Source organism: Citrobacter sp. MGH104 (genome assembly GCF_001034485.1).
GTDB classification, from domain to species: Bacteria; Pseudomonadota; Gammaproteobacteria; order Enterobacterales; family Enterobacteriaceae; genus Citrobacter; species Citrobacter freundii.
In genome coordinates this window covers 461,148-572,838 of the sequence record NZ_KQ089818.1, presented here as the reverse complement: position 1 = coordinate 572,838, position 111,691 = coordinate 461,148, and the positions used below count along the sequence as shown (strand labels likewise).

126 protein-coding genes, 5 tRNA genes, 2 pseudogenes and 1 riboswitch (3 of these 134 cut by a window edge) are annotated in these 111,691 nt (G+C 51.5%); of the genes and pseudogenes, 71 read left to right on the top strand and 62 right to left on the bottom strand.

What is annotated here, in order from left to right; translation table 11 throughout:
• Positions 1–7: the start of an acetate/propionate family kinase gene (locus SK34_RS02820; RefSeq protein ID WP_003030191.1), read on the bottom strand. It extends 1,208 nt beyond the left edge of the window; only the first 7 of its 1,215 coding nucleotides appear in the window; its start codon is at positions 5–7; the stop codon falls past the left edge of the window.
• Positions 1–444, bottom strand: partial view of a propanediol utilization protein PduV gene (gene pduV / locus SK34_RS02815; RefSeq protein ID WP_003030195.1) — the 5' portion only. Its footprint begins 9 nt before the window's first position; only the first 444 of its 453 coding nucleotides appear in the window; its start codon is at positions 442–444; its stop codon lies beyond the left edge, outside the window. The genes SK34_RS02820 and pduV overlap by 16 nt, the downstream gene beginning before the upstream one ends.
• Before the next feature lie 4 nt (positions 445–448).
• The gene (pduU, locus tag SK34_RS02810; RefSeq protein WP_003030198.1) at positions 449–799 is read right to left on the bottom strand and encodes a propanediol utilization microcompartment protein PduU; all 351 of its coding nucleotides are present in this window, start codon (positions 797–799) and stop codon (positions 449–451) included.
• Complete coding sequence (gene pduT, locus SK34_RS02805; RefSeq protein ID WP_003030201.1) at positions 799–1,353, bottom strand: propanediol utilization microcompartment protein PduT; 555 nt, start codon at positions 1,351–1,353, stop codon at positions 799–801. Before pduT ends, pduU begins: the two co-directional genes overlap by 1 nt.
• 2 nt (positions 1,354–1,355) lie before the next feature.
• Entirely contained in the window at positions 1,356–2,711 is a 1,356-nt protein-coding gene (gene pduS, locus SK34_RS02800; RefSeq protein ID WP_048232290.1) for a cobalamin reductase PduS, read from the bottom strand.
• Complete coding sequence (locus SK34_RS02795) at positions 2,708–3,820, bottom strand: 1-propanol dehydrogenase PduQ (RefSeq protein ID WP_048232288.1); 1,113 nt, start codon at positions 3,818–3,820, stop codon at positions 2,708–2,710. The genes pduS and SK34_RS02795 overlap by 4 nt, the downstream gene beginning before the upstream one ends.
• A gap of 10 nt (positions 3,821–3,830) precedes the next feature.
• On the bottom strand, positions 3,831–5,216 hold the full coding sequence (gene pduP, locus SK34_RS02790) for a CoA-acylating propionaldehyde dehydrogenase PduP (protein WP_048232284.1): 1,386 nt from the start codon (positions 5,214–5,216) through the stop codon (positions 3,831–3,833).
• Entirely contained in the window at positions 5,213–6,220 is a 1,008-nt protein-coding gene (pduO, locus tag SK34_RS02785) for a two-domain cob(I)yrinic acid a,c-diamide adenosyltransferase PduO (protein ID WP_048232283.1), read from the bottom strand. Before pduO ends, pduP begins: the two co-directional genes overlap by 4 nt.
• A gap of 8 nt (positions 6,221–6,228) precedes the next feature.
• A complete protein-coding gene (locus tag SK34_RS02780) occupies positions 6,229–6,504 on the bottom strand; it encodes a EutN/CcmL family microcompartment protein (protein WP_003030211.1) in 276 nt (91 codons plus the stop codon).
• Positions 6,505–6,507: 3 nt separating this feature from the next.
• Positions 6,508–6,999, bottom strand: coding sequence for a microcompartment protein PduM (pduM, locus tag SK34_RS02775; protein WP_003844248.1), 492 nt, complete (start codon positions 6,997–6,999; stop codon positions 6,508–6,510).
• On the bottom strand, positions 6,996–7,628 hold the full coding sequence (locus SK34_RS02770) for a phosphate propanoyltransferase (protein ID WP_003839005.1): 633 nt from the start codon (positions 7,626–7,628) through the stop codon (positions 6,996–6,998). Before SK34_RS02770 ends, pduM begins: the two co-directional genes overlap by 4 nt.
• Positions 7,628–8,092 (bottom strand): BMC domain-containing protein, encoded by a 465-nt coding sequence (locus SK34_RS02765; protein WP_016150574.1) that lies wholly within the window; start codon positions 8,090–8,092, stop codon positions 7,628–7,630. Before SK34_RS02765 ends, SK34_RS02770 begins: the two co-directional genes overlap by 1 nt.
• A gap of 24 nt (positions 8,093–8,116) precedes the next feature.
• Positions 8,117–8,392 (bottom strand): propanediol utilization microcompartment protein PduJ, encoded by a 276-nt coding sequence (gene pduJ, locus SK34_RS02760; protein WP_001057752.1) that lies wholly within the window; start codon positions 8,390–8,392, stop codon positions 8,117–8,119.
• A 19-nt stretch (positions 8,393–8,411) separates the two neighbouring features.
• Positions 8,412–8,762: a glycerol dehydratase reactivase beta/small subunit family protein gene (locus tag SK34_RS02755; RefSeq protein WP_003844243.1), complete on the bottom strand. Its 351-nt coding sequence runs from the start codon at positions 8,760–8,762 to the stop codon at positions 8,412–8,414.
• Positions 8,752–10,584 carry a diol dehydratase reactivase subunit alpha gene (locus SK34_RS02750; protein ID WP_003839013.1) on the bottom strand — a complete coding sequence of 611 codons (1,833 nt, stop codon included), beginning with the start codon at positions 10,582–10,584 and terminating at the stop codon, positions 8,752–8,754. The genes SK34_RS02755 and SK34_RS02750 overlap by 11 nt, the downstream gene beginning before the upstream one ends.
• Positions 10,585–10,599: 15 nt before the next feature.
• Positions 10,600–11,118 carry a propanediol dehydratase small subunit PduE gene (gene pduE, locus SK34_RS02745; RefSeq protein ID WP_003030243.1) on the bottom strand — a complete coding sequence of 173 codons (519 nt, stop codon included), beginning with the start codon at positions 11,116–11,118 and terminating at the stop codon, positions 10,600–10,602.
• A 14-nt stretch (positions 11,119–11,132) separates the two neighbouring features.
• Positions 11,133–11,807, bottom strand: a complete 675-nt coding sequence (gene pduD / locus SK34_RS02740; RefSeq protein ID WP_048232281.1) for a propanediol dehydratase medium subunit PduD — start codon at positions 11,805–11,807, stop codon at positions 11,133–11,135.
• Between the two features lie 10 nt (positions 11,808–11,817).
• Positions 11,818–13,482, bottom strand: a complete 1,665-nt coding sequence (pduC, locus tag SK34_RS02735; RefSeq protein ID WP_003030249.1) for a propanediol dehydratase large subunit PduC — start codon at positions 13,480–13,482, stop codon at positions 11,818–11,820.
• Positions 13,483–13,500: 18 nt separating this feature from the next.
• Positions 13,501–14,313, bottom strand: coding sequence for a propanediol utilization microcompartment protein PduB (gene pduB, locus SK34_RS02730; protein ID WP_003030252.1), 813 nt, complete (start codon positions 14,311–14,313; stop codon positions 13,501–13,503).
• On the bottom strand, positions 14,313–14,594 hold the full coding sequence (gene pduA / locus SK34_RS02725; RefSeq protein WP_003030255.1) for a propanediol utilization microcompartment protein PduA: 282 nt from the start codon (positions 14,592–14,594) through the stop codon (positions 14,313–14,315). Before pduA ends, pduB begins: the two co-directional genes overlap by 1 nt.
• A 525-nt stretch (positions 14,595–15,119) precedes the next feature.
• Between pduA and pduF the strand changes: the two genes are divergently transcribed.
• From pduF to ldtA, 23 genes are all read left to right on the top strand, one after another.
• Entirely contained in the window at positions 15,120–15,929 is an 810-nt protein-coding gene (pduF, locus tag SK34_RS02720; protein WP_003030258.1) for a propanediol diffusion facilitator PduF, read from the top strand.
• Positions 15,930–16,132: 203 nt separating this feature from the next.
• Complete coding sequence (gene pocR, locus SK34_RS02715; RefSeq protein ID WP_003030260.1) at positions 16,133–17,044, top strand: transcriptional regulator PocR; 912 nt, start codon at positions 16,133–16,135, stop codon at positions 17,042–17,044.
• A 332-nt stretch (positions 17,045–17,376) separates the two neighbouring features.
• Positions 17,377–17,551: riboswitch (cobalamin riboswitch) on the top strand.
• An 88-nt stretch (positions 17,552–17,639) separates the two neighbouring features.
• A complete protein-coding gene (locus tag SK34_RS02710; protein ID WP_048232279.1) occupies positions 17,640–19,019 on the top strand; it encodes a cobyrinic acid a,c-diamide synthase CobB in 1,380 nt (459 codons plus the stop codon).
• The gene (gene cbiB / locus SK34_RS02705; RefSeq protein WP_048232278.1) at positions 19,016–19,975 is read left to right on the top strand and encodes an adenosylcobinamide-phosphate synthase CbiB; all 960 of its coding nucleotides are present in this window, start codon (positions 19,016–19,018) and stop codon (positions 19,973–19,975) included. Before SK34_RS02710 ends, cbiB begins: the two co-directional genes overlap by 4 nt.
• Positions 19,976–19,985: 10 nt before the next feature.
• Positions 19,986–20,618, top strand: coding sequence for a cobalt-precorrin-8 methylmutase (locus SK34_RS02700; RefSeq protein WP_003030267.1), 633 nt, complete (start codon positions 19,986–19,988; stop codon positions 20,616–20,618).
• On the top strand, positions 20,615–21,751 hold the full coding sequence (gene cbiD, locus SK34_RS02695; protein WP_003030269.1) for a cobalt-precorrin-5B (C(1))-methyltransferase CbiD: 1,137 nt from the start codon (positions 20,615–20,617) through the stop codon (positions 21,749–21,751). The genes SK34_RS02700 and cbiD overlap by 4 nt, the downstream gene beginning before the upstream one ends.
• Complete coding sequence (locus SK34_RS02690; protein WP_032949563.1) at positions 21,745–22,350, top strand: cobalt-precorrin-7 (C(5))-methyltransferase; 606 nt, start codon at positions 21,745–21,747, stop codon at positions 22,348–22,350. Before cbiD ends, SK34_RS02690 begins: the two co-directional genes overlap by 7 nt.
• Positions 22,340–22,909 (top strand): decarboxylating cobalt-precorrin-6B (C(15))-methyltransferase, encoded by a 570-nt coding sequence (locus SK34_RS02685; RefSeq protein WP_003030273.1) that lies wholly within the window; start codon positions 22,340–22,342, stop codon positions 22,907–22,909. The genes SK34_RS02690 and SK34_RS02685 overlap by 11 nt, the downstream gene beginning before the upstream one ends.
• Entirely contained in the window at positions 22,902–23,675 is a 774-nt protein-coding gene (locus tag SK34_RS02680; RefSeq protein WP_003030275.1) for a cobalt-precorrin-4 methyltransferase, read from the top strand. The genes SK34_RS02685 and SK34_RS02680 overlap by 8 nt, the downstream gene beginning before the upstream one ends.
• Positions 23,656–24,711: a cobalt-precorrin 5A hydrolase gene (cbiG, locus tag SK34_RS02675; RefSeq protein ID WP_003030276.1), complete on the top strand. Its 1,056-nt coding sequence runs from the start codon at positions 23,656–23,658 to the stop codon at positions 24,709–24,711. Before SK34_RS02680 ends, cbiG begins: the two co-directional genes overlap by 20 nt.
• Entirely contained in the window at positions 24,711–25,436 is a 726-nt protein-coding gene (locus tag SK34_RS02670; protein WP_003030278.1) for a precorrin-3B C(17)-methyltransferase, read from the top strand. The genes cbiG and SK34_RS02670 overlap by 1 nt, the downstream gene beginning before the upstream one ends.
• Positions 25,433–26,218, top strand: a complete 786-nt coding sequence (locus tag SK34_RS02665; RefSeq protein ID WP_003844233.1) for a cobalt-precorrin-6A reductase — start codon at positions 25,433–25,435, stop codon at positions 26,216–26,218. The genes SK34_RS02670 and SK34_RS02665 overlap by 4 nt, the downstream gene beginning before the upstream one ends.
• A 10-nt stretch (positions 26,219–26,228) precedes the next feature.
• Positions 26,229–27,023, top strand: coding sequence for a sirohydrochlorin cobaltochelatase (gene cbiK, locus SK34_RS02660; RefSeq protein ID WP_003839033.1), 795 nt, complete (start codon positions 26,229–26,231; stop codon positions 27,021–27,023).
• The gene (locus SK34_RS02655; protein WP_003030285.1) at positions 27,020–27,733 is read left to right on the top strand and encodes a cobalt-factor II C(20)-methyltransferase; all 714 of its coding nucleotides are present in this window, start codon (positions 27,020–27,022) and stop codon (positions 27,731–27,733) included. The genes cbiK and SK34_RS02655 overlap by 4 nt, the downstream gene beginning before the upstream one ends.
• Complete coding sequence (cbiM, locus tag SK34_RS02650; protein ID WP_003834098.1) at positions 27,730–28,467, top strand: cobalt ECF transporter S component CbiM; 738 nt, start codon at positions 27,730–27,732, stop codon at positions 28,465–28,467. The genes SK34_RS02655 and cbiM overlap by 4 nt, the downstream gene beginning before the upstream one ends.
• Positions 28,468–28,469: 2 nt before the next feature.
• The gene (locus SK34_RS02645) at positions 28,470–28,751 is read left to right on the top strand and encodes an energy-coupling factor ABC transporter substrate-binding protein (RefSeq protein WP_003030289.1); all 282 of its coding nucleotides are present in this window, start codon (positions 28,470–28,472) and stop codon (positions 28,749–28,751) included.
• Positions 28,738–29,415: an energy-coupling factor ABC transporter transmembrane protein gene (locus SK34_RS02640; RefSeq protein ID WP_003030290.1), complete on the top strand. Its 678-nt coding sequence runs from the start codon at positions 28,738–28,740 to the stop codon at positions 29,413–29,415. Before SK34_RS02645 ends, SK34_RS02640 begins: the two co-directional genes overlap by 14 nt.
• A gap of 8 nt (positions 29,416–29,423) precedes the next feature.
• Positions 29,424–30,239: an energy-coupling factor ABC transporter ATP-binding protein gene (locus SK34_RS02635; protein WP_003839037.1), complete on the top strand. Its 816-nt coding sequence runs from the start codon at positions 29,424–29,426 to the stop codon at positions 30,237–30,239.
• On the top strand, positions 30,236–31,756 hold the full coding sequence (locus tag SK34_RS02630; protein WP_003844229.1) for a cobyric acid synthase: 1,521 nt from the start codon (positions 30,236–30,238) through the stop codon (positions 31,754–31,756). Before SK34_RS02635 ends, SK34_RS02630 begins: the two co-directional genes overlap by 4 nt.
• Positions 31,753–32,298: a bifunctional adenosylcobinamide kinase/adenosylcobinamide-phosphate guanylyltransferase gene (gene cobU / locus SK34_RS02625; protein ID WP_003030294.1), complete on the top strand. Its 546-nt coding sequence runs from the start codon at positions 31,753–31,755 to the stop codon at positions 32,296–32,298. The genes SK34_RS02630 and cobU overlap by 4 nt, the downstream gene beginning before the upstream one ends.
• The gene (gene cobS, locus SK34_RS02620; RefSeq protein WP_003844226.1) at positions 32,295–33,038 is read left to right on the top strand and encodes an adenosylcobinamide-GDP ribazoletransferase; all 744 of its coding nucleotides are present in this window, start codon (positions 32,295–32,297) and stop codon (positions 33,036–33,038) included. Before cobU ends, cobS begins: the two co-directional genes overlap by 4 nt.
• 24 nt (positions 33,039–33,062) lie before the next feature.
• Complete coding sequence (cobT, locus tag SK34_RS02615; protein ID WP_003839045.1) at positions 33,063–34,127, top strand: nicotinate-nucleotide--dimethylbenzimidazole phosphoribosyltransferase; 1,065 nt, start codon at positions 33,063–33,065, stop codon at positions 34,125–34,127.
• Between the two features lie 127 nt (positions 34,128–34,254).
• A complete protein-coding gene (ldtA, locus tag SK34_RS02610; protein ID WP_048232276.1) occupies positions 34,255–35,184 on the top strand; it encodes a L,D-transpeptidase in 930 nt (309 codons plus the stop codon).
• Between the two features lie 24 nt (positions 35,185–35,208).
• On the opposite strand, the gene SK34_RS02605 is transcribed toward ldtA, so the two are convergent.
• The 5 genes from SK34_RS02605 to mtfA all read right to left on the bottom strand — a co-directional run bounded on the left by SK34_RS02605 (position 35,209) and on the right by mtfA (position 39,845).
• Complete coding sequence (locus tag SK34_RS02605) at positions 35,209–35,892, bottom strand: ABC transporter ATP-binding protein (RefSeq protein WP_003844224.1); 684 nt, start codon at positions 35,890–35,892, stop codon at positions 35,209–35,211.
• Between the two features lie 10 nt (positions 35,893–35,902).
• Positions 35,903–37,591, bottom strand: a complete 1,689-nt coding sequence (locus tag SK34_RS02600; protein ID WP_048232275.1) for an ABC transporter permease — start codon at positions 37,589–37,591, stop codon at positions 35,903–35,905.
• The gene (locus tag SK34_RS02595; protein ID WP_003030303.1) at positions 37,575–38,612 is read right to left on the bottom strand and encodes an extracellular solute-binding protein; all 1,038 of its coding nucleotides are present in this window, start codon (positions 38,610–38,612) and stop codon (positions 37,575–37,577) included. The genes SK34_RS02600 and SK34_RS02595 overlap by 17 nt, the downstream gene beginning before the upstream one ends.
• 260 nt (positions 38,613–38,872) lie before the next feature.
• A tRNA-Asn gene (locus SK34_RS02590) sits at positions 38,873–38,948 on the bottom strand.
• 132 nt (positions 38,949–39,080) lie between these two features.
• Positions 39,081–39,845, bottom strand: coding sequence for a DgsA anti-repressor MtfA (gene mtfA, locus SK34_RS02585; RefSeq protein ID WP_003839056.1), 765 nt, complete (start codon positions 39,843–39,845; stop codon positions 39,081–39,083).
• 93 nt (positions 39,846–39,938) lie between these two features.
• Between mtfA and SK34_RS02580 the strand changes: the two genes are divergently transcribed.
• Positions 39,939–40,028: transfer RNA gene (locus SK34_RS02580), tRNA-Ser, on the top strand.
• Positions 40,029–40,055: 27 nt separating this feature from the next.
• On the opposite strand, the pseudogene SK34_RS24905 reads toward SK34_RS02580, so the two are convergent.
• Positions 40,056–40,235, bottom strand: a pseudogene (locus SK34_RS24905) (hypothetical protein); the annotation flags it as partial.
• A 296-nt stretch (positions 40,236–40,531) separates the two neighbouring features.
• On the opposite strand from SK34_RS24905, the gene SK34_RS02575 reads away from it, so the two are divergent.
• On the top strand, positions 40,532–40,864 hold the full coding sequence (locus SK34_RS02575) for an EmrE family multidrug efflux SMR transporter (protein WP_003839058.1): 333 nt from the start codon (positions 40,532–40,534) through the stop codon (positions 40,862–40,864).
• 102 nt (positions 40,865–40,966) lie between these two features.
• Here the strand turns inward: SK34_RS02575 and SK34_RS02570 are convergent, their stop codons facing one another.
• Positions 40,967–42,133, bottom strand: coding sequence for a porin (locus tag SK34_RS02570; RefSeq protein WP_032936822.1), 1,167 nt, complete (start codon positions 42,131–42,133; stop codon positions 40,967–40,969).
• Positions 42,134–42,574: 441 nt separating this feature from the next.
• On the opposite strand from SK34_RS02570, the gene SK34_RS02565 reads away from it, so the two are divergent.
• The 3 genes from SK34_RS02565 to SK34_RS02555 all read left to right on the top strand — a co-directional run bounded on the left by SK34_RS02565 (position 42,575) and on the right by SK34_RS02555 (position 45,222).
• Positions 42,575–43,267: a phosphohydrolase gene (locus SK34_RS02565; RefSeq protein ID WP_003839062.1), complete on the top strand. Its 693-nt coding sequence runs from the start codon at positions 42,575–42,577 to the stop codon at positions 43,265–43,267.
• Between the two features lie 76 nt (positions 43,268–43,343).
• The gene (locus SK34_RS02560) at positions 43,344–44,774 is read left to right on the top strand and encodes a DNA cytosine methyltransferase (protein ID WP_048232274.1); all 1,431 of its coding nucleotides are present in this window, start codon (positions 43,344–43,346) and stop codon (positions 44,772–44,774) included.
• A complete protein-coding gene (locus SK34_RS02555) occupies positions 44,755–45,222 on the top strand; it encodes a very short patch repair endonuclease (RefSeq protein ID WP_048232273.1) in 468 nt (155 codons plus the stop codon). The genes SK34_RS02560 and SK34_RS02555 overlap by 20 nt, the downstream gene beginning before the upstream one ends.
• On the opposite strand, the gene yedA is transcribed toward SK34_RS02555, so the two are convergent.
• Positions 45,214–46,134, bottom strand: coding sequence for a drug/metabolite exporter YedA (yedA, locus tag SK34_RS02550; RefSeq protein ID WP_003839069.1), 921 nt, complete (start codon positions 46,132–46,134; stop codon positions 45,214–45,216). The two genes, SK34_RS02555 and yedA, sit on opposite strands and share 9 nt — an antisense overlap.
• Positions 46,135–46,312: 178 nt before the next feature.
• Between yedA and SK34_RS02545 the strand changes: the two genes are divergently transcribed.
• Positions 46,313–47,224, top strand: coding sequence for a DUF808 domain-containing protein (locus SK34_RS02545; RefSeq protein ID WP_003844215.1), 912 nt, complete (start codon positions 46,313–46,315; stop codon positions 47,222–47,224).
• A gap of 77 nt (positions 47,225–47,301) precedes the next feature.
• The gene (locus SK34_RS02540; RefSeq protein WP_003030415.1) at positions 47,302–47,487 is read left to right on the top strand and encodes a YodC family protein; all 186 of its coding nucleotides are present in this window, start codon (positions 47,302–47,304) and stop codon (positions 47,485–47,487) included.
• Positions 47,488–47,693: 206 nt separating this feature from the next.
• Here SK34_RS02540 and yodD read toward each other — a convergent pair whose 3' ends face one another.
• Positions 47,694–47,921, bottom strand: coding sequence for a YodD family peroxide/acid resistance protein (yodD, locus tag SK34_RS02535; protein WP_003030417.1), 228 nt, complete (start codon positions 47,919–47,921; stop codon positions 47,694–47,696).
• A gap of 163 nt (positions 47,922–48,084) precedes the next feature.
• On the opposite strand from yodD, the gene dsrB reads away from it, so the two are divergent.
• Entirely contained in the window at positions 48,085–48,273 is a 189-nt protein-coding gene (gene dsrB, locus SK34_RS02530; RefSeq protein WP_003030419.1) for a protein DsrB, read from the top strand.
• Between the two features lie 54 nt (positions 48,274–48,327).
• On the opposite strand, the gene rcsA is transcribed toward dsrB, so the two are convergent.
• The 14 genes and pseudogenes from rcsA to fliF all read right to left on the bottom strand — a co-directional run bounded on the left by rcsA (position 48,328) and on the right by fliF (position 59,828).
• Entirely contained in the window at positions 48,328–48,951 is a 624-nt protein-coding gene (gene rcsA, locus SK34_RS02525) for a transcriptional regulator RcsA (RefSeq protein WP_003030421.1), read from the bottom strand.
• A 278-nt stretch (positions 48,952–49,229) separates the two neighbouring features.
• A pseudogene (gene fliR, locus SK34_RS02520) lies at positions 49,230–50,025 on the bottom strand (flagellar biosynthetic protein FliR).
• 8 nt (positions 50,026–50,033) lie between these two features.
• Positions 50,034–50,303, bottom strand: a complete 270-nt coding sequence (gene fliQ, locus SK34_RS02515) for a flagellar biosynthesis protein FliQ (protein WP_003030425.1) — start codon at positions 50,301–50,303, stop codon at positions 50,034–50,036.
• 9 nt (positions 50,304–50,312) lie between these two features.
• Positions 50,313–51,050, bottom strand: a complete 738-nt coding sequence (gene fliP / locus SK34_RS02510; RefSeq protein ID WP_003030427.1) for a flagellar type III secretion system pore protein FliP — start codon at positions 51,048–51,050, stop codon at positions 50,313–50,315.
• Positions 51,050–51,427, bottom strand: a complete 378-nt coding sequence (gene fliO / locus SK34_RS02505; protein WP_085951576.1) for a flagellar biosynthetic protein FliO — start codon at positions 51,425–51,427, stop codon at positions 51,050–51,052. The genes fliP and fliO overlap by 1 nt, the downstream gene beginning before the upstream one ends.
• A complete protein-coding gene (fliN, locus tag SK34_RS02500) occupies positions 51,427–51,840 on the bottom strand; it encodes a flagellar motor switch protein FliN (protein WP_003030433.1) in 414 nt (137 codons plus the stop codon). The genes fliO and fliN overlap by 1 nt, the downstream gene beginning before the upstream one ends.
• Positions 51,837–52,841 (bottom strand): flagellar motor switch protein FliM, encoded by a 1,005-nt coding sequence (gene fliM, locus SK34_RS02495; RefSeq protein ID WP_003030434.1) that lies wholly within the window; start codon positions 52,839–52,841, stop codon positions 51,837–51,839. The genes fliN and fliM overlap by 4 nt, the downstream gene beginning before the upstream one ends.
• A gap of 4 nt (positions 52,842–52,845) precedes the next feature.
• Positions 52,846–53,313, bottom strand: coding sequence for a flagellar basal body-associated protein FliL (fliL, locus tag SK34_RS02490; protein WP_003030435.1), 468 nt, complete (start codon positions 53,311–53,313; stop codon positions 52,846–52,848).
• 104 nt (positions 53,314–53,417) lie between these two features.
• Positions 53,418–54,632 carry a flagellar hook length control protein FliK gene (fliK, locus tag SK34_RS02485; protein ID WP_048232272.1) on the bottom strand — a complete coding sequence of 405 codons (1,215 nt, stop codon included), beginning with the start codon at positions 54,630–54,632 and terminating at the stop codon, positions 53,418–53,420.
• Entirely contained in the window at positions 54,629–55,072 is a 444-nt protein-coding gene (gene fliJ / locus SK34_RS02480) for a flagellar export protein FliJ (protein WP_003839084.1), read from the bottom strand. The genes fliK and fliJ overlap by 4 nt, the downstream gene beginning before the upstream one ends.
• A 21-nt stretch (positions 55,073–55,093) precedes the next feature.
• Positions 55,094–56,464 (bottom strand): flagellar protein export ATPase FliI, encoded by a 1,371-nt coding sequence (gene fliI / locus SK34_RS02475; RefSeq protein ID WP_003030440.1) that lies wholly within the window; start codon positions 56,462–56,464, stop codon positions 55,094–55,096.
• A complete protein-coding gene (gene fliH / locus SK34_RS02470) occupies positions 56,464–57,171 on the bottom strand; it encodes a flagellar assembly protein FliH (protein WP_003030441.1) in 708 nt (235 codons plus the stop codon). The genes fliI and fliH overlap by 1 nt, the downstream gene beginning before the upstream one ends.
• Positions 57,164–58,162, bottom strand: coding sequence for a flagellar motor switch protein FliG (gene fliG / locus SK34_RS02465; protein ID WP_003030443.1), 999 nt, complete (start codon positions 58,160–58,162; stop codon positions 57,164–57,166). Before fliG ends, fliH begins: the two co-directional genes overlap by 8 nt.
• Positions 58,155–59,828, bottom strand: a complete 1,674-nt coding sequence (gene fliF / locus SK34_RS02460) for a flagellar basal-body MS-ring/collar protein FliF (protein ID WP_003839087.1) — start codon at positions 59,826–59,828, stop codon at positions 58,155–58,157. The genes fliG and fliF overlap by 8 nt, the downstream gene beginning before the upstream one ends.
• Before the next feature lie 216 nt (positions 59,829–60,044).
• On the opposite strand from fliF, the gene fliE reads away from it, so the two are divergent.
• On the top strand, positions 60,045–60,359 hold the full coding sequence (gene fliE, locus SK34_RS02450) for a flagellar hook-basal body complex protein FliE (protein WP_003030448.1): 315 nt from the start codon (positions 60,045–60,047) through the stop codon (positions 60,357–60,359).
• Between the two features lie 192 nt (positions 60,360–60,551).
• On the opposite strand, the gene SK34_RS02445 is transcribed toward fliE, so the two are convergent.
• The 5 genes from SK34_RS02445 to yedE form a co-directional block, all read right to left on the bottom strand.
• Entirely contained in the window at positions 60,552–61,994 is a 1,443-nt protein-coding gene (locus SK34_RS02445) for a glucosyltransferase domain-containing protein (protein WP_048232271.1), read from the bottom strand.
• Positions 61,984–62,919, bottom strand: coding sequence for a glycosyltransferase family 2 protein (locus SK34_RS02440; protein ID WP_048232270.1), 936 nt, complete (start codon positions 62,917–62,919; stop codon positions 61,984–61,986). Before SK34_RS02440 ends, SK34_RS02445 begins: the two co-directional genes overlap by 11 nt.
• Positions 62,916–63,278: a GtrA family protein gene (locus SK34_RS02435; protein WP_032949546.1), complete on the bottom strand. Its 363-nt coding sequence runs from the start codon at positions 63,276–63,278 to the stop codon at positions 62,916–62,918. The genes SK34_RS02440 and SK34_RS02435 overlap by 4 nt, the downstream gene beginning before the upstream one ends.
• Before the next feature lie 175 nt (positions 63,279–63,453).
• Positions 63,454–63,687 carry a sulfurtransferase-like selenium metabolism protein YedF gene (gene yedF, locus SK34_RS02430; RefSeq protein WP_000790504.1) on the bottom strand — a complete coding sequence of 78 codons (234 nt, stop codon included), beginning with the start codon at positions 63,685–63,687 and terminating at the stop codon, positions 63,454–63,456.
• Positions 63,684–64,889 carry a selenium metabolism membrane protein YedE/FdhT gene (gene yedE, locus SK34_RS02425; RefSeq protein WP_048232269.1) on the bottom strand — a complete coding sequence of 402 codons (1,206 nt, stop codon included), beginning with the start codon at positions 64,887–64,889 and terminating at the stop codon, positions 63,684–63,686. The genes yedF and yedE overlap by 4 nt, the downstream gene beginning before the upstream one ends.
• Before the next feature lie 185 nt (positions 64,890–65,074).
• Here yedE and yedD point away from each other — a divergent pair, with 185 nt between their 5' ends.
• Positions 65,075–65,488, top strand: a complete 414-nt coding sequence (yedD, locus tag SK34_RS02420; protein WP_003030454.1) for a lipoprotein YedD — start codon at positions 65,075–65,077, stop codon at positions 65,486–65,488.
• Between the two features lie 40 nt (positions 65,489–65,528).
• On the opposite strand, the gene amyA is transcribed toward yedD, so the two are convergent.
• The 4 genes from amyA to fliD form a co-directional block, all read right to left on the bottom strand.
• Positions 65,529–67,016 carry an alpha-amylase gene (gene amyA / locus SK34_RS02415; protein WP_048232267.1) on the bottom strand — a complete coding sequence of 496 codons (1,488 nt, stop codon included), beginning with the start codon at positions 67,014–67,016 and terminating at the stop codon, positions 65,529–65,531.
• Positions 67,017–67,084: 68 nt separating this feature from the next.
• A complete protein-coding gene (gene fliT, locus SK34_RS02410; RefSeq protein WP_003030458.1) occupies positions 67,085–67,456 on the bottom strand; it encodes a flagella biosynthesis regulatory protein FliT in 372 nt (123 codons plus the stop codon).
• Positions 67,456–67,863, bottom strand: coding sequence for a flagellar export chaperone FliS (gene fliS / locus SK34_RS02405; RefSeq protein WP_003834041.1), 408 nt, complete (start codon positions 67,861–67,863; stop codon positions 67,456–67,458). The genes fliT and fliS overlap by 1 nt, the downstream gene beginning before the upstream one ends.
• A gap of 15 nt (positions 67,864–67,878) precedes the next feature.
• The gene (fliD, locus tag SK34_RS02400; protein WP_003834040.1) at positions 67,879–69,282 is read right to left on the bottom strand and encodes a flagellar filament capping protein FliD; all 1,404 of its coding nucleotides are present in this window, start codon (positions 69,280–69,282) and stop codon (positions 67,879–67,881) included.
• Positions 69,283–69,537: 255 nt separating this feature from the next.
• Between fliD and SK34_RS02395 the strand changes: the two genes are divergently transcribed.
• The 8 genes from SK34_RS02395 to sdiA all read left to right on the top strand — a co-directional run bounded on the left by SK34_RS02395 (position 69,538) and on the right by sdiA (position 76,919).
• The gene (locus SK34_RS02395) at positions 69,538–71,040 is read left to right on the top strand and encodes a FliC/FljB family flagellin (protein ID WP_048232265.1); all 1,503 of its coding nucleotides are present in this window, start codon (positions 69,538–69,540) and stop codon (positions 71,038–71,040) included.
• Between the two features lie 162 nt (positions 71,041–71,202).
• The gene (locus SK34_RS02390; protein WP_003030465.1) at positions 71,203–71,922 is read left to right on the top strand and encodes an RNA polymerase sigma factor FliA; all 720 of its coding nucleotides are present in this window, start codon (positions 71,203–71,205) and stop codon (positions 71,920–71,922) included.
• Positions 71,923–71,979: 57 nt separating this feature from the next.
• Positions 71,980–72,531 carry a flagella biosynthesis regulatory protein FliZ gene (fliZ, locus tag SK34_RS02385; RefSeq protein ID WP_016150547.1) on the top strand — a complete coding sequence of 184 codons (552 nt, stop codon included), beginning with the start codon at positions 71,980–71,982 and terminating at the stop codon, positions 72,529–72,531.
• Positions 72,532–72,631: 100 nt separating this feature from the next.
• Positions 72,632–73,432, top strand: coding sequence for a cystine ABC transporter substrate-binding protein (gene tcyJ, locus SK34_RS02380; RefSeq protein WP_048232263.1), 801 nt, complete (start codon positions 72,632–72,634; stop codon positions 73,430–73,432).
• Positions 73,433–73,540: 108 nt separating this feature from the next.
• Entirely contained in the window at positions 73,541–74,527 is a 987-nt protein-coding gene (dcyD, locus tag SK34_RS02375) for a D-cysteine desulfhydrase (protein WP_003030471.1), read from the top strand.
• Between the two features lie 21 nt (positions 74,528–74,548).
• Entirely contained in the window at positions 74,549–75,217 is a 669-nt protein-coding gene (gene tcyL, locus SK34_RS02370) for a cystine ABC transporter permease (protein WP_003030474.1), read from the top strand.
• Complete coding sequence (tcyN, locus tag SK34_RS02365; protein WP_003030477.1) at positions 75,214–75,966, top strand: L-cystine ABC transporter ATP-binding protein TcyN; 753 nt, start codon at positions 75,214–75,216, stop codon at positions 75,964–75,966. The genes tcyL and tcyN overlap by 4 nt, the downstream gene beginning before the upstream one ends.
• Positions 75,967–76,196: 230 nt before the next feature.
• Positions 76,197–76,919, top strand: coding sequence for a quorum-sensing transcriptional regulator SdiA (gene sdiA / locus SK34_RS02360; RefSeq protein ID WP_003030480.1), 723 nt, complete (start codon positions 76,197–76,199; stop codon positions 76,917–76,919).
• Positions 76,920–76,985: 66 nt separating this feature from the next.
• Here sdiA and SK34_RS02355 read toward each other — a convergent pair whose 3' ends face one another.
• Both SK34_RS02355 and SK34_RS25150 read right to left on the bottom strand, forming a co-directional pair.
• Complete coding sequence (locus tag SK34_RS02355; protein ID WP_003030482.1) at positions 76,986–77,210, bottom strand: DUF2594 family protein; 225 nt, start codon at positions 77,208–77,210, stop codon at positions 76,986–76,988.
• A 19-nt stretch (positions 77,211–77,229) separates the two neighbouring features.
• Positions 77,230–77,373 carry a hypothetical protein gene (locus SK34_RS25150; RefSeq protein WP_418219448.1) on the bottom strand — a complete coding sequence of 48 codons (144 nt, stop codon included), beginning with the start codon at positions 77,371–77,373 and terminating at the stop codon, positions 77,230–77,232.
• A gap of 296 nt (positions 77,374–77,669) precedes the next feature.
• Between SK34_RS25150 and uvrY the strand changes: the two genes are divergently transcribed.
• From uvrY to SK34_RS02325, 6 genes are all read left to right on the top strand, one after another.
• Positions 77,670–78,326: a UvrY/SirA/GacA family response regulator transcription factor gene (gene uvrY / locus SK34_RS02350; RefSeq protein ID WP_003030486.1), complete on the top strand. Its 657-nt coding sequence runs from the start codon at positions 77,670–77,672 to the stop codon at positions 78,324–78,326.
• The gene (gene uvrC / locus SK34_RS02345; RefSeq protein ID WP_003030488.1) at positions 78,323–80,155 is read left to right on the top strand and encodes an excinuclease ABC subunit UvrC; all 1,833 of its coding nucleotides are present in this window, start codon (positions 78,323–78,325) and stop codon (positions 80,153–80,155) included. Before uvrY ends, uvrC begins: the two co-directional genes overlap by 4 nt.
• Positions 80,156–80,210: 55 nt before the next feature.
• Positions 80,211–80,759 carry a CDP-diacylglycerol--glycerol-3-phosphate 3-phosphatidyltransferase gene (gene pgsA / locus SK34_RS02340; protein WP_003030490.1) on the top strand — a complete coding sequence of 183 codons (549 nt, stop codon included), beginning with the start codon at positions 80,211–80,213 and terminating at the stop codon, positions 80,757–80,759.
• Positions 80,760–80,910: 151 nt separating this feature from the next.
• Positions 80,911–80,986, top strand: a tRNA-Gly gene (locus SK34_RS02335).
• A 51-nt stretch (positions 80,987–81,037) separates the two neighbouring features.
• Positions 81,038–81,111: transfer RNA gene (locus SK34_RS02330), tRNA-Cys, on the top strand.
• Between the two features lie 12 nt (positions 81,112–81,123).
• Positions 81,124–81,210 (top strand) — tRNA-Leu (locus SK34_RS02325).
• Positions 81,211–81,319: 109 nt separating this feature from the next.
• On the opposite strand, the gene SK34_RS23345 is transcribed toward SK34_RS02325, so the two are convergent.
• Entirely contained in the window at positions 81,320–81,664 is a 345-nt protein-coding gene (locus SK34_RS23345; RefSeq protein WP_044711107.1) for a hypothetical protein, read from the bottom strand.
• A 204-nt stretch (positions 81,665–81,868) separates the two neighbouring features.
• Here SK34_RS23345 and SK34_RS02315 point away from each other — a divergent pair, with 204 nt between their 5' ends.
• The 6 genes from SK34_RS02315 (at position 81,869) to SK34_RS02290 (ending at position 85,880) form a co-directional block, all read left to right on the top strand.
• The gene (locus tag SK34_RS02315) at positions 81,869–82,558 is read left to right on the top strand and encodes a LolA family protein (protein WP_048232259.1); all 690 of its coding nucleotides are present in this window, start codon (positions 81,869–81,871) and stop codon (positions 82,556–82,558) included.
• 13 nt (positions 82,559–82,571) lie between these two features.
• A complete protein-coding gene (locus SK34_RS02310; protein WP_048232257.1) occupies positions 82,572–83,042 on the top strand; it encodes an SRPBCC family protein in 471 nt (156 codons plus the stop codon).
• A gap of 208 nt (positions 83,043–83,250) precedes the next feature.
• Positions 83,251–84,393: a transglutaminase-like domain-containing protein gene (locus tag SK34_RS02305; RefSeq protein WP_048232255.1), complete on the top strand. Its 1,143-nt coding sequence runs from the start codon at positions 83,251–83,253 to the stop codon at positions 84,391–84,393.
• The gene (locus tag SK34_RS02300) at positions 84,371–84,727 is read left to right on the top strand and encodes a mercuric transporter MerT family protein (RefSeq protein WP_003034578.1); all 357 of its coding nucleotides are present in this window, start codon (positions 84,371–84,373) and stop codon (positions 84,725–84,727) included. The genes SK34_RS02305 and SK34_RS02300 overlap by 23 nt, the downstream gene beginning before the upstream one ends.
• Positions 84,724–85,005, top strand: coding sequence for a heavy-metal-associated domain-containing protein (locus tag SK34_RS02295; protein ID WP_003833910.1), 282 nt, complete (start codon positions 84,724–84,726; stop codon positions 85,003–85,005). The genes SK34_RS02300 and SK34_RS02295 overlap by 4 nt, the downstream gene beginning before the upstream one ends.
• A 209-nt stretch (positions 85,006–85,214) precedes the next feature.
• A complete protein-coding gene (locus SK34_RS02290) occupies positions 85,215–85,880 on the top strand; it encodes a YecA/YgfB family protein (RefSeq protein WP_003034581.1) in 666 nt (221 codons plus the stop codon).
• A gap of 26 nt (positions 85,881–85,906) precedes the next feature.
• On the opposite strand, the gene tyrP is transcribed toward SK34_RS02290, so the two are convergent.
• Positions 85,907–87,118, bottom strand: a complete 1,212-nt coding sequence (tyrP, locus tag SK34_RS02285) for a tyrosine transporter TyrP (RefSeq protein ID WP_032949537.1) — start codon at positions 87,116–87,118, stop codon at positions 85,907–85,909.
• Positions 87,119–87,344: 226 nt separating this feature from the next.
• Between tyrP and SK34_RS02280 the strand changes: the two genes are divergently transcribed.
• Positions 87,345–87,584: a YecH family metal-binding protein gene (locus tag SK34_RS02280; protein ID WP_003034586.1), complete on the top strand. Its 240-nt coding sequence runs from the start codon at positions 87,345–87,347 to the stop codon at positions 87,582–87,584.
• 45 nt (positions 87,585–87,629) lie between these two features.
• On the opposite strand, the gene ftnA is transcribed toward SK34_RS02280, so the two are convergent.
• On the bottom strand, positions 87,630–88,127 hold the full coding sequence (ftnA, locus tag SK34_RS02275; RefSeq protein ID WP_003034588.1) for a non-heme ferritin: 498 nt from the start codon (positions 88,125–88,127) through the stop codon (positions 87,630–87,632).
• A 194-nt stretch (positions 88,128–88,321) separates the two neighbouring features.
• Positions 88,322–88,657, bottom strand: coding sequence for a YecR-like family lipoprotein (locus SK34_RS02270; RefSeq protein ID WP_048232253.1), 336 nt, complete (start codon positions 88,655–88,657; stop codon positions 88,322–88,324).
• A 267-nt stretch (positions 88,658–88,924) separates the two neighbouring features.
• On the opposite strand from SK34_RS02270, the gene SK34_RS02265 reads away from it, so the two are divergent.
• Positions 88,925–89,563 carry an RpiB/LacA/LacB family sugar-phosphate isomerase gene (locus SK34_RS02265; protein WP_003034591.1) on the top strand — a complete coding sequence of 213 codons (639 nt, stop codon included), beginning with the start codon at positions 88,925–88,927 and terminating at the stop codon, positions 89,561–89,563.
• Between the two features lie 33 nt (positions 89,564–89,596).
• Here SK34_RS02265 and SK34_RS02260 read toward each other — a convergent pair whose 3' ends face one another.
• Positions 89,597–91,018 carry an MFS transporter gene (locus SK34_RS02260; protein WP_048233757.1) on the bottom strand — a complete coding sequence of 474 codons (1,422 nt, stop codon included), beginning with the start codon at positions 91,016–91,018 and terminating at the stop codon, positions 89,597–89,599.
• A 133-nt stretch (positions 91,019–91,151) separates the two neighbouring features.
• Here SK34_RS02260 and SK34_RS02255 point away from each other — a divergent pair, with 133 nt between their 5' ends.
• A complete protein-coding gene (locus tag SK34_RS02255; protein ID WP_003034595.1) occupies positions 91,152–91,403 on the top strand; it encodes a DUF2766 family protein in 252 nt (83 codons plus the stop codon).
• A gap of 139 nt (positions 91,404–91,542) precedes the next feature.
• Here SK34_RS02255 and SK34_RS02250 read toward each other — a convergent pair whose 3' ends face one another.
• Positions 91,543–92,046, bottom strand: coding sequence for a non-heme ferritin-like protein (locus tag SK34_RS02250; protein ID WP_003034597.1), 504 nt, complete (start codon positions 92,044–92,046; stop codon positions 91,543–91,545).
• Between the two features lie 553 nt (positions 92,047–92,599).
• Between SK34_RS02250 and SK34_RS02245 the strand changes: the two genes are divergently transcribed.
• The 6 genes from SK34_RS02245 to otsA all read left to right on the top strand — a co-directional run bounded on the left by SK34_RS02245 (position 92,600) and on the right by otsA (position 99,467).
• Positions 92,600–93,157: a DJ-1/PfpI family protein gene (locus SK34_RS02245; RefSeq protein ID WP_003034599.1), complete on the top strand. Its 558-nt coding sequence runs from the start codon at positions 92,600–92,602 to the stop codon at positions 93,155–93,157.
• A 315-nt stretch (positions 93,158–93,472) separates the two neighbouring features.
• Entirely contained in the window at positions 93,473–94,462 is a 990-nt protein-coding gene (locus SK34_RS02240) for an arabinose ABC transporter substrate-binding protein (RefSeq protein ID WP_003034602.1), read from the top strand.
• 114 nt (positions 94,463–94,576) lie between these two features.
• Positions 94,577–96,091 carry an arabinose ABC transporter ATP-binding protein AraG gene (araG, locus tag SK34_RS02235; RefSeq protein ID WP_016150536.1) on the top strand — a complete coding sequence of 505 codons (1,515 nt, stop codon included), beginning with the start codon at positions 94,577–94,579 and terminating at the stop codon, positions 96,089–96,091.
• A gap of 14 nt (positions 96,092–96,105) precedes the next feature.
• A complete protein-coding gene (gene araH / locus SK34_RS02230; RefSeq protein WP_003034609.1) occupies positions 96,106–97,092 on the top strand; it encodes an L-arabinose ABC transporter permease AraH in 987 nt (328 codons plus the stop codon).
• Positions 97,093–97,267: 175 nt separating this feature from the next.
• Positions 97,268–98,071 carry a trehalose-phosphatase gene (gene otsB, locus SK34_RS02225; protein WP_048232251.1) on the top strand — a complete coding sequence of 268 codons (804 nt, stop codon included), beginning with the start codon at positions 97,268–97,270 and terminating at the stop codon, positions 98,069–98,071.
• The gene (otsA, locus tag SK34_RS02220) at positions 98,046–99,467 is read left to right on the top strand and encodes an alpha,alpha-trehalose-phosphate synthase (RefSeq protein WP_003844177.1); all 1,422 of its coding nucleotides are present in this window, start codon (positions 98,046–98,048) and stop codon (positions 99,465–99,467) included. The genes otsB and otsA overlap by 26 nt, the downstream gene beginning before the upstream one ends.
• 17 nt (positions 99,468–99,484) lie before the next feature.
• On the opposite strand, the gene uspC is transcribed toward otsA, so the two are convergent.
• Complete coding sequence (gene uspC, locus SK34_RS02215) at positions 99,485–99,913, bottom strand: universal stress protein UspC (RefSeq protein ID WP_003034619.1); 429 nt, start codon at positions 99,911–99,913, stop codon at positions 99,485–99,487.
• Positions 99,914–100,706: 793 nt separating this feature from the next.
• Here uspC and flhD point away from each other — a divergent pair.
• The 6 genes from flhD (at position 100,707) to cheW (ending at position 106,132) form a co-directional block, all read left to right on the top strand.
• Positions 100,707–101,048 (top strand): flagellar transcriptional regulator FlhD, encoded by a 342-nt coding sequence (flhD, locus tag SK34_RS02210; RefSeq protein WP_003034622.1) that lies wholly within the window; start codon positions 100,707–100,709, stop codon positions 101,046–101,048.
• Positions 101,045–101,629, top strand: coding sequence for a flagellar transcriptional regulator FlhC (gene flhC, locus SK34_RS02205; protein ID WP_008785071.1), 585 nt, complete (start codon positions 101,045–101,047; stop codon positions 101,627–101,629). Before flhD ends, flhC begins: the two co-directional genes overlap by 4 nt.
• A gap of 124 nt (positions 101,630–101,753) precedes the next feature.
• The gene (gene motA / locus SK34_RS02200) at positions 101,754–102,641 is read left to right on the top strand and encodes a flagellar motor stator protein MotA (protein WP_003034628.1); all 888 of its coding nucleotides are present in this window, start codon (positions 101,754–101,756) and stop codon (positions 102,639–102,641) included.
• Entirely contained in the window at positions 102,638–103,567 is a 930-nt protein-coding gene (gene motB / locus SK34_RS02195; protein WP_003034631.1) for a flagellar motor protein MotB, read from the top strand. The genes motA and motB overlap by 4 nt, the downstream gene beginning before the upstream one ends.
• 4 nt (positions 103,568–103,571) lie before the next feature.
• On the top strand, positions 103,572–105,608 hold the full coding sequence (gene cheA / locus SK34_RS02190; protein WP_048232249.1) for a chemotaxis protein CheA: 2,037 nt from the start codon (positions 103,572–103,574) through the stop codon (positions 105,606–105,608).
• 20 nt (positions 105,609–105,628) lie between these two features.
• Positions 105,629–106,132 carry a chemotaxis protein CheW gene (cheW, locus tag SK34_RS02185; RefSeq protein WP_003034638.1) on the top strand — a complete coding sequence of 168 codons (504 nt, stop codon included), beginning with the start codon at positions 105,629–105,631 and terminating at the stop codon, positions 106,130–106,132.
• 76 nt (positions 106,133–106,208) lie between these two features.
• Here the strand turns inward: cheW and SK34_RS02180 are convergent, their stop codons facing one another.
• A complete protein-coding gene (locus SK34_RS02180; protein ID WP_048232247.1) occupies positions 106,209–107,468 on the bottom strand; it encodes a dicarboxylate/amino acid:cation symporter in 1,260 nt (419 codons plus the stop codon).
• Positions 107,469–107,874: 406 nt separating this feature from the next.
• Between SK34_RS02180 and tar the strand changes: the two genes are divergently transcribed.
• The 3 genes in view from tar to cheR are tightly spaced (at most 43 nt apart) and all read left to right on the top strand, a layout consistent with a single transcriptional unit that may run on beyond the window.
• Positions 107,875–109,530 carry a methyl-accepting chemotaxis protein II gene (tar, locus tag SK34_RS02175; protein ID WP_048232245.1) on the top strand — a complete coding sequence of 552 codons (1,656 nt, stop codon included), beginning with the start codon at positions 107,875–107,877 and terminating at the stop codon, positions 109,528–109,530.
• A gap of 43 nt (positions 109,531–109,573) precedes the next feature.
• Positions 109,574–111,175 carry a methyl-accepting chemotaxis protein IV gene (gene tap / locus SK34_RS02170; RefSeq protein WP_003034646.1) on the top strand — a complete coding sequence of 534 codons (1,602 nt, stop codon included), beginning with the start codon at positions 109,574–109,576 and terminating at the stop codon, positions 111,173–111,175.
• A gap of 19 nt (positions 111,176–111,194) precedes the next feature.
• Positions 111,195–111,691, top strand: partial view of a protein-glutamate O-methyltransferase CheR gene (gene cheR / locus SK34_RS02165; protein WP_003034649.1) — the 5' portion only. Its footprint extends 376 nt past the window's final position; the window shows 497 of its 873 coding nt (coding positions 1–497); it begins with the start codon at positions 111,195–111,197; its stop codon lies beyond the right edge, outside the window.

The following is a 111,691-nucleotide window of genomic DNA, read 5'->3' as shown; positions in this document are numbered from 1 at the left end:
GAGACATGAAGGTTCCTTTGCATTCAGAAAAATGAACATCTCATCGACCCCGGTATTCTCCAGCGCGCTGGTGACAAATACTTTTTGCGCACCAGCCTGAACTAACCAACTCTCCACAAGAGAAATACGCTGCGGGTTGGCTAAATCGGCTTTGGTAACGAGGCCAATAACGGGTCGGTTCATTGGTCCGGTAAAACCGGGAGAAAATGGTGACCACGGCGCGTCAGCATTGAGTACCAGCGCAATAATGTCCGCTTCACAGGCGCTGGCCAGTAGCGCACTGTACAGGCAGCGGTTCTCAAGATATTCACCCGGTGTGTCTATTGTCGTAGGAGACCAGACTATGGCCTGGGTCTTCTGATAGTGAAGCACCTCTCCGCGCATGCACTGCGTGAGCGACGTTTTACCGCACTGGCTGGGGCCAATTAGCATGATACGTTTCATGAGATTACGTCCGGGTGATGGGACACGCGGTAAAACGCATCATTTCGCCCAGCGTTCGGGTTACCTGTTTCAGCGCGTACTCAACGGCTGAAACATCGCCCGTCAGTACCACCGCGCCGGTAAACCGGTCGAGAAAACCAATCTCTACCGCCCCTGATTTCGTGGCGATATCACAGGCGATGATTGAGGCTTCGCTAGGGGTAATGGTCAGAATACCGATCGCAGAAACCGAATCTGGTAATCCCAGTTTCTTGAACAAATCCTTACCCGGATTAGCGATAAGATGCGCTAATGTGACCTGTTTGCCAGGTACATATTCCTGAATCATTCGATCCGTGGTGGGTTGCCTTTCCATTATCCCTCCACCATCTGTCGCCACATGCTTTCATGCGGGCGAGGAATGACCGAGCGGTAAACCAGCAGGCCTTTTTCACCCGCACTTTCACTGGCAACCGTCACCGCGTTATTCACATCGGATACATCGCCGGCAACGACCATGTAGCACTTGCCGCCAATACCAAATGCCATATGGACGCGGACCAGCGTGACGTTGGAGGCTTTAACCGCCCTGTCGGCGGCGCAGATGCAGGCAGCAACGCTCCATGTTTCGACAATACCAACTGCCTGACGCTTATCTACGCTGTTTAGTCCGCTGATTGCGGGGAGTACGCTGGCATGAATGTTGGGGAGTACCAGACTATCAACGAGCATATCGCCAGCAAGAGATGTTCCAGTGGCAATCGCCTGTTGTACGGCACCTACGTCACCACCGAGCATGAGTAGAAATTTTCCCGGGCAGATGGTCTTGCTGACCAGTAAATTCACATTCGCGCTTTTTAACATGGCATCGCCAGCTTCCATTCCTTTGGCAATGCTGGTGAGTTCTAAAATCCCTATAGCCTGAGACATGATTAACCTCTTATTACCGTGATGGATTGCTCAGTGATTTCGCTGACAATACCGTCAATACTGGCGTGAACAGGCGCGCCTAATGCACCGGACGGCACATCGGCAACGCATTGACCGCGAACAACGCATTCGCCTTGTTCTACACATGGGATAGCGCTGGCACCTATATGCTGGCGTAACAACAGCGTCGTTTTATCTGTGGAGTAGTCAGTCTCAGCCAGTGGCGCATCGTGATACCAGTCGCTAAGGCCCAGTTTGGTAATAAGGCGCTTAACTGGGATCAGCCGGTACTTCGCCATTTCATCCTCAGGATTTAGCGGCCCTTCATAACGATGGTTGAGCGCCCGCAGCTCGCGTTTAAGCATGCGGTTGATTCGCATCGGCGAAATCCCAACCGGACAGGCAACGCTTTCACACACATTGCATTCTGAGCAGGTCAGGGCCGTGAGCAGTAGCTGCGGCGTGGCCGCCTGCTGATAATTAACCGCACGAACCAGCAGATGCGGGGATAATTCATGACCGATCAAATGCCTTGGGCACAAATCCGTACACAAACGGCACTGCTCGCAAACGGTTTTTGCAACAGAAAGCACAGTGCGTTCATCCTGCATCCGCCGCTGAATCAACGCATGAGACTTAGGCAAAACCAGCAGGCCCCCGGTGGTCTTGCTGACTGGGGTATCCAGTGAAGTAATCAGGCCGCCCATCATCGGACCACCGTTAATAAAGCCGGGATCGTCAACGGTTGCACCCCCGGCCAGCGCCAGAACGTCACGTAAAGACATGCCGACAGGGACTGTGAGTGTGATGGGACTGGCGACTGCGCCGTTAACGGTCAAGGTACGACGCGTAACGGGATACTGCTGCTCAACTGCTCTCGCGATGTTGAGCACGGTCTGGACGTTATTGACCACTACGCCGACGCTGACCGGCAGCGCGGCAGGCGGAACTCTCCGGCCTGTTGCCATCCAGATGGTCAGAACCTCGTCACCTGCCGGGTAGACATCGGGCAAAATATGTAAGCGGATCCCGGCAGGCAGAAGGGGCGTTAATGCATTGATAGCCTGTTGGTATTTCTCTTTGAGCGCAATAATTCCGGAACTGGCTCCGGTAGCCGTCATGGCATATTGAACGCCGTGGATAAGTCGCTCAGCCTGGACGGCCATCAACTGCTGGTCAACTTTCAACATTGGCTCACATTCAGCCGCATTGACCAGAAAAGTATCGACCTGCGCCTGTAATTTTACGTGAGCAGGAAAGCCTGCGCCTCCGGCTCCGACAACGCCCGCTGCGCGAACGCGTTCGCGAATTGTCTGCGCATCATAGAGCGTGGACTCTGCCGTCATGGCTGTCTTCATAATAATTCCTCAAGCAGTTCCTGCATGGCACTGGCGTCGGCAACACGAGGATTGGTTTGCAGCGTGACATCAGCCAGCGCGGCCTGAACCATCGACGGGATACGTTGCGACCAGGCTTGCTTTCCGTCTTTAAGCGCGTCAACTAAAGAAGGCAACGCACACTGTTTTTTGAGTAGCTCGATATGATGAATGAGCGCATTCAATGCCGCTGTATCGTTCGCGTTATCCGGGCATAAATGGCAGGCTTTAGCGAAACGGGCATAGCGCTTCGCAGCCCGCGGATCGCGAGCATTAAAATGAATGACATGGGTCAGCAGCAGCGCATTGGCAAGTCCGTGTGGCAGATGAAACTGACCGCCCAACTGATGGGCAATCGCATGATTGATCCCCAGTCCAGCCTGACTAAATGCCATTCCCGCGAGCGTTGACGCATTGTGCATTTTCCCTCTTGTTGCCAGGCATTCGCCTTTGCTGACGGCGACAGGCAGGTACTGGAAGACGATTTGAGCCGCTTTTTCAGCCAGTGCATCGGTGAAGTCGCTGGCCTTCGTGGACACGTATGCCTCCAGCGCATGCGTTAACACGTCCATGCCGGTATTCGCGGTTATGGCTGGCGGTACGCTGACGACCAGCGTTGGATCAAGGATGGCCATGTCTGGATAAAGCGCATTATTAAACAATGGATATTTAATGCCTTTATCCGGATCGCTAATCACGCAGGCGCTGGTTACCTCGGAGCCCGTACCGCTGGTAGTGGGAATTGCGACACAGGTTTCAATTTCAATACCGAACTGTCGGCTGAACCAGACGATGGCTTTTGCGGCGTCCAGTGCTGAGCCGCCACCAAAACCCATCACGACGTCCGGCCGCAGGGACTGCATTTGTGCAATCCCTTGAACTACAGTGCCGATGGTGGGATCGGGGGTGATATCGCTGAAAATGCTGATGCGGTTATCCGCTGGCAGAGCGTTGCGCAGCTTTTCAATCAGGGGAGAACGCGCGAGAAAACCATCGCAAATAATCCAGATATGCTTATTCGTGAAGCGCTTGAGCACATCCAGACTTCCCTGGCCGCTGTACAATCGAGTTTGCAGTGAAAAGCTATTCATAACGGCCCCATTAACGAATAGAAAAACCGTTTGTCAGCACGCAACGACGAGAGCGTGCGAAAGTGCGCGCAGATGTTGTTCCTTCACCGGTTGGCGTCGCAATAGTGAAGGTTGTAAAGCCTTCACCACCAACGCCGATCCCGGCGTAAGAGGGGCCATTTTTCACAAAGATGGAGGTCTGAAGCGTGCGCGCGGCAAGGTTCAAACGTGACACATTTTGCGAATGCATAATGGCCGTGTGATGCAATCCCTCTTCAACCTTCAGGGCCAACGTTAATGCACTATCAAAATCGCTCACCGTTACGACGGGGAGCATTGGCATCAGTTGCTCGCTGGTAACCCACGGGTCGTCCGCATGGACGATGCCTATCAGTAATCGAGGTGCTTTTGCCGGAACCGGTATTCCTGCTGCTTCCAGTAAGGTTGCCGGGCTTTTACCCACCAGTTTTTTATTTGCTATGCCTTCTGGTAGACAGACGGCTCGCAGTTTGTCTACCTCTTCTCTATTGAGAAGCATCGCACCAAAAGACTGCATCTGCTGAACCAGTCGTTCGGCAACGGCATCAACAACAATCAGGCTCTTCTCAGCAATGCAGGGGAGGTTGTAATCAAAGGATGCGCCATTGATGATATCTTCCGCCGCCTTAACCAGGTCGGCCGTTTCATCAACAATGCAGGGTGGATTTCCTGCGCCTGCGCCGATGACTTTTTTCCCGCTTTTCATGCCCATAGCAACAATGCCTGGGCCACCGGTAATCGCCAGAACTGCGATTTTAGGGTGCGCCATCATCTGCTGGGTAGCCTCAAAAGTGGGTTCTGTGACCGTGACGACAAGATTACGAATTCCGCAGCAACGGAAAGCAATATCTTCAATCATGGCAATCAGCTTGAGTGAAATCTTTTTAGCACCCGGATGCGGACTGAAGTAAACGCTATTCCCTGCCGCCAGCATGCTGATGCTGTTGTTAATAATGGTCTCTGTCGGATTAGTACTGGGGGCGACAGAACCAATTACGCCAAACGGTGAATACTCGAATAACACCATGCCGCCATCGCCGGTTAGTGCCGTGGTGGTGAGATCTTCGATACCCGGAGTGTTGTCCAGCGCGGCTTTATTTTTAAGGAACTTATCCTCTTTGTTGCCCATACCCGTTTCGGCAGCGCTCTCAGCGGCCAGTGAAGCAAGATGAGGCGTCAGTTCTTCGCGTAGGGCGTTTATGATGGCGTTGCGGGTTTTCAATGGACATTGCTGGTAACGCAGAAAAGCCTGATGAGCGGCATCGATCGCTTCGCCAACGGACGGAAAAATACCGTTACCCTTAACTTCTACTTTTGCCGGGGCGAGTTGCTCACTCAAAATGTTACGAATAAGGGTTTCAAGTTCTGAAGTATTCATTGATGTGTTCTCACGTTAATCGCCGCAATGGCCGTTTCTGCAATGTCCATATCCTGTTCAACGCTTCCTCCGCTGATGCCAAGACCCCCGAGGAGTAAACCCTCACGCCATAATGCGTACCCGCCACCGAAGGTGACGACTTTTCCCTGCATATGGCTTTCCAGACCGTAAAGCGCGGCGCCTGGTTGTACTACTGATGTCAGCTCATGAGTGGCGGTTTTCATCGCCACGGCAGTCCAGGCTTTTTTCGGTGCCAGTTCGCTACTCACCAGTAATGCGTCAGGCATGCGCCAGGCCACCGTTTGGGTCCCGTTCGCATCAACAATGCTAATGACGACCGGAACCTGAAGTTCTTCTGCTCTCGTCACCGCAGCGCGAGTGAGTTGGTGGAGCTCCTGAAAAGACAGAGACATAGTCGGCTCCTTTGTGGCTGGTGGTTGAACGGCAGCGAGATAGCGCTCAGCCACTTTCTCAATGATTTCGTTTTGATGGGCGTCATGATCTTCTGCTCGTGCAAGCGCATATAAGCAGTCGGACAGGCGGTTGATATAACGCATCAGCACGTGTCTGACGGAGATCTCGGTGGACAGCTCGACCAGTCGTCTCTCTGCGCGGCGTGCCAGAGTTCGGGCAAAGTGCAGTCGGCTGGCGGCTTCGCTGCGGCCTGGTAAAATAAAGCTGCGCAGGGGCGGTACTCTTCCCATTGCGATATCGATGGCAGCTTCCAGTGCCGCAATTTCTTCTGAGCTGATGTAGCGCTGCTCTGGCGTCGGTTCTTCGCTTTCGCTTGCCAGTTCGGCGCTGAACCAAAAAAGCTGCAGCTGGATATTTTCAAGTAACTGCCGGTGCTGAGGGTTTTCCGCCGCGCAAACGCACAGGCTAAGCGCCGCATTCAGTTCGTCCAGCGTACCGTAGGCTTCCACGCGCGGATGCGTTTTGCTCACGCGCTGTCCGGTAAATAGGGCTGTTGTTCCGGCATCACCTGTGCGGGTATAAATCGCCATAGTTCCTCCTAACGAGAAAGCGTGTCGACAATGCCGACGATAGCCAGATCAATGGCCTCATTAGGGCCGGAGAAAACGTGTCTGGCGCTGGACCCGCTGCTGAGTAATACCAGTTCGCCGGTCCCCGCGCCGACAGAATCAACAGCGACTTCATCTCCACTCACTGGAGACGCAGGAAGCTCTCCGTCAGCACTTACCCGACGTACCAGCAACAGTTTTTTTCCCACCAGTGATGGAGATTTTTGCGTGGAAACCACAACGCCTGTAACCCGTGCCAGATGCATAGCTCACTCCTGCTTAATTAGTTGGACATTTCGCAGACTGACAGCTTCCTGAGCCAGAGCCGTCACGACACATCGACGGCGTAGCACCAGTACGCCATCCCTCAATTGGGCGACGTCGGCATAGCTGAGAAGCTTCTCAGGATGCAAAAAGATGATTCGCCCCAGTTCGTCACTGAATTCCAGCGGCAGACGCGCTAGTTTTTTCACGGGGATTGCGGGTAACAATCGGTGTTGTAGTGAAATCTTCACGCGGACTCCGCATGCCAGCACGTCGTGAATCGTTACCACCGACATGTTGACTGGGCAGCCTTCGGCAATTTGCTCCAGTAATGGCAGGTCCACTTGCTGGAGATGGAGCGACGAGTACTGGCAGCATACTGTCCGTGAATCGATTTCCCGTAACTGCGCGACGCTAAGAGTGAGCGTGCTTTCCGCGCGTTTTTTTAATCGGGAAACAACCTCCTCGATAATGCGTTGCAGCAGTTCGTTGTTCATCGTGAGGTCACCAGTGTGGCGAATGCCTGGGGATTATCAGCGCCTGCAGCATTGGCTTCGTCTGTATCGATATGCATTTCGAGGCGCATATCCGGCGAAACGCGTACGGCGACGTTATCGAAAATCAGTCGACGTTCATCGCCATTAATGGCGACCGAGACTTTATCACCATGGGAAACTCGCAGAATCAGAGCATCGAGCGGCGACATATGGATATGCCGTTGGGCAACGATCACCCCGGATGCTAAGTCCAGTTCAGCAAATGGGCTGACAAGACGAACACCGGGTGTGCCCTGAATATTGCCCGACATCCGCAGCGGAGCAGCAATTCCCAACGTGCGGGCGTCGGTACGGGAAATTTCGACCTGGCTGGTATTGCGCAGCGGACCGAGTAAACGCACATTTTTTAACTGACCTTTTGGCCCCACCAGCGTGACAGTCTGCTCTGCTGCATATTGTCCTGGCTGCAGCAGCTCTTTTTTCTCACTAATTGGGTGATTGGGAAACAAGCGACCGTAATCTTCAGCGCACAGATGAATATGCCGATTAGAGATCCCCAGCGGAATCGGGCGCTCGCGCATTTCATCCAGAACCTTAGCGACAGTGGTTTCCAGTTGCTGTTTATCCATCACGCTTCACCTCGTTTGCCGGAATGAAGACAAAGTGTGCGCGGCTCACCTTTTTGGCGAGGGCAGGCAGGATCAAGACACAAATTGCAGCTAATCAATTCTGCATCTTGCGGTGCTTCGGGTGCCGCATGGTCTACAAATATCTCTTCATGCGGTATGGCTGGTATGGGTTCGGGCGTTGGTTCAGGCTCCAGGACAACACTATGCGACAGGATCCCGTCCCCGGGTCTGGAAATGACTTTGTGAGCCACCAGTCCATCTCGCTGGTCAGCGAAACTGACACCAGTGGAAATGGCCGCCTGGACGGAGGCCACATCCCCGATTATCTTGATCACCGTCCAGCCCGAACCGTTGGTTTTTTCGAGGCCCACCAGCGTGATGGAGGCGGCTTTCGCCATGACGTCCGCGCAACTGATGGCTAATGCCAGACCACTAACTTCAAGTAATCCCAGTGATTGCTTCACGCTGTGCTCCTTGGTTGCAACGACTTATGCGGATTTAGGTAAAATGGCTTCAACGTCGCTGTGCGGACGCGGGATAACGTGGCAGGATTTCACCTCGCCAACGGCGCTTGCGGCTGCGCTTCCAGCATCTACGGCTGCTTTCACCGCGCCGACATCACCGCGAACCATAACGGTGATGAGGCCAGAGCCGATTTTTTCGTAACCAACCAACTGCACGTTTGCGGATTTCACCATGGCATCAGCGGCTTCAATAGCGCCGACAAGCCCTTTTGTTTCAACCAGTCCCAGTGCGTTATTCATACTGCTTTTCTCCTGTGGGTTATGAGTGGCATTCCCGGAACGGAATGCCTTTAACCAGCCGCGCAGCGTTGTTACCAATGCTGCGGCGATCGTGGCTATTTTGTTGATACGTCAGCGTAAAAAGCGGTGCTGATGAGGGTAAGTTTTTGTAGTGCACGACCAGTTTTTCACGGCTACAGCCAATACCAACCAGCAATGGTGATTGGCAGGCGGCCAACCATGCGTTGTGGATAACGTCAGTTGAGTCATTCTCCTGAATCACAAAGGGGATCCCTTCTTCTTCAATACCCAGCAGTACGTCATTCCAGACGTCAGCGCAGTCAGCACTGGTGAAGATAACGATGGCTGGCGTGGTGAGATTACTTTCCATGAGCGAATGCCTTATGCCAGGAGAGAATCAGCCCTGTCGCAACCGCATTGCGCGGACCTTCGGTACCACGAATATTGCCGCGCCCGGCAACCAGTCGATAATGCGCCAGAGCATCGGTGACCAGCTGCGGAACTTCAAAATCCAGGGATGAGCCGCCAACCAGTACCACAAAGGGAATATCCCGAATGTTCCCGGTCGGACTCACCTGACGTAGCGCTCTGAGTGCGTTAGTAACGAAAACGCGTTCCTTAGCACTTCGACGAATGGCTCGTACTTTCTCCAGCGCCAGTTCACCCGGCAGTGGCACCAGTTCATCGGGCTTCACTACGCACACGCGCGCAAAAACCGTTGGCGGGAGAGGCGTAGGGAAGAACTGAACGCTGCCGTCTTCGTGGCGAAGATGGAACAAGCTCTCAACTTTCGCCAACGGATACTTTTTAATCTCTTCCGCGAGGTAACGGTCATCCAGACCCAGTTCACGGGCAATGATCATCGTGACCATATCGCCTGCACCCGCCAGGTGCGTGGCAATAATTTCGCCCTTAGGATTGATGATAGAAGCGTCGGTTGAACCCGCGCCGAGGTCCAGAATAGCCAGTGGTCGCGTGGTGCCCGGAGTAGTTAAGGCCCCCAGAATGGCAGCTTCGGCTTCGGCCCCGCCAACCTGGACGTCAATGTTGAGCTTTTGCGTGATCTCCTGGGCAATCATCGCCATTTGCAGGCGGTCTGATTTCACCATGGAGGCTATGCCGACAGCTTGTTCCAGCGAGAACTCACCGGCAAGTCCACCCGTCACGCTGACAGGAACCGAGGTATCGACCGCCAGCAGATCCTGAATAAAAATTTCATGACTGGGTTTATTGGTTAATTCAGCCATCGTCTGGCGCACATGCTCCAGCATGCCGCCAATATTGGTGCCAGCTTCTCCAGTAACGTTATCCAGTTTCGGGCATTCACCAACCGCTTTCATAATCGCTTCGGCGCCCGCTGCAACGTCGACCCGTACTGTACGACCCTGAGACTGTAGCTCCAGATTTCCGGCAGGAATCGCTCGCGCTTTCACATCACCTGACGGCGTTTTCACCACCACGGCTGAACGGTTGCCGATCAGCGCCCGTGCCATCGGAACAATGTTTTTAGTCTCATCGGCATTGAGGCCAAAGACAGTTGCAATACCGTAGGGGTTAGAAAGCGTTTCAATAACCTTTCCTGGTACGGCGACCTCAATGGCAGCCAGCATCCCCAACGGGATACGGTCAATATGAAGGACTTCATCGACGATGGGCAGGGGATGAGTCAGACGATTACTGACCAACACACCATCGTCCTGCTGCAAAATAACACCAGTCAACTGGTATCCGGCACGGACGGAGGCATTAATCATCGTAGCAACATCGGCGAAATCAAATGCCGATGACACCACCAGAATATAGGGCGTATCCGCCGGGCGACTGAGAAGGTCTTCCGGCGTAATAGTGACGCCCACGCCTAACCCGACACCGCCCGGTGTTTTAGGGTTATGGCCGATCATGGTGGATTCAGTGATGATGGTTTCGGTTATTGTTTCCATCGCCACGTCGCCAATGACCGGGGTGGCTTCGTTAATACGGATGAGCGAAATATCGCTGACATTGATACCGGCGTTTTTTGCCGCCAGCGTAAGGGCCTCCTGAATGCCAAACACATTACGTAATGTGCCCTTAATTCCGGTGGTTTCTGCCAGCGCGCTGCCGGTGATGCTCAGCACGCCAGACTCATCCAGAGTAGCCAGAGCAACTTCCGTTGATGAGTTGCCTATGTCAATGCCAGCTATATATCGCATGATCCTGTCCCTGAGTTAGTCGTCGCCTTTGAGTTTTTTACGCTCAACGTACAGCGCTGCCGCTTCACGAACGAAAGCTGCACAGATTTTTGCCTGATAACGATTTTCGAGATCGTCGGCGATAGCCATCAGCTCATCTTTTGTTGAGCGGTACGGGCGCAGCGCGTTGTAGATCTCAAGAATGCGATCGTCAGGAACAGCGGTTAGCTCGGCAGCGCGCTCAAAGTTCATCGCCAGCCTGTCACGTCCGGCATCTTTGGCGATTTCCGCCTGGAGGCGCAGTGTTTCAGGAGTGATGCGCATGTCCTGCGCGGTCACTTTGTTGCTCAGAACATTTTCAAGCGTGAAGTCGTCCAGCGTTTTGTTGGTCGCAGTTTTTACCCACTCAGGATGTTTATTCGCGAGAGGGTAATCCGTGACTTTCGCGGTATGTGCTGATGAACTCGCCGCGGGCGGAGTCGCGGACTCGCCTTGCAGGCTGTTCATCCGGCTCAACACATCCCGAACCATCGATTCAATTGCGTCGGTATTCATGGAGGTATCCTTTATCAAAGCGCCACGCGCAGTTCCTGCGGGTTTTTGCCTGTCACAACGTATTTGGTCTCTTTAATGTGCAGAATGGCTGATTTCGCCTGGTACTTAGGACGAGCCATCTGGTCATTCAGCGTAGGGACCGGTTGCGGGGATTCACGCTTGGCATAACGCGCGGCGTTTTTACCGATCTGACGATAGGTTTCCAGCGTCAGAAGCGGTGCCTGAGGGAACAGCTCCAGGTTTGAAAGCGGCGGTAACCCCTGCTGGTGGATAACCGTCGTGCCTTTTGACTGGATACCGATAGAGATCCCGGAACCGCTCAGACGGTTACCCTCAACGGCAACAAAAGCCACATCGGAGGATTTAAAGCAGCGGATAACGCGCGCTTTAATGCCTTCTTCTTCAATACCGGCAATCACTTCGCGCAAGATATTCTTATGCGGGATCCCAACAATATTGACGGTTTGTGACAGGCCAAACGCCGGCCCTACGGCAATAATCACTTCGTCCTGTTGCTGGCCTTGTTTGGCTTCACCAATCTCGGTCAGAAAGCTGTCGCCCTGTGCCGTAGCAGCCTGAGGTGCGCTTGCCGCTGTAGATGTACGGAAAGAGACGGGTTTGTCGCTGGTCTGCATTTCAGACAACACATCTTCAATTATCTGACGCAGCAGTTTTTCATTAATTTCCATTTTTCACCCCTTAGCCAAGCTCGTTGGGATCAAGTGCGCCAGGGATGTTTTTGATCTCTTCCCAGCGTTCGCCTTGCAGGCGATAACCTGTTGCCGGACCGGCATAGTCGTTAACATCATTGACAGCGGATAGCACCTGTCCGTCGCCAACGATAATGGCGGAGGTATGCAGGTAATCCCCGGTTAACTTGGCTTTCTGGATGTTGAGCATGTCCTGAGCGACATCGGTAAATCCGCCCTGAGCAAGGGCTTTCACCACTTCCAGACCGTTACGGTTTTTGTTGATGATCTCTTGTGCAAACTTGATATCTTCAACGATGTTACGTTCCGGCATATCTTTCGAACCGTGGGCGTAGGTCGCCGCTTCCACTTCTTCATCAGTGATTGGCGGTAATCCCATCCCGGCAAAGACGGCCTGCAGCGCACGCGCCGCTTTGTTACGAATGGCGATAACGTCTTCTTCACGAACCGGGCGCAGACCACCGTCTACTTTCAGGTCACGCTGGAGAACGTTGTAGTCGTCAAAATCTTCAGCATCCTCGTTCGAACCCGCAAACATGTTGTCGTAGTTCGGCACTGCGGAATAACCAGAAGAAATGAAGTCAGTACCCGGCAGGAACTGCATCAGCAGACGCGCAGTACGACGCATATCCGAGTGGGTAAAGGTTTGGTCGTTGCTGGAGGCGCATTCCAGATCCAGAGAGGAGCAGATCAGGTTTTCAGCCAGCACTGCACGAATTCCTGACGGCACGGCGGAAGGGACTCCGATGCAGCTTACGGAACCGTTTTGCAGACCCTGTACGCCAGCAGCTTTGGTGATGTAAATACAGCGGGCTTCCAGATAAAGCATCGATTTGCCTTCGGCGTAACCCATCTGAACTTCTGAACCAGAGCCGGAGGTAAAGCGCATTTTCAGACCACGGGATGCGTAGGACGAGGCGAGGAAGCCTTTAGACCATGGCGTGTCATCGCCGTCGGTAAAGACGGGTTCAGTACCATAGACGGAGATAGTTTCAGCGTAGCAAGTGTGGCCTAGCATCCCGAGTTTGAGTTCGGTTGCTTCTTCCAGAGAACACTGAGTTAACACGCCCGGGCGTCCAACCTGTGAGCCGACTAACAGCGCAATGGCGTTAAATGGCGCATAACGCGCAACGGCAACGGTCGTTTCCTGTTCGTCAAACCCGCGCCATGCGCCTTCAGCGGCATCAGCGGCAATTTGCACGGGGTTATCTTTGACATTAGTGACGTGCGCTTGTTGAGATGGTGTACGACGAGCACGCATTTTCTGCATGGCCATCATCATCTCAACGACGTTCATATGGGACACGACTTCGACAATTTTTGCCGGCGTCATTGCGGTGGTCAGCGGCACAATGTCTTTGCGCTTCACGTTGGGATCGCAAAGCATATTGGCCAGTTTGACTGAATCCATCGCCATGACTTCTTCAGCGCGTGCCAAGTTAATGCCGTAGCGGGCAATGAAATGGTCGATTAAGTCAAATTCACTGGCGGATTTACCGTCCAGTTCAGTGACTGTACCGTTGACGATTTTAATCGACGGTTTGGGGTCGTTCGGGCTTTCCATCGCAATGAAGCCTTCTTCGATCCACTCCTTAACGAAGCCATCCTGATTCACAGGGCGCTTCGCCAGTGCTTCAAATCTTTTCGATCTCATGAATCAGCCTCACTGATATCAGATGTAGGACGGACGATCGTTTTTCGGCTCTGAGCCGAGGGTCCCGAGTACGGTTTTACCGATTTCACGGGCGGAGATAACAGCCTGACGAACAGCGCCAGAGTCACCCGAAATAACCAGAATGGCTTCGTTACTGAAGCTGGTGCCATGAGCAGGGGAGCTGTAAGCCACAACTTCCACGTTGGCGGATTTCAGGGCAGTATCAGCCATCAGGACACCAACGGATGCTGGTGCGCCGACGATGACGCCACAGGCACGACCAATCGGTGCGCCAAAGGCTTTTTCCAGCGCGTAGCTGGCGCGTGCGGTGTACTGCATTTCGATGTGACCGGCTTCGTTGGCATAAACGTCGCCAAAGGTGCGATCCAGTTCTTTCAGTGCGACTTCAATGCCGCGTTTCACGTCAGAAACATCGTTGCCGCCAAGAATAATCAGCGAGCCATGACCTGCGCCGCCTTTGGTATCACGTGGTAACTCAATACTGACGACTTCAGTATTGGTGGCTTTCACCGCTTCATCGGCGGCCATGATGTGCGGGCCTGCGCCAGTACGGGCGCCAAGGATGCCAATGGAGCGATAGCGTTTTTCAAGTTTCATTGCGTCCAGTAGGGCACTGTCTACGTTGGCGATTACCAGACCGACGGTGTCGCCAATCGCGGTACCGACAAACTCCGTTAAACTGCAGCTTTTCTCTGCCATAGCCGTTTCTCGTGTTGGGTGATTATTTTCTGGGATAGCCTGCTGTTCTGGCGTTGCCACACGAGCAATCACCTGCGCCATGATCTGTTCAACCAGTTCATTGCTGCTCATTAGCTAATTCCCTTCGGTAAGATTTTTTCTACATCGGTATGCGGGCGTGGGATAACGTGTACGGCTTTCACTTCTCCCACATTACGGGCTGCGGCGGCACCGGCATCTGTTGCTGCTTTGACTGCGCCGACATCGCCGCGGACAATAACTGTTACCAGCCCCGAACCAATTTTTTCGTAGCCGACCAGCATTACATTGGCTGACTTCACCATTGCATCTGCGGCCTCTATGGCTGCAGTTAAGCCTTTGGTTTCTACCATTCCTAACGCTTCTTGTTGCATAAAGACCTCGCCTGGGTTGTCCCGATTTTCATGACTATAAAAAGAAGCGAGGAAAAAGAATGGCTGAGTTGAAAGTAAGAGTGAAAAAATAGTGGGGTAACGGTGAGATAAAATTGCTGTGAGTTATTGTAATGCTATGTTTTTATTTGTTATTTTAATTTTCATCGATATGACTATTTGGTTATGTTAATTCCATATTTACACTTTTCTGAGTGACAGTTTAAATATCATTTGCTATGCGAGAAAAATGAAATTGTGATGATCGTTTGAAAATGGAATTCTGCTGTTCGCAATATTTTATTATTTTGAAAATGTACTTTTAATTGGGTGAATCCACGTTTTGTCGCCTGTTTTAATAAAGGTGATAGCAAAAATTTGCTATCACAACACGATTTTTAAGGGTATGTCGCTTGCAGATTGCCAACAATTTGCCGATACAGATTTTTATAGTAAGTCTTGAAGTAACCTTCCTGCCAGCAAGGAGTCCGCTGGTAAAGACACGAACTCTGCTTAGAAGGTGTCACAATGAACGATTCACTAAGAGCGCAATGTATTGCTGAGTTTTTGGGTACCGGGCTATTTTTGTTTTTTGGTATTGGGTGCCTGAGCGCCCTGAAGGTCGCGGGTGCCAGTTTGGGATTGTGGGAGATCTGTATCATATGGGGCTTGGGGATCTCGCTTGCAGTTTACCTGACAGCCGGGATTTCTGGGGCCCATCTCAATCCCGCTATTACCATCGCACTTTGGTTGTTTGCCTGTTTTCCTGGCCGTAAAGTACTGCCTTATTCTGTCGCTCAGATAGCGGGTGCCTTTGGTGGCGCTATGCTGGCCTATTTGTTGTACGGCAGTTTATTTATTGAGTATGAATCAGCCCACCAAATGGTACGCGGCAGTCTGGAAAGCCTGCAACTTGCCAGTATTTTTAGCACGTATCCTGCCGCCGCACTGAGTGTCTGGCAGGCCGCACTGGTCGAAGTGGTGATTACCTCCATTCTGATGGGGATGATTATGGCGCTAACGGACGACGGTAACGGTGTTCCCAAAGGCCCTCTGGCACCACTGTTGATTGGTATTCTGGTTGCTGTTATCGGCGCATCAACCGGTCCACTTACCGGTTTTGCGATGAACCCGGCACGTGATTTTGGTCCTAAATTGTTTGCCTGGATGGCCGGGTGGGGTGATGTTGCGATGACCGGTGGGCGCGATATCCCTTATTTCATCGTGCCGATTGTGGCTCCCATCATCGGCGCCTGTGCGGGCGCAGCAATTTATCGTTATTTTATTGGCAAAAATTTACCGTGTAATTCGTGTAAGTTGGAGGAAAACGAGAGCTAGCTTCATGAAAGATGTTTATTATTGAAAGGTAAAAACTGTTTTCGTGATCCGGTTTCCTGAACGGCTTAAAAAGTCTCCCAAGAATGGGAGACTTTTGTTATGTTCAATGCTGACTTTCATCAGAGCGCTGGATCGCGAGATGAAAATGAATGTGTGAATAATATGTTTTATTTATAACAATAAATTAACTGAGAGGTTTTATCATGATTTCTGCGAGTGCCCTGAACTCAGAACTCATTAATAAAATCGCACAGGATTTTGCACAGGCCACCAGTCTGGCTGTTGTGGTTGTCAATATTCACGGTGATGAAATTTCTGAGCTTTTTAATTTCACTCCTTTTTGCCAGTTGATGCGCCAGCATCCTCAGCATAGTACGCGTTGTCGTATGAGCGACCGCTGTGGCGGGTTGGAAGCCTCTAAGTCCGATCAACCTTGCATTTATCGCTGCCATGCCGGGCTTACCGATTTCTCAATTCCGCTGGTCATCGCGGGACACCTGGTAGGGTTTGTGCTTTGTGGACAAGTACGCTTAAGTAACGATGTAGGCCTCGTTGATATTCTCAACGTCGATGACCGCTGGCAAGCCGATCCAGAGCTGGTCAACGAGTTCCGTAATGTACCTGAGATGGACTATTCTCGAGTCATTGCCTCAGCGGATTTACTTAAGCTCATCGTCGAAAATTGCCTTAAGAAACAACTCAATTTTGTTGTTATCAAAGATAACCCGCAGCAGTCAGAACCTGTACGCGCTAACCGCAGTACCAATCCGCATGACAGTAAAATGAAAAAAGCCCTGCGCTATATTGATGCGCATTTATCAGACGAGCTACGTCTGGAAGATGTTGCCTCTCATGTTTTCCTTAGCCCGTACTATTTCAGCAAATTGTTCAAAAAATATCAGGGTATCGGTTTTAACGCATGGGTAAACCAACAGAGAATGGCAAGTGCCAAAGAGTTGCTTTGCCACAGTGACTGGAGCATAGCCAGCATTGCGCGTAATTTAGGCTTTTCGCAAACCAGCTATTTTTGCAAAGTGTTCCGTCAAACGTATCAGGTTACGCCGCAGGCATTTCGCCAGCAAATTAATGTCATTTCACGCGGAGAGTCCGCTTAAATAGCAATATTTTGCTATTGCCGATTTTTGATATGTGGTGCTATGCCCGTCATTATAAAATGAAAAATAATGACAGCTGCCAATAAATTGTCATAGCGCAACAAAATAATGGTATTAGAGGGATAAACTGCACCAGTTTTTATTTTTGTGATGAGATACAGTGTCTGTGTGAATGACTTTCTTTATTCTTAGCTGATACTTTCATTCAAAAAGTGAACGTATGAATATGTGGGAAAAGGCCAGGAAATTGGCTGAATGAATTTGGAAAGATATTAAACTGAATTATTGTCATGAGGTCGTGAATTTACCTCATAACAGAGAGCTTAGTTAACCAGGCTCTTGAACTGACAGGTTTGCCACATATGTGGTAGGGAAGGGGGTGAGAATCCCCCGCAGCCCCCGCTGCTGTGATGCTGACGACCCCGTATGGACCACTGATCGCAAGATTGGGAAGGACGGGTGAGGATGACGCTAAGCCAGAAGACCTGCCTGTCAGTGACTACCAACAACTTCGGTGGGAAGTGGGTGGTTCAGATGCATACAGTCGAGAGACTGGGTATCTCTACACCCCTACCACCCTGAACAGGATCAGGGTATGGCGGCCAATTTTCACGCATTTGTTCTTGCAGGTACCGGAAGCGGCTGTGGTAAAACCACGGTGACGCTGGGCTTGTTGAGCTTGTTGAAAAAACGCGGTTTGCGCGTCCAGCCTTGCAAAGTGGGTCCTGATTACCTTGATACCGGCTGGCATACAGCGGTATGCGGTACTGCTTCCCGCAATCTTGATAGCTTTATGCTTCCCGTCCCCACGCTGAACGCTCTATTCAATGAGCAGATGCAACATGCGGATATCGCCGTTATTGAAGGTGTGATGGGGCTGTATGACGGCTATGGTACCGACCCAAACTACTGCAGCACCGCCGCGATGGCTAAACAGTTAGGCTGTCCGGTCATCTTACTGGTTGATGGCAAAGCCGTTTCCACCTCAATCGCCGCAACGGTAATGGGTTTTCAGCATTTTGATCCCACCCTGAACATCGCCGGCGTTATTGTTAATCGGGTTAACAGCGAAACGCATTACCAGTTACTGAAAGTCGCAATCGAACGTTACTGCGATGTCCCCGTCTTAGGTTACGTACCCCGTATGGATGGGGTTGCCCTTCCCGAACGACATTTGGGTTTAGTCACCGCACGTGAGTCGGTTATCAATCAGCAACCGTGGCAGGAGTTTGCTGCCACGCTGGAGCAAACCCTTGATATTGACGCACTGCTGACATTAAGCCAGTCAACCAATCTTCCTGCTGGCGAATGGCCCGCGCTGCCTGCCGCAGATGCTGGAGCAGGGCTAACGCTTGCAATTGCCGATGACGAAGCCTTCAACTTCTACTACCCGGACAACATTACGCTGCTGGAACGTACGGGGCTTAATATTGTTCGTTTTAGCCCGTTGCACGACACCTGCTTACCCGACTGTCAGATGATCTGGTTAGGTGGCGGATATCCTGAGCTACACGCTGCGGTGCTGGCTCGCAATGTCTCGATGCTGAAGCAACTGCGAGCGGCACATCAACGTGGCGTCGCGATTTACGCAGAGTGTGGGGGGCTGATGTATCTCGGCAGTTCGCTTGAGGACAGTAGCGGCGATACCTGGCTGATGGCGGATATCATTCCCGGCCACAGCAAAATGGGAAAGCGTCTGACCCGATTTGGCTACTGCGAAGCGCAGGCCGCACAACAAACATTGTTAGCAGCAGAAGGCGAAGTGCTGCGCGGGCATGAATTCCACTATTCCGATTTTACCCCTGAAACGCCAGCGGTGATGAACTGTCGCAAAGTGCGCGATGGTAAAACGCTGCAAGCCTGGTCCGGCGGCTGGCAGGTCGGAAACACCTTCGCCAGTTATCTACACGTTCATTTTGCTCAACGTCCGCAGATGCTTAGCCACTGGCTGACAGCCGCGAGGAGCGCGCTATGACGATCCTTGCGTGGTGTGTTGCCTGGCTGCTTGATTTTATCATCGGTGATCCGCAGAACTGGCCGCATCCGGTGCGCTGGATTGGCAATCTGATTTCTGCCGTGCAGCGAATTATTCGGCGTTATTGTCATAGCGACCGTGCGCTGCGCATTGGTGGCGCGGTGATGTGGATTGTGGTGGTTGGTCTGACCTGGGCTGCGTCCTGGGGCGTGCTGGTACTGGCAAAATCTGTTCATCCCTGGTTGGGTTGGGTGGTAGAGGTATGGATGATCTTTACCGTGCTGGCCGGGCGATGCCTGGCGAATGCCGCACTGGATGTCGAACGTCCTCTACGGGCCGGTGACCTTGCTGCGAGTCGGGAAAAACTGTCGTGGATAGTGGGGCGTGATACCTCGCAACTGCAACCGCAACAGATCAATCGTGCGGTGGTGGAAACCGTGGCTGAAAACACCGTAGACGGCATTATCGCGCCGCTGTTTTTTCTCCTTCTCGGCGGTGCGCCCCTTGCGATGGCCTACAAAGCGGTAAACACCCTTGACTCCATGGTGGGCTACAAACATGAAAAATACCGCGCTATCGGTATGGTCAGCGCGCGTCTGGACGATGTCGCGAACTTTATTCCTGCAAGACTGAGCTGGCTGCTGCTGGGCGTGGCGGCATTTTTATGCCGTAAAGACGGCTCGCGAGCTTTACAGATTGGCTGGCGCGATCGCTACAACCACAGCAGCCCAAACTGTGCGTGGTCAGAGGCATCCGTAGCCGGGGCATTAGGCATTCGTCTGGGTGGTCCTAATGACTACTTTGGCGAGCGCGTTGAGAAACCGTGGATCGGTGATGCGCAACGCGACATTTCGGTAGACGACATTTCCCATACGATTCGACTGATGTGGGTGGCATCGACGCTGGCACTGGCGCTGTTTATTGCGCTGCGGTGGCTGTGGGCCGGTGTAGCCTGAGGACAACATAATGCAATATATCCAGCAACCCCAGGCGATTGAAGCCAAAAGTTTCGACATTATTGGCGAGATCATCCGTGAAACCCGTCCGGACTATCAGTTTGCCAGTCCGTTACATGAAGCCATTATCAAGCGGGTCATTCACACGACGGCAGATTTCGACTGGCTGGACATTCTGTGGTTTTCCAGTGATGTGCTGGAGCAGTTTTGTGCGGCGCTTAGCCGTTCGAGCGTGATTTATACCGACACCACGATGGCGCTTTCCGGGATCAATAAAACGCTGCTGGCAAAATTCGGCGGTGAATGCCGCTGTTACATCAGTGACCCGCGGGTTGTGCGCACGGCAAAAGAGCAGGGTATTACCCGGTCCATGGCTGCTGTCGACATTGCGGTGAAGGAAGAGGGGGAAAAGCTGTTTGTCTTTGGCAACGCGCCAACAGCGCTGTTTCGCCTGCTTGAGCATGATGTCGCTGTCAGCGGTGTGGTTGGCGTACCGGTCGGGTTCGTTGGTGCAGAAGAGTCGAAAGATGCATTGACCCAAAGCAAGTTGCCCGCCATTGCCGCGTTAGGCCGTAAAGGGGGGAGTAATGTCGCTGCCGCTATCGTCAACGCCATGCTTTATCACATGCAGGGGGCGCGATGAGCGAGGCCTTCGATACGCCGGTGTGGCACAACGGTAAAGCGCTGCGTAAAGGATATACCACGGGATCGTGCGCCACGGCGGCGGCAAAAGTGGCAGCGTTGATGGTATTGCGCCAACACCTCATCCATCAGGTTTCCATCGTCACGCCTTCCGGGGTGACGTTGTGCCTGAACGTTGAGTCGCCACATATCGAAGGGCAGCAGGCGATAGCCGCCATCCGCAAAGACGGTGGTGATGATGTGGACGCCACACATGGGATGCTGATTTTTGCGCGCGTGACGTTAGACGATAGTGGCGTGATTGCCTTACAGGGCGGTGAAGGGGTTGGTACGGTAACCCGCAAAGGGATTGGCCTACCGGTCGGTAGTTCGGCGATTAACCGTACACCTCGCCAGACCATTGAATCTGCCGTCCGCGAAGCGATTGGCCCAAATCGTGGGGCGCAGATTGAAATCTTCGCGCCAGAAGGCGAAGAACGGGCGCAAAAAACCTACAACTCCCGCCTTGGCATTCTGGGCGGTATTTCGATTATCGGCACCACGGGTATTGTCACGCCGATGTCGGAAGAGAGCTGGAAACGTTCGCTGTCGCTGGAGCTGGAAATTAAGCGGGCGGCTGGGCTGGAGCGTGTCGTACTGGTGCCGGGAAACCACGGCGAGCGTTTTGTGCGCGAGCAGATGGGTATCGACACCCAGGTTGTGGTCACCATGAGCAACTTTGTCGGCTACATGATTGAAGAAGCCGTACGTCTTGGATTCCGGCAAATTGTGCTGGTGGGACATCCCGGTAAGCTCGTCAAAATCGCGGCGGGGATCTTCCACACCCATAGCCATATTGCCGATGCCCGTATGGAAACGCTGGTGGCTCACCTCGCGCTACTTGGCGCACCGCTGGAGCTGCTGACGCTGGTCAGCGAGTGCGATACCACCGAAGCGGCGATGGAGCATATCGACGCATACGGTTTCCAGCACATTTATGACCATCTGGCTCAGCGCATTTGTATGCGTGTTCTGCAAACATTGCGCTTTACCAAAAATCCACCGACCTGCGATGCCATCATGTTTTCCTTTGATAATCAGGTTCTTGGCAGTAATCGTCCGGTCGCAGAAATTGCTGAGGAGATGCAATGTTAACCGTTGTAGGGATGGGCCCCGCCGGTTTGCATTTGATGACGCCTGCGGCACGTGAAGCGGTCGCGGTGGCGGATGTTCTGGTCGGTGGAAAGCGGCATTTGCAGCAATTCCCGGATTTTGCCGGTGAACAGTTTGCTCTTGGCGCCAATATCCCGGAACTCCTGAGCTGGATTAGCGCGCACCAGGAGAAGCATGTTGTGGTACTGGCATCTGGCGATCCGCTGTTTTACGGCATCGGGACGCGCATGGTGGCGCATTTTGGTATTGAGAATGTGCGGATTATTCCCGGCATTAGTGCGGTGCAGTACCTGTGCGCGCAGTCCGGCATTGATATGAACGATATGTGGCTGACCAGTAGCCATGGCCGCAGCGTCTGTTTTGATGAGCTGGCGCGACATAACAAGGTAGCGATGGTGACTGATGCGCTGTGTGGCCCGCGTGAAATCGCGCAGCAGCTCATTGCCCGAGGCAAGGGGCATCGCTGGATGGTGATTGGCGAAAACCTGGCGATGGAAAACGAAAAGATCCATTTCCTGCCTGTGCGTGAAGTTAACGCCGACTATGACATGAATGCAGTGGTGATCCTCGATGAAAGATGAGCTGTTTCTGCGTGGAGAGAAAGTGCCGATGACCAAAGAAGCGGTACGCGCACTTGCCCTCTCAAAACTTGAATTACACCGCGCCAGTCACCTGATTGATATAGGCGCCGGAACCGGCAGCGTGTCGATAGAGGCGGCGTTGCAATATCCCGGATTACGTGTCACGGCCATCGAACGTAACCCGGCGGCGCTCAGGTTGTTGGATGAAAACCGCCAGCATTTTGCCTGCGCAAATATCGATATTTTTCCCGGCGTTGCTCCCATGACCATCGCGGAAAAAGCCGATGCCATTTTTATGGGCGGCAGCGGTGGTCATCTGACCGACCTGATTGACTGGTCGATGCGCCAATTGCATCCCGCAGGGCGTTTGGTGATGACATTTATCCTCCAGGAAAACCTCAACACCGCACTAACACATCTGGACCATCTTGGCGTACAGGGAGTGGATTGCCTGCAGCTACAGGTTTCCTCGCTTACCGCGCTTGGCAGTGGTCACTATTTTAAACCGAATAACCCCGTATTTGTTATCGCCTGTCAGAAGGAAGGAAACCATGTCTGAGATTTTTGATCCCCGTAGCGTGTGGTTTGTTGGCGCAGGTCCTGGCGATCGCGAGCTGATTACCCTCAAAGGTTACCGGTTGCTGCAGCAGGCGCAGGTTGTTATCTACGCCGGATCGCTGATTAACACCGAACTGCTGGAGTATTGCCCTGCTGGTGCTGAATGTCACGACAGTGCCGAACTGCATCTGGAGCAGATTCTTGATCTGATGGAAGCCGGAGTGAAAGCGGGTAAGACCGTCGTGCGTCTGCAAACCGGCGATGTCTCGTTGTATGGTTCCGTGCGCGAGCAGGGCGAGGAGCTGACCAAACGCGGGATTGACTGGCAGGTGGTGCCCGGCGTCAGCGCGTTCCTCGGCGCGGCGGCGGAGCTGGGCGTTGAGTATACCGTGCCCGAAGTTTCACAGAGCCTGATCATTACGCGCCTGGAAGGCCGCACCCCGGTACCAGAGCGTGAACAGCTGGAGTCTTTTGCCAGCCACCAGACATCAATGGCGATATATCTTTCCGTCCAGCGTATTCATCGGGTGGCTGAGCGTCTGATTGAAGGTGGCTATCCGGCGACCACGCCCGTGGCGGTGATCTATAAAGCAACCTGGCCGGAAAGCCAGACCGTACGCGGGACCCTGGCGGATATTGGCGACAAGGTTCGCGATGCTGGCATCCGTAAAACGGCCCTTATTCTGGTCGGTAATTTCCTGGGCTCGGAGTATCACTACTCCAAACTCTATGCGGCGGACTTTAGCCATGAATACCGTAAAGCCTGAGTCAATTGCGCTTTTTTGCCTGACTCCTGGCGGCGTTGTGCTGGCGAAACGTCTGGCAGCTATGCTGCCGGTTACCTGTTTTACCAGTGAAAAGCTGCTGGAGGAGGGGTTTATTCCCTTCGAAAACGGCTTTGCGAATACCGCTCGCGAAGCGTTTACGAATTATTCGGCGCTGATTTTTATCGGGGCGACCGGCATTGCGGTGCGCGTACTGGCCCCGCTGGTCAACGACAAGTTTTGCGATCCGGCGGTGGTGGTCATTGATGAACGTGCCCAGCATGTCATCAGCCTGCTCTCCGGTCACGCGGGCGGTGCTAATGCGTTGGCACGTTATCTGGCGGGCATGTTGGGCGCCGACCCGGTTATCACCACCGCGACGGATGTGAACGATATGGCGGCACTGGATACGCTGGCATTTCAACTGAATGCCCGAATGAGTGATTTCCGTTCGGCGGTGAAGATCGTCAATCAGATGTTGGTCAGCAATAAGCGGGTTGGGCTGTGGTGGGATGACGAACTGACGCAGGATGTCAGCCATTGCGACCGGCGCGGATTTATTACGGTCACCGATCTCAACCAGCTCCCTGAACTGGATGCGTTGGTGTGCATCACCTTACGCACAAATTTACCTGAGCTGCCTGTTCCGCACTGGAAGCTGGTGCCGCAGCGGGTTGTGGCCGGAATTGGTTGTCGGCGTGATACGCCGTTCCCGCTGCTGGCTGCGCTGCTTGCCCGCCAACTCGAAGCCCAACAGCTCGATCCGCTGGCGCTAAAAGCGATTGGCAGCATCACGCTGAAAAAAGATGAACAGGGACTTATCCAACTGGCTTCATGCTGCCGCGTTCCTTTCGAAACCTTTACTGCTGACGCGCTGCGTGAGCATGAGCACCGTTTTCCGGCCTCATCGTTTGTTCGCAAAACGGTGGGTACAGGAAGCGTTTCTGGTCCTGCAGCCTGGCTGTTGAGCCACGGACAACTGTTAGGCGAGACCCTGCGAGAACAGGGCGTCACTATCACTTTGGGAGTTTCACACTGATGTTAAGCGTAATTGGAATTGGCCCTGGCTCGCAGGCAATGATGACCATGGAAGCCGTTGAAGCACTGCAGGCAGCGGAAATCATCGTTGGCTATAAAACCTACACCCATCTGGTAAAAGCGTTCACTGGCGACAAGCAGGTGATCAAAACCGGGATGTGCAAAGAGATTGAACGCTGTCAGGCGGCGATCGAACTGGCGCAGGCGGGGCACAACGTGGCGCTGATCAGCAGCGGTGACGCGGGGATTTACGGTATGGCCGGGCTGGTGCTCGAGCTGGTCAGTAAGCAAAAGCTGGACGTTGAGGTCAGGCTAATCCCAGGGATGACCGCCAGCATTGCCGCCGCCTCTTTGCTGGGTGCGCCGTTGATGCACGATTTCTGCCACATCAGCTTAAGCGATCTGTTAACGCCGTGGCCGGTTATCGAAAAACGCATCGTTGCCGCCGGTGAGGCCGATTTTGTTATCTGTTTCTACAACCCGCGCAGCCGGGGTCGCGAAGGACATCTGGCGCGCGCATTTGAGCTGTTATCTGCCAGCAAGAGCGCACAAACGCCGGTTGGTATTGTGAAGTCAGCCGGACGTAAAAAGCAGGAAAAATGGCTGACCACGCTGGGTGAAATGGACTTTGAGCCGGTTGATATGACCAGTCTTGTGATCGTGGGCAATAAAACAACCTATGTTCAGGACGGCCTGATGATCACGCCACGAGGTTATGTGCTGTGAATTATGGTGATGTGCTGGTCATGGGCGGCACCAGTGACGCGCGCATGCTGTGCCAGCAACTGGATGCGGCAAACGTGGCCTACACCCTGTCCGTTGCGACCCCGACGGGAAAGCAGCTGGCGGGAGACATCAAAGGCCAGGTGCGCTGCGGGCGTCTGGAACGTGAACAAATGATTGCCTGGCTACAGGAAAATCAGACGCGCTGGGTGATCGATGCCTCGCATCCGTACGCCGAGGTGGTGAGTCGCAACATTATGAATGCCTGCGAAGCGGCGGGCGTACTGCTGAGCCGCTACCAGCGCCCTGAGCAGTTGAGCGGATTAACTCACCCGCAGCTTTATACCGTACAAAGTATTCCGCAAGCCTGTGAGGTGGCGCGACGCTTCGGCGATCGCGTGCTGTTGACGACTGGCAGTAAAGATCTGGCCATCTGGCGCGAAGGGTTGCCTGAAAAAACGCTGCTGGCGCGCGTTCTGCCTGTACCTGAGGTCATTCAGCAATGCGCGGATCTGGGATTTGGCGTCGGTGAAATCTTCGCACTGTGTGGGCCGTTTAGCGCCGAGTTCAACGCCGCGTTTTATCGCCAGTGTCAGGCTGATGTGGTGATCACTAAGGCTTCAGGCGCTGAAGGTGGTTATCAGGAAAAAGTTCAACCCTGTCTGGATGCCGGTATCCCCTGCATCGTGATTACACGTCCGGCACCGTTGGTGACGGGAGACGAGTTACTGGAAAGTCAGGCCGCCTTTGCGGCGCGTTTAACGCGCTGGCTGGCCGCGGCTTAAGGAGTTAGAGATGAAGAAGGCGCTTCTGGTGGTCAGCTTTGGCACCAGCTATCACGACACCTGTGAGAAAAATATTGTGGCCTGTGAGCGCGATCTTGCAGCCAGTTGCCCTGACCGCGACCTGTTCCGGGCGTTTACCTCCGGGATGATTATCCGCAAGCTCAAGCAGCGTGACGGCATTGAAATCGACACACCGCTGCAGGCGCTGCAAAAACTGGCGGAGCAGGGGTATCAGGATGTGGCTATTCAGTCGCTGCACATTATCAATGGCGACGAATACGAAAAAATTGTCCGCGAAGTGCAAAGTATGCGTCCGCTGTTTTCACGCCTGACGCTGGGTGTACCGCTACTGAGCAGCCATGAAGATTACGCCCAGCTGATGCTGGCGCTGCAACAGCAAATGCCGACGCTTAGAGAAAATGAAAAAGTGGTGTTTATGGGACACGGCGCCAGCCATCATGCCTTTGCCGCCTATGCCTGTCTCGACCATATGATGACGGCGCAGCGCTTTCCGGCGCGGGTTGGGGCGGTGGAAAGCTATCCGGAAGTAGATGTGCTGATTGAAAGTTTATCTCAGGAAGGGGTGACGGCGGTGCATCTGATGCCGCTGATGTTAGTTGCTGGTGACCATGCCATCAATGATATGGCCTCTGACGAAGATGATTCGTGGAAAACATTGTTCAATGCGGCCGGGATAACGGCTACGCCATGGCTCAGTGGACTGGGTGAGAATCCGGCGGTTCGCGCCATGTTCGTGGCACATTTACAGCAGGCGCTTAATGTGGCGCTGGAGGAAGCAGCATGAGCGGGAAACTGTACGCATTAAGCACCGGACCTGGCGCTTCCGATCTGATCACCGTACGTGCTGCACGTACGCTGGGCATGCTGGATATTCTCTATGCGCCTGCCGGGCGTAAAGGCGGCGATAGCCTGGCGCTGTCGATTGTACGGGAGTATATCGGCGAGCAGACCGAGGTCCGCTGCTGCCATTTTCCCATGAGTGCCGACAGCGCGGAAAAAGAGGCCGTCTGGGATGAGGTTGCAACCGCGCTGGTTCAGGAAGTCGAAGCTGGAAAAAAAGTAGGTTTTATTACGCTCGGCGACGCCATGCTGTTCAGTACCTGGGTCTTTTTACTGCAGCGCATTGGTTCGCCTGACTGGTTAGAAATCGTCCCGGGCGTGACTTCTTTCGCTGCGATTGCCGCGCGTTCGAAAACCCCGCTCGCCATGGAGCAACAATCGCTGGCAGTGGTCTCCTGTACCGCGCCGGAAGCTGAAATTCAGCAGGCGTTAAAGCAGCATGACAGTCTGGTGTTGATGAAAGTGTACGGTCGTTTTGCGCGTATCAAAGCACTGCTGCAACAAGAGGGTTTGTTGGACTGCGCATTAATGATGTCTGAAGCCACGCTGCCAGGTGAACAGTGCTGGCGTCATCTCGATGAGGTGAGCGACGATCAGCCGCTGCCTTATTTCTCGACCATTCTGGTCAATAAACAGTGGGAGTATGCACAATGAAGCTTGAACAACAGCTAAAACAGCTGTCTTTCAGCGGGTTGGCTGCGGCGCTATTACTGATGATTGTTCCTGAGCAAGCGTTCGCCATGCACATTATGGAAGGTTTCCTGCCGCCGATGTGGGCGCTGGCATGGTGGCTGCTGTTTTTACCCTGCCTGTGGTACGGGCTGGTGCGCCTGCGCCAAATCGTGCAGGAAGATAACCACCAGAAAGTTTTGCTGGCACTGTGCGGCGCCTTTATTTTTGTGCTGTCGGCGCTGAAAATTCCTTCCGTTACCGGAAGTTGTTCACACCCTACCGGCGTAGGCCTGGCGGTTATCCTGTTTGGACCTGGCGTAGTGGCCATCCTCGGGGCGATCGTTCTGCTGTTCCAGGCACTGCTGCTGGCGCACGGTGGTTTGACGACACTCGGCGCGAACGGCATGTCGATGGCGGTAATTGGCCCGGTAGTGGGTTACATGGTGTGGAAAATGGCCTGCCGTGCAGGGCTGCGTCGTGATGTTTGCGTCTTCTTGTGCGCGATGCTGGCGGATCTCGTCACCTATTTCGTGACGTCGGTACAGCTGGGCGTCGCGTTCCCGGATCCCTCTGCTGGCGCTACCGGTTCAATCATTAAGTTCATGGGGATTTTCTGTTTGACGCAGATCCCAATCGCGATTGCGGAAGGGTTACTCACCGTGCTGATTTACGATCAGCTAACCAAACGCCAGTTAATAACCGCACAAGGACATTAACGATGAAAAAGACGCTGATTATATTGGGCATGGTTGTGGCGCTGGTGATCCTGCCGTTCTTTATCAACCACGGTGGAGAGTACGGCGGTTCAGACGGTGAGGCTGAGAGTCAGATTCAGGCTATTGCCCCGCATTATGAACCCTGGTTCCAGCCGCTGTATGAACCGGCAAGCGGTGAAATTGAAAGTCTGCTGTTTACACTTCAGGGATCGCTGGGCGCAGCCGTGATTTTCTATATCCTGGGTTATACCAAGGGCAGGCAACGCCGTGATGACCGGGCTTGACAGGCTTAGCTATCAAAGCCGTTGGGTTCATGTCTCGCCAGTGCGGAAATTTCTGCTCTGGCTGGTGATGATGATTCTGGCGTTTACTCTGCCCCCGTTGGGGCAGGGTATTGAGCTGTTATTGATTGCCGCGCTGAGCTGCTGGCTGCTGCGTATTTCATTCTGGCGCTGGTGCCGTTGGATGGCATTACCGTTTGGTTTTCTGGCGGTTGGCGTAGTGACCATCCTGTTTAGCATCAGCCGCGATCCACAGACGCTGTTGGCCAGCATACCTGTGGGAAGTTACTGGTTGGGAATCAGCGCACCAGGTCTGGTGACAGCGAATGAGACGTTCTGGCGCAGCCTTGCAGCGCTGGCAGCAACCTTCTGGCTGGTACTGAATCTGCCGTTTCCGCAATTAATTATCCTACTCAAACGCGCGCACGTTCCTCGCCTGTTAACTGAACAGATCCTGCTGACCTGGCGGTTTATTTTTATTCTCTTAGACGAGGCGCTGGCTATTCACCGCGCACAAACGCTGCGTTTTGGTTATCGTAGCTTGCCGTTGGGCTACCGCTCTCTGGCAATGCTGGTGGGATTGCTGTTCACCCGCGTGTTGATCCGCTACCAGCAAATGACCACCACACTGGATATCAAACTTTATCAGGGTGATTTTCACCTGTAAGGAAAAGTATGCTTGCCACCTCAGCGCTTTGGTTTCGCTATCAGGATGACCCGATCCTCAAAGGGCTAACGCTGGATTTTTCTACGCATGCCGTCACCGGGTTGGTAGGCGCTAATGGTTGCGGGAAATCCACGCTGTTTATGAACCTGAGTGGCTTATTGCGCCCACAGCAAGGCGCGGTGATGTGGCAGGGCAAACCGCTGGATTACAGCAAACGCGGCCTGCTGGCGCTGCGTCAACAGGTGGCAACGGTATTTCAGGACCCCGATCAGCAAATCTTTTATACCGATATCGACAGCGATATCGCCTTTAGCCTGCGCAATCTCGGGGTGGATGAGGCTGAAATCGCCCGACGCGTGGAAGATGCGCTTACGCTGGTCGACGCCCAGCATTTTCGCCATCAGCCCATTCAGTGTTTAAGCCATGGGCAAAAAAAACGCGTAGCGATAGCCGGGGCGTTGGTGTTGCAGGCGCAGTATCTGCTGCTGGATGAACCTACTGCGGGCCTCGACCCGTCAGGCCGCACGCAGATGATTGAGATTATCAAACGCATCGTAGCGCAAGGAAACCATGTCGTAATTTCAAGCCATGATATCGATCTTATCTATGAAGTCAGCGATGCGGTGTACGTTTTACGCCGGGGCGAAGTACTCACGCACGGCACGCCAGGCGACGTTTTCGCCCGTACGGATCTTATTGAACAAGCGGGATTAACTCAGCCCTGGCTGGTGAAGCTGCATACCGAGTTGGGCTTCCCGCTGTGTAAAACAGAGGCTGAATTTTTTAGCTGTATGCGAGAGAACGCACTGAAGGAGGCGTCATGACGCAGGCAATAATGTTGCAGGGAACGGCATCTGATGTGGGTAAAAGCGTATTGGTCGCCGGGCTGTGTCGTATTTTTTATCAGGATGGACTGCATACCGCACCGTTCAAATCGCAGAACATGGCGCTGAACTCTGGCATTACGCCAGAGGGAAAAGAAATGGGCCGCGCGCAAATTTTTCAGGCTGAAGCCGCAGGTATTACGCCAGATGTGCGTATGAACCCGGTTCTGCTTAAACCGACCAGCGATCGCAAAGCGCAGGTAGTGCTGATGGGCAAAGTAGCGACTGATATGGACGCGGTGAGTTACCACGAGTACAAACCACGTCTGCGGGAACAGATCCTGTCAGTTTATAACAGCCTGGCGCAGGAGTTCGATGTGCTGGTGCTGGAAGGTGCGGGGAGCCCGGCAGAGATTAACCTGCGCGATCGCGATATCGTCAATATGGGCATGGCAGAAATGGCGCAGTGCCCTGTCGTTTTGGTGGCGGATATCGATCGTGGTGGGGTATTCGCCTCCATTTACGGCACGCTGGCGCTGTTGCACGATCACGAACGCGCACGCGTAAAAGGGGTGATCATCAATAAGTTTCGCGGTGATGTGACGCTGCTGCACTCCGGTATCGAGCAAATTGAAGCGCTGACCGGTGTTCCGGTGCTGGGCGTGATGCCATGGCTGGATGTTGATCTGGAAGATGAAGATGGCGTTGCGCTGCAAAAGGGCAAGTATTTGCGCACTGATAAACGCGACATCGACATCGCCGTTGTGCAAATACCGCACATTTCTAACTTTACGGATTTCAATGCGCTTGCTGCGCAGCCGGATGTGCGTGTGCGCTATGTTCGCCAGCCTGAAGAGCTGGCGGGGGCCGATCTGGTGATTTTGCCCGGCAGCAAAAATACCCTTGGCGATCTGGTGTGGCTGCGTGAAAGCGGGATGGCGCATGGCGTCGTGCAATTGCATCGTAATAACGTACCGGTGGTGGGGATTTGCGGCGGTTATCAAATGCTCGGCGATACCATCATTGATGAAGTGGAGTCAGGACTCGGTACGCTGCCGGGGCTGGGTTTGCTCAATACCGTAACCCATTTTGCCCAGCACAAAACCACGACCCTGGTTGAGGGGCAAATGTCCTCGTCGCTGCCTGACTGGCTGGCGGGCACGGCGGGGTTATCCGTTCGCGGTTATGAAATTCATATGGGCGAAACAGCATTAACCGATGAATGTCAGTCGGTGATGACGTTGCACAAAGACGGCGGCAACGTTGTTGACGGCGCGGTCACTGCGGATGGTCTGGCGTTCGGCACCTATCTTCACGGTCTTTTCGACAGCGATGATTTCACCCGTGCGTTGGTCAATGGCCTGCGAGAACGTAAAGGGTTAGCTCCGCTGGATTCCACCTTCCATTACGCGCAATATAAATCGCAGCAGTTTGATCTGCTGGCGGATGCGATGCGGCAACACATCGATATTGAGAAAATTTATACCATCATGCAGCAACACCGGGAGCCAGTATGATGATTCTGGTTACTGGCGGCGCGCGAAGCGGTAAGAGTCGGCATGCGGAAGCGCTGATCGCTGATTCCCCAAACGTTTTGTATATTGCGACTTCGCAGATTTTTGATGAGGAGATGGCTGCGCGAATTCAGCATCATCGCGATGGACGTCCTGCGCACTGGCGTACAGCCGAACGTTGGCAACATCTTGATGAACTGATCACGGCAGCGAACGATCCTCAGGAAGCCATTCTGCTTGAATGCATCACTACGATGGTGACCAACCTGCTGTTTGCTCTGGGCGGTGACAGCGATCCGGATAGCTGGGATTACGCGGCGATGGAGCAGTCTATCGAAGGTGAAATCCGTTCGCTGATTGCAGCCTGTCAGCGCTGCCCGGCAAAGATCGTGTTGGTCACTAACGAAGTGGGAATGGGGATTGTGCCGGAGAACCGTCTGGCGCGGCATTTTCGTGATATTGCAGGACGCGTGAACCAGCGACTGGCGGCGGCGGCTGATGAGGTCTGGCTGGTGGTATCAGGAATTGGAGTCAAAATTAAATGAGTAAGTTGTTCTGGGCAATGCTCTCTTTTATCAGTCGCTTGCCCGTTCCTGCTCGCTGGTCGCAAGGACTGGATTTCGAGCACTATTCCCGCGGTATTGTGATGTTTCCCCTGATTGGCGTCGTGTTGGGAGGGTTGACGGGGCTGGTCTTCATGGCGCTCCAGACCTGGTGCGGTATACCGTTGGCCGCTCTTTTTGCGGTGCTGACGCTGGCGTTATTGACCGGGGGATTTCATCTGGATGGTCTGGCGGATACCTGTGACGGCATTTTTTCGGCGCGCCGACGCGAGCGGATGCTGGAAATCATGCGTGACAGTCGTCTGGGAACCCACGGTGGACTGGCGCTAATTTTCGTTTTACTGGCGAAGGTGCTGGTGGTGAGCGAACTGGCTTTGCGTGGCACGCCGATGCTGGCTGCGCTGGCGGCGGCATGTGTCGCCGGGCGAGGAACGGCGGTGTTGCTGATGTATCGGCATCGCTATGCCCGCGAAGAAGGGCTGGGTAACGTTTTTATTGGTAAAGTCACCGGGCGTCAAACCTGCGTTACGTTGGGATTGGCGGCGATCCTTGCCGCCGTGCTGCTTCCCGGCATGCGCGGCGTGGCAGCGCTGGTTGTCACAATGGTGGCGATTTTTATTCTTGGGCAGTTATTAAAACGCACGTTGGGTGGGCAAACCGGCGATACGCTGGGCGCTGCCATTGAACTTGGCGAGTTGATTTTCTTGCTGGCTCTGCTCTGAGCCAGCCCACATACTGGAACCCTTATGCAGACTTTAACCTCTTTACTCCGCGCGATCCCATTACCTGACAGTGCCGCGATGCTGCGCGCGCAGCAGCATATCGACGGCTTGCTTAAGCCGCCGGGAAGCTTGGGGCGACTCGAATCTCTCGCCGTACAATTGGCCGGGATGCCTGGCCTGAAGGGTGTGCCGCATGTGAATGGCAAAGCGATGCTGGTGATGTGCGCTGATCACGGCGTGTGGGATGAAGGGGTTGCCGTTTCACCTAAAGTTGTCACGGCTATACAGGCTGCCAATATGACGCGTGGCACGACCGGCGTCTGCGTCCTCGCCGCTCAGGCGGGGGCGAAGGTCCATGTGATAGATGTGGGGATTGATGCTGAACCTATTCCCGGCGTGGTGAATATGCGTGTGGCACGCGGCTGCGGCAATATAGCCGAAGGCCCGGCAATGAGCCGTTCGCAGGCCGAGGAGTTGTTGCTGGAAGTTATTCGCTATACCCATGAACTGGCCAAAGACGGTGTGACGCTGTTTGGTGTCGGTGAGCTTGGTATGGCAAATACTACACCTGCGGCGGCCATTGTTAGCGTGCTTACCGGCAGTGATGCTGAGGAAGTCGTGGGTATTGGCGCTAACCTTCCTCTTTCTCGGGTGGGGAATAAGGTAGACGTTGTGCGTCGGGCAATTGCCGTCAATCAGCCGGATCGCCATGACGGTGTCGATGTGCTGGCTAAAGTTGGTGGGTTCGATCTTGTCGGCATGGCAGGGGTAATGTTGGGGGCGGCCTCCTGCGGCCTGCCGGTCGTGCTGGATGGTTTTCTTTCTTATTCTGCTGCGCTGGCGGCCTGCCAGATTGCACCACAAATTAAACCCTACCTAATCCCGTCACATTTCTCCGCTGAGAAGGGCGCCCGTACCGCGTTGGCGCATCTTGAATTGGATCCGTATCTGAATATGGGGATGCGTTTGGGCGAAGGCAGTGGGGCCGCGTTGGCGATGCCAATTGTTGAGGCTGCTTGTGCGATGTACAACAATATGGGGCAGTTAGCCGCCAGTAACATCGTGCTTCCGGATGGTAAGGAAGCGTAGTTACCGCTCAACCTGAACCTCGCCTCTTGGCGAGGTTTTTTTATGCGCAAATATGTCGTAACCCACTAAAACAGATAATAAAAGCTATAATTAACGGATATCTGCTGCGACGAAGGAAAGGAAAAAGATGCGTCGTGTAAAACTGCTTTGTTCACTCATTATGTTGCTTGCGAGTCAGGGCGCGCAGGCGGTGAGTTATCCACTGCCGCCAGAGGGCAGTCGCCTGGTGGGTAGCCCTTTGACTATTACGGTTCCACCAGGTAATACCAAGCCGCTGGAGGCATTTGCCGCTCAGTACGGGCAGGGGTTGAGCAATATGCTTGAAGCCAATCCGGGCGTCGATATTTTTCTGCCTAAATCGGGTTCAACGCTGGTTGTGCCGCAGCAACTGATATTACCGGATACCGTACGCGAGGGGATTGTCATCAACGTCGCCGAGATGCGGCTTTACTATTATCCTGCTGGCAGCAATACGGTTGAGGTTTTACCCATTGGCATTGGTCAGGCGGGTAGAGAAACGCCGCGCAACTGGGTGACGGCGGTAGAGCGTAAGCAGGAAGCACCAAGCTGGACACCGAGGCCAAATACCCGACGCGAATACGCCGCTCGCGGGGAAAGCTTGCCAGCATTTGTTCCTGCCGGGCCAGAAAATCCGATGGGCCTGTATGCAATTTATATCGGCAGGCTTTATGCCATTCACGGGACAAATGCCAATTTCGGTATTGGTCTGCGGGTAAGCCAGGGGTGTATCCGTTTGCGGAATGACGACATCAAGTACCTGTTTGATACGGTGCCTGTAGGGACCCGTGTACAATTAATTGACCGACCGGTGAAATACAGCGAAGAGCCGGACGGTAGTCGTTGGGTGGAAGTGCATGAGCCGCTGTCGCGAAATCGTTCGGAATACGAGTCTGACAGAAAGGTACCTTTGCCAGTCACTCCCGCTCTGCGTACCTTTATCAGCGGGAATGACGTGGATGTGAGCCGTGGGAACCAGGCACTGGAAAGACGTTCCGGTATGCCGGTGAACATCAGCCTGGTACAGAAACATTATTAATTTTCAGGGCGACTCTGGTGACCTTCAGGTCGGATGGGTCGCTTTTTTTATTTGATACTGCCCCATTTTTACCACGCCAATATGGTCTGCCATTAGTTGAGCTTCGTGTTCACTGTGGGTAACCAACAGCGCCGTTTGCCCTGCGGCGCGCAAAATATCCCGTACCTCGTTGCCAAGACGTTCACGCGTGCGCTTATCAAGGCTGGAGAAGGGTTCATCGAGCAACAGGATTTCCGGATGTGGCGCCAACGCGCGCGCAAGGGCGATACGCTGTTGTTGCCCGCCTGAAAGCTCATGCGGATAGCGGTTGGCATGGCTGTGTAACTCCACCATTTTCAACAGCTCAGTCACTCTGGCCTGTTGTTCCTCACGCGGCATGCGACGCAATCCAAAGGCCACATTTTGCTGCGCGGTCAGATGGGGGAATAACGCATATTCCTGGAAGACCATGCCGACATGACGTTTTTCCGGTGGCAGATGAATGCCGGGACCGGCAACACGGCGCTGTGACACATAGATCTCTCCGTTTTGCAGGCGTTCAAATCCGGCAACTGCGCGTAGCACCGTGGTTTTTCCGCAGCCTGAAGCGCCCAGCAGACAGGCGATTTCACCTTTACGTACCGACATTGAAAATCCGCTCAGTACCGATTGCTGGCTGTTGCCATAAGTAACGTGTACATCCTGGAGTCGTAATGCAATTTCTGACATTGTTGCTCTCTTAACCACGGCGAGTCATTTGGTGACGCACCAACAAAATAACCGGTAGCGTGCCAGCTAAAACAATCATTAGCGCGGCGATAGCACCTTCTTCATAGGTTCCACGGGCGGCTTCCGCATACAACAATGTTGCCAGCGTTTCGAAATTGACCGGGCGCAAAAGCAACGTTGTTGGCAGTTCTTTCATGGCATCGGCAAAAACCAGCAGGGCACTGCTGACTAACGCTGGACGCAGCAGGGGAAAATGGACCCGTGCAAACGTCCCCGCACCATTCTCACCCAACAGACGAGACGCCTGTTCCAGCGAGGGGGGGATACGGCCCAGACCAGAATCCAGTGCGCCAATGGCAATCGCCTGGAATCGCATGGCACAACAAATTACCAGCAGGATCCCGGCGGACATCAGCGGCAGACCACGAACATCCAGTAAATCGGCCAGCCAACGGTCTACCGCCATGGCGGGGGTCAAAAAACCAATTGCCAGAATTGTGCCGGGAACCGCATAGCCTAAAGAAGCCAGACGCATCACGCCGCGACGAAATCCTGGCATGGCGTTGTCGGCGGCGCTATGACGCGCGCTCCAGGCCACTAACATACTGACGCAAACCACCACCAGCGTGGTTCCCGCCGCCAGCGATAGCGTATTTTGTAATGATGATAGTAACGAAGAGGAAAGCGGATTCTCATCACCTATGCGTTTGGCGCTTTCCCACATTAAAAACAGAACCGGAGCCAGAAAACCCAGCAGGACAGGCAGTGAAATAACGCCACCGAGTAGCCAGCCACGCCAGCCCTGCACGCGCGTAGGTTGAATTTCCCGTAGGCTGCGACTGCTGAATCCTTGTTTTCTGCGACCATAAAATTCCAGCGTCAGAATAAGGAATATAAACATCAGCATCATGCAGGCAATTTGCGCCGCGGCAGATAAATCAGAACGCGAGATCCATGTGGTGTACACGGTAACGGTTAACGTCTGTACCCCGAGAAACTCCGATGCGCCGATATCGTTGAGCGTTTCCAGTAGTGCCAGGCTGATCCCAACGGCCAGTGCCGGACGGGCCATGGGCAATGCAACACGAAAGAAGGTTCCGGTTGCGCTGCATCCCAGCGTGCGTGCGGCTTCCAGTAAATGGGCCGGTTGGCTAATAAACATGGCGCGGGTTGTCAGATACACGTATGGGTAAAGCACCAATCCGAGTAGGATGATTGCGCCGGAAAGTGAGCGCAAATCTGGCAGACGGAACTGTCTTGGGCTGTCAAAACCCAGTAAAAAACGGATAAAGGTTTGCAGGGGGCCAATCGGATGCAGCAGATCGAGCCACGCAAAGGCCACAATGTAGGTCGGCATCGCCAGCGGCAACAGTAACGCCCAGCTAAGTATTTTACGTCCAGGGAAATCCCATGCCGTTACCGCCCATGCGCTGCCTACGCCAATCACGCCGACCATCACCGCGACACCGGCTAATAACAGCACGGTATTTTTTAGTGCGGCAGGTAGTACATACGTCAGGAGATTACCCCAGTGAGATAAATCGGCCTGGGTAGCCTGCCAAATCAGCGCTATGATCGGTGTCAGAACGCCAAGCGCTACGCACAGTGCGCCAAGATGTAGCGGCGTTAATAATGACTGCGGCCCGGAAACCAGGCCGCGTAACGTCGGAAACTGCAGAGGTTTATTGATCGAATCCAACTTTATCTACCAGCAGACTAGCTTGTTTACGATATTTAACGATTTCGGTTAATGGTGTTTTATCGACGTCGATTTCGCCAATAGTTGCGTTGATAACCGGGTCAAGCGTCACGCCTTTCAGTACCGGGTATTCGAAGTTCGCTTTCGCATACTGCTGCTGGGCAGGTGCTGAAACCAGATATTCCATCAGCTTAACGGCATCGGCTTTATTTGGCGCATAGCGGGCTACAGCTGCACCACTGATGTTGACGTGTGTACCGCCATTTTCAAAGGTAGGTTTAACGACTTTAATCGCATCGCCCCATTGACGCGCATCGCTGCCTTCTTTGGCATTTTTCATATGGCCGACGTAATAGGAGTTGGCGAGACCAATATCGCAAATGCCGCCGAGGATATCGCGAGCAACATCGCGATCGCCACCAGTAGCTTTACGCGCCAGGTTAGCTTTCACACCGCGCAGCCATTCTTCGGTCTTTGCTTCGCCGTGATGAGCAATCATTGCGGCGATCAGCGCCGTGTTATACGGGTGCTGTCCGGAACGAATACAGACTTTACCTTTGTACTCAGGGCTGGCGAGTTGTTCGTAATGCCAGTTATCGATTGGCAGTGACTTCTCGGCATACAGCACGCGGGCACGCATCGACAGCGCAAACCACTGATTATCTGCACCGCGCAGATTAGCCGGAATAGCGGTTTTCAGTGCTTCTGACTCTACTGGCTGAGTTACACCCGCTTCAACTAAATCAATGAGATTACCGGCATCGACGGTCATCAGCAGGTCGGCAGGTGAATTTTTACCTTCAGCTTTAACGCGCTCAAGCATACCGTCCTTGATATAGACCGTACTGACTTTGATGCCGCTGGTTTTGGTCCAGCTATCAAGCAAAGGCTGGATCAGACCCGGTTCACGGGTTGTATAGAGCGTTAACGTTTCCTGAGCGAAAGCCGGTAGGCTAACTGAGAAGACCAGGGAAGAGGCAAGAGTGATACGGCGCAGTCCGGCGCGAGGCAGAGAATTCATCGTTTATATCCCAGAGTAATTGGAACGTACAGTGAACCGAGCGGGGGCTCGTTCCTTTGGCTCGCGTACAATAAATGATAATCACTAGCACTTACAATAATTGCAAAGTTTAAACGATTTACATTTACATAACTTTAATCAACGTTGTGATGCGGCATGTAACGGGGGTGCAGAGCAGGCAGGGTGCTTATCAGAGGGGATTTTATAGCGACCGAAAAAGCAAAAAGCCTGCTTAGTTTCCTAAGCAGGCTTCTTAAATATGGCTCCTCTGACTGGACTCGAACCAGTGACATACGGATTAACAGTCCGCCGTTCTACCGACTGAACTACAGAGGAATCGTGTGAACGAGGCGCATATTACTGACCTCACCATGAGGTGTCAACAGTAAAATTAGCGCGTCATTTCAATTGCTTAATTAATCTTCAAATTCAGCGTTAATGCACATTTGGTGAGCGATAATGACCATCTTAGCGGGTATCGCGTAACCGCTCCATGGGGTTCTGGCGGTAAAACTGAATAAAACGCTGCCATAAGGCCGGAAAACGTGGCGCAAATAATTCAGGAGCACTGAAGAAATACTCCGAAAGAACGGCAAAGCATTCGGCCGGGTCGGTTGCTGCGTAAGCATCTATACTGCACGCGGTTTCACCGACCAGATCAATTTCATCCTGAATGTTATTCATTGCGGCATACAGGTCGTGCTCCCAACCGGCAATATCTCGCAGAGGGATCGCCGGAATACCGCTGGCGCGGTCGCCATTACGCATATCAAGCTTATGTGCCACTTCATGGATGATCAGATTAAAGCCGGAGGCATCAAAAGAATCCTGAATGTCGAGCCAGTTAAGGATTATCGGACCTTGCTGCCAGCTCTGCCCGGACTGTACAACCCGTTGATTATGCACCAGCCCAATATCGTCTTCCCATTCATCGTCAACGACAAACGGGGCAGGGTAGATGAGAACTTCATGAAACCCGTCGAGCCACTCGATCCCTAATTCCAGGACAGGCAAACAGAAAAGCAGCGCAATGCGCGCACTTTTCAGTGGGTCAAGTTCAAACCCCTGAAGCGCTACCAATCTTTTTTGCTGTAAAAAGCGCTCGGCCAGGGCGATAAGTCTGGCTTGTTCTTGCTCGGTGAGATTCACCAGAAGAGGAATAGCCTGGGCGTCGTCCCACGGCCAGTCGTCACTCCGGGTTGTTTCTTGCTCTTTCCAGGGCCACTTAATCATCGTTTTGCTCGCAAACTCGTCACTTGAACGAAATTGACGGAACGGGGTCTGTTAAAATGCCAAATTACCTGGCATCATGGCAAACGCCAAAACGGAGAGATGCCAGAGCGGCTGAATGGACCGGTCTCGAAAACCGGAGTAGGGGCAACTCTACCGGGGGTTCAAATCCCCCTCTCTCCGCCACTATTCAAACACTTAGCTCAATTCCTTTCAACGACTCATGTCACACTTGGTATAGTGTCGGTATATTCGCTTAGTATAAAGCTCGCCATCATCATGTTCTGATTTGCCCAATACTGGAAGATCCAGTGTGGGGGAAATTTTCACTTTTCTGTCATAAACCGCAACCTGGCGTTCAGTTTTGTGATCTGAGAATAGTTGTTTGTCCTTTCTCGTTTCTATCAAGTTTTTTTCCTGCGGCTCAAAGTTAAACCAGGGGCAGGGTAGCTAACGTTATTTTGGCTTTTATGCTAGAAGAAGATAGCCCCAGAAACCAGGCCGTTAGAGAAATTAGCAACAAGCCTCGAGAATAAATCTGACAGTTATCTTTGAGCGATGAGCGGGCGCACAAGACGGTGACAAGATTGCAATATTTGTTGGGGTTATGCCCACGACTTGTTTTGGATAAACTCACTTAACCCTTTGTGATACGATAATTATCTTAGATTGTCACATGGGGCCAGATTTTGAATTCATACATTTTCCTTGCCGGGGCCATTGTAGCTGAAGTAATAGGTACAACCCTGATGAAGTTCTCTGACGGGTTTACACGTCTATGGCCATCTGTCGCAACCATTGTGTGCTACTGCACTGCTTTTTATCTTCTCGCTCAGACGCTTTCGACGATTCCAACGGGTATTGCGTACGCAATTTGGTCAGGTGCTGGAATCGTATTAATCAGCCTTTTGGGCTGGTTGGTAAGTGGGCAAAAGCTGGATTTCCCGGCGATCGCAGGCATGTTCCTGATTTGCGCTGGGGTTCTGGTTATCAATATTTTTTCAAAATCTTCCCCGCATTAATTCTAAAAGAGTGTCGGATATCTGGCGCTGTTAGCAGAGCTTATCCCTGTGCGGTGAAAAAGCCCGCTTGGTATGAAGCGGGCTTGCGTATTTTTGTCGTAATTAGAACTGGTAGACTAAACCAACGGCAACGATGTCGTCAGTTGCGATACCATTGCTTTCATAGAAGCTGTCGTCTTCGTCCAGCAGGTTGATTTTATAGTCAACGTAGGTGGACATGTTTTTGTTGAAGTAGTAAGTCATACCCACTTCAACATATTTGACCAGATCTTTGTCGGTGTAGCGTGGGGTGCCATTGCTATGGTGATCCCAGCCACCTAAGTCGACACCTTTAGATTGCAGGAATGCAACGGACGGGCGCAAACCAAAGTCAAACTGGTATTGTGCAACAACTTCGAAGTTCTGCGTTTTGTTGGCGATACCGCCTTTGTCATCACCATAAGCGGTCATATTGCGGGTTTCGGCATACATTGCAGCCAGGTATACGTTGTTAGCGTCATATTTCGCGCCAACAGTCCATGCATCTGCTGTTTCACCACCAGCATATTTACTGGTGTAGCTACGATCATTGCGACCTTCAGCAACTTGATTGTTAGAACGGTCAGAACTGGAGTATGCAGCGCCAAGACTTAAACCGAAGTCGAAGTCATAAGAGGTGGACATACCGAAACCGTCGCCGTTCTCACGTGTCAGGTCCCGACCTTTACCATTACCGGTACCTTCGCCTGAACCACCATCTTCATTATTGCCTTGATACTGCAAAGCAAAGTTCAGGCCATCAACCTGACCAAAGAAACCATTATTACGGTAAGTGGCCACGCCATTGGTACGACCGGTCATATACACGTCGGTCTGGGTGTAGGTGTCACCGCCAAATTCCGGCAGCATATCTGTCCAGGCTTCTACATCGTAGACGACGCCGTAGTTACGACCATAGTCGAAGGTACCGTTCTGGCCAAAACCTAAACCGGCAAAGGCCAGACGAGTTGCAGCATTTGCGCCTTCACCTTCAGCAGTATTGGCCTTAATGTTGTATTCCCACTGACCATAACCGGTCAGCATGTCGTTGATCTGTGTTTCGCCCTTAAAACCCAGACGGGCATAGGTCTGATCGCCATCGTCGCCAGGGTTATCAGAGAAATAACGCAGACCATCGACTTTTCCATACAGATCCAGTTTATTGCCGTTTTTATTATAGATTTCAGCCGCATTTGCTGCGCCTGCAGCTAATAAAGCAGGGAGAAGCAGTGCCAATACTTTTCTTTTCATTATGTATTCCCTTTGCATGATAATTAAAATGAATATGTAGTACTATCCAAGAAACTACATTTGGATACTATCTATGAAGTTCATTTAATTTAAAATATAACATATAACAAATGTATTTAAAATATTTCTAGATGTTTCATTGGTGTGTTTTTATAACTATAAATATATGTTGATTAAATTGCTATTTGTTACACAAATCATTTTTAATCAATATTTTATGTATATCTAGTTATTTATTTGAAACTTGAATTTTATTTGTGGGGAGTATTTGTTTTTGTTATTCATATAATATAGTTGTTGATATTGAGATTATGGTTTCTATAAATTCATGTGGATTTTGTTTTTGGTGCGATAATAAAAGTTAATTATGTAATGGGGCAGGCAGTGGTTTGCAATGAAAATTGTTGCTAAGGTGATTTTCTTTCTACAAAGGGAGATAGCATGAAACTGCACGACTGGCAGTCGCAATTTGAAGCTTGGTTAGCTGATAACCATTCCGGACAAGATGCTGCGCATGACATCTTTCACTTTCGTCGTGTGTGGATGACGGCGCAAAAGCTGAGTACAGATGCTACTGTAGACTGGCTAGTGGTGTTGACCGCGTGCTACTTCCATGATCTCGTCAGCCTGCCAAAGAACCATCCTGAGCGTCATCGTTCGTCGGTACTGGCAGCTCTGGAAACGCGTCGCATTTTGATGCGCGATTTTCCGGATTTTCCACAACAAAGAATACCTGCCGTGTGCCATGCCATCGAGGCGCACAGTTTTAGCGCCAAAATTGCACCAGAAACCCTTGAAGCGAAAATCGTGCAGGATGCGGACCGGCTTGAGGCGTTGGGGGCTATCGGTCTAGCGCGCGTATTTGCTGTGTCTGGTGCGTTAGGCGTGGCGCTATTTGATGCGGAAGATCCGTTTGCCCGCCAGCGTGGCCTTGACGACAAACAGTACGCGCTCGATCACTTCCAGACCAAGTTATTGACGTTGCCGTCGACGATGCAAACTGAACAAGGACGACATTTAGCGCAGCATAATGCTGACTTCTTACTGACGTATATGGCGAAGCTGAGTGCGGAGTTAAAAGGAGAGTATGAAATGCTGGATCTTGACGCGATTCAACCCTTTAAAGCACGTTAGTCGCCAGTACAGCCTCAACGTCAACCGCACTATTTTATGTTAATCTGTCGGTTATCCATTTCGGCCGGTTAAATGTATGCAGGATAATTTTTCAGTAGCAGGCTCCATGAACCCGATGACAGATGATAACAAGGCCGCCGCGCAGGTGATTTTGGCTAAGTTGCTTGAAATATATGACGTGAAAACCCTGGTTGCTTATCTGAACGGTGTTGGCGAGAACCGCTGGAGTCCGGCCATCTTTAAGCGAGCGGTGGCGAACGAAGCATGGCATCGCCTCAGCGACAATGAGTTTACTTATCTGAATTCCTTACTGCCGACGCCACCTGCGCATCATCCGCATTATGCCTTTCGATTTATCGATCTGTTTGCCGGCATTGGCGGGATTCGTCGCGGCTTTGAGGCAATTGGTGGGCAGTGCGTGTTTACCAGCGAGTGGAACAAGCATGCGGTGCGCACCTACAAAGCGAACAACTATTGCGATCCCTTCCAGCATCACTTTAATGAAGATATTCGTGATGTCACGCTGAGCCATCAGGATGGGGTGAGCGACCAGCAGGCGGCAGAACATATTCGCCAGCACATTCCAGAACACGATGTACTGCTGGCGGGATTTCCTTGTCAGCCCTTCTCCCTGGCCGGGGTGTCAAAGAAAAATGCGTTAGGGCGGGCCCACGGTTTTGCCTGCGATACACAAGGCACACTCTTTTTTGACGTGGTGCGCATTATCGACGCTCGTCGACCTGCAATATTTGTGCTCGAAAACGTCAAAAACCTGAAGAGTCACGATCAAGGCAAAACGTTTCGCATCATTATGCAGACGCTGGACGAGCTGGGGTATGACGTGGCAGATGCGGCAGATAACGGTCCGGACGATCCGAAAATTATCGATGGGCAACATTTTTTGCCTCAACATCGCGAACGTATCGTGCTTGTCGGCTTCCGACGCGATCTGAATTTGAAATCAGACTTCACGCTGCGGGATATTGTCACGCGTTATCCGCAGCGGCGTACTACGCTGGCGGAACTGCTTGAGCCGACCGTCGATGCGAAATATGTGCTGACGCCGGTGCTGTGGAAATACCTCTACCGCTATGCGAAAAAGCATCAGGCGCGGGGAAATGGATTTGGCTATGGCATGGTGTATCCCGGTAACCCTGATAGCGTAACGCGCACATTATCTGCGCGTTATTATAAGGATGGGGCGGAGATTCTGATTGACCGTGGCTGGGATATGGCGCTGGGTGAAAAAGATTTTGACGATCCTCAGAATCAGAGACACCGCCCTCGCAGACTTACGCCCAGAGAGTGCGCGCGCCTGATGGGGTTTGAATCTCCGCAAGGCTATCAGTTCAGGATCCCCGTGTCAGATACTCAGGCTTATCGCCAGTTTGGTAATTCGGTGGTCGTTCCGGCATTTGCGGCGGTGGCCAGGCTGCTGGAGCCAAAAATCAGGCAGGCAGTTGCTATTCGCGAGAAAGAGAACCTGCATGGCAGACGTTCACGATAAAGCAACACGCAGTAAAAATATGCGGGCGATAGCCACCCGCGATACCGCAATTGAAAAACGCCTTGCCAGCGTGCTGACAGAGCAGGGGGTAACGTTTCGCGTGCAGGATGCGACGTTACCCGGTCGCCCCGATTTTGTGGTGGATGATTATCATTGTGTGATTTTTACTCACGGTTGTTTCTGGCACCACCACAATTGCTATTTGTTTAAAGTCCCCGCGACACGAACGGAATTCTGGCTGGAAAAAATAGGCAAAAATGTCCAACGCGATGCGCGGGATTGTGAAAAATTGCAGGCTCTTGGCTGGCGCGTACTGATTGTCTGGGAGTGCGCCCTGCGTGGTCGCGAAAAGCTGGATGATGAAGCGTTATCTGAACGTGTCAGCGAGTGGATCTGCGGCGGTGGCGACACCGCGCAGATCGACACTCTCGGTATTCATTTACTGTAATGTTTTTTCCGACGAACTCGCGACGGCATCCGCTTTAACAGGGAACAGGTATTTCCCCAATGTTACCAGCACCACAGCAAACACGATCACGCCGAGCGCCAGCCATTCGATAGGGGCCAGTCTTTCTCCCCCCAGACCGGTACCTAACAGCACCGCAACAACCGGATTGACGTAGGCGTAGCTGGTGGCTAGCGCCGGGCTGACATTGCGGATCAAGAACATATACGCATTAATGGCAATAATGGAGCCAAACAGGGCCAGGTAAGCCACCGCCATAAAGCCGGAAAATGTTGGCATGGTGGTCAGTTTTTCCCCGGAGAGTAACGATGCGCACATCAGCACAATACCGGCTGCTAACATTTCAATGGCTCCGGCCATCATGCCAACGGGCAGCGTAATGCGTGAACCGTACACCGAGCCAAACGCCCAGCTTATCGAACCGATCAGGATTAAAATAGCGCCCCACGGATTGCCACTTAAATTGCCTCCGCTGTTCAGCATGATGATCCCTGCGAGCCCAATCGCTATTCCCAACCATTCCAGTTTGCGCGTTTTGATGCCAAAAAAGTGGCTAAAACACAGCGTAAATAGCGGGACGGTGGCGACCACCACGGCGGCAATACCGGAAGGGACATTTTGATGTTCTGCGACGGTGACCAGTCCATTACCCACAGCCAGCAGCAGGATACCAATTAACGCGGCGTTCAGGATTAAGCGTAAGGGGGGGAGCTTATGCCCGCGAATAAGTAAAAAACTTGTTAATAAAATTCCCGCAGAGAGAAAACGTACGGCTGCCATCATTAACGGCGGCCAGCTTTCAACACCAATGCGAATAACGAAGTACGTGGAACCCCAAATGATGTACAGCGCGAATAGCGCACTGAAAAGCGGTAACAATTGCCTGAAACGCATAATCCCTCACGGTAGAAATAAAAAGGTGCAACATAGTAAACGTCAAAACTATCTTACTGGCGAGATTTATAATTACGTGTCGATGTTAAAAACTTGTTGACCAGAAAGGTCAGTTTCAGCATGGCGTGTTTTACTTCATACTTATGACTGCAAAAAAATAATATTGAGGGTCAAAATTTTGGCAGGAAGTAGCTTACTAACCTTACTCGATGATATCGCCACGCTGCTGGATGATATATCAGTGATGGGAAAATTGGCCGCGAAAAAAACCGCGGGCGTGCTGGGAGATGATCTGTCGCTTAATGCGCAGCAGGTATCGGGCGTGCGGGCGAACCGTGAACTCCCGGTGGTCTGGAGCGTGGCGAAGGGGTCGTTTGTAAACAAAGTTATCCTTGTACCGTTGGCGCTATTGATAAGCGCATTTATTCCCTGGGCGATCACCCCCTTATTAATGGTAGGTGGGGCGTTTCTCTGTTTTGAAGGGGTAGAAAAGGTTCTGCATACCCTGGAGGCGCGTAAGCACAAAGAAAGCCCGGAAGAGCGTCAGCAGCGTCTGGCTGCTCTGGCCGCACAGGATCCACTCGCCTTTGAGAAAGATAAAATCAAAGGGGCAATACGTACTGACTTCATTTTGTCTGCCGAGATTGTTGCGATTACGCTGGGTATTGTAGCGGATGCACCTTTGCTGAATCAGGTGTTGGTGTTATCGGGTATCGCGTTAGTGGTGACCGTGGGCGTGTATGGCCTGGTCGGGATTATCGTTAAGCTTGACGACATCGGGTACTGGCTGGCAGAAAAACGTAGCCAACTTGCCCAGTCGCTGGGGAAAGGATTGCTGGTGGTTGCCCCCTGGCTGATGAAAACACTTTCTGTGGTCGGTACATTGGCGATGTTTTTGGTGGGGGGCGGTATTGTGGTACACGGAATATCACCGCTGCATCATGCGATTGAACATTTTGCTCAACAGCAAAGTACATTGATTTCGCTAATGCTTCCGACCCTGCTTAACCTGGTGCTCGGCTTTATCATCGGTGGGATTGTCGTTCTGCTGGTGAAAGCTGTCGCCAGACTGCGCGGAGTTTCGCACTAATTGTTACAGGACTGATTATGCAAAACGCCTCTTTGTCATCTAAGGTGTAAAGGTTTCTCTTGATACAGGAGGCAGGTATGGTCTTTTCTGTCAGTGAGGAAGTCACCTCCAAAGAGGGTGGCCCACGTATGATCGTTACCGGGTATGCCAGCGGAATGGTGGAGTGTCGCTGGTACGACGGCTTTGGCGTTAAACGGGAAGCATTCCGTGAAGATGAACTGGTGGTGCCGGGCGAGCGAAGACAGCTCTGTCAGGATGCCTGAACATTTGACTCGACCGTAACCTGGTGATCTCTCACCCATTAGTTATATTTATCATTTTAGTGAGAATTATTTACTTGTCAGGCAAAAAAATTGCAGATAAGGTTTGGTTCACATCAGATTTTCTGGTGTAACGAATTTACAAGTGCTTCTTGCATAAGCAAGCTTGATCCCGACCCTATAAGGGCCGGGATTTTTTTCGCCCTCAGTCAGCGATTGATCTCCGATACGCTAAAGTCGTGGATATCAAGCTCGAACGCGTCGGCCAGTTCATGCCATGTATGGTAATCTCGGCCGTCGACGCTAACGCGCTCCGGGTCATCCTGGCTGCGATGAATTTCACTCTCGCAGATTTCGTTGATTGCCTTTAGCAGCGCGTCCACATCGACGCTGACTTCACGTTTGGCCGTATCGCTGTACTCTTTCGCGGTTTTCATCCTCATACCTCTCAACCGTTAAGGATACCGGGGGAGCGTACCCAAACATCAGATACGCACAACTTAAGTATAGACCGTCGATAAAATCCGCAATCGCGCGTGCAGAGCGCTGCCAGAAAAAGGAATTTGTTCTACACTGGCACAAAGCCACAGGAGGAAAACTATGAAGGTGAATGATCGGGTCACAGTCAAAACGGACGGCGGTCCTCGTCGACCGGGCGTGGTACTGGCAATCGAAGAGTTTAGTGAAGGCACCATGTACCTGGTTTCGCTGGAAGACTACCCGCTCGGTATCTGGTTCTTTAATGAATCAGGTCATCAGGATGGTATCTTTGTGGAAAAAGTGGAGTGAGATGAGTTCCGCTGTTTGATTCTGACTGGTGGAGTCGCCACCAGTCAGAACGTCTTAGCGCATATTCACAAAGATACCATTGGTGACGTTATCCGTAAGCCTCACAACGTGATAGATAACTTGCTTATTATGCGTCTTAATCTTTCGTTTTATATTCCCCTTATGGGATGACACCGTCTTGGCTTTGATATTCATTTGATCCGATATCTGTATTGTTCCCTGACCCTCCATCCACATACGCAGCATGCTGGATTCGGTTCGACTTAATGATAATGTCGGCAGATTCACATCAATAGCAATATCTACTTCTTTTTTCAGAATATCGCCAAGTAGTTTATCCAGTGAGTCAGGTTTAATCGATTTAGAACTAATCAATAAGTTTTTTCTGACGAGTAGATATTCATCAAAATGCACGTTGGCAATTGCCATAAACACAATAAATAATGTGCTGGGATGCTGATTAATGATTTGCTTTATTTGCTGGCTATTAGCAGGATCGTGGATAAAGCAGTCCTCATTAATAAACACCACAGCGGGTTGTTGAGAGACACAGGCGAGACTGAGTTCATCAACGTTGGAAATGTTGTTGATTTCCCTTTTTTTCACTCCCCGACTTACCAGATACCCGGTTAACCCTAGTCGGGTGTAACTGCATAAATCCATAATAATCGTTGACATGGCATACCCTCACTCAATGCGTAACGATAATTCCCCTTACCTGATTATTTCATCACAACTAAACGGAATAATAACGACCCAAGATGACGCTTTCGCTGTTTTTCAGGCGAATTTACTATCCCGTAAAGTTGCGTATAATTTGCCAGGAAACATCTTAAAGTAAAGTGAATGTTGCGTTATGTGAGTGAGGCAAAAACAAATAAGCCGCGACAGAGATATCCTGGTGGATGTTGTCACTTTTTAAAATTAGGACAATCCTTAGTAAAACAGGATAAAAATTAAGGGTTATTATTTTCCAGGCATTTCGCTGACGATATCGGCCAGTAAATTAAAAATTTCACTGAATAATCGTTCGCAGAATGGCGCAATTAATGGCATTAGCGCCGCCATCAGTGAAATACCTACGGTCAGAGTGAGAGGAAAGCCGATGACGAAAACCGACAGCTGTGGCGCCATGCGATTTAACAAACCAAGTGCGAGGTTCAGCGTGAGTAGCAGCGTCATTACCGGCAGGGCCAGCATTAGCCCGTTGAGGAAAATCAGGCTACCCGCCCGTGCCAGCGCGAGAAACGCATTGCTGTTCACCGGATTGCCACCGATGGGCAGAGTATGAAAAGTATCTACCAGCAGCGAAATCAGCCATAAATGACCGTTAAAGGTCAGGAACAGCAGCATGGCGAGCATGTCGATCAGTCGTGCCAGAACCGGCATATTCAGACGGCTACCGGGATCGAAGAACGTCGCGAAGGAAAGGCCCATTTGCAGGCCAATTAATTCCCCGGCGGTACGTACCGCGGCAAACGCAAACTGCATGGTGAAGCCTAAAGCGATACCGATCAGGATTTGTTGCATTGCCTGCCATAGTGCGCCGATCGAAAAGATGGGGACGTCAACGGCGGGAATTGACGGGGCGATAACGACGGTTATCATCAACCCCAGCCCCAGCTTTACCCGTTTGGGGATGGCTCGTTCACTGAGGATGGGGGCCGTTGAGATGAGCGCCAGTATGCGCAGCAAAGGCCAGAAGTATAAATTCAGCCAGTGGAGCCACTCAACGCTGGTCACCTGCAACATAACGTTGTCTACCCGATGATATAGGGGATATTGCTGAACAGCGTACGCACGTAGTCGAGCAGCAGGTTAAGCATCCACGGGCCAGCAACAATGATGGCAATAAACACCGCGACAATTTTGGGAATGAAGGACAGCGTCATTTCGTTAATCTGGGTCGCCGCCTGCAGAATACTGATGATAAGACCTGTGACGAGAGCGACCAACAGCAAAGGCGCAGCAAGGGCCAGGGCGACTTTCATCGCCTCTGTGCCCATCATCATGACCGATTCAGGAGTCATTTCGCGCCTCTAACTGTAAAAGCTTTGTGCCAGCGAGCCGACAAGTAGCTGCCAACCGTCTACCAACACAAACAGCATCAGCTTAAACGGCAACGCGATTGTGGCTGGCGGTACCATCATCATCCCGAGCGCCATCAGTACGCTGGCGATCACCAGGTCGATAATCAGAAACGGAATAAAAATGGTAAAACCTATCTGGAATGCTGTTTTCAACTCACTGGTGACATAAGCGGGTAGCAAAATTCGCATCGGCACGGCTTCTGGTCCCTGTAATGGACCGCTGTTTGCTAAGCGCGCGAAGAGGGCCAGATCGGCTTCACGGGTCTGGCGCAACATAAACTCACGCAGCGGCTGGGCACCTTTCTCCATAGCTTCCTGCATGGAGATCTTCTCTTCGCTGAACGGTTGATATGCGTCGACGTAGATTTTATCGATCACTGGCGACATGATGAAAAAGGTCAAAAAGAGCGCCAGGCCCAGTAGCACCTGGTTAGGTGGTGCAGAGGGGGTACCCAGTGCATTTCGCAGGAGACCGAAAACAATGATGATGCGGGTGAAGCTGGTCATCATCAGCAAAATTGCAGGCAGGAACGTCAGCGAGGTGATGAACACCAGTGTCTGCACGGGCAAAGACCAGCTTTGTCCGCCGCCCGGCAACGGCTGACTAACCAGACCCGGGAGTTGGGCGAGGGCAACGGGACTGAAAAGCCACAAGCCTGCCAGCGTGAGGGATAACAAACGGCGCATCAGGATCTCCCAGGACGCTTAAGCAAACTCTTCATCATGGCCTGGAAATCCGCAGGGGAGGCCGTTTTTTCTTCTGCATCGGCAGGTGCCGGGGGCAGGGTGTGCAGGACGTTAATCTGCGAGGCTGTGACACCCAGTACCAGACGGGCATCTTCGACCTCGACAATCACCACGCGCTCACGTGGACCCAATGAGGTGCTGGCTGCGACTTTCAGCCCGCGAGTACCGGCACTTTTGGGGGCAAATCCCAGACGTTTAATGACCCAGGCCACCGCCAGGATCAAGACGATGATCCCGAGCAGCGCGCCGCTTACCTGCACCAGCGGTGAACCGGGAACGGCGGCGGGTTGAGAAACGGTAGCCTGGGTATTCATGATTAACGGCTCAGACGGCGCATACGTTCAGACGGGGTGATAATGTCAGTGATACGCACACCGTATTTATCCGCGACCACGACGACTTCGCCCTGGGCAATCAGATAACCGTTGATCAGGATATCCAGCGGTTCGCCTGCCAGACCATCCAGTGCGACAACCGACCCCTGCGTCAGGCGCAGCAGCTCTTTGATGGTCATGCGGGTACGGCCCAGTTCGACGGTCAGTTTGACCGGAATGTCCATGATCAGGTCGATGTCCTGCAAAGCACCGCTGACGTCGCCGCCACCTAACTGCTGGAATACCGCATCGGCCGCACTTTTGGTGGGCGTGGTTTTTTGCTCGTTTAACGCGTCAGCCCACAGATCGTCCAATGCGCCAGTGTTCTCATCGGACGGATTATTCATATCACTCATTTGGGCTGTTCCTCATTCAGCGAATTCAAAATCGGGTTTATCAGATGTTCTACGCGTAACGCATACTGACCGTTTACGGTGCCATACTGGCTGGTCAGCACAGGCACGCCGTCCACATGAGCAATAATGCGGTCGGGTTTTTCAATCGGCAGTACATCGCCGGGTTTCAGTTTTAAAATCTGGGATAGCCGCAGCGGAATGTCGGCAAAGTTTGCCACCAGCTCCAGCTCAGAATGCTGAACCTGACGCACCAGATTATTGCGCCAGTTCTGATCTTCATTACGCGAGTTTTCCAGCGGCGGATTCACCAGCAGCTCACGCAACGGCTCAATCATGCTGAATGGCAGACAGATGTTAAATTCACCGGTCAGGTTGCCAATTTCAACGTGGAACGGGGTGTTCACCACAATGTCGTTCGGGGAGGTGGTGATATTGGTAAATTTCACCTGCATCTCAGAACGGACGTATTCCACTTCCAGTGGGTTGATGGCCTTCCACGCGTCGCTGTAGCTTTCCAGCGCCAGCTTCAGCATGCGGTTGATAACGCGCTGTTCTGTGTGCGTAAATTCGCGGCCTTCCACTTTCGTCGGGAAACGACCGTCACCACCGAACAGGTTGTCTACGGCGATAAATACCAGACTTGGTGAGAACACCACCAGACCCGTACCGCGCAGCGGCTTCAGGTGGATTAAGTTCAGGTTGGTCGGAACCGGCAAGTTGCGCGCAAATTCGTGGTAAGGCTGGATACGGATCGCACCCACGGTAATATCCGGGCTACGGCGCAACAGGTTAAATAACCCCATACGGAACTGGCGCGCGAAGCGTTCGTTAATGATCTCCAACGCCTGTAAACGCTCACGTACCACGCGACGCTGAGTGTTGGGATCATAAGGACGAATATCGCTTTCTTTTGCGATACCTGAAATGGGTTCGTCTTTGGTTTCGCTATCGCCGTTCAGCAATGCGTCGATTTCTGCCTGAGAAAGAATACTGTCGCCCATGTCTTTACCGCAGAATAAAAGCTGTATAAAGAACGTCGGTGACAACCTGTTTCGGTTGTCCAACAACAAGCGGAGTCGCCAGCGTCTCTTTGATGGCGGTAATCAGCTGTTGCTTACCTTCCTCGGTGGCGAGTGTGGCCGCATTCTGACGAGAAAATAGCAGCAGCAAGCGGCTGCGCACTTCCGGCAGATATTCGTTAAGACGTGAACGTGTCGCCTCATCTTTCATGCGCAGTGTGATACCGATATACAGCACACGGTCTGCATCACCCAGATTGACGGTAAAGGTATCCAGCGCAAAGAACACCGGGGCTGGCGGTGGAGCCGGTTCCGCTTTGACGCTGGCGGAAGGCTGCTGCTGCATGCGCCAGTAGCTATAACCTGCAGTTGCGCAGGCGGCGAGGGTAATTAATACCAGCAGAGGGATCCAAATAGCGCGTTTACTTTTTTTGTTAATCGCGGAGTCAGTCATCAGATACGGGCTTCCTGTTTCGGTACAGCTTATGGGCTGATTATCCCGTGTCCTGTCCACGACAAAGCGTGGAAAAGACGCGGATAATCATGCTACCTCTGGCGTTAGGCGAAGATGTCTACTGCGCCATCGCCGCGGGCAGCGGCTTGCAGCGAGGCTGGGGTTGCCAGTATTGCGTCATCTTCAGCGGCAAAAATGTCTTGTCCTTGAGCGCGACCAGACTGCTGTTGCTGTCCGGAAGACTGCTGATGGCCAGCGAAGCTTTCACTGCTGATGTTGCTTTGCCCCAGTTGGATCCCGCTTTCAGCCAACTGTGTACGCAGCATCGGTAATGCGGCTTCCAGTGCAGCGCGCACGTGACTGTGCGGTGAAACCATTTGTAACTGCGCGAGGTTATCGTCCAGCTTGAGCGAAATATGTACCTGACCCAGGTCCTGCGGATGCAGACGCAGCTCTGCGCTTTGCTGGCCCTGGCGCGTGAACAAGGTGACGTGCTGGCTCAGCGATTGCTGCCATTCATGGCTACCTAACGGAGCGCTTAACACCGGCGCGGCCGTCGGTAACGGTTGTGCGTGTGTTTGTGGACCACTTAGCGGGGCCGCAGTCATGCCAATGCTGGTCGGTGACGGGGTGCTGTCGATTTCAGCTCTGGCGTTCACTGCTGCCGTCAGCGGGGTTAATGTTGGATTGTTTGCCTGATTAGCACCACCGCCAGCAATCGTGACATCCGCTTTGCCTTTTTTGGCATCGCCCGGCAGTAATTCGTCTGCATTATCAGTCGCCGCGCCGTGTACCGCTCCTCGTGACAATGCGGAAAGCGCCGCATCAACAGGGGCTGGTGCGCTGTCGACGGCAGGCGTAGCCAGTGGTTGTCCTGGCAGCATGGCGAACAACGCGCTCAGGTTGGCGAGATCGTCATCACTCAGCGTAGTGTTTTTTTCGTCCTGCTGCGCGACTTTGCCCAGTGTCGTCAGGGCATTCGCTTTCAGTGAAGGCGTGAGAGCGGACAACAGTTGCTGAGCGTCAGTCATGTCGGCAAGAGAAGTCTCGGTTTGCAGCTCCTGTTGCGCCAGCAGATCGGTTAATTTGACCGACGGTGTGGCATCGCCATTTTTTTGCAGCAACCCTTTTTGCAGCTTACTGCTGGCCGCCTGTAAGTCGGCAAGCGACAGCGGGGCGTCTTTACCTTGTGCGTCGCCCGCACCTAATGCGCCAGCCAGTAGCGCTAAAAAATCGTCGGGTGAATCTACCGCTTTGCCTGACTGAAGACCTGCGGCTACATCGGTGTCGGTGGTAATCAGTTGGGGTAAAGTAATCATTCGGGTTTCCTCATAGCTGCGCGCTGAGCAAATTCATCCATTTTTTTCTGATCCAGACGGTTTTCGGCCAGTAACGCCGCCGAGGTTTGTCTGTCCTGCAACGTCTGCCACGCCTGTAATCGTTGTTTTTTGTCGCGCCAACTGTTCAATGCCTGGTCTACTTTCTGTGTCCATTGATTGAGCTGTTGGCGATGTTGCTCAATCGCTTTTTCCAGCGTCTGAATAAATTGTTGGTAATTGATCCAGCGATTGCTGGTAATACCCTGGCCCATATCGGTATTCAGATTGTTGCGATACTCATGCTGATAATCGATCAGCATTTTTAACTGTTCTTCCGCCTGCTGACAGCCACGACGCATCTCTCCCAATAAGACAGCAGCGTCATCTACTTCTTTTTCAGCCAGGTCTTTCAATGTTGCTAATGCACCATGTTGTGCCATGACCTATGCTCTCCTGCTTAATCACACACCAGGGAAAATCAGTTCCAAAGCTTGTAGAGAATCTTCCCAGTCAGCCCGTTCAAAAATACCTTGCTGTAAGAATGCTTCCAGCTGCGGCCATAAGGCGATGGCTTTATCCAACATCGGATCGCTGCCTTTGGCATACGCCCCCACGCTGACCAGATCGCGGTTACGCTGGAAACTGGACAGCAACTGTTTAAAGTTACGCACCCGTGCATAGTGTTTTTCACTAATGAGCGCGGTCATGGCGCGACTGATCGAGGCTTCAATATCGATGGCCGGATAGTGACCCGCCTCGGCCAGATGACGAGACAGCACAATGTGACCGTCCAGAATCGCGCGCGCGGAATCGGCAATCGGGTCCTGTTGGTCGTCACCCTCGGTCAGTACCGTATAAAACGCGGTGACTGAACCGCCTCCGTGGATACCGTTTCCGGCCCGTTCGACCAGCGCCGGTAACTTAGCGAATACTGAGGGTGGATAACCTTTGGTTGCCGGTGGCTCGCCGATCGCCAGGGCTATCTCACGTTGTGCCATCGCGTAGCGGGTGAGGGAGTCCATAATCAGCAATACATGCTGTCCGCGATCGCGAAAATCTTCGGCGATGCGCGTGGCGTAGGCCGCGCCTTGCATACGTAACAGCGGCGAGACGTCCGCCGGAGCGGCAATCACTACCGAGCGTGCGCGACCGTCAGCGCCGAGAATATTTTCAATAAAATCTTTAACTTCGCGACCACGCTCGCCAATCAGACCCACGACGATAACATCGGCCTGGGTATAGCGCGCCATCATGCCGAGCAGGACGCTTTTACCGACGCCGGAACCGGCGAAAAGCCCCATACGCTGGCCGCGGCCAACGGTTAACAACGCGTTGATGGGGCGTACGCCGGTATCCAGGACGTGTTCAATTGCGGTCCGTTGCAGCGGGTTAAACGGCGGTGTAATCAGCGCGCCGGTTTCGGTGGTATCCGGGGCGGGCAGTCCGTCGAGCGGTTTGCCGCTACCGTCCAGCACACGACCCAGCAGAGCAGGGCCAAGCGGTAATTGCTTCCCGCTTTGCAGACCTTCTCCGGCAATGTTCTTCGCGTATACGCGTGCGCCGGGCAGAACGCCTTCGACTTCTTCGAGCGGCATCAGAAACAGACGTTGACCGTTAAAGCCCACGACTTCGCTTTCGACCTCCTGGGTTTCGTTGCCGTCCTGACGTTCAATGACGCAGGTGGCACCGAGCGGCAGCTGTAACCCCGTGGCTTCCAGCACCAGCCCGGTTGCGCGGGTCAGGCGACCATAACGACGCACCGCAGGCAGCAGTGACATTTTCTCTTCGAAGTTGTCCAGCGTATTGAGCCAGCGAGTCAGGCGAGTGGTCATTACACGACTCCCGGCGCTGCCAGACGGCAGAGTTCTTGCCAGCGCGTGGCGACGCTGGCATCCAGATCGCCTTCATCAGCTGAGACTTTACAACCGCCGTGATGCAGCGTGGGATCGCCGCGTAGCCGCCAGCCGTGCAGGCTGAGAGTGGCACCGAGCATCTCCTCCACACGCTGGAGATCGTCCGGATGTACGCGCAGCTGCGGTTTACCGCTAAACAGCGGTTCCTGTTGCAACAACTGTTGGATTTGCTTAATCAGCGCCGCGTTATCCACGATTGGCGTCTGACCAATCACCTGACGCGCAGCTTCCAGCGCCATTTGCATCAGTCGCGAGGCAATGACGCTATCCAGCGCATCCAGCGTATTCTGAAACTCACTCACCAGCTGCTGCATGCGGGCATGGATCGGCGCATGCTGTGCTCGCGCCTGGTTCTGGCCTTGCTCCAGCCCCTGGCTCAGACCTTCCTGATAGCCTTGTTCGTGACCTTTCTGTCGACCTTCCGCCAGCCCCGCGTTATACCCTTGCTCATGGGCCTGCATTTGCAGCTGTGCGAGCTGCTGTTCAAGCTGTTGCTCTGCGGAAAGCTGTGGCTCTTCAGCTTCTTCTGACAGCGGCGTTTCGCTGTGGTCGGCCAGTACGAACTCCGCCATCGGTGGGGCGAGGTCGTCCGGAGTCCAGACTTTCCACGGCAGTTCGTTAGACATAGGTATCCTCGCCGCTGCCTATCACCATCTCGCCGGTTTCCGCCAGACGACGCACAATAAGCAGAATCGCTTTTTGTTCGTTTTCCACCTGCGACAAACGCACCGGGCCGCGGTTGGCAAGGTCGTCGCGCAGAATATCGGCAGCACGTTGCGACATGTTGCGCAGGAACTTCTCGCGTAGCGGCTGTTCGGCACCTTTCAGGGCAATCAGCAGCGATTCGGAATCCACTTCCTGCAACAGGCGCTGGATACTGCGATCGTCGACGTCCACCAGGTTTTCGAACAGGAACATCTCGTCGATAATTTTCTGTGCCAGCTCGCCGTCGAATTCGCGTACGGCGGTAATAACCGCTTCTTCCTGCTGGGTTTTCATCAGGTTGATAATTTCTGCTGCCGTTCTCACGCCGCCCATTTTGCTGCGCTTGAGGTTCTGACCATCGAGCAGACCGTTCAGTACCTCGGTCAGTTCTGCCAGCGCGGCAGGCTGCACGCCGCCGAAGGTGGCGATACGCAGCATCACGTCGTGACGTAAACGCTCGTCGAACAGCGCCAGAATATCGGCGGCCTGGCCCCGTTTGAGGTGCACCAGAATGGTGGCGATAATCTGTGGATGCTCGTCGCGGATAAGGTCAGCGGCGCTTTGCGGCTCCATAAAGTTGAGCGTTTCAATGCCGCTGGTGGTATCGCGGGTTTCCAGAATATCTTCCAGCAGGCTGGAGGCGCGTTCCTCGCCCAGCGCTTTCACCAGCACGGAGCGCAGATATTCGTTGGCGTTGATATTCAGCGCGGCAAACTGTTCTGCTTCTTGCTCAAACTCGGCCAGCACTTCCGTCAACTGTTTGTTGGAGATCTGGCGTACGTTCGCCATCGCTGTACTGAGCGCCTGAACTTCGCGCGTGGAAAGATGTTTAAACACCTCAGCCGCGCGATCTTCGCCAATGGTCATCAGCAGGATGACGCTTTTATCGGTACCGGTAAGGGCATTACTCATGATCGTTACTCATCCACTGGCGAATGACCAGCGCCACGACGCGCGGATCGTTATCTGACATTTCACGAATACGCTGGCTCATCACTTCTGCACCCAGACGTTGATTCGTACGACGCTGCTGGGTTTGTTCGTCTTTGCTGAGGCGAACTTCTACCGCTTCTTCGGTTTCCTGACGGATACGCGTTTGTTCTTGTACCGCTTTTGCTTCTTCGCTGCGGCGAACCAACTGCGGGCGAACAGCCTTACGCCACAGGATCCAGGCAACAAGCAGAACCAGCAACCAACGGCCTGCGGTCATCAACTGTTCAATAAAGACTTGCTGTTTCCAGAACGGCAGCTCGCCAATGGAATCGTCGGTCGCCGTGAAGGGTGAATTCACCACGTTCAGGGTATCGCCACGCTTGTCGGAGAAGCCCATCGCTTCGCGGGTCAGGTCCTCAATCTGTTTCATCTGATCGGCGGTTAACGGCAGCGGTTTACCGTCCGGCAACGTTTTATAGTTGACCACCACTGCAACCGAGAGACGCTGCACATCGCCGACGTTCATTTTGGTGTGGCGAATGGTACGGTCGACTTCATAGTTGCTGGTTTCATTACGCTGAGTACTGCGTGGACCAGCATTATTGTTGTTATTTGCCGTTTGCGTGGTTTGCGCATTTTGCTGATTAGCCGGAGGGGTGGCGATTGGCGCGGTATTAGCCGGTGCTGGTTGATTAGACAATGCGCCCGGTACGCCGCCTGGCGCTCCGCTCCCGATCTGCTCGCTGACGTTTAACTGGCGTGAACGCAGCACGGCCTGGGAATCATCACCGTTTGGACGGTACTGTTCTTCGGTTTGCTCTTTATTAGCAAAATCCAGTTGCGCGGTGACCTGCGCATGTACGTTACCGTTGCCGACAATCGGCGACAGGATCGATTCGATACGACGTTGAACGCGCCCTTCGACATCGCTCGCGTATTTCAACTGCGCATCGTTAAGATCGCGGCTGCTGGTGTTCGACTGAGTTAACAGATGACCCGCCTGGTCGACCAGCGTAACGTTGCCCGGCGGCAAGCCTGCAACAGCGCTGGAAACCAGATGCGTGACCGCACTGATTTGACCTTCATCCAGTGCGCGGCCAGGTTCAAGGTTAACGGTCACGGAGGCTGAAGGTGCTTTTTGCTCACGCACAAACAGCGACGGTTTTGGCATTGCCAGATGCACGCGGGCACGTTTTACCGGTCCCAGCGTTTCAATGGTACGGGCTAATTCACCTTCCAGCGCCCGCTGGTAGTTGACCTGCTCGCTAAACTGGCTAATACCAAACTTTTCCTGATCCAGCAGCTCAAAGCCAACGGCGCCGCCCTTCGGCAGACCTTGTTGTGCCAGACGTAACCGCAATTCGTGAACTTTATCGGCAGGAACTTCTATAGCACCGCTTCCCTCAGTAAAACGATAGGGAACGTTCATCTGCGTCAGTTGGGTGACAATCGCGCCACCATCCTGATCGGATAGGTTGCTGAACAGTGTGCGGTAGTCAGGTGTTTTGGCCCACAGGACCATCGCCACGATGATAGCGACGGCAGCGGCTCCCGCCACAATCAGAGGAATTCTGGGATTCGCGCGCAGGCGGTTTAACCACTCGAGAGGTTTAAGCTGGGTTGCAGTCGATGCTGTCGCACTCATCTCGCACCTCGTGGCTTATCGTGGACGGCGTTTTTTGCAAAGTGGAACAAGACTCACTCCCGGGTCAGCAAACTCGAAAAATTGACGGTCTCATTATTTGCGGTTTCGAATTTTTCTATGCGTTAAAAACCGTGGTTTTTTATCGTTATTTAACGCCTTTATCTTATTGACTAACTGGTAATCTCAGCTAAGTAAAAAATCATCCAGGGGATCAGAATGTCGGCAATACAGGGGATTGAAGGGGTCATCAGCCAGTTACAGGCCACGGCGATGTCAGCAAAAATGCAGGATATGCAGCCACAACCGACCGTGAGTTTTGCCGGTCAGCTGCATGCGGCGTTAGACCGAATCAGCGATGTGCAAACCGCGTCCCGTACGCAGGCTGAGAAATTTACCCTCGGTGAGCCGGGTATTGCGTTAAATGATGTGATGACCGATATGCAAAAAGCGTCGGTCTCGATGCAGATGGGTATTCAGGTGCGTAACAAGCTGGTGTCGGCCTACCAGGAAGTGATGTCGATGCAGGTGTAGGTTCACTAACCTAAATCTGCGGTTTAATATAAAAGTGCATGGATGCACATCACATCGGTCAAACTCCCGGCATTTTATCTCAGTGAAGTTTCCTGTATGTACCGTAAGGTATGCCTGATGCTGAGCCGTCGTCATGAATCCCATCTTGCCGAATAAAAAGCCCTCAAATTCCAGTATGAGGGCTCGTAATAGCTAATTATTGTATTTCCCCAAAAAGACTATGGCGGTGTTATCTGAAATAAATAATGAGTAATACTGGTTAGAGGATACCGGTTTGATTCCTTTGCTTATCATATTAGCCAGTTTATTTTTGTTTTCTTGCACATCACTATAACCATGCTGTGTTTGTAATAATCCTTTGTTAATTAATTGGAAGGATGCTAAAAACTCAGTGGCTGGAAAAACGAAATGACCTACAAGCGGTTTGTTTTCTATTATCAGTTTTGCTCTTTCATTTGCATTTAACTGGCCTACAGTCCCAATCGAAACGATGTTCTTATGATTTGCAATATCCTGTGCAATCATGTTGAAAACAAAATCTTCATATTCTTGTTGTGCTTTCATTGTGTTGCCCAATTGAGCGCTAAAGGCAAGTGAGGCAATAACAGGAATCAGTGCTGCATATTTGAGGCGAGGGGCAAAATGCATGATTGGTATAGCAATTATAACCATTATAACTGAAAAGGAAACTAAAGTACGTGGAAGTACAGGTGCATCCTGAAGTAATATGGTTGGCCCCATAAGGGAAATGATGAATATTAAAAAAGAAATGGCGCCATATAAAATAAAGGACGCGATATTTCCTATGTGTGTACGATAAGAAATGAGCATAAACACACAACTTATTAACATCGGTATTGCGAAATAGATGTAAACCGGATGATAAAGATAAGAAAGGACTAACGCTTTTAAAGAAGCTAATGTTCCTATGAGGTAATCCAATCCTCCTTTATCCAAAGGTATTAGCTCTGCGCGAGAGTTGTTTTTTGGAGAAAAGAAAAGCATATAGATAATGTAAAACGATAAAAATAGAATTGTTTTTTTGAATAAAAAGATTACGAATTCTTTGACTTTTACGTGTTGTTTTAACGCTATAATTATTACGTCAATAGCAAGTAAACCAATAAAAATGTTTGCACATGGCTGATACAATGTTAAAGCTAATATTCCTGATGTTAGTTTTGTCGCAATCTCTAGTGCCAAATTTTTATTTGAATACGTATACGCAATTACTGCAAGGAAAAAAGCGATAGACATTCCCAGGCTATCGTATCGATAAGCGATATTTTGCAGAATGAATGGATTGAATATTAAAAGTGCGGCAACCATTTTTGCATTTGCAACATCTGATCTGATCAAATGTTTACTGAGCGCAAGTGAAGATGCACCTAAAAATACACAGGACGCGAGCATCGTGTACGGAAATAAGTCAAGGTTGTAATGACCACTTGCAGAAAAAAATCTTGCTAAAATATCTGCAAAAGGACGGCCTAAGCCACGCCAACCATAATACCCACTTATGGATCTATCTAAGTCGTCCCTATAGTATATTCCAGCTTGTATTAAAGGATAGATGAATAATAGAGCCAGTCCTGAGTAAATTAAGAGTAATTTCTTGTCGAGTTTAGAGAACATTTTTATTTCCATCTTGTTTTTTAACTATATAGCGTGGACGTTGCTTGCTTTCGATGTATATTCTGCCTATGTACTCTCCTAACACACCTATTCCAATTAGCTGAACACCACCAAGGAAGAGAATAGAAACAATAATAGATGGATATCCCGCCACCGGGTTTCCCCAAAATATTTTATCGGCAATCATCCACGCTCCGTACAAGAAGGATAAAGCAGCGACAAAAAAACCAATGTAAGTCCAAATCCGGAGTGGAAACGTCGAAAAACTGGTAATGCCCTCTAGTGCGAGATTCCACAATTTCCAACCGTTAAATTTTGAGTTGCCCGCAATACGCCCGGCTCGTGTGTATTCGACGACATCAGTACGACCACCAACCCAGCTCAGAATGCCTTTCATAAATAGGTTACGTTCTGGCATGAGTTTTATGTTCTCTACTACATGGCGGGACAGGAGTCTAAAGTCGCCAACGTTCTCTTCTATTTTGGGGGCACTGATTTTATTGTGTAATTTATAAAACCATTCAGCGGTTTTACGTTTTAGTTTCCCATCTGTAGAGCGGTCAGAACGCTTTGCCAGTACAATATCTGCACCTGACTGCCATTTCTCTATCATGACCGGAATAACGTCAATGGGATCCTGTAGGTCAACATCGATCGGAATGACGGCTTCACCAGTGGCATAGTCAAGCCCCGCGCATATGGCTGGCTCTTTTCCAAAATTACGGGTAAATGAAACAGGAACCACGAGCTTATCAGATATCGCAAGCGCGTTGATGATTGATTCTGTTGCGTCTTTGCTACCATCATTGATGAATACGATTTCTACATCATGCTTTTTGAGTTCTTCAAATTCGCGAACATTTTTATAGAAAATTGGTATCGCGTCCTCTTCGTTAAAGACCGGAACGACCAAAGATATTTTCATTTCGCATCCCTAAAGACAATGAACTTAGAATAAATGAAACCGCATACCAAACTGATGGCTGAGAATAAGATTAAAGTGATGATAGGCGCCATACCTGACTTATCAGCACACAATCCTACAGCAGCGCTGAGTGTGCCCATGAAGCCAACATAGAGCATGTAGCGCATGGTTGTAGTCGATGACTTGAAAGTGAATCTTGCGTTTGCAAAGAAGCTGAACGATACCGCCACGAGGAAACCAGAAAAATTACCGAGAGCTTGTCCGGTGTGCAGTCCGTATATGCATATAGCAAAGACAATCCAGTGAATCATCGTGTTGATGACCCCTATTGATGTGTACTTTGCGAATAGTTTAAACATTATAAAAATCAGCGAATTCTTAGAGTCCGACAGTTTACCATCTGAGCATGGAACGATCGACCTGTGATGCTAAGTAGAGGAAACAAAGGCGGGAGCGCAAAGTCATGCACCTGATGTCGAGGCATGTTTAGTCACTGAACATTCTCCCGCTGCGCCAGGCAACGGGAGAATCGCATTACTTCTGAATCAAATAGCGGATCGTTGGGCCATCCTGCTGAATATCCAGCACCGTATAGCCGTGATTACGCGCATCCAGTGGAATATTGTTGATTGACTGCGGGCAATCGCTCACCACTTCCAGAATTTCACCTTTCTTCAATTGCGGCATCGCTTCCAGCGTGGCGACAGCCGGGTATGGACACGGTTCGCCGACCATATCGAGGCGATAATCAGGCACGATATTTTTCATACAGACTCCTTGGCAGGCGTCAGTCCTGCGCGACGGAAGAAGCGTTTTTCCCAGCCGATAATGAGCATCAGCGCGGCAAACAACAGCAGGTAGGTTACCAGCAGACCACCGAGCGGACTGAAGGTGTTGAGCAAATTCACTTTGTCCCAGTTGGTGGCGAGCGCGGGAGCAAAATCATCCCAGTAGTAGGCCAGAATGGTCGAGCCAATAACGTTGCCCAGACCAACCCACCAGTAATGCACCTGGCCTTCAACGGCGCGATACATCCAGCCGGTTTCACATCCGCCCGCTAAAACGATGCCAAAGCCGAACAGTAAGCCGCCGATCACCGCATTTGGACCCGCCCACATGATTTTAGGCTCGACGCCCAGTTGTACGTAGCTAAAGATACCGATGGCGCTGACCGCCATCCCGAAGATGATTGCTTTTGCCATATGGGTGCGACCAGAAATCCACAGGTCGCGGAAGGCGGAGGTGAAGCAGATTTGCGCCCGTTCAATCAGCAGACCGAACCCAACGCCAAATAGCATCGCCAGACCGAGCTTGGGTTTATCCATCGCGGTGAGCAGCGCCCAGCCGATCATGCCGATAAACACCAGCATGCCAAGGCGGAAACGGCGACGGGCCTGATCCGGCTTTTGCGTCAACGGCGAAGCGGCGGAGACTTTCTGCATTTTGACCGGAATACGAAACATTGGCAGCAGGGTAAAGCGTGCGCCAAACCATGAGCCGATTGCCGTTGCCAGTGCGAAAAACCAGGCATGTAGCGAGAACTGTGGAATGCCGGTGAAGAATGCGGCCAGGTTGCAGCCCATCGCGAGCCGGGCACCGAATCCGGCGATCATCCCACCAACTATCGCCTGCATAATGCGCACCCGGCTACGCGGCATGCGTAATTTGACGTTGTTAGCCCACAGCGCGGCAGCAAAACAGCCGCCGAACATACCGAGGATCATCATGCCGTCAATGCGGGTCAGGGGCGAGCCTTCGAGATGGATCAGCTTGTAGTATCCCCACTCTTCGGCGTGCACGCCAAACAGTTGCAGGATTTGCCCACCCCAACGGGTGAATTCACCGGTAACGGCCCAGAAGGTTCCCGTAATGCCGAAATAATAAGTGGAGAGAATACCCGCTGCGATGACCGCAGGGGCGGGGGCCCAAAATTTAATTAACCAGGCCTGTTTGAAGTGTTGCCATGACATGCGTTGCGCCTCTGAACTCAGAAGGTATGTAACAAGAAGTGTGGATACTACACCGTTCAGAATTTTTGACTATGAGTAATAAGAGGTAATACCGTCTGGATCAATCTTTCTCAATGCCGCTGAAAGGCTGGCGACATCAGGCCTTTAATGCCACAATCCCATTTTCTTCGCATGCAGGATGAATGATGAAAAAATTAGCAATCGTTGGTGTATTTCTGGCGCTTACCGGATGCGCCGAAGTAGAAAATTATAACGACGTGGTGAAAACGCCAGCGCCAGCCGGTCTGGAAGGATACTGGCAGTCAAAAGGTCCGCAACGCAGTCTGGTAAGCCCGGAAGCGATTGCCAGCCTGGTGATAACGAAAGAGGGCGATACGCTGGATTGTCGCCAGTGGCAGCGGGTGATCGCGCTGCCGGGGAAACTGACGATGCTCTCTGGCGATCTCACCAACGTGACGGTGAAACGCGAGCTGTATGAGATCGAGCGCGAAGGCAATACGCTGGAATATGACGGTATGACGCTGCAGCGGGTGGATCGCCCGACGCAGGAATGTGCTGATGCGTTAAAGAAAACGCCGCTGGCTACGCCACTGCCATAAGCCGTACGCCCCGGTAGCCCATGGCCACCGGGGTTGAGTTTTAAATCACTTCTTCAATGACCCACACGCTGACGCTCCCGCCGTTACAGAAAAACGTTGCTTCACCGTTTTCATCGGTGACCACGCTTTCCTCGCGATTTCCCAGATAGTCACGCCAGGTTTTATTGCCGTAATTGGCGCCGAGATTGATGGTCTTTTCCCCGTCATCGCCGTTTGACAGTACCACCACACAGCCGGGATCGTCGTCCGTTCCGCTGCGGCTAAAAGCGATACAGTTAGGATGATCGAAAAAGAGCGTCTGTACCCCGTGTGCGAAGCGCTGGCGCGCGAGGATCAGTTCATTAAGCTGTTCAATGATCGGCATGTCGATAGGATAGATTTCGCCATCGCCGCCGGTGTCTTCGTAATGCGCTCCATAGAGGTCAGGGTAAAACACCGACGGTACGCCATTTTCACGCAGCAAGATCAGCGCATAGGCCAGCGGCTTAAACCACGGCTCGACGGGGGCTTCGAGTGCCTGTAAAGGTTGGGTGTCGTGATTGGCCACCAGCGTGACGGCATGAAACGGATCTGCTTCTACTAGGGTATCGGTGAAAATCTGGCTCATGTCATAATCGCGGCCCTGACGGGACGCTTCGTGAAACTTCATCTGTAGGGGGGCGTCGAACAGCATGGTTTTCCCCTCTACCTGGTTGATGTAGGTTTGTAGCTTATCGACTTCGTGGGACCAGTATTCCGCGACGATAAACAGCGGTTTTGGCGCGACTTCCTGCACGTGCTCAATCCACTCTTTATAAAACCAGGCCGGAATGTGCTTGACGGCATCCAGGCGAAAGCCGTCGCAATGGGTTTGATCCATCACCCAGCGCGCCCAGTATTTGATTTCCTCGGTGACGGCGTGATTACGAAAATCGATATTTTCTCCCATCAGATAATCAAAATTACCCAACTCATCATCAACCTGATCGTTCCAGCCTTCGCCGGTGTAATCGTTAACGATTTTGAAAATGCCGTCTTCGGTGGGATTCTCTATATGGTCAATGCCGCTGAAGCATTTGAAATCCCAAATGAATTGCGAGTACTGGCCTGCGCGGGCAGGGAAGGTGTAGCGCGTCCAGCCTTCGCATTCGATAATCTCATCGTCTATTTGCGTGCGATCTTCGGCGTTAACGCGCTGGACGCGGATCTTTTCTTTCTCATCCGCGCCCATTTTGTGGTTAACCACCACGTCCAGCAGTACGGCAATATCATTGTGTTTCAGCGCGTCAATCGCCGCCAGCAACTGGTTTTTATCGCCGTATTTGGTGGCGACGGTTCCCTTTTGGTCGAATTCGCCCAGATCAAACAGATCGTAGGAGTCATAGCCAACGGAATAGCCGCCGGACGCGCCTTTATAGGCTGGGGGCAGCCATACCATATTGATGCCGATATCATTGAGTCCGCTTGCGCGTTCGGCAAGTTCGGGCCAGAGTTGGCCGCCATCAGGGTAATACCAGTGGAAGTACTGCAATAATGTGGGATTTTTCATCTTCCGTGCTCCAGAAGTCGTTTGGCCGACCTCTGGAGTATGGAAGATAATTCAGACGAGACGGGAAATTATTGTGGGGCAGTGGGGGCGTCGGGGACTAACAGCATGCCGGAAAGACGGCCATAGGCGTTATTCAGCGTCTTTTGGCGTGTCGACTGGCCGATGAGGTTGCTGAGTTCATCCAGGCGCTGCTGCAACAACGTTTTGAGTAATTGTTCATTATCCAGCGTCTGTTTAATATACCCGGCCACCAAGTCCTGAATACTTCGCGTAATGCCCGGTGGAGTTTGCTCTTCCATGACCACTTCAATACTTTGCAGATAGGTAACTTCCTGTTCCAGTAAAAGGTCCCATTCACCGCGCTGCGCCAGTTCCAGCAACGAGTGACTGAGTAGCGCGATGCGCTGCCAACGGTTGATAAACTCCACGGCTGAGGTCATTAACGAGACTCCTGGGACGACGCGTTCGGTGAGATCTGTTTCCAGGCATCCGCAATGTTGCCGAGTAACCCTTCGACTTCTTCAATGGCTTGACAATCATTATTCAGATTAGCGTGCAGTAAACGGCGAACCATATAGTCATACAATGAAGAGAGATTGGTGGCGAGTTCTCCCCCTTTTTCGTGGTCCAGGCCGGCTTTCAGGCCATTATCAATAATATTGATGGCTTTACTTAACGCTTCACCTTTGGCGACGATATCACCCTGCTGCATAAACAGGCGAGCGCGCACCAGGGCGCTGTTCGCGCCATCAAACAACATTTCGATCAACTGATGTGGGTTGGCGCTCATTACGGCGCTTTCCACACTGATCTGTGCATAGGCTTTGGTACCGCTCGCGGTGTACATGCTTACCTCGTGTTATCAGGAATTACTCATCGCAGCAAATTGTTGACCCAAATACGTACTGGTGCTGTTCAGCTTACTCATCATGGAATCCAGTTGGGTAAACTGGGCTTTATAACGTGCCACGACTTCATCAATACTGTTGCTTACGGTCAGATACTGCTTAGTCAGCAGTTTCAGGTTGGCGTTAATATTGTCTTGCGCATTATCGATAATGCCGTCATCGGCCAGATAGCTTTTTACTTCGGTGGCAATCTTAGTGGTAATACCGGTCTCTTTGCCGTCGCCAACCAACAGTTCGCGAGTGGCAGCGGTATTATCTTTCAGAGCTTTAGCCAGCTTTTCTTCATCGATTTTTAGCTTGCCGGTACCACCGTCCTGCGTAATGCCGATCTCAGACATGGTTTTAAACGAGGATTCGCTGCCGCTGTTAGCAAATGGCGCACGAATACCGTTTTGAATGGTACGGAGAACGCTATCACCCAGTAACGCGCCGTTATCTGCGCTGGCCGCTTCACCCGGTTCTACTTCTTTATATTTAGTCAGCGTGCCAAAGGTATCCACCAGCGAGTTATAGGCTTCTACCCAGGCCTTAATTGCTGTTGTGGCCTTTTCATCACTTTTTGTTACAGTGATCGACGCATCTTTTACTTCTTTGGTCAGTTGGAGCGTGATGCCCTGCGGTGCGTCAGTTACGGTATTGCTTTGACGTTCAATATCAATGCCGTTGACGGTCAATTGCGCATTTTGCGCCCCGACCAGTTGCTTCATTTTCCCACTGCCCGCTTTGCTGTCATAGGACAGTAAATCGCTCAGTTTCGAATCATTTGATACTGAGATGGTCATTTCGCTTTCAGTGCCGCTTTCTGCGGTTAACACCAATTGGTAGTCGCCTTCTTTAACCTTCACCAGGCTGGCGGAAATACCGCTGTCCGCGTCGTTAATGGCATCACGAATATCCTCCAGAGAGGTTTCACCTTTGCCTAATTTGATTTCCAGTGGTTCTTTACGGCCTGGCTGCGAAATCGTAATCGTACGTTCATCGACGCTGGTATCGCCTAACTGTTCTTTAGTCGAGGTAATTTTTGCCGTAGTCGATAATGACTGTGCTTGCGCCAGTTGAGTGACGCTGACGGTGTATTTCCCTGGAGCAGCGCCTGCGGTGGTACTGACTTTTAAATCTTCTGTGCTGCTGGTGGCTGTGGTGCTTTTAAACAGATCGGCACTGTTTAGTGCGGTGTTCGCCGTCTGAAATTTTTCTAATGCACTTTTCAGCGTGCCATACGCGGTCAGACGCGAGGTGTTAGCGCTCTGCTGCTGGGTAATCGGCGTTAAACGCTTTTTCTCAGCAGTGGTTAAGTTTGTCAGCAATGTATCCAGCGGTAAGTTCGAACCAACGCCCAGTGATGTAAATGAAGGCATGCCTAATTCCTTGTGATTGCAAACAGTAGTTAACCGCTTTATCGGCAATCTGCGCGCAAAGTTTAATAATAGTTTTGCAAAAATAATGCGCGGAATAGTGGTGCATATAGAGGGTATTTCAGCGGCTAAGAAAAAAAACGACGGAAAGTAAAAATTTTCTAAAGTTCGAAATTAAGGTGCCGATACAAGGGTTACGGTGAGAAACCGTGGGCAACAGCCCAATAACATCAAGTTGTAATTGATAAGGAAAAGATCATGGCACAAGTCATCAATACAAACAGCCTGTCGCTGTTGACCCAGAATAACCTGAACAAATCTCAGTCTTCTCTGAGCTCCGCTATCGAGCGTCTGTCCTCTGGTCTGCGTATCAACAGCGCGAAAGATGATGCTGCTGGTCAGGCGATTGCTAACCGCTTCACCTCTAACATCAAAGGTCTGACTCAGGCGTCCCGTAACGCCAACGATGGTATCTCCATCGCGCAGACCACTGAAGGTTCTCTGTCTGAAATCAACAACAACCTGCAGCGTGTTCGTGAGCTGGCGGTTCAGTCTTCTACTGGTACTAACTCCCAGTCTGACCTCGACTCCATCCAGGCTGAAATCACTCAGCGTCTGAACGAAATCGACCGCGTATCCGGTCAGACCCAGTTCAACGGCGTGAAAGTGCTGGCAAAAGACAACACCCTGACCATCCAGGTCGGTGCCAACGATGGCGAAACCATCGATATCAACCTGAAAGAAATCAACTCCAAAACGCTGGGTCTGGATAGCCTGAGCGTGCAGGATGCTTACACCACTAAAGCAACCGCTGTTGGTACTGCTGCTACATATAAAGATGGTGCGCAGGCTATTACCGCTCCGACTGCAGGGGAACTTGAAACAGCGGCAGGGGCTACTGCTGGTAATGGTGGTACTGCTACAGTCCGGTTCAAAGATGGTTCATACTTTGTAAATATCACAGGTTCTACTGGTACTAATGGCGATGGCTTGTATAAGGCTACAGTATCTGCTGGTGGTGCTGTTACTATCGCTGGCGGGAAAGAAACTACTGTAACTCTTGCAGAAACGAAAGTAGTAGCCAATGTTCAGGATGTGGACGTCGCTGCCACTAAACCAGACACTACTGCAGCAGCAACAGCTTTAGTTGGTGCTGGCGTTGCAGGTGCTACCGCGGGTAACACCACGCTGGTTAAAATGTCTTTTGAAGACAAAAACGGCAAAGCAATTGATGGCGGTTATGCACTGGAAAACAACGGCAAATACTACGCTGCTGATTACGATGCTAAAACCGGTACTATCACCGCTAAAACAGTTGATTATACGGATGCTGCTGGTGTTTCTCAGAAGGCAGCGGTGCAGTTTGGTGGTGTGAACGGCAAAACTGAAGTGGCAACTGTTGCTGGTAAACAGTACCTGGCCTCCAGCGTTAAAGGTCACGACTTCAAATCAGGTGCAGCTCTGAACGAAGTGGCTACCACCAAAACCGATAGCCCGCTGGCTAAAATCGACGCGGCACTGGCGAAAGTTGCTGACCTGCGTTCCGACCTGGGTGCGGTACAGAACCGTTTCAACTCTACCATTACCAACCTGGGTAACACCGTAAACAACCTGTCTGAAGCCCGTAGCCGTATCGAAGATGCTGACTACGCGACCGAAGTGTCCAACATGTCTCGTGCAAACATTCTGCAACAGGCAGGTACTTCTGTACTGGCACAGGCTAACCAGACCACGCAGAACGTTCTGTCTCTGCTGCGTTAATTTACGCTTACTGCGCAAACCCCGCTCCGGCGGGGTTTTTTACATTTAGCTTTACCCGTAACCCCCAAATAACCCCCCATTTCACCCACTATTCACCCAATTAAAACCCCTGCAGAAACGGATAATCATGCCGATAACTCATTTAACGCAGGGCTGTTTATCGTGAATTCACTGTATACCGCTGAAGGTGTAATGGATAAACACTCGCTGTGGCAGCGTTATGTACCGTTGGTGCGTCACGAAGCATTGCGCCTTCAGGTGCGTTTGCCGGCGAGCGTAGAACTGGATGACCTGCTACAAGCGGGCGGCATCGGGTTATTGAATGCCGTTGACCGATATGACGCTTTGCAAGGAACGGCATTTACCACTTACGCAGTGCAGCGTATTCGTGGGGCAATGCTGGACGAACTACGTAGCCGGGATTGGGTGCCGCGTAGCGTTCGGCGCAATGCTCGCGAAGTGGCACAGGCGATGGGACAACTGGAGCAGGAATTAGGGCGCAACGCGACGGAAACCGAAGTGGCGGCGCGTCTGGCTATTCCTGTACAAGAGTATCGTCAGATGTTGCTCGATACCAATAACAGCCAACTCTTCTCTTATGACGAGTGGCGGGAAGAGCATGGCGATAGTATTGAGCTGGTGACGGAAGAACATCAGCAGGAAAACCCGTTACAACAGCTTCTTGAGGGTAACCTCCGCCAGCGCGTGATGGACGCGATCGAGGCGTTGCCTGAGCGCGAAAAGCTGGTGTTAACGCTGTACTACCAGGAAGAGCTGAATCTGAAAGAGATTGGCGCGGTACTGGAAGTCGGGGAATCACGGGTCAGCCAGTTGCACAGTCAGGCCATCAAACGTCTACGCACCAAGCTGGGTAAGCTATAGGGGTACATTATTACCCCTGAACAATGCCGCATTACGAATTGACTACCAGGAGTTCTCATGACGGTGCAGCAATCAAAAAGACGGCCTCTAAGCCGCTACCTCAAAGATTTCAAACACAGCCAGACGCATTGCGCCCATTGCTTTAAGTTGCTCGACAGGATCACGCTGGTTCGTCGCGGGCAAATTGTGAATAAAATCGCTATCGCCCGCCTGGACACTTTATTGGATGAAGCCGAGTGGGAGCAGGAGAAAAAAGAGTGGGTGGCACTGTGTCGTTTTTGCGGTGATTTGCATTGCAAAGAGCAGAGCGACTTTTTCGATATTATCGGTTTTAAACAGTTTTTATTTGAGCAGACCGAAATGAGTCACGGTACGGTACGTGAATACGTTGTCCGTCTGCGTCGCCTCGGGAATCACCTGACCGAACAAAATATCTCTCACGATCTGCTACAGGAAGGGTTCCTCGACGAAAACCTTGCCCCGTGGCTGCCGGAAACCAGTACCAACAATTACCGCATCGCCTTACGTAAGTATGAGCAGTTTAAAGCCCATACGCATATAGGGCATATGCAGAAATCCTCCTGGACAGCCAGTTCTGATATATATTAAAAACGAATAAGGTGTAACAGAGTCGTGTTTGTGGATCACAGCAAACGTTTTACACTGTAGTCATAAATGATAGTCACTAATGACAATATTCGGGGTAACTATGAAATTAGCACTTCTGGGACGTCAGGCTCTGATGGGTGTAATGGCTGTTGCACTTGTCGCCGGAATGAGCGTAAAGACTTATGCAGATGAAGGTCTGTTAAATAAAGTTAAAGAGCGCGGCACGCTGCTGGTGGGCCTGGAAGGGACCTATCCCCCGTTTAGTTTTCAGGGTGATGATGGCAAGCTGACCGGTTTCGAAGTGGAATTCGCTGAGGAACTGGCCAAGCACCTTGGGGTGAAAGCTAACCTGAAGCCGACCAAGTGGGATGGTATGCTGGCCTCTCTTGATTCCAAGCGCATTGATGTGGTCATCAACCAGGTGACCATCTCTGACGAACGTAAGAAAAAATACGATTTCTCTACCCCGTATACGGTTTCTGGTATTCAGGCGCTGGTGAAAAAAGGCAATGAAGGCGTTATTAAGACCGCTGCCGATCTGAAAGGTAAAAAAGTCGGCGTTGGTCTGGGCACCAACTATGAAGAGTGGCTGCGCCAGAACGTGCAGGGCGTGGATATTCGTACCTATGATGATGACCCGACCAAATACCAGGATCTGCGTGTAGGCCGTATCGACGCCATTCTGGTTGACCGTCTGGCGGCGCTGGATCTGGTGAAGAAAACCAGAGACACGCTGGCTGTGACCGGTGAAGCGTTCTCCCGTCAGGAGTCCGGCGTGGCGCTGCGCAAAGGCAATGAAGATCTGCTGAAAGCGGTTGATGCGGCCATTGCTGAAATGCAGAAAGACGGTACGCTGAAAGCCCTGTCTGAAAAATGGTTTGGAGCGGATGTGACGAAATAATCGTCATCCGCTGAAAAAAAGGCGCCTTTAACAGCGCCTTTTTTTATTTGATTGCGCCTGAACGTGCATAATAAAAAGAACATCACAACAACGAATACCGGAGGCTGTATGCCGCTGCATAACTTAACGCGCTTTCCACGTCTGGAATTTATTGGCGCGCCAACGCCGCTTGAATATCTTCCACGCTTCTCCGACTACCTTGGGCGCGATATTTTCATCAAACGCGATGACGTCACGCCGATGGCCATGGGCGGCAATAAGCTGCGTAAGCTGGAGTTTCTGGCCGCAGACGCGCTGCGTGAAGGCGCTGATACGCTGATAACCGCGGGTGCCATCCAATCTAACCACGTTCGTCAGACTGCGGCGGTAGCGGCTAAGCTTGGCCTGCACTGCGTGGCGCTGTTGGAAAATCCGATTGGCACCACGGCGGAAAACTATCTCACCAATGGCAACCGTCTGCTGTTGGATCTGTTTAATACGCAGATCGAAATGTGTGACGCGCTGACCGATCCGAATGCGCAGTTGCAGGAGCTGGCGACGCGCATTGAAGCGCAAGGGTTCCGCCCGTATGTGATCCCGGTTGGGGGCTCTAATGCTCTGGGGGCGATGGGTTATGTGGAAAGCGCGCTGGAAATTGCCCAGCAGTGTGAAGGGGCCGTTTCGCTCTCTTCCGTGGTGGTCGCATCGGGCAGTGCGGGAACGCATGCCGGACTGGCCGTGGGCCTGGAACAACTGATGCCAGACGTCGAGCTTATCGGCGTGACCGTTTCGCGCAGCGTCGCCGATCAAAAACCAAAAGTTGTCACGTTGCAGCAGGATATTGCCCGAGAACTGGAACTGACGGCCTCAGCGGATATCCTGTTATGGGATGATTATTATGCGCCGGGCTACGGTACGCCAAACGAAGAGGGCATGGAGGCGGTAAAACTGCTGGCGCGCCTCGAAGGCATTTTGTTGGATCCGGTGTATACCGGTAAGGCGATGGCGGGTTTGATTGACGGCATCAGCCAGAAGCGCTTCAAAGATGAAGGGCCAATCCTCTTTATCCATACCGGTGGGGCGCCTGCACTGTTTGCCTACCATCCTCACGTGTAACAACCAGGTCGAAAAACGCTAATGCATGAAAGTATCCAACTGGTAATTGATTCCCTGCCGTATCTGCTTAAAGGCGCGGTTTTTACGCTGCAACTGAGTATCGGCGGGATGTTTTTTGGCCTCGTGCTGGGGTTTATCCTGGCGTTGATGCGTCTGTCGCCGCTGCTGCCTGTGCGCTGGCTGGCGCGTTTTTATATCTCTATCTTTCGCGGAACGCCGTTGATTGCCCAGCTGTTTATGATTTATTACGGTCTGCCGCAGTTTGGAATTGAGCTTGATCCCATCCCGGCGGCAATGATTGGCTTGTCGCTTAATACAGCCGCCTACGCTGCGGAAACCCTGCGTGCGGCAATCTCTTCCATCGACAAAGGACAGTGGGAGGCGGGTGCCAGTATTGGTATGACGCGCTGGCAGACCATGCGCCGGGCAATCCTGCCACAGGCTGCGCGCGTTGCGCTGCCGCCGCTGAGCAACAGCTTTATCAGTCTGGTGAAAGATACCTCTTTGGCCGCCACTATTCAGGTACCGGAACTGTTCCGTCAGGCGCAGCTGATTACCTCGCGTACGCTGGAAGTCTTTACGATGTATCTGGCGGCCTCGTTGATTTACTGGGTGATGGCGACGGTGCTTTCTGCGCTGCAAAACTATTTTGAAGAACAACTGAACCGCCAGGAGAGAGAGCCGAAATGAGTGCTATCGAAGTCAGAAACCTGGTCAAAAAATTTCATGGGCAAACGGTGCTGCATGGGATCGATCTTGACGTCAAACCTGGTGAAGTAGTAGCGATTATCGGGCCGAGCGGATCGGGCAAAACCACGCTGCTGCGTAGCATTAATTTGCTGGAGCAACCGGAGGCGGGCACCATTAAAGTGGGTGAGATTACCATTGATACCGCGCGTTCGTTGACCCAGCAGAAAGGGCTGATTCGTCAGTTACGCCAGCACGTCGGTTTTGTGTTCCAGAACTTTAATTTGTTTCCCCATCGGACAGTGCTGGAAAACATTATTGAAGGGCCGGTGATAGTCAAAGGTGAACCAAAAGCCGAAGCGACAGCTCGTGCGCGTGAATTGCTGGCGAAAGTCGGGCTGGCAGGTAAAGAAACCAGCTATCCGCGGCGTTTATCGGGTGGACAGCAGCAGCGCGTAGCGATTGCCCGAGCGCTGGCGATGCGACCTGAGGTTATTCTTTTTGATGAACCGACCTCCGCGCTTGATCCTGAACTGGTTGGCGAGGTACTTAATACCATCCGCCAACTGGCGCAGGAAAAACGCACCATGGTAATTGTGACGCATGAAATGAGCTTTGCTCGCGATGTCGCCGATAGAGCGATATTTATGGATCAAGGACGGATAGTCGAGCAGGGACCAGCAAAATCCTTATTCACGCATCCGCAGCAGCCACGTACCCGTCAGTTTCTTGAAAAGTTTTTGATGCAATAAATAGTGTATATGACACTCGCCGGGATTGTTTCTGGCGAGTGCTCTTCGCATAACTATTTATAATTATTGCTTTATTATTAACATTTGATTCTGTTACTTACTTCCGCTATTGAGTAATACTCAAGTAATTGTTCATTTGTCCGATAATTTGCATATATAAAATACATTTATGTGTTAGCTTGTTTCATATGTTTGGATGATTATCAATCTCAGGGGCATTACCACTTAGTATGCAGGATCTTGATTTCTTCACCTGGCGACGGAGCATGCTGTTACGCTTTCAGGAAATGGCGACGGCAGAGGATGTCTATACGGAATTACAACAACAGACGCAGCACTTAGAGTTTGATTTCTACGCGCTCTGTGTTCGTCATCCGGTACCTTTTACCCGACCTAAAACGTCACTTCATACGACCTATCCCAAAGCATGGGTGGCGCATTATCAGTCCGAAAATTATTTTGCCATTGATCCGGTGCTGAAACCTGAAAACTTCAGTCAGGGGCATTTACCCTGGAACGATACTCTGTTTCGCGATGCGCAACCTTTGTGGGACGCCGCGCGCAATCACGGTTTACGCAAAGGGATGACGCAATGCTTAATGTTGCCTAACCGGGCGTTGGGTTTTTTATCTGTATCGCGTGCAAGTATCCGTAACAGTCGCCTTGCGAGCGATGAAGTGGAGCTCAGGATGCAGCTTCTGGTACGGGAAAGTCTGTCTGTACTGACGCGGCTGGAAGATGACATGGTTATGGCGCCAGAGATGCGTTTTAGCAAGCGGGAAAAGGAAATATTGAAATGGACGGCTGAGGGGAAAACCTCTTCAGAGATAGCCATCATTCTGTCGATTTCTGAAAATACCGTGAACTTCCACCAGAAGAATATGCAAAAGAAATTCAACGCGCCAAACAAAACGCAGATAGCCTGTTATGCCGCGGCAACCGGGCTTATCTGAGTAAATTATCGTTCTGAGTGTCAGACGCAAAACCGGCTGAGAGCATTGCTATCAGCCGGTTTCTTATTACTGGCGGTAAGCTTGTTTAATTTGCTTAACCGTGTTGGAAAATACCGCAGCCTGTGATTGATCTTCAATCAGCGCGAGCTGTTTTTCCATTTTAAGAATCACGCGGCCTGCATCGGCTTGACCCATTGCCTGCAGCATCAGCGTTAACATGGCTTTCAGGCAGGTGACTTCATTGGCCAGTTCCTGGTTATTCTCAGCAGTGGAAAAGTCAGGCGTACTCATTTATTTTCCTCGTTATGTTTCAATGAAAAAGTGCGATGTCAAATCTTAAGGCGGCGGAGTATACCATAAGCGAGGCTAAAAATATCTGTGGTTGTTTTTTGCGCGGACCAATGTTGTGGACATTAAAATAAACAACATGTTGCAGTGCATATATTTTCTCCACATGTTGTTTATTTCGAGTATTTTCCTCGTTAATTATTGTTACAACTTTGACTGCCTGGTTTGCATTCAGCGAAGGAATATGATCTTTTTGTCACCATTATGAAACAGCTACACAGATATAACCGTGGCAAAAGGTTACCAGTACTGAAAGTTTCCACTCGTCGTACAATCTAATTTCCAAAAACGAGAGCAAAATCGAAAGTCGGGCGTTTTTTACATTTCAAAGTTGAGATAAAACCCGTTAACATAGGACCGATTAACTATCGGTAGCGTTATCCCTATTCTGGAGATATTCCTTTGATCAACGTTTTTCTTGTTGATGACCACGAACTGGTGCGCGCAGGGATACGACGCATTCTGGAAGATATAAAAGGCATAAAAGTTGTCGGCGAAGCGTGCTGCGGTGAAGATGCGGTAAAATGGTGCCGCTCAAATTCCGTTGACGTTGTGCTGATGGATATGAATATGCCCGGTATTGGCGGTCTGGAAGCAACCCGCAAAATTGCGCGTTCCACGGCAGACATTAAAGTGATCATGTTGACGGTACACACCGAAAACCCATTACCTGCAAAAGTTATGCAGGCAGGGGCTGCAGGGTATCTCAGCAAAGGCGCCGCCCCCCAGGAAGTAGTGAGTGCGATTCGTTCGGTTTTTTCCGGGCAACGGTACATTGCCTCCGATATCGCTCAGCAAATGGCGCTCAGCCAGATTGAGCCTGAGAAAACGGAAACCCCGTTTGCCAGTTTGTCTGAACGCGAGTTGCAGATTATGCTGATGATCACCAAAGGTCAGAAGGTTAATGAGATCTCAGAGCAACTGAATCTTAGTCCTAAAACGGTGAACAGCTATCGCTATCGAATGTTCAGTAAATTAAACATTCATGGCGATGTAGAGCTGACTCACCTGGCAATTCGCCATGGCCTGTGTAATGCGGAGACATTAGCAAGCCAGTGACAGATCAGTTTGATGCCAAAGCGTTCCTGAAAACCGTGACCAGCCAGCCCGGCGTCTATCGTATGTATGATACCGCCGGAACGGTTATCTATGTCGGGAAAGCGAAAGACCTGAAAAAAAGGCTTTCCAGCTACTTCCGTAGTAATCTTGCGTCACGCAAGACCGAAGCGCTGGTCGCGCAAATCCAGCAAATTGATGTCACGGTAACGCACACTGAAACCGAAGCGTTATTGCTTGAGCACAACTACATCAAGCTATATCAGCCGCGTTATAACGTATTGCTGCGTGATGATAAATCCTACCCCTTTATATTCCTTAGCGGCGATACCCACCCGCGTCTGGCGATGCATCGTGGGGCAAAGCATGCCAAAGGCGAGTACTTTGGACCGTTCCCTAACGGTTATGCGGTGCGTGAAACGCTGGCGCTGTTGCAGAAAATATTCCCTATCCGCCAGTGCGAAAACAGCGTTTATCGCAACCGTTCTCGACCTTGTCTGCAATATCAGATTGGCCGCTGTCTCGGCCCGTGTGTCGCGGGTCTGGTGAGCGAGGAAGAGTATGCTCAGCAGGTCGAGTATGTTCGTCTGTTCCTGTCCGGAAAAGACGATCAGGTGTTAACACAGCTGATTACCCGCATGGAAAAGGCCAGCCAAAATCTCGAATTTGAAGAGGCTGCGCGAATTCGTGACCAAATCCAGGCCGTACGCCGCGTGACCGAAAAACAGTTTGTCTCTAACACCGGAGACGATCTGGACGTCATTGGCGTGGCGTTTGACGCCGGCATGGCCTGTGTGCACGTTCTGTTTATTCGCCAGGGTAAAGTGCTGGGCAGCCGCAGCTATTTCCCTAAAGTACCTGGTGGTACGGAACTGGGCGAGGTCGTCGAAACCTTTGTCGGGCAGTTTTATCTGCAGGGGAGCCAGATGCGTACCTTACCCGGGGAGATCCTGCTCGATTTCAATCTTAGCGATAAAACCCTGCTGGCAGACTCTCTGTCTGAACTGGCCGGACGGAAGATTAACGTGCAGACGAAACCGCGAGGGGATCGCGCGCGTTATCTGAAGCTGGCGCGGACCAACGCGGCAGTGGCGCTCACTACGAAACTTTCTCAGCAGTCGACGATTACGCAACGTCTGACGGCGCTGGCCTCCGTATTGAAGTTACCTGCGGTGAAGCGTATGGAGTGCTTCGACATTAGCCATACGATGGGGGAGCAGACAGTAGCCTCCTGTGTGGTTTTTGATGCCAATGGCCCGCTGCGTGCAGAATATCGGCGTTACAATATTACCGGCATTACGCCGGGTGATGATTATGCAGCGATGAATCAGGTCTTACGTCGGCGTTATGGTAAGGCGATTGAAGAAAGTAAGATTCCGGACGTCATATTGATCGATGGCGGTAAAGGTCAGTTAGGGCAGGCGAAAGCCGTTTTTGCTGAACTGGACGTTCCCTGGGACAAACAGCACCCACTTTTGCTGGGGGTGGCAAAAGGGGCCGATCGTAAAGCTGGTCTGGAAACACTGTTCTTTGAGCCGGAAGGTGAGGGCTTTAGTCTGCCGCCGGATTCGCCTGCATTGCACGTTATCCAGCATATCCGCGATGAATCTCACGATCATGCGATTAGCGGGCATCGTAAAAAGCGGGCGAAAGTGAAAAGCACCAGCACGCTTGAGACCATCGAAGGTGTCGGGCCAAAGCGTCGCCAGATGTTGTTGAAATATATGGGAGGTTTGCAAGGTCTTCGTAATGCAAGTATCGAAGAAATTGCAAAAGTGCCGGGTATTTCGCAAGCTCTGGCAGAAAAGATCTTCTACTCGTTGAAACATTAGGCCCTCTGTAGCAACATAGAGGTAATTTCACTGACAACAGATAGTTATCCGTCATATGCAATTTAATATCCCTACGTTGCTCACGCTGTTTCGCGTCATCCTGATCCCATTCTTTGTATTGGCTTTTTACCTGCCATTCACCTGGGCTCCCTTTGTTTGTGCGCTGATCTTCTGTATCGCAGCGGTCACAGACTGGTTTGACGGTTTTCTGGCTCGCCGCTGGAACCAAAGCACGCGTTTTGGCGCCTTCCTCGATCCGGTCGCTGATAAAGTGCTGGTAGCTATTGCGATGGTACTGGTGACAGAGCATTACCACAGCTGGTGGGTGACGCTCCCTGCCGCAACAATGATTGCGCGTGAAATCATCATCTCTGCACTACGTGAATGGATGGCCGAACTGGGTAAACGCAGCAGCGTAGCCGTATCCTGGATTGGTAAAGTGAAAACCACTTCGCAAATGGCTGCGCTGGCCTGGCTGCTGTGGCGTCCAAATATCTGGGTTGAGTATGCTGGGATCGCACTTTTCTTCGTCGCCGCGATACTGACTTTGTGGTCAATGTTCCAGTATTTGAGCGCTGCACGTGGAGATTTGCTTGATCAGTGATCGTTTCGACGCAAATTTCAGCAAACGATCGTTAGTGGTGAAAAATATCGTTGACTCATTGCGTCAGGTAAGTAGAATGCAACGCATCGAACGGCAGCACTGATTGCCAGACGATAACAAAATCAAGTGATTAACAAAGTTACTTGGTGATGCGGGAATAGCTCAGTTGGTAGAGCACGACCTTGCCAAGGTCGGGGTCGCGAGTTCGAGTCTCGTTTCCCGCTCCAAATTTATGACATCGGCAATAGCGGATGTTGGCTGAAAAGCCAGAAGATTTCGGCGCGTTAGCAAAGCGGTTATGTAGCGGATTGCAAATCCGTCTAGTCCGGTTCGACTCCGGAACGCGCCTCCAATTTTTTCCCGAGCCCGGATGGTGGAATCGGTAGACACAAGGGATTTAAAATCCCTCGGCGTTCGCGCTGTGTGGGTTCAAGTCCCACTCCGGGTACCATGGGAAAGAACAGAATAATCAAAGCAATAAGCAGTGTCGTGAAACCACCTACGGGTGGTTTTTTTGTGCCTGTTTTTTACAAGCATAGAACTCACTATTGCACATCAATCTATCGCCGAATCGGCGCGTTAAACATAAAGCCCCCTCGGGCAGGGTTGTTGATAAAACCATCGCGGGCGGGATTATAGTTGTGGTCCTGGAAACCATTCATCAGGATGGGATCGCCAAAGCCATCCTGTATCGCCAGGTGTCTGTGGATTCGGTTTCGTGCCCTGAACGTGAAAACGAAATCATCCGTCCCGCCAATGATGATCACGCCATTACCGGCTCGAAGTGCCGCGCTTAACTCTTGCTCTCTGACGGCCTGGTTTTGTAACGCGCTGGATGTGGCAGAAGATGACGACAGCAGCAGTAATATGAGAACGGTGCATGAAAATACCGATGGCAGTTTCATGATTAATACCTATTAAAAGTATGGCTATTAAAGTATAGCTTTATGTTGTCATCTCAACTAAAAAGAAAACCAATAATTTAAACCTGATGCCCATACTGAGTCTGAGGGGCCGGAAGAGTAGTGCCGCGCAGTTAAGAACTATAATAAAAACAGTCGGCAGGTGATAACTCCTGTTTGCCAATCGCGCTGGTTCAGGGGGCAGCTATGAACATTTCATCTTCTCCGATAGTCATGTTCGCAGCATTGCTCACCTTTAGTTGTGCAGCATATTCGGTGGAAAAAGGTAATATTTTTTCGCAGAATGCCAGGGCTATGGATCCCATCGCATTTTCTCAACAGTCATTTAATAACCTGACCTCTTATCAGGTCATGATGCGCTCCTCGTCGCCATCCGAAGAAAGCAAAATTATTCGCTATAGCTTTCAAAAGCCTGGGTATGTGCGGATGGATTTTACCCAACCGCATTCAGGAGCGGTGCTTATCTTTAATCCTGTCAGCGGTAAAGTGACGTTATGGCCATTTGGTGTGGGTTCTTTGCCCATTTTGCACCTGTCGCCTACTAATTCATTGATCCAGGATGAGCGTGGTCATCGGGTGGATCGCTCTGATATCGGCGTGTTGTTGGGCAATATTCGTCATCTGCAACGCGAAGGGACAATGACCACTGTTGGCAAGGAAAACCTTGCAGGACGGGCGACGACGCACGTATCTGTGGTTGGGCCTGGAACAATGGTGGTTGATGGTGTTCACCGCTATGACGTCTGGCTGGATAATTATCACGGACTTCCTGCCAAAGTGATCAGCTATGCGCCAGATGGGCAGCGATTAGAAACCGTGCTTCTGGATGCTATGGTCATTAACATCCGTTTTCCCGCCAATTTCTTCTCACCCTGAAGGAGGCTGTATTATGGCTGACTATCAGTTTTCCACCGTCTGGCGGGTTGAGGCTTCTATTCAGGAGGTATGGGATGTTTTTTCTCATCCCGATCAGTGGCCTGAATGGTGGGAAAGTCTGGAACGCATTGTTGAAATTAAAAAAGGTGATATACAGGGCATTGGGGCGCTGCATCGTTATACCTGGAAAGGAGCGCTTCCCTATCGCTTAACCTTTGACATCAACGTGTTAAATATTCTGCCTTGCTCGCTGCTTGAGGGACAAGCTAGTGGGGCGGTAGAAGGGCGAGGTGTATGGTATTTTTCTGCCAGTGGCGCTGAGACCATCGTCAGATATGACTGGAATGTTCGCACCACGATTCGTTGGATGAATTACCTGGCCCCGCTGGCGGCACCCGTTTTTCGCTGGAATCACGATACGGTCATGCGCGAAGGGGCCAGAGGGTTAGCCCGTAAGCTGGCAACGAATGTCTATATTTTCTGAACTCGCCCTCACGGCTGTACTTTTTGCCTGCCTATGGCTTACTATTTGTCGCGCAGTTTCTTATTTCATTCGCAGTTAACAGGTCTGTTATTGATGAATAACCTCCATCGGCTCACCTTTTTATGTCAGCGTCTGTCTGCTGTGATGATCGTATACGGTTTTTACCTGCTTAGCCGTAGTTCAACTCTTACAACATGGACAGACAGCAATGCAACGTCGACAATTTCTCAAAAATAGCGTTCTCCTTTCGGCCGCCGGTTTAGTCGGTCCTGCGGTTATTAGTCAGACGGTTCGCGCCGCTGAGCCATCCGTTGCACCAGCCGTGCGTCGGCGCTTTGTATTATCCCAGACATATAAACTTAACCCTCCTAAGGGGTCGAGCGGCGTGGTAAAACTGTGGATCCCGCTTCCGGTAGATACCGCGTTTCAACAAATGACGGCGCTTGCCTTTAGCGGAAACTATAAGCAAGCGTATGTCACCACTAATAATACTTATGGCGCGAAAACGCTGTTTGCCACCTGGCCTGACTCGCAAGGCGAACTGTTGATTAACGTTGATATCGACATTGAAACCGCCGACTGGGAACCGCTGAAGCAGGACGCGTTGAAAACCTGGCAAGCGCCGGAGCAGATTATTTACCCGCTGGATGTAAAACCGTACCTTTTGCCGACGGCACATACCCCAGTTGATGGGCTGGTTCTGGAAACCGCACGTAAAATCACCGGTAATGAGCAGGATCCGCTGAAAAAAGCACGCCTGATTTACGAGTGGGTGAGTAGCCATATGGAGCGCGATAACGACGTTATCGGCTGCGGCACGGGGGATGTAGCGGAGATCTTAAAAAGCGGTAAGCTCAAAGGAAAATGCACCGACATGAGCTCCGTTTTTGTGGCTCTGGCGCGTGCCAGCGGCATTCCGGCGCGTGAACTGTTTGGTATCCGTCTGGGCAAGGCCAATAAGCTCGAACGTTACTCGAAAAGTGCATTTGGCAAAGCAGACAGCGCAGGCGTTGCTGATGTGAGCGGTGGGCAACATTGTCGTGCCGAGTTCTATCTGGCCGGTTACGGTTGGTTACCTTGCGATCCTGCTGATGTGACCAAAATGCGTCTGGCAGAGAAAAAATCGCATCAGGACGCCGATGTCCAGGCGGTAAACACTTACCTGTTTGGTAACTGGGAAATGAACTGGGTTGGATTCAACTACGGGCGTGATTTCGAGCTGTATCCGGCAACGGAGCAGGGCGCGGTGAACAACTTTGGTTATCCTTATGCTGAAGTTGATGGCGACCCGATCAATTTCTATGATCCTAAAGCGTTCTCCTACAGCTATGTCGCCACAGAACAACGCTAAACGGGCGGGACTCACCCTGTTGACGGCTGCGGTAGCTGCCGTCACTGCGGGCTTATGCTGCGTTGGACCGCTGCTCTACCTGCTGTTTGGTATTTCGGCGGCGAGCTTTGCTGTTTTCACCAAGTTTGAGTTTTTGCGAACGCCTCTGGTGCTGCTATCCCTGGGATTATTACTGCATGTCTTCTGGCGGCTCTATTTTTCCAAACGGCTGTGGTGTTCAGGCTGGCTAACGCTGAGGCAAGCGCGCATGTTCTACTGGTGCGCACTGGCATTGATTTTGCCAGTGTTATTTTACCCAACGCTTGTTGCCTGGTTTTATGAGGTATTTGAATGAAGATCTTCACGTTAGTTGCATGCTTGCTATTACCGCTGTGGGCTCAGGCGGCAAACCAAAAAGTGGTGCTGGATATACAAAATATGACCTGCTCGCTATGCGTTATTTCGGTCAATCAGGCGCTACGTGAAACCGACGGCGTGATTAAAGCAAAGTCCTCCCTAAAAACCCGACAAGCAGAAGCGATTGTGCCAGAAGGTTTCCCAACCGATACTTTACTTAACGCGGTAGCGAAAACGGGATATACCGCAACGCTCAACCGCATTGAACAACAGTAAACCACCTGCGGGTGGTTTTATTGTGTTTTCCCGGTATGATGCCCGGCGGCTTAGTGTTCTCTTTTGTGCGTTAACTTCCGGAATTCCCCTCGTTTCCTGTTAACCTGAACAGGCGGCAACTGTATGCCGCATATGCCCATTTGTATCTGTTATCCCTCCAGCCATGTAGGATGATCACAGGCAAGATTTTTTGACTAAGGAAAAGCGTTATGAAAACGGGACCATTAAACGAGAGCGAACTGGAATGGCTGGATGATGTACTGACTAAGTACAATACAGACAAGGCTATTCTGGATGTGTCAGAACTGGATGGTTTGCTGACGGCGGTGCTGAGTTCACCGTATGAAATTGAACCAGAGCAGTGGCTGGTCGCAATTTGGGGCGGCGCGCAGTATGTCCCTCGCTGGTCCTCCGAAAAAGAAATGACGCGTTTCATGAACCTAGCGTTTCAACATATGGCGGATACGGCCGATCGTCTGGATGAATATCCTGAGCAGTTTGAGCCGCTGTTTGGTTTGCGTGAAATTGACGAGCATGAACTGACCATCGTTGAAGAGTGGTGCTTTGGTTATATGCGCGGCGTTGCACTGTCAGACTGGTCCGCGTTACCGGACACGTTAAAACCAGCACTTGAGGCTATTGCGCTGCACGGTACGGAAGAGAACTTTGCGGTGGTTGAGAAATTGACACCTGAAGCGTTTGAAGAGAGCGTCGATGCCATCCGCCTGGCTGCGCTGGACCTGCATGCTTACTGGATGGCGCATCCTCAGGAAACGCCGGTCAAAGTACCGGTGAAAGTGGATGCCAAAGTAGGGCGCAATGACCCTTGCCCCTGTGGCAGCGGCAAGAAATATAAGCAGTGCTGTTTGCATTAACAGAAAGGGGCGAAAGCCCCTTTGTTTTAACCCACTTCTGGTAGTAATCCTGCTGCAATAGAAAACTGTACTGCGATCACCACAATGCCGCACAAGAATACCAGCGCCAGCGCTGGAGCACCGCCGGCTACGCGGTAGTTGGCCTGCGGATTATGTTTTCTGCTCTGCCAGGCCAGCATCGAGGGAATGAGCAGCGCCAGCACCGCCAGGGCAACGCCCGCATACCCTAATGCCATGACAAAACCACGCGGATAGAACAGCGCGAATGCCAGCGGCGGCAGGAAGGTCACCACGCCGGTTTGCATTCTTCCCGCTACGGTATTGCGGCGCTGGAAGAGGTCGGCCAGGTAGTCAAATAATCCCAATGCAACGCCGAGGAAAGAGGTTGCCAGCGCGAGGTCGGCAAACAGATGTACCGCCAGTTCGACGTGCGGCGAAGCCACGACTTCACGCAATGCCTGCAATAAGCCGTTTAAGCCTGCGTGATTGGCTAAAAGCCCCATGAACGTTGTCGAGTTAATGCTGCCAAGCGTCGCCAGTTGCCAGAAGATATAGGCGACCAGTGGAATAGCGCTACCCGTAATAAACACCCAACGCAGTTTACGGATGTTACCGTTCATATAGCTGACGATACTGGGAACACTGCCGTGAAAACCGAACGAGGTGAAGATGACCGGGATTGCGGAGAGCGCTAGCCCCTGTTGCAGCGGCAGCGTAAGCAGGTTCACTTTATGGATATGCGGCATTAACAGAGCCAGCATCGCCACCAGGAAGATTATCTTGGCACTGAATAGCAGACGGTTGAACAGATCGACCAGCGAGGTCCCAACACAAACCACGCCTCCGGCAACAAAGGTGAACAGCAGTACGCCTGTTGTCGGGGATATATTTGTTCCGGTCCAGTCGCTGATGCTGGAGGCCAGCAGTTCACCTGCACCACTGATGTACGCCGCCGTCAGGGCATACATTAAAAACATCATGCTAAAGCCCGTTACCCATTGTCCGTAACGACCAAGATAACGTTTTGCCAGCGTACCCAGCCCGGTGTCTGCCGGGACATGTTGATATACTTCAAGCAGCAACAGCGCGGTGTAGCACATCAACGCCCAAAGACTGACTAACAATACCAACGTGACGCTAAACCCCACGCCTGCCGCAGCCAACGGCATTGCCAACATACCGGCACCAATCGTGGTTCCCGCCACGATAAAAATACTACCCAGGGTTCTGTTTTTCACGCTTTCCTCTGTCCCAGAGATAATCAACGGTTATATCTGCGGCGCAGGTTAAGGCAAAACGCTATGTTCGTCAAATCGACGTTACAATGGTTGTACATTAATGTTTACGATATTTTTGACCATTAAGATGCATAACAAATGACATTTATCTGCGGATAAACCTGCGTTAGCGCAAAGCAGCGCCGTGCGGTTCACATTAGGCTACGGTCTTTATTGAGGAGGTAGTATGGAATCTATTCACGGTCACGAAGTGCTCAACATGATGATTGAATCTGGCGAGCAGTATTCAAATGCCAGCCTTGAAGCGGCGATTACGGCACGTTTCGGCGAGCAGGCACGTTTCCACACTTGTTCTGCGGCAGATATGACGGCAGGCGAGCTGGTGGCGTTTTTAGCGGCGAAGGGAAAGTTTATTGCAAAAGAAGACGGCTTCTCTACGCACGAAAGCAAGATCTGCCGTCACTGATTTTAATGGGTAATGATGGCGGGTTGCCTTCATTACCCCAAAATATTAATTCTGCGTATCAAGCGTAGCCAGTTCTTTATCGATGAAATAAAGACCTTCGCCGCTTTTCCCTGCCAGCGACAGCTTATCAATAACAGATTTAAATAATTTCTCTTCTTCATGCTGCTCGGCAACATACCATTGCAGGAAATTAAAGGTTGGATAATCCTGGTGGGTCATTGCCGCGTGTGCCAGCTCATTAATTTTCTGGGTGATCAGCTGCTCGTGTTCGTAAGTGACACGGAACAGTTCATCCAGAGACGCATATTCAGCAAAAGGAGAAGAAACGGTATTAATGCGCGGCAAGCTGCCGGTATCGGTCAGGTAGTCGAACAGACGCTGCATGTGCGTCATCTCTTCCTGGGCGTGACGGCGCAAAAACGCGGCGGCACCTTCGAAGCTGTGATAGCTGCACCACGCGCTCATCTGTTGGTAGAGCAGAGATGAATATAATTCAAGATTCATTTGCTCATTCAGTTGGTCGATCATTTCTGTTTTCAGCATGGTTCTGCTCCACAAACATTATTATATATTGACGTGGCGTCACTATAATTTGTTATTTAATTATTTGCAAAAGGTAAAATAATAAATTTATTTATTAAAAATGCGAATGGGAATAAAACGCATTAACGATATTAAGCGGAGGATATAAATAATAAAGTGGTAAAAGACCAGCAAAAATGTGCTGGTCGGAAATATTAATAATTGAATGAGGGGGATTGCGATACCGCGACACCATGACACTGCCAGGCGAGTGTAATTTTGGTATTTAAGCACAAAGAGCCTGCATATACGCTGCAGGTTGACACCGGCTGACCAAACGCTTCAGCGTTGGCATAGCCCAGGCGCTGACACTCTTTGGTGGCTGTCCCTTGGGTAACGTAGTCATCGGTACGTGCTGTTTGTAACATGGCCTGATTATAAGTCAGGCGAACCACACCAGTGATGGCGCTGGCTTCGCTGACCTGTGCCTGTTTTGTAATTGTGCATCCTGTCAGCACGAGCGGCAAAAGCGCTAGGATAAAGGTCTTCATGAGATCGCTCTGAAAGTTCGAAGATACACTATCATGGCATACAGAGGCCCTCATCAATGGCTTGAATAGCCCGAAGATCACCTGTGATTAATCACAACGAGGTCATTTGTTTGAGGCAATTCTGAACTGTTCAGACAAGAATGTGAGCGCAACTTTGTTTTTTAAAACTAAATTTCATTAAATTTGAAAGTGTGATTGCAAAATAGTAATGTGGCTGAATGTTATGACTTTCAGCGGGCTACCGCAGCGCATTCAGGAGAGTACAGAATGAAAATTGCATTGATGATGGAAAACAGCCAGGCAAGCAAAAACGCCATCATCCATAACGAGCTTAAAGCCGTTGCGGATGAGAAAGGTTTTCCGGTCTATAACGTTGGGATGAGCGATGAAAATGATCATCATCTGACCTACATCCATTTAGGCATTATGGCCAGTATCCTGCTTAATTCCAAAGCGGTTGATTTCGTGGTCACCGGTTGCGGAACGGGCCAGGGGGCAATGATGTCACTGAATATCCATCCGGGTGTGGTGTGTGGTTATTGCCTCGATCCTGCAGATGCGTTCTTGTTCTCTCAGATCAACAACGGCAACGCGCTTTCTCTGGCATTCGCCAAAGGTTTTGGCTGGGGTGCTGAGCTGAATGTGCGCTATATGTTTGAAAAAGCGTTCACCGGGCGTAACGGCGAAGGCTACCCACCGGAGCGTAAAGAGCCGCAGGTGCGTAACGCCGGTATTCTGAATCAGGTGAAAGCGGCTGTAGTAAAAGAAAATTATCTGGACACGCTGCGCGCTATCGATCCTGAGCTGGTGAAAACCGCTGTATCGGGCCCGCGCTTCCAGCAGTGCTTCTTTGAAAACTGCCAGGACAAAGCAATCGAAGCGTTTGTACGCGAGGTAATTGGCTAAATCCTGTTGGCCCGGCAGCGTTCACCCTCCGGGCTACCTGTTCTTGTTCGATACTGCACTTCCTGCATCACGGGCGAGCCGCAGCGTATCCACCATACCTACCAGACAAATAATGGCAATAGCGACAAAGGCCAGCCGGAAACTGATCCCTGGAATATTGCCCAATGCCAGCCTTTCACTGACCACATCGCCAATGCGGATCCCAATAGCGGCTAAAGAAATGCCCAATCCCACCGCTAATTGTGTCGCTGTACTGAACAGCGTATTAGCGTAGCTCATTTGTGCCGCGGGGACGTCCGCGAAGGCAAGCGTGCTGACGCCGGTAAACTGAATTGAGCGGAACACACCGCCCAGATACAACACCAGCAAAATAACCCACACGGGGGTCTGCGGCGTAATTAATGCACAGGCCAGCAGCGCCAGAACGTTAAGCGCACCGTTAATCAACAGCAGTTTCTTAAAGCCCAGCCAACGTATCAACGGTGTGGTGGCCGGTTTAATCGTCAGATTGCCCACAAATACCGCCAGCACCAGCGAACCCGCGTGAAAAGCGTTCATGCCAAAACCTACCTGAAACATTAACGGCAGCAGAAACGGCACGGCGCTGATAGAGGCACGAAACAGCGATCCGCCATACATGGTGACGCGAAAAGTAGGGACGTTCATGGCATCAAGGCGAATCATTGGCCATGCGGCGCGACGAAAATGATGCAGGGCAAACAGAAATGTCACTGTTCCAAGCGCCAAAAGTCCGGCGGTCAGCCAGCCCTGAGGCTGTTGGGTTCCCAGTAACTCCATGGCATACACCAGGCTTACCATCGCAACAGAGGTTGTGATAAATCCCGTTATATCAAATGGGCGGCGCTCGTTGTCATGAATATCCGGGATAAAACGTAGCGCCAGCGCAATCGCCAGTATCCCGAGCGGTACATTGATGAAGAAGATCCAACGCCAGTTGGCATAGCTGGTAATGAATCCGCCAAGGGGAGGGCCAATGATGGGGGCGACTAACGCGGGCCAGGTCAGGGTCGCAATAGCGGTGATCAACTGATGTTTAGGCGTGGTACGCAATACCGCAAGTCGGCCAACCGGAACCATTAGCGCGCCACCTACACCCTGTAAGATTCGCATGGCGACAAAGCTCTCAAGGCTTTCGGACAAACCGCATAAAACCGAGGCGAGAGTAAATATCGCCAGCGCCAGGGTAAACACCTTTCGGGCGCCGAAGCGATCCGCAATCCAGCCGCTGGCGGGAATCAGCACCGCGAGGGTAATCAGATAGGCGCTGATACCTATGTTCAGGTCTACCGCTTGCACGGCAAAACTCTTCGCCATGTCGGGCAGTGCGGTGGCAATCACCGTGCCGTCAATAAACTCCATAAAGAAAGCCCCGGCAACAAGTAATGCAGCCGGGGATAGACCGCGTTTGTTCTCAACCGCTAAATGTTCACTCATCATGTTGTGCTTGCCATCTCAAAAGAAACTGACTGGATCTATTTTTATTTTCCAGCGCATTCGTAATGCATGCGCGGCTATCGTTTCGTTCGTTGAATAGGTACTATGACGACCTTTCTATAAGGAGCTCACTATGTCCCAAACACTGAATGCCGATCAGGAACTGCTCTCGGACGTTGTTGCCTGTCAGCTGGTTATCAAGCAGATTCTGGATGTTCTTGATGTTATTGCCCCAGTAGAAGTGCGGGAGAAAATGTCCAGCCAACTGAAAAGCATCGATTTCTCCAGCCATCCTGCGGGCGCCGATCCGGTTACTATGCGCGCAATACAAAAAGCAGTTGCCTTGATCGAGTTGAAATTCACGCCGCAGAATGAATCTCACTAAAATAAACCGTTGTTTCAGGTTTTAGAAAGGTTTTTTTGCGCCTCGCAGAATGAGAGGCGTGAGCGTAGAGAAAATTAAGCACCAGCCGGATAAGGTGCGTCGCATCGTTATCCGGCATTAACACGATGAAAATTGAAGATTAGTGATGTTGATAATTCACGACGTTCAGCAGATGCTTATCGGTTTGCGCCATGCACAGTCCCGCACGTTTAGCGCTGCGGACTTCATCAAGAATCGTTTGTAACAGCACGCCATCCTGCTGCTGCTCTTTTTCCAGATCGTGAAGAAAATCAATGGTTGTTGCATCATTCAAGGCTTCTGCTTCATTGGTCAAGCGTGATAGCTTGCTGTAACGCTGTTGGTATTCATCCAGCGTTTTCTGAAACAGTTCTTCAAGAGAAGTTAGTTCATCACCCGGAACATCAATAGCCTTGACGATGGGGTTAGCCCCGGCACTTTTCATAAAATTGAACATACGCATCATTTGAGTCACGTTACCTTGTGCCTGAGTGCGTAGAAAGGTTGCGGTGCCAGTCAGGCTGTGTTCGTAACACCATTCACTGAGATGCAGGTAAAGATTCGATGCGTAGAACTCGAGGTTCATTTGTGTGTTGAGTTTATGAACAATTCCAACTGCAGCCATATCAATATCCTTATTTCCAGAAAGGGGGATGTACGTTACTTACGTCAGTGCAACGGGCTGCCGCTACACATCACCTCTACGTACAATTAAAACTGTTAGCAGAATAAATCCGTTCCGCCGGTCCTTTAGTGATCACGAATTATATTCGCTCCCGATCGAGATTCAGCATAACTCCTGTTCCGACTTAAGAAAATCCTTAAATCTGCGTATTTATGATTTTTTACATATTGTCATAGCAATATTAGTGATTTTTCTGCTTGTGTATATAAGTGGTGTGAATATAAGAGATTGATATTTATGGGATTAAATCCAAGTATTAATATTGAAATGATGTTTCATATCACGAAATGGAATTTCACAATCAGGTATTGTCTCTCACCGGATGATTATCCGGCCTTGGGATGGAGAAATTTCATTATCGGGACGTGTCAGTGAACGTTATCTGCTGGCTAATTTTTTGCGCCAGATCAGTTTTGTGGAAATTAATAAAGTTAAGCGCCTGAATGATTCGGCATTTATGGTTTGGTGTATTTGGAAAAATCGAGGAGTGTGTATGAAAAAGGTTGCCGTGCTACTGGCACCTGGTTTTGAAGAGGCGGAAGCCATTGTTACCATTGATATTCTGCGCCGCCTGCAGATCGAAGTTGAAACACTGGCCTGCGCCGAGTCCCGTGCGGTGGTGAGCTATCATGACGTGCCGATGGTGACGGACAGCACGCTGGCTGCGCGTCAGACGGATCTTTACGATGCCGTTGTGTTACCGGGCGGGCCGCAGGGCAGCGTTAATCTTGCCGCCAGTAAGGCTGTCATCCAGTTTATCGCTCGCCATGACGAGGCAGGAAAACTCATTTGCCCGGTGTGTTCCGCGGCTGCGCGCGTGCTGGGTGGCAACGGCCTGCTGAAGGGGCGTCGCTACGTGTGTTCGGGGGATCTGTGGCAAAACGTAACGGATGGGGAATATATCGATGCGCCGATTGTGGAAGATGGCAACCTGATTAGCGGTAAAGGGTTAGGGCATATTTTCGATTTTGCATTGACGCTTGCGGCGCGTCTATTGGGAGATGATATTCCGGTTCGCGATCACGCTGATCACATTTATTACCGATGGTAAGCATTTTCCCGAATACTCCGGTATTCGGGAACAAGGATTCGTTGGCTGATGTTATGGACTAATCTGCTATTCCTCTTTTTTCCCGTCGACAAAACCGCGTTTTTTTATGTCATTTCCCGCTGAATTTATGTACGCAATTACTGTAATTCTGTGGTGTGATGCCGCTCTCTTATGGAGAATCAATTTCCCGCTACAAATACTCTCAGCACTGGCATTGATCTTATCAATAAAAGGTAATGCCTTGTTTTACGTCCGAATTACAAAAAATCGTCTGATTTTACCCTACATAAAAGAACGTTAAAGCTGGAGTTAACCATGCACAAATTCACTAAAGCGCTTGCTGCCATCGGTCTGGCGGCCATTATGTCACAATCCGCTATCGCTGAATCCATGAAGCTCGGTTTCCTGGTCAAACAGCCGGAAGAACCGTGGTTCCAGACTGAATGGAAATTTGCCGATAAAGCCGGTAAAGACCTTGGTTTTGAGGTGATTAAAATTGCCGTCCCGGATGGTGAGAAAACCCTTAACGCCATCGACAGCCTGGCTGCAAGTGGAGCAAAAGGGTTTGTTATTTGTACGCCAGACCCAAAACTGGGGCCAGCCATTATGGCTAAGGCGCGTGGCTACGATATGAAAGTCATTGCCGTCGATGACCAGTTTGCCAACGCCAAAGGTAAGCCGATGGATACCGTACCGCTGGTGATGATGGCGGCAACCAAAATTGGTGAGCGCCAGGGCCAGGAGCTGTACAAGGAGATGCAAAAACGCGGTTGGGATGTGAAATCCACCGCCGTAATGGCCATTACCGCCAACGAACTGGATACCGCACGTCGTCGTACTTCTGGTTCAATGGAAGCGCTTAAAGCCGCAGGCTTCCCGGAAAAACAGATTTACCAGGTCCCAACAAAATCGAATGACATCCCCGGCGCATTCGACGCCGCTAACTCCATGCTGGTTCAGCATCCTGAAGTCAAACACTGGCTGATTGTCGGCATGAACGACAACACCGTGCTGGGCGGCGTACGTGCAACCGAAGGGCAGGGCTTCAAAGCGCCAAACGTGATTGGTATCGGGATTAACGGCGTTGACGCGGTTAGCGAACTGTCTAAAGGCGAAGCGACCGGGTTCTACGGTTCACTGCTGCCAAGCCCGGACGTTCACGGCTACAAGTCCAGTGAAATGCTCTACAACTGGGTAACGAAAGGTGCAGAGCCACCGGCATTCACTGAAGTGACGGATGTGGTGCTGATTACCCGCGATAACTTCAAAGAAGAGCTGGCGAAGAAAGGCTTAGGCGGTAAGTAACACAAATGCCGGATGTGACGTCAACGCGTCTTATCCGGCCTACGAATTGCGTCCTCAGAAGGCCGGATGAGGCAAAGCCCCCTCCGGCATAAAGATCTGACTCACGGAGACGTTATGCAACAGTCTACCCCGTATCTCTCATTTCGCGGCATTGGCAAAACGTTCCCCGGCGTTAAGGCGCTGACGGATATCAGTTTCGACTGCTATGCCGGACAGGTGCATGCGCTGATGGGCGAAAATGGCGCCGGGAAATCAACACTCTTAAAAATTCTCAGCGGTAACTATGCGCCAACGACGGGATCATTGACGATCCGCGGACAAGAAGTTTCCTTCGCGGATACCACTGCCGCGCTCAGCGCCGGCGTCGCCATTATTTATCAGGAACTGCATCTCGTCCCGGAAATGACCGTTGCCGAGAATATTTATTTAGGGCAGTTACCGCACAAAGGCGGGATTGTGAACCGCTCGCTGCTGAACTATGAAGCAGCAATCCAGCTGAAGCATCTGGGCATGGATATCGATCCCGATACCCCATTGAAATACCTCTCCATTGGTCAGTGGCAGATGGTGGAGATTGCAAAAGCGCTGGCGCGAAACGCCAAAATTATTGCGTTTGATGAACCGACCAGTTCCCTGTCAGCACGTGAGATTGAGAATCTGTTTCGTGTCATCCGTGAGCTGCGCAACGAAGGACGCATCATTCTGTACGTTTCGCACCGTATGGAGGAGATTTTTGCTCTCAGCGATGCCATCACTGTGTTTAAGGATGGTCATTACGTCAAAACGTTCACGGATATGCAGCAGGTCGATCACGACGCGCTGGTGCAGGCGATGGTCGGGCGCGACCTCGGGGATATCTATGGCTGGAAATCCAGACCGTATGGCGCAGAGCGTCTGCGGTTGCATGAGGTAAAAGCCCCGGGCGTGCGTACACCAATCAGTTTATCCGTGCGAAGCGGTGAAATTGTCGGGCTGTTTGGCCTGGTGGGGGCCGGACGTAGCGAATTAATGAAAGGACTGTTCGGTGGTACGCGTATCACGGCGGGCCAGGTATTTATTGATGAACAGCCTATCGATATCCGTAAACCAAGCCATGCCATTGAAGCAGGGATGATGCTGTGCCCGGAGGATCGCAAAGCCGAAGGGATCATTCCGGTCCATTCAGTGCGCAACAACATCAACATTAGTGCACGACGTAAGCATGTTCTGGGGGGATGCGTGATCAACAACGGCTGGGAAGAGACCAATGCCGATCACCATATTCGTTCACTCAACATCAAAACACCGGGTGCAGAGCAACTGATCATGAATCTCTCCGGCGGTAATCAACAGAAGGCTATCCTCGGTCGTTGGTTATCGGAAGAGATGAAGGTGATTTTGTTGGATGAGCCTACACGCGGCATTGATGTAGGCGCCAAGCATGAAATTTACAACGTGATTTATGCCCTCGCAGCGCGCGGTGTGGCCGTATTGTTTGCTTCCAGTGACCTGCCAGAAGTGCTCGGTGTCGCCGATCGTATTGTGGTGATGAGAGAAGGCGAAATTGCCGGTGAGTTACTTCATGAACAGGCGGATGAGCGCCAGGCGTTGAGCCTTGCTATGCCTAAAGTCAGCCAGGCTGTAGCCTGAATAAGGAGAGTATGATGTCTTCCGTTTCTACATCGGGTTCTGGCGCAGCGAAGTCGGCGCTAAATCTGGGCCGCATTTGGGATCAATACGGTATGCTGGTGGTGTTCGCCGTGCTGTTCCTCGTTTGTTCCCTGTTTGTGCCAAACTTTGCCACCTTCATCAATATGAAGGGACTGGGGCTGGCAGTATCGATGTCGGGTATGGTCGCGTGTGGGATGCTGTTTTGTCTGGCATCCGGTGATTTCGACCTGTCTGTCGCATCTGTGATTGCTTGTGCTGGTGTTACCACTGCCGTAGTCATTAACATGACTGAAAGTTTGTGGATTGGCGTGGCTGCCGGACTTCTGCTCGGTATTCTGTGTGGCCTGGTGAATGGGTTCGTGATTGCGCGGTTAAAAATTAACGCCCTGATCACTACTCTTGCGACGATGCAGATTGTACGTGGTCTGGCTTATATTATCTCCGACGGTAAGGCAGTCGGGATTGAAGACGAGCGTTTCTTTACACTCGGTTATGCTAACTGGTTTGGTCTGCCTGCGCCTATCTGGATCACTGTCGTTTGTTTCATTGTCTTTGGTTTACTGCTGAACAAAACCACGTTTGGTCGTAATACGCTGGCCATTGGGGGCAATGAAGAGGCGGCGCGCCTGGCAGGGGTTCCGGTTGTTCGTACCAAGATTATTATCTTTATTCTTTCCGGTCTGGTATCCGCCATTGCCGGGATTATCCTCGCATCGCGTATGACCAGCGGCCAACCAATGACCTCAATCGGTTATGAGTTGATCGTGATTTCAGCCTGCGTGTTAGGGGGCGTTTCGCTTAAAGGTGGCATCGGAAAAATCTCATATGTGGTGGCCGGGGTGTTGATCCTGGGTACGGTTGAGAATGCGATGAATCTGCTGAATATCTCTCCGTTCGCGCAGTATGTGGTACGTGGCCTCATCCTGCTGGCGGCGGTGATCTTCGACCGTTACAAGCAAAAAGCGAAGCGTACCGTTTGATGATTTAAACCCTAACTTTTTAGTCTAGCTTCTGCCCATCGCCAGCCGCTACCCGGCTGGCGATTGTTTTTCCAAATGGCGAGCATGGTCACACTGTCTATACTTATATCCGTCATACATCATCTATACGCCGCGATCCGCGTGGCGTTCTGACCATGATGAGGAGGATAACCGGGTGACAGCATCACTGATCTTACCCCCTGAACAATCTGTAAACTGTGCTTACTTTTTTGATCTCGATGGGACACTTGCTGAGATTAAACCCTTTCCCGACCAGGTCGTTGTCCCTAAGGCAATCCTGCAATGTTTACAACAGTTAGCGACGCATAATGCGGATGCGCTGGCATTGATTTCAGGGCGCTCAATGGTTGAGCTTGACGCACTCACTACTCCGTTTCGTTTTCCGCTTGCCGGAGTGCATGGGGCAGAACGCCGTGACATCAATGGTCAAACGCACATAGTACACCTGCCTGAAGGTATCGAGCGTGAAGCTGGGGCTTTAATACACGCAGCGTTAGTGACGTTACCGGGGACAACGCTGGAAACCAAAGGCATGGCTTTCGCGTTGCACTATCGCCAGGCACCCGAACACGAAGCTGCGCTGATTACCCTGGCTGAACGCATCACGCGCAGATGGCCGCAGCTTGCTCTGCAGCACGGAAAATGTGTCGTGGAAATAAAGCCTAAGGGCAGCAATAAAGGCGACGCGATAGCTGCATTTATGCAGGAAGCGCCTTTTGCTGGCCGGATCCCTGTGTTTTTCGGTGATGATCTGACAGATGAAACAGGATTTGCTGTGGTTAACCGCGCTGGCGGTATTTCCGTGAAGGTGGGGATCGGGCCGACGCAGGCGACATGGCGTCTGGATGGCGTCAGGGATGTCTGGCGCTGGTTGGAGCAAATTAACTCTTCGCAGCAAGAATCGAAAGCAACGAATAACAGAAGAGGTGGCTATGAGTCGTTTAGTCGTAGTATCTAATCGTATCGCCTCACCAGATGACAAAGGGAGCGCGGGTGGGCTCGCGGTCGGTGTACTGGGTGCGTTAAAAGCTGCTGGTGGTCTGTGGTTTGGCTGGAGTGGTGATACAGGTAATGAGGATAAACCGTTAAAAAAAGTCACGCGTGGCAATATCACCTGGGCCTCGTTTAATTTGAGTGAGCAAGATTACGAAGAGTATTACTGCCAGTTTTCAAATGCGGTTTTATGGCCCGCATTTCACTATCGACTGGATTTAGTTCAGTTTCAGCGCTCTGCCTGGGAAGGCTACCAACGGGTTAATGCCTTACTGGTAGATAAACTTCTGCCGCTGCTTGGCGATGACGACATCATCTGGATTCATGATTACCATCTATTGCCGTTTGCCTGCGAGTTACGTAAGCGCGGTGTGAATAACCGCATCGGTTTTTTCCTGCATATTCCTTTTCCGACGCCGGAAATTTTTAATGCGCTCCCTCCACATCTGGCGCTACTTGAGCAAATGTGTGATTTTGATTTGCTTGGTTTCCAGACTGAAAACGATCGCCAGGCTTTTCTGGACTGTCTCGCAGCCCAGACTCGGGTGTCCACGCATAAAGATAAGCAGCATCTGGCATGGGGAAAAGCGTTTCGCACTCAGGTCTATCCCATCGGTATCGAACCTGATGAGATTGCACGACAGGCGTCCGGACCGCTGCCGCCAAAACTGGCGCAGCTAAAAGCGGAGCTTAAAAATGTGCAGAATATTTTCTCCGTGGAGCGTCTGGATTACTCCAAAGGCTTGCCGGAGCGCTTTCAGGCCTACGAGGCCTTACTGGAACATTATCCGCAGCACCACGGTAAAATTCGCTATACGCAGATAGCGCCGACCTCGCGTGAAGAGGTGCAGGCCTATCAGGATATTCGCCACCAACTGGAAACAGAAGCAGGGCGAATCAACGGCAAATATGGGCAACTGGGCTGGACGCCGCTTTACTATCTGAACCAGTATTTTGATCGTAAATTGCTGATGAAGATCTTCCGCTACTCTGACGTAGGATTGGTGACCCCGTTGCGCGATGGTATGAACCTGGTGGCGAAAGAGTTTGTGGCCGCACAGGATCCTGCTAACCCTGGCGTGCTGGTTTTATCGCAATTTGCCGGGGCGGCGAATGAGCTAACCTCTGCGCTTATTGTTAATCCTTATGACCGGGATGAAGTGGCAAGCGCATTAAACCAGGCGCTGACGATGCCACTTACCGAACGCATTTCGCGCCACGCTGAAATGCTTGAGACTATCGTTAAAAACGATATCGACAACTGGCAGGCGACGTTCATTAGTGATCTTAAAGCAGTCACGCCGCGTCGGAGTCAATGCCAACTGCCAGACAATATTTCATCCTGTTCTAAACTCGCATGAAGTCCTGGCGCTGTGTATTAATCTCCGGCTAGCGGAACCAGAAGAACGTCCACCTGGCTGGTATGAATGACGCTTTTCGCGGAACAGGAAGCGCGTGAAAAAAAACTGTGGTTATGGTTGCCGTAAATGACCAGATCAATGGCGTATTTGCGGCATACATCCAGGATATGTTCATTCAGAGCCCCATAGGTAATAAAGGTATGCTCAATGGGGTATTCTGCTTCTTTGCTAAGTTTGTCGATAAAATCCTGAGTTTCTTCCTGCATGACTTCACGCAGGTCTTCCAGCATGGGGGCAGCAAACTGGTTATAAAGTTCGGGGTCTGAGACCAGTGTAATCAGGCTAATTCGGGCGTTGACAGGGCGAGCGATAGAAACCGCCTTGTCTAACAACTGCTGACTTTCAGGGGTGGCGGCAACAGCAACAAGAATGTGCGAATAGCTCATAACTCGCTCCTTTTTTTCAAGAATTATGAGAGGGCTTTTCAGCTTTACTCAGCTTACTCCATACTGCAACGTTTCCTTCCTTCATAGTGTGAATGTCATCATGATTATTCATTAATTATTCTTATAAATAGAATAATCGATTCATATTGGTTGCAGATATGTTCAGGTAACTTAAGTAAAACCCACGGCTAATGAAAACAATGTGTTAATAAAAAATAAACATACATTAACATTTGCAAGGTCGTCACATCGCGGTATTAATTAATCGCTCTAAATATTTAAGTCATTGTTTATAAAGTATTTAATTAAAAAAGTTTTTTGAGTTAAATATGTGATCCAGCTCGCTATTTCATGGCGTGATATTAACGGTCGTGAACATAATACTATTCGCTTTTATTGCAAGAATATTCGTACATCAGGAATCGAAATGGATAATGGAAGGTCAAGAAATAAACAAAGTAAAAGCCACGCTGATGGATTTATGTTAAGTGTTTGGCTGGTTTATGTGATCTTGATCACATATTCTTTAAATTCGCAGCATAGCTCCGTTGTATGTGTAACTGACGGCGGGTAGAGTTGCGTCGAATTAGGAAAAATCTTAGACATTTGTAAGAATTGATGTGAGCTTGTAAGGGACGCTGCCTTCTTAAAAGGGAATGTTTAGACGACGCGTAAGTGTCGTTACGTTGCTATGTATTTGACCTTTTGCTTTTTTTTACCGGGCCTTCCCGGCGACATCACGGGGTGCGGTTTTACCGCATGAAAACAATGTTGGTTATTATGGATGCAAATAATGCATACATCCGAGTTGCTGAAACACATTTATGACATCAATTTGTCATATTTATTGCTTGCACAGCGTTTGATCGTTCAGGACAAAGCATCTGCGATGTTTCGCCTTGGTATCAGCGAGGAAATGGCGGACACGTTGGCAACATTAACACTTCCTCAAATGGTCAAACTGGCCGAAACAAACCAACTGGTATGTCATTTCCGTTTCGACGATCACCAGACTGTTACTCGCCTGACGCAAGACTCCCGCGTTGACGATCTTCAGCAAATTCATACTGGTATCATGCTTTCAACACGCCTGTTAAGCGACATCGATGATGCAGCACGTAAGAAAAGGGCTTGATGATGAGCGAAAAAAGCATTGTTCAGGAAGCGCGTGATATCCAGTTGGCAATGGAATTAATCACATTGGGCGCCCGTTTGCAAATGCTGGAAAGCGAAACGCAATTAAGCCGTGGTCGATTAATCAAGCTGTACAAAGAATTACGCGGTAGTCCTCCGCCAAAAGGGATGCTCCCGTTTTCCACCGACTGGTTTATGACGTGGGAACAAAATATTCATGCGTCGATGTTTTGCAATGCATGGCAATTCCTGCTCAAAACGGGTCTCTGTAGCGGCGTGGATGCCGTGATTAAGGCGTATCGGTTATATCTTGAGCAGTGTCCGCAGCCTGAAGAAGGGCCATTGCTGGCGTTAACTCGCGCGTGGACGCTGGTACGATTTGTCGACAGCGGATTGCTGGAGTTGTCCCAATGCAATTGCTGCGGTGGGAATTTTATCACCCATGCACACCAACCCGCAGGCAGCTTTGCCTGTAGTTTATGCCAGCCGCCATCAAGGGCCGTAAAAAGACGTAAACTTTCCCAGAATGCTGCCGATATTATTCCACAACTGCTGGATGAACAGATCGAACAGGCTGTTTAACTGATACGGTGTGGATGAACACTCCAGCAGCGGTAAGCGATTACCGCTGCTTTTTTTTGTCCTGACCTTACGTTAATTGCCCGACTGCGCATCCTGTCATAGTCAATTGCGAAAGGATGATGTCGTGCTTATCTTATTAGGTTACCTGGTTGTTATTGGTACAGTTTTCGGCGGTTACATGATGACCGGCGGACACCTTGGGGCACTCTATCAACCGGCTGAGCTGGTGATTATCGGTGGCGCGGGTATTGGGGCATTCATCGTCGGCAATAATGGGAAAGCCATCAAAGGGACGATGAAAGCGATCCCGTTGCTTTTCCGTCGTTCGAAATACACCAAAGCGATGTATATGGATCTGCTGGCGCTCCTGTATCGCCTGATGGCCAAGTCACGTCAACAGGGCATGTTCTCGCTTGAGCGCGACATCGAAAACCCAAAAGAAAGTGAAATCTTCGCTAGCTATCCGCGCATTCTTGCCGATGCCGTAATGCTTGATTTTATTGTCGATTATCTACGCCTGATTATCAGCGGCAATATGAATACGTTTGAAATTGAAGCGCTGATGGACGAAGAAATTGAGACTCATGAGAGTGAGGCCGAAGTTCCGGCGAATAGTCTGGCGATGGTCGGCGACTCACTGCCGGCATTCGGGATCGTCGCGGCCGTTATGGGGGTTGTGCATGCACTGGCTTCTGCCGATCGCCCGGCAGCAGAGCTGGGGGCGTTGATTGCGCATGCGATGGTGGGAACATTCCTCGGTATTTTGCTGGCCTATGGATTTATTTCTCCGCTTGCCAGCGTTCTGCGCCAGAAAAGCGCTGAAACAACCAAAATGATGCAGTGCGTGAAGATAACGCTGCTCTCCAATCTGAATGGCTACGCGCCGCCGATTGCCGTTGAATTCGGTCGTAAGACTCTGTACTCCAGCGAACGTCCTTCGTTTATCGAACTGGAAGAACATGTTCGTGCGGTGAGAAATCCAACTGCGCAACAGACGACCGAGGACGCATGAAAAATCAGGCCCATCCCATTATCGTTGTAAAGCGACGCAAACATAAGAATCACGGTGGTGGGGCGCATGGCTCGTGGAAAATCGCCTACGCCGATTTTATGACCGCGATGATGGCCTTCTTTCTGGTGATGTGGCTCATTTCTATTTCCAGCCCTAAAGAATTGATCCAGATTGCCGAATATTTCCGTACACCGCTGGCCACCGCGGTGACCGGGGGAAATCGTATTTCGAATAGCCAAAGCCCGATTCCAGGCGGCGGGGATGATTACACCCAGCAGCAGGGTGAGGTGAACAAGCAGCCGAATATTGATGACCTGAGAAAACGTATGGAACAGAGCCGCTTGAGCAAACTTCGTGGCGATCTCGATCAACTGATTGAATCCGATCCCAAACTGCGAGCGCTGCGTCCGCATTTAAAGATTGATTTAGTTCAGGAAGGGCTGCGGATACAGATTATCGACAGTCAGAATCGCCCAATGTTTAAGACCGGTAGTGCTGAAGTTGAGCCGTACATGCGCGATATCCTGCGCGCGATTGCACCAGTGCTCAACGGGATCCCTAACCGGATCAGCCTTTCCGGTCACACGGATGATTACCCTTACGCGAATGGTGAGAAAGGGTACAGCAACTGGGAATTGTCTGCTGATCGCGCAAATGCATCGCGTCGCGAGCTGGTTAGCGGCGGTCTGGATGATGGAAAAGTATTACGTGTGGTAGGTATGGCCGCCACGATGCGTCTGAGCGATCGCGGTCCTGAAGACGCTATCAACCGCCGTATTAGCCTGCTGGTTCTCAATAAGCAGGCAGAAGAGGCCATTTTGCATGAAAACGCTGAAAGCCAGAATGAGCCGGTAAGTGTCTTACAACGGCCAGCGGAACTCCCGCCGGTAAGCGTTCCCACATCGCCACCAGCCAATCCGAGGTGATAGCGTGAGCATGGATATTAGCGATTTTTATCAGACATTTTTTGATGAAGCTGACGAACTGTTGGCTGATATGGAGCAACACCTTCTTGATTTGGTTCCTGAAGCCCCGGACTCCGAACAGCTGAATGCCATTTTTCGTGCAGCGCACTCGATTAAAGGCGGGGCGGGCACCTTCGGCTTTACCATTTTGCAGGAAACGACCCATCTGATGGAAAACCTGCTGGATGAAGCGCGGCGTGGCGAGATGCAGCTCAATGCCGACATTATCAACCTGTTTTTGGAAACGAAAGATATTATGCAGGAACAGCTCGACGCCTATAAAAGCTCAGTGGAGCCTGATGCCGACAGTTTTGAGTACATTTGCCAGGCGTTACGGCAGTTAGCGCTCGAAGCGAAAGGTGAAACCGCACCGTCAGTTGTCAACTCAGCAAAACTGAGCGTTGTTGATAGCACCTCTATGCAGGAAGAGGCGGTTGCAAAGCCTGAACTCGCCAGTGAAGAGAGCAAAAAACGCATTACTCTCTCGCGTCTGAAAGCCAGCGAAGTGGATTTGCTGGAAGAGGAACTGGGGAACCTGGCGACCTTAACCGATGTGGTAAAAGGAAGCGACACGCTGTCAGCTACGCTTGATGGCAACCTCGCAGAAGATGACATCATTGCAGTACTCTGCTTTGTCATTGAAGCTGACCAAATTGAATTCGAAACCGTCAGCGCAGCGCCCGCGACCGTTGAAACTGAAGAGGTAGCCGTTGTCGCGAAGCCGCAGCCGGTTGTCGTTGCGCCAGCGGTGAAAGCCGCCGCCAGTGAAGCGCCACATGGGCGCGCGGAGCGTGAAAAACCAGCCCGCGCCAGCGAGTCGACCAGCATCCGCGTAGCGGTTGAGAAGGTCGATCAGCTCATTAACCTGGTCGGTGAGTTGGTGATCACCCAGTCGATGCTGGCCCAGCGATCTAACGAACTGGATCCCGTCAATCATGGCGATCTCATCACCAGCATGGGTCAGTTACAACGTAACGCCCGCGATTTGCAAGAGTCGGTGATGTCGATTCGTATGATGCCAATGGAGTATGTGTTCAGTCGTTTCCCTCGTTTGGTGCGCGATCTGGCCGGTAAGCTGGGTAAACAGGTCGAGCTGACGCAGGTAGGTAGCTCAACCGAACTCGATAAGAGCCTGATTGAACGCATCATCGATCCGTTGACGCACCTGGTGCGTAACAGCCTCGACCATGGTATCGAACTGCCGGAAAAACGCCTTGAATCCGGCAAAAGCCCAATCGGCAATCTGACGCTTTCCGCGGAGCACCAGGGTGGGAATATTTGTATTGAAGTGACCGATGATGGCGCTGGCCTGAACCGCGAACGTATTCTGGCCAAAGCTATCTCCCAGGGCATGCCGATCCACGAAAACATGAGCGATGACGAAGTGGGTATGTTGATCTTCGCTCCAGGCTTTTCGACCGCCGAACAGGTGACGGATGTCTCTGGACGCGGCGTGGGTATGGATGTGGTGAAGCGAAATATCCAGGAGATGGGCGGCCATGTTGAGATCCAGTCCAAACAGGGACAGGGGACCACTATTCGCATTCTGCTGCCGCTGACGCTGGCGATCCTCGACGGGATGTCCGTGCGTGTGGCGGATGAGGTCTTCATTCTGCCACTAAATGCCGTTATGGAATCGCTGCAACCGCGCGAAGAAGATCTCCATCCGTTGGCCGGAGGCGAACGCGTTCTGGAAGTGCGTGGCGAATATTTACCGCTGGTTGAGTTGTGGAAAGTCTTTGAGGTTGAAGGCGCTAAAACTGAAGCGACTCAGGGCATTGTGGTTATTTTACAAAGTGCAGGGCGTCGCTATGCGCTGCTGGTCGATCAATTAATTGGTCAACACCAGGTAGTGGTCAAAAACCTGGAAAGCAACTACCGCAAAGTGCCAGGTATTTCTGCAGCAACGATCCTCGGCGACGGCAGCGTCGCGCTGATTGTCGATGTCTCTGCATTGCAGGGATTAAACCGCGAACAACGTGTGGCGATCACAGCCGCCTGATTGAGTGAGAAGGGAAGAATATGACCGGTATGAGTAATGTAACTAAACTGGCCGGCGAACCGTCAGGTCAGGAATTCCTCGTGTTTACGCTGGGGGATGAAGAGTACGGTATCGATATCCTGAAAGTGCAGGAAATCCGTGGTTATGATCAGGTGACGCGCATCGCTAACACGCCTGCGTTTATCAAAGGCGTCACGAACCTGCGTGGTGTGATTGTGCCTATCGTCGACCTGCGCGTGAAATTTAGCCAGAGCGATGTGGATTACAACGAAAACACCGTGGTGATTGTGCTGAACCTGGGTCAGCGGGTGGTTGGGATTGTGGTGGATGGCGTTTCGGATGTGCTGTCTCTGACAACGGATCAAATCCGTCCGGCACCGGAGTTTGCGGTCACGCTGTCGACGGAATATTTGACGGGATTGGGTGCGCTGGGTGACCGGATGCTGATCCTGGTCAACATTGAGAAGCTGCTGAACAGCGAAGAAATGGCGCTGCTGGATATTGCCGCTTCCCACGTCGCATAATCGCCATAACTCATCCGGCCTACAATGATTGCTGTTGTAGGCCGGATTAGCGTAGCGTATCCGGCAGATTTCCTTCTTACGCTTCCCGCTCAACCAGCTCAGGTTCTTCTTCCAGTAAACCTTCATCCTGCGCCAGCATCGCCGTTGCAATCCCATTACCTAATACGTTGATTGCTGAACGTCCCATATCTAGGAAGTGGTCAATTCCCATCAGTAACAGGATCCCGGCAACCGGAATATTAAAGCTCGGGATGGTTGCAGCCAGTACCACCAGCGCTGAACGCGGCACACCGGCAATTCCTTTGGACGCCAGCATCAGCGTCAGCATCAGGACGGTGATTTCTGCGAAAGAGAGGTGAATATTATAGGCCTGCGCGATAAACATGGAGGCAAATGAACAATAGACCATGGAACCGACCAGGTTAAACGAATAACCGATAGGCAGCACGAATGACACGATGTTGGGTGAGCAGCCAAATTTAGTTAATTGCTCCAGCGTTTTCGGATAAGCGGCCTCAGAGCTGCTGGTGGTGAATGCGACCAGAACCGGGTCTTTCAGCATGCTCACCAGGCGAAAGACCTCTTTTTTCAGCATGACATAACCCACCGCCAACAGAACCAGGCAGGTCAGCAAAATCGCCACATAGTAGCCGCCGATAAACGATGCATAGTTAAGCAGGATCCCCAGACCCTGGGTAGAGATTACGGAAGAGATGGCGGCAAAAATTGCCAGCGGCGCGACGTACATCACGTAGCCGGTCACTTTCAGCATAATGTGGGAAACCACATCCAGCGCGGCAACCAGCGGAACGTTAAATTTCTCTCCGAGCGATGCTCCACCAATACCGAAAAACATTGAGAACACCACGATTTGCAGGATCTCATTGTTAGCCATTGCCTCGGCTATGCTGGTTGGAATGGTATGTGTCAGAAAACCTTTCAGGCTCATGCCGCCTACGGCCAGACCGGTGTCGGTGGCTTCCAGCGGGATCGTAAGGTTTAACCCGCTCCCGGGTTGCTCAAGGGAAACCACAAACAGACCGACCAGAATAGACAATACAGAAGAGCTGATAAACCAGATCATCGCTTTGCCGCCCACGCGACCGATGGTGGATGTTTCCCCCAGGCGCATAATACCAACGGTCAGGGTGCTGAATACTAAAGGCGCAATCACCATCTTAATCAGACGTAAAAAGATGTCGGTGAGAAGCGTAATATTATCGGCCCAGGCGGTCACAACGCCGGGGGAGGCATAAGAGTGGATCACCGCACCCGACAGGATCCCCGCCAGCATGAAGATCACGATAAACAACGTGAGTTTGTTTGCATTTGCCACTAAAAAGCCCTCAGTAAGGATTTAACATTTATTGATCGGTTACTCATTTTTTATACTTATTAAGTGGTAACGAAGTATTCATCATATAAATTGGATTAAAGCGTAAGCGGATACAACTTTTTTTAATTTTTTATCCATTTTGTTGTGGTATTTACGATGCGTATGTGTGATCCAAATCACACAAAAAAGTGTATTTCAGCCAATCTGGCCGTGCTCACCGATGAGTATGAATGTTATTTGCATGATAATTATGATGTTTTTATGTGAATAATTTGTGGTTGCTGCACACCTGTTTTACCTTCCCCTCGCCAGGCTTCACATCCCTTCAGGATTTCCTTTTTGCAAACGTAAAGTTATCTCTGCCACTGCCGATAACGTTGGTAACTCGTTTTCAGGAAGGTGCCTTATGTTTAACCGTATCCGCGTTGTCACAATGCTGATGATGGTGCTGGGGGTTTTCGCACTGCTACAGCTTGTTTCCGGTGGTCTGTTGTTTTCTTCATTGCAGCAGAATCAGCAAAGTTTTGTTATTTCTAACGATCTTCGACAGCAGCAAAGTGAACTCACCTCAACATGGGATCTGATGCTGCAAACACGAATCAATTTAAGCCGTTCTTCTGCGCGCATGATGATGGATGCGTCAAACCAGCAAAGCAGCGCCAAAAACGATCTGCTGAAGAATGCGAAAACATCGCTGGCGCAGGCTGAAACGCATTACGCAAAATTTAAAAACATCACACCGTTGCCGGAAATGGCAGAAGCCAGCGGCAACATTGAGGAAAAATATCAGCAGTACCATGCGGCCTTGGCAGAACTGGTTCAGTTTCTGGAAAGCGGCAATATGGACGCCTACTTTGCGCAGCCTACGCAGGGAATGCAAAACGCGCTCGGCGAGGCGCTGGGCAAGTACTCCAGCGTTAGCGAAAAGCTTTACGTTCAGGCATTTGATCAAAGCGCGCGGGATTACCATTTCGCCCAATGGCAGCTTGGCGTGCTGGCCGTAGTGCTGGTGCTGATTCTGGTGGTGGTCTGGTACGGCATCCGTCATACCCTGCTTAATCCTCTGTCCCGTGTTATTGCCCATATTCGGGAAATCGCCAGCGGTAACCTGACCGCAACTCTCGCCGTTAGTGGTCGTAACGAAATCGGCGAGCTGGCCAGTACGGTTGATCATATGCAGCGCTCGCTGACGGAAACCGTCACTCTGGTGCGTGAAGGCTCTGATGCGATTTATTCTGGTACCAGCGAAATTGCCAGCGGAAACACGGACCTCTCATCTCGTACGGAACAGCAGGCGTCAGCGCTGGAAGAAACCGCAGCCAGCATGGAACAGCTGACCGCAACCGTGAAGCAAAACGCGGACAACGCGCGTCAGGCCTCGCAACTGGCGAAAAGCGCCTCGGATACCGCGCAGCATGGCGGCAAAGTGGTTGATAGCGTGGTGAACACCATGCACGAAATTGCCGATAGCTCGAAGAAAATTGCCGACATCATTAGCGTCATCGATGGCATTGCCTTTCAGACCAACATTCTCGCACTGAACGCGGCGGTTGAAGCTGCACGCGCCGGTGAGCAAGGCCGCGGCTTTGCCGTGGTGGCGGGCGAAGTGCGTAATCTGGCAAGCCGCAGTGCGCAGGCGGCGAAAGAGATTAAAGCATTGATTGAAGATTCCGTTTCCCGGGTTGATACCGGTTCTGTACTGGTAGAAAGCGCTGGGGAAACGATGAACGACATCGTCAATGCCGTGACGCGGGTGACCGATATCATGGGTGAGATTGCCTCGGCCTCCGACGAGCAAAGCCGGGGGATTGATCAGGTTGCGCTCGCGGTCTCTGAAATGGATCGCGTTACGCAGCAGAACGCCTCTTTGGTACAGGAATCGGCTGCCGCAGCGGCCGCTCTTGAAGAACAGGCCAGTCGCCTGACGCAGTCGGTATCGACTTTCCGCCTTGCGTCACGTCCGGCCTCGACAAAACCACGCGATACACGATTACCTGCAGCGCCGAGCGCCTCCTATCCGCGCCAGAGCATTGAACAAGATACGAATTGGGAAACATTTTGACTGACAGTTAAACCGCGGCCAGTGCCGCCTGATGGGAGCGTTGATGTTTAATCGTATTCGAATTTCGACCACGCTGTTTTTGATTTTAATCCTCTGCGGTGTTTTGCAGATTGGCAGTAATGGCTTGTCCTTCTGGGCATTTCGGGACGGTTTTCAGAACCTGAATCAGGTCGAACGGAGTAATCAGCAACGCGCTGCGCTGGCCCAAACCCGCGCTGTGTTATTACAGGCCAGTACGGCCCTTAATAAGGCAGGGACGCTGACCGCCCTGAGCTATCCGCCAGAGGACATCAAAACCCTGATGACTCTTGCGCGCGACAGCCTGGCGCAGTCTGAATTGATGTTTAAACGCTTTATGGCGACGTCGGATTCGACGGAACAAGGCAAGGCGCTGTTTAGCGCGACGGAGAAAAGTTTCAACCAGTGGCACAGCGATCTCGCGCATCAGGCCACCTGGCTTGAAAACAATCAGCTGTCAGATTTTCTGACCGCGCCGGTGCAGGCGGCTCAAGATGCTTTTGATGCGAATGTGAATGCGTGGCAGAGCAACATCGACCGCGTGTTGCAAACGGCAGGAGAGCAGAGTCAGCGCAATTACCATATGTCGGGGGTGATTTTCGCCACCATGGTGGTCCTGGCAGCACTGCTCACCAGCGGTGCGCTGTTCTGGTCACGCAAGATGATTGTTCAGCCGCTGGCGATTATTGGCAGCCATTTCGACAGTATTGCCGCTGGGAATCTGGCACGGCCAGTAGCGGTTTATGGGCGCAATGAGATCTCGGCCATTTTTGCCAGCCTGCAGAAGATGCAAAAGGCATTACGCGAAACAGTAAATGACGTTCGTCAGGGCAGCTCAGCCATGCATAGCGGTATTTCAGAAATCGCGATGGGCAATAACGATTTATCTTCGCGAACCGAGCAGCAGGCGGCCGCGCTGGCACAAACGGCAGCCAGCATGGAACAACTTACCGCCACTGTCGGCCAGAACGCTGATAACGCGCGCCAGGCGTCAGGGATCGCCAAAAGTGCGGCAGACACAGCGCATAAAGGTGGCGAGCAGACGTCCCGGGTTGCCAGCACCATGCATGAGATTTCTGCCAGCTCGCAGAAAATCGGCGACATCATCGGCGTGATTGACAGCATTGCCTTCCAGACCAATATCCTGGCGTTGAATGCCGCGGTCGAGGCCGCCAGGGCAGGGGAGCAAGGGCGTGGTTTTGCCGTCGTCGCTGGTGAAGTGCGTAATCTGGCAAGCCGTAGCGCGCAGGCGGCGAAAGAAATTAAGGGGCTCATTGAGGAGTCAGTCACCCGGGTGCATCAGGGCTCGCAACTGGTGGATATGGCGTCGCGCACGATGACGGAAATTGTCAGTTCGGTGACCCGGGTTAACGACATCATGGGCGAGATTGCCTCGGCATCCGATGAACAGCGCAGAGGCATTGAGCAGGTGGCGCAGGCCGTCAGCCAGATGGACTCAGTGACGCAGCAAAACGCCGGGCTGGTGGAAGAAGCCGCATCCGCCACCGGACAACTCGCCACACAGGCCGATAATCTTTCCGCCTGTGTCGCATTTTTCAAGCTTGAAGAGCAAACCGTAGCAAAACAAGAGTTGGCGCAGCCGCAGGTTGCGTCCGTTGTATCCTGAATGTGATTGAGAAGGCGCTATGACATCATCTCTGCCCACCGGGCAAACGTCATTATTGTTACAGATGACACAGCGCCTCGCGCTGTCTGACGCGCATTTTCGTCGGATATGTCAATTAATCTACCAGCGTGCAGGGATCGTACTGGCCGACCACAAGCGGGACATGGTTTATAACCGCCTGGTCCGCCGTTTGCGTACCCTGGGGCTGGATGACTTTGGTCGCTATCTCAGCATGCTGGAAGCTAACCAGAACAGTGCTGAGTGGCAAGCTTTTATTAACTCCCTGACTACCAACCTGACCGCATTTTTTCGCGAAGGGCATCATTTTCCGGTGCTGTCAGATCATGCTCGTCGGCGCAGCGGTGAATACCGCGTCTGGAGCGCGGCGGCATCAACCGGAGAAGAGCCCTACAGCATTGCGATTACGCTTGCCGATACCTTAGGTATGGCACCGGGCCGCTGGCGCGTTTTTGCCAGCGACATTGATACCGAAGTGCTGGAAAAGGCCAGAAACGG

Coding starts and splice junctions, on each gene's coding strand:
- pduU (WP_003030198.1), bottom strand. CDS start 799: ATGGAAAGGCAACCCACCACGGATCGAATGATTCAGGAATATGTACCT.
- pduT (WP_003030201.1), bottom strand. CDS start 1,353: ATGTCTCAGGCTATAGGGATTTTAGAACTCACCAGCATTGCCAAAGGA.
- pduS (WP_048232290.1), bottom strand. CDS start 2,711: ATGAAGACAGCCATGACGGCAGAGTCCACGCTCTATGATGCGCAGACA.
- SK34_RS02795 (WP_048232288.1), bottom strand. CDS start 3,820: ATGAATAGCTTTTCACTGCAAACTCGATTGTACAGCGGCCAGGGAAGT.
- pduP (WP_048232284.1), bottom strand. CDS start 5,216: ATGAATACTTCAGAACTTGAAACCCTTATTCGTAACATTTTGAGTGAG.
- pduO (WP_048232283.1), bottom strand. CDS start 6,220: ATGGCGATTTATACCCGCACAGGTGATGCCGGAACAACAGCCCTATTT.
- SK34_RS02780 (WP_003030211.1), bottom strand. CDS start 6,504: ATGCATCTGGCACGGGTTACAGGCGTTGTGGTTTCCACGCAAAAATCT.
- pduM (WP_003844248.1), bottom strand. CDS start 6,999: ATGAACAACGAACTGCTGCAACGCATTATCGAGGAGGTTGTTTCCCGA.
- SK34_RS02770 (WP_003839005.1), bottom strand. CDS start 7,628: ATGGATAAACAGCAACTGGAAACCACTGTCGCTAAGGTTCTGGATGAA.
- pduJ (WP_001057752.1), bottom strand. CDS start 8,392: ATGAATAACGCACTGGGACTGGTTGAAACAAAAGGGCTTGTCGGCGCT.
- SK34_RS02755 (WP_003844243.1), bottom strand. CDS start 8,762: ATGGAAAGTAATCTCACCACGCCAGCCATCGTTATCTTCACCAGTGCT.
- SK34_RS02750 (WP_003839013.1), bottom strand. CDS start 10,584: ATGCGATATATAGCTGGCATTGACATAGGCAACTCATCAACGGAAGTT.
- pduE (WP_003030243.1), bottom strand. CDS start 11,118: ATGAATACCGACGCAATTGAATCGATGGTTCGGGATGTGTTGAGCCGG.
- pduD (WP_048232281.1), bottom strand. CDS start 11,807: ATGGAAATTAATGAAAAACTGCTGCGTCAGATAATTGAAGATGTGTTG.
- pduC (WP_003030249.1), bottom strand. CDS start 13,482: ATGAGATCGAAAAGATTTGAAGCACTGGCGAAGCGCCCTGTGAATCAG.
- pduB (WP_003030252.1), bottom strand. CDS start 14,313: ATGAGCAGCAATGAACTGGTTGAACAGATCATGGCGCAGGTGATTGCT.
- pduA (WP_003030255.1), bottom strand. CDS start 14,594: ATGCAACAAGAAGCGTTAGGAATGGTAGAAACCAAAGGCTTAACTGCA.
- pduF (WP_003030258.1), top strand. CDS start 15,120: ATGAACGATTCACTAAGAGCGCAATGTATTGCTGAGTTTTTGGGTACC.
- pocR (WP_003030260.1), top strand. CDS start 16,133: ATGATTTCTGCGAGTGCCCTGAACTCAGAACTCATTAATAAAATCGCA.
- SK34_RS02710 (WP_048232279.1), top strand. CDS start 17,640: ATGGCGGCCAATTTTCACGCATTTGTTCTTGCAGGTACCGGAAGCGGC.
- cbiB (WP_048232278.1), top strand. CDS start 19,016: ATGACGATCCTTGCGTGGTGTGTTGCCTGGCTGCTTGATTTTATCATC.
- SK34_RS02700 (WP_003030267.1), top strand. CDS start 19,986: ATGCAATATATCCAGCAACCCCAGGCGATTGAAGCCAAAAGTTTCGAC.
- cbiD (WP_003030269.1), top strand. CDS start 20,615: ATGAGCGAGGCCTTCGATACGCCGGTGTGGCACAACGGTAAAGCGCTG.
- SK34_RS02690 (WP_032949563.1), top strand. CDS start 21,745: ATGTTAACCGTTGTAGGGATGGGCCCCGCCGGTTTGCATTTGATGACG.
- SK34_RS02685 (WP_003030273.1), top strand. CDS start 22,340: ATGAAAGATGAGCTGTTTCTGCGTGGAGAGAAAGTGCCGATGACCAAA.
- SK34_RS02680 (WP_003030275.1), top strand. CDS start 22,902: ATGTCTGAGATTTTTGATCCCCGTAGCGTGTGGTTTGTTGGCGCAGGT.
- cbiG (WP_003030276.1), top strand. CDS start 23,656: ATGAATACCGTAAAGCCTGAGTCAATTGCGCTTTTTTGCCTGACTCCT.
- SK34_RS02670 (WP_003030278.1), top strand. CDS start 24,711: ATGTTAAGCGTAATTGGAATTGGCCCTGGCTCGCAGGCAATGATGACC.
- cbiK (WP_003839033.1), top strand. CDS start 26,229: ATGAAGAAGGCGCTTCTGGTGGTCAGCTTTGGCACCAGCTATCACGAC.
- SK34_RS02655 (WP_003030285.1), top strand. CDS start 27,020: ATGAGCGGGAAACTGTACGCATTAAGCACCGGACCTGGCGCTTCCGAT.
- cbiM (WP_003834098.1), top strand. CDS start 27,730: ATGAAGCTTGAACAACAGCTAAAACAGCTGTCTTTCAGCGGGTTGGCT.
- SK34_RS02645 (WP_003030289.1), top strand. CDS start 28,470: ATGAAAAAGACGCTGATTATATTGGGCATGGTTGTGGCGCTGGTGATC.
- SK34_RS02640 (WP_003030290.1), top strand. CDS start 28,738: ATGACCGGGCTTGACAGGCTTAGCTATCAAAGCCGTTGGGTTCATGTC.
- SK34_RS02635 (WP_003839037.1), top strand. CDS start 29,424: ATGCTTGCCACCTCAGCGCTTTGGTTTCGCTATCAGGATGACCCGATC.
- SK34_RS02630 (WP_003844229.1), top strand. CDS start 30,236: ATGACGCAGGCAATAATGTTGCAGGGAACGGCATCTGATGTGGGTAAA.
- cobU (WP_003030294.1), top strand. CDS start 31,753: ATGATGATTCTGGTTACTGGCGGCGCGCGAAGCGGTAAGAGTCGGCAT.
- cobS (WP_003844226.1), top strand. CDS start 32,295: ATGAGTAAGTTGTTCTGGGCAATGCTCTCTTTTATCAGTCGCTTGCCC.
- cobT (WP_003839045.1), top strand. CDS start 33,063: ATGCAGACTTTAACCTCTTTACTCCGCGCGATCCCATTACCTGACAGT.
- ldtA (WP_048232276.1), top strand. CDS start 34,255: ATGCGTCGTGTAAAACTGCTTTGTTCACTCATTATGTTGCTTGCGAGT.
- SK34_RS02605 (WP_003844224.1), bottom strand. CDS start 35,892: ATGTCAGAAATTGCATTACGACTCCAGGATGTACACGTTACTTATGGC.
- SK34_RS02595 (WP_003030303.1), bottom strand. CDS start 38,612: ATGAATTCTCTGCCTCGCGCCGGACTGCGCCGTATCACTCTTGCCTCT.
- mtfA (WP_003839056.1), bottom strand. CDS start 39,845: ATGATTAAGTGGCCCTGGAAAGAGCAAGAAACAACCCGGAGTGACGAC.
- SK34_RS02570 (WP_032936822.1), bottom strand. CDS start 42,133: ATGAAAAGAAAAGTATTGGCACTGCTTCTCCCTGCTTTATTAGCTGCA.
- SK34_RS02565 (WP_003839062.1), top strand. CDS start 42,575: ATGAAACTGCACGACTGGCAGTCGCAATTTGAAGCTTGGTTAGCTGAT.
- SK34_RS02560 (WP_048232274.1), top strand. CDS start 43,344: ATGCAGGATAATTTTTCAGTAGCAGGCTCCATGAACCCGATGACAGAT.
- SK34_RS02555 (WP_048232273.1), top strand. CDS start 44,755: ATGGCAGACGTTCACGATAAAGCAACACGCAGTAAAAATATGCGGGCG.
- yedA (WP_003839069.1), bottom strand. CDS start 46,134: ATGCGTTTCAGGCAATTGTTACCGCTTTTCAGTGCGCTATTCGCGCTG.
- SK34_RS02540 (WP_003030415.1), top strand. CDS start 47,302: ATGGTCTTTTCTGTCAGTGAGGAAGTCACCTCCAAAGAGGGTGGCCCA.
- yodD (WP_003030417.1), bottom strand. CDS start 47,921: ATGAAAACCGCGAAAGAGTACAGCGATACGGCCAAACGTGAAGTCAGC.
- dsrB (WP_003030419.1), top strand. CDS start 48,085: ATGAAGGTGAATGATCGGGTCACAGTCAAAACGGACGGCGGTCCTCGT.
- rcsA (WP_003030421.1), bottom strand. CDS start 48,951: ATGTCAACGATTATTATGGATTTATGCAGTTACACCCGACTAGGGTTA.
- fliQ (WP_003030425.1), bottom strand. CDS start 50,303: ATGACTCCTGAATCGGTCATGATGATGGGCACAGAGGCGATGAAAGTC.
- fliP (WP_003030427.1), bottom strand. CDS start 51,050: ATGCGCCGTTTGTTATCCCTCACGCTGGCAGGCTTGTGGCTTTTCAGT.
- fliN (WP_003030433.1), bottom strand. CDS start 51,840: ATGAGTGATATGAATAATCCGTCCGATGAGAACACTGGCGCATTGGAC.
- fliM (WP_003030434.1), bottom strand. CDS start 52,841: ATGGGCGACAGTATTCTTTCTCAGGCAGAAATCGACGCATTGCTGAAC.
- fliL (WP_003030435.1), bottom strand. CDS start 53,313: ATGACTGACTCCGCGATTAACAAAAAAAGTAAACGCGCTATTTGGATC.
- fliK (WP_048232272.1), bottom strand. CDS start 54,632: ATGATTACTTTACCCCAACTGATTACCACCGACACCGATGTAGCCGCA.
- fliJ (WP_003839084.1), bottom strand. CDS start 55,072: ATGGCACAACATGGTGCATTAGCAACATTGAAAGACCTGGCTGAAAAA.
- fliI (WP_003030440.1), bottom strand. CDS start 56,464: ATGACCACTCGCCTGACTCGCTGGCTCAATACGCTGGACAACTTCGAA.
- fliH (WP_003030441.1), bottom strand. CDS start 57,171: ATGTCTAACGAACTGCCGTGGAAAGTCTGGACTCCGGACGACCTCGCC.
- fliG (WP_003030443.1), bottom strand. CDS start 58,162: ATGAGTAATGCCCTTACCGGTACCGATAAAAGCGTCATCCTGCTGATG.
- fliF (WP_003839087.1), bottom strand. CDS start 59,828: ATGAGTGCGACAGCATCGACTGCAACCCAGCTTAAACCTCTCGAGTGG.
- fliE (WP_003030448.1), top strand. CDS start 60,045: ATGTCGGCAATACAGGGGATTGAAGGGGTCATCAGCCAGTTACAGGCC.
- SK34_RS02445 (WP_048232271.1), bottom strand. CDS start 61,994: ATGTTCTCTAAACTCGACAAGAAATTACTCTTAATTTACTCAGGACTG.
- SK34_RS02440 (WP_048232270.1), bottom strand. CDS start 62,919: ATGAAAATATCTTTGGTCGTTCCGGTCTTTAACGAAGAGGACGCGATA.
- SK34_RS02435 (WP_032949546.1), bottom strand. CDS start 63,278: ATGTTTAAACTATTCGCAAAGTACACATCAATAGGGGTCATCAACACG.
- yedF (WP_000790504.1), bottom strand. CDS start 63,687: ATGAAAAATATCGTGCCTGATTATCGCCTCGATATGGTCGGCGAACCG.
- yedE (WP_048232269.1), bottom strand. CDS start 64,889: ATGTCATGGCAACACTTCAAACAGGCCTGGTTAATTAAATTTTGGGCC.
- yedD (WP_003030454.1), top strand. CDS start 65,075: ATGAAAAAATTAGCAATCGTTGGTGTATTTCTGGCGCTTACCGGATGC.
- amyA (WP_048232267.1), bottom strand. CDS start 67,016: ATGAAAAATCCCACATTATTGCAGTACTTCCACTGGTATTACCCTGAT.
- fliT (WP_003030458.1), bottom strand. CDS start 67,456: ATGACCTCAGCCGTGGAGTTTATCAACCGTTGGCAGCGCATCGCGCTA.
- fliS (WP_003834041.1), bottom strand. CDS start 67,863: ATGTACACCGCGAGCGGTACCAAAGCCTATGCACAGATCAGTGTGGAA.
- fliD (WP_003834040.1), bottom strand. CDS start 69,282: ATGCCTTCATTTACATCACTGGGCGTTGGTTCGAACTTACCGCTGGAT.
- SK34_RS02395 (WP_048232265.1), top strand. CDS start 69,538: ATGGCACAAGTCATCAATACAAACAGCCTGTCGCTGTTGACCCAGAAT.
- fliZ (WP_016150547.1), top strand. CDS start 71,980: ATGACGGTGCAGCAATCAAAAAGACGGCCTCTAAGCCGCTACCTCAAA.
- tcyJ (WP_048232263.1), top strand. CDS start 72,632: ATGAAATTAGCACTTCTGGGACGTCAGGCTCTGATGGGTGTAATGGCT.
- dcyD (WP_003030471.1), top strand. CDS start 73,541: ATGCCGCTGCATAACTTAACGCGCTTTCCACGTCTGGAATTTATTGGC.
- tcyL (WP_003030474.1), top strand. CDS start 74,549: ATGCATGAAAGTATCCAACTGGTAATTGATTCCCTGCCGTATCTGCTT.
- tcyN (WP_003030477.1), top strand. CDS start 75,214: ATGAGTGCTATCGAAGTCAGAAACCTGGTCAAAAAATTTCATGGGCAA.
- sdiA (WP_003030480.1), top strand. CDS start 76,197: ATGCAGGATCTTGATTTCTTCACCTGGCGACGGAGCATGCTGTTACGC.
- SK34_RS02355 (WP_003030482.1), bottom strand. CDS start 77,210: ATGAGTACGCCTGACTTTTCCACTGCTGAGAATAACCAGGAACTGGCC.
- pgsA (WP_003030490.1), top strand. CDS start 80,211: ATGCAATTTAATATCCCTACGTTGCTCACGCTGTTTCGCGTCATCCTG.
- SK34_RS23345 (WP_044711107.1), bottom strand. CDS start 81,664: ATGAAACTGCCATCGGTATTTTCATGCACCGTTCTCATATTACTGCTG.
- SK34_RS02315 (WP_048232259.1), top strand. CDS start 81,869: ATGAACATTTCATCTTCTCCGATAGTCATGTTCGCAGCATTGCTCACC.
- SK34_RS02310 (WP_048232257.1), top strand. CDS start 82,572: ATGGCTGACTATCAGTTTTCCACCGTCTGGCGGGTTGAGGCTTCTATT.
- SK34_RS02305 (WP_048232255.1), top strand. CDS start 83,251: ATGCAACGTCGACAATTTCTCAAAAATAGCGTTCTCCTTTCGGCCGCC.
- SK34_RS02300 (WP_003034578.1), top strand. CDS start 84,371: ATGTCGCCACAGAACAACGCTAAACGGGCGGGACTCACCCTGTTGACG.
- SK34_RS02295 (WP_003833910.1), top strand. CDS start 84,724: ATGAAGATCTTCACGTTAGTTGCATGCTTGCTATTACCGCTGTGGGCT.
- SK34_RS02290 (WP_003034581.1), top strand. CDS start 85,215: ATGAAAACGGGACCATTAAACGAGAGCGAACTGGAATGGCTGGATGAT.
- SK34_RS02280 (WP_003034586.1), top strand. CDS start 87,345: ATGGAATCTATTCACGGTCACGAAGTGCTCAACATGATGATTGAATCT.
- ftnA (WP_003034588.1), bottom strand. CDS start 88,127: ATGCTGAAAACAGAAATGATCGACCAACTGAATGAGCAAATGAATCTT.
- SK34_RS02270 (WP_048232253.1), bottom strand. CDS start 88,657: ATGAAGACCTTTATCCTAGCGCTTTTGCCGCTCGTGCTGACAGGATGC.
- SK34_RS02265 (WP_003034591.1), top strand. CDS start 88,925: ATGAAAATTGCATTGATGATGGAAAACAGCCAGGCAAGCAAAAACGCC.
- SK34_RS02260 (WP_048233757.1), bottom strand. CDS start 91,018: ATGAGTGAACATTTAGCGGTTGAGAACAAACGCGGTCTATCCCCGGCT.
- SK34_RS02255 (WP_003034595.1), top strand. CDS start 91,152: ATGTCCCAAACACTGAATGCCGATCAGGAACTGCTCTCGGACGTTGTT.
- SK34_RS02250 (WP_003034597.1), bottom strand. CDS start 92,046: ATGGCTGCAGTTGGAATTGTTCATAAACTCAACACACAAATGAACCTC.
- SK34_RS02245 (WP_003034599.1), top strand. CDS start 92,600: ATGAAAAAGGTTGCCGTGCTACTGGCACCTGGTTTTGAAGAGGCGGAA.
- SK34_RS02240 (WP_003034602.1), top strand. CDS start 93,473: ATGCACAAATTCACTAAAGCGCTTGCTGCCATCGGTCTGGCGGCCATT.
- araG (WP_016150536.1), top strand. CDS start 94,577: ATGCAACAGTCTACCCCGTATCTCTCATTTCGCGGCATTGGCAAAACG.
- araH (WP_003034609.1), top strand. CDS start 96,106: ATGTCTTCCGTTTCTACATCGGGTTCTGGCGCAGCGAAGTCGGCGCTA.
- otsA (WP_003844177.1), top strand. CDS start 98,046: ATGAGTCGTTTAGTCGTAGTATCTAATCGTATCGCCTCACCAGATGAC.
- uspC (WP_003034619.1), bottom strand. CDS start 99,913: ATGAGCTATTCGCACATTCTTGTTGCTGTTGCCGCCACCCCTGAAAGT.
- flhD (WP_003034622.1), top strand. CDS start 100,707: ATGCATACATCCGAGTTGCTGAAACACATTTATGACATCAATTTGTCA.
- motB (WP_003034631.1), top strand. CDS start 102,638: ATGAAAAATCAGGCCCATCCCATTATCGTTGTAAAGCGACGCAAACAT.
- cheW (WP_003034638.1), top strand. CDS start 105,629: ATGACCGGTATGAGTAATGTAACTAAACTGGCCGGCGAACCGTCAGGT.
- tar (WP_048232245.1), top strand. CDS start 107,875: ATGTTTAACCGTATCCGCGTTGTCACAATGCTGATGATGGTGCTGGGG.
- tap (WP_003034646.1), top strand. CDS start 109,574: ATGTTTAATCGTATTCGAATTTCGACCACGCTGTTTTTGATTTTAATC.